Origin of the sequence: Fertoeibacter niger (assembly GCF_009380135.2) — a bacterium.
In the GTDB taxonomy this organism is placed as follows: domain Bacteria; phylum Pseudomonadota; class Alphaproteobacteria; order Rhodobacterales; family Rhodobacteraceae; genus Fertoeibacter; species Fertoeibacter niger.
The window spans coordinates 56607-159111 of record NZ_WHUT02000010.1 but is presented as its reverse complement, the minus strand read 5'-3'; the positions used below and the strand labels follow the sequence as shown (position 1 = coordinate 159111).

The following is a 102505-nucleotide window of genomic DNA, read 5'->3' as shown; positions in this document are numbered from 1 at the left end:
GGCCACGAAAGCCGCACTCTGCCTGATGATCGCCGTCGCGACAGTTGCTGCGCTGATCCGCCGGCTGGGCGCACGACGGCGGCGACCAGACAGAGGCTGATCCCCCTTGCGCCAACCGGCGGGCTGACAGCCGTCACCGACATTGCGGATCCAGGCGCTTCCAATGACTGCGTATCGGTCAGCGCCAGCACCGCCGCGACGCGTGGCCCGGGTGGCGATGTCGTCATCGCCGTCATTGATGGAGCGTGTGATCCTGCTGTCTTCGCTGTGTGGCTTCATGCGGCGTTTCTGATCCCGCGCTGTTTCAGAATGGTGCCGTGGTGCCGCTTTTGTGTTTCAGTCCGGGCCATCGGGCTATGATACTGGTGAGCGTAGAAGGGGCAGCTTCGCTGAGGTCCGCCTGTTCGTGGCAAGGTGTCTTCCCTTGTGTCACTCCGCTCCGTCCCCTGTCCTCAAACCAGCAGATCACCTGCTTGACGGATTTTGTGGTTGACCCTGTTTACGGGGGTATACATCCGCATGGGCTGCGAACCCTTTCGGGGCGTGTTTACCCGGGTATACATGCTTGTCATCCACTGTGTCGAAGGCAAGCTCGCGCTGGTCTGGCCAATGACCTGAACATCCTGACAGCATCGAGCCCGTGTTGCTGTGCGCGTCTTGTCAAAGCCGTGAGATAGGCTTGCGGGTTACGAATCCTGTCAAACGCCTGCACCAAGCCGATGATCGCAAGAGCACAGCCATGTGCCCCCAGATGCAGCCTTGCAGTATCCACCATCGTTTGCGAAAGGCCGATCGCCGGTGCAAGCTGGGATGACAGGGCGATCAGTTCGGTCCAGGTTCTAGGCCTCCGCTCTGCCAGCTCTGCCGCATTCTGAGCAAGGTCAACGCATTCATCGACAGTGATGTCATCTGCGGTCACTTTTTCGCTTGGTCCGGGGCTGCGCATTCGTTCTGGGCAATCGTCATTGGAAACTGCTGCTTCAGATTCATGAGTTTCTTTATTCGACCTAAGAATGTGCCGGTCATTCTGGCTGTGGCTGGCGGTCAATTCCATTGCATGTGCCGGGCCTTGTTCAGCATCCGTTGCCAGCGATGCCTTCATCGTGTCGATGACGCTTTCAAGCTGGGCACTGGTCAAGCTTCTGCGCAATGACAGGCGTGCCTGTTCACAAAGCTCGGGCGTTATGGATTTCGCATGGTGATACAGAATGTCCCGGATCAGCGAGCGCAGCATGGATTTGCGGACGGCTTCCCGTCGTGTGGTTTCTGCAAGGGCTTCGAGGTGGTCCGCGATATGGAAAAGCGGTGAAAGGTCGATGCCATAGGTCAGCGTTGCTTCGGCATCTTCGTTGCGCACCTGATAGCGTTTTCCATTGGGGCTCAACTTCCTGACCACCAAGCCGCTTTCCTGCAGATGCAATATCCGGCGGCGCAGAGTGCGCTCGTCAATGCCGTCACAGCGATCCGACAAAACCCGGTTGGATGCAAACACGACCAGACGTTCAGGGTCTGCGGATGCGTGCACCAGTGACAGCAGACCCCTGAGCACCGTAATGTCCCTGTCACGCAGGCCGAGGGGATCACGGCAGCTTCGAACGAGGTCCAGAAGATGCCAGCGTTGATCTGGTGGTTGACCAGTTGAGCTGCGATGGCCAGCAGATTTCGGGCAAGACGATTGGGCGCGCCGAACGTGCTGCCGCACGGGCGAAGACATGACCTGTTGCATGATATGTTCAAGCGGAAGCGTCAAAGCTGCCGAACGGCACCCTTGCACGGTCAAGACGCCGATCCCATGGCGCTCTTGCTCCACAAAATGGAGAAAAGATTCAGGATCACCGCGATGCGATGTTGCGTGCGATTCGGGCCTGCGCTAGTTTGCTCTTGCTAGAAGATAAGCATTCTCAGGGTTGGCGCCCTGTGGTTTGCGCGGGCCTTCCGGGTGGTTTCCATTCGGGAGGCCTCTGTTTTTCCGACACTGCTCCTCTGTTGTTTTCGTTGTATCGCCGCTTAATCCTTGCGGGACCGAGCGAGGAATTCCTCATGCAAGCGCGGAAAAAGCGTGTCCGCGTTCTGGTGAAGCCAACCGGCGAAGGCTACGTTCTCAGCCGTTGATGCAAAACTCAGTCGGCCTTTCTTCAGGCCGACGGCCCCGAGTTCTAAGCCGTTGGTGGCTTTGACGATAACCGCCGCTGCCGAACGGCTGCTCTCTGCCTTGTGCGCAGATGCTGCTGACGGGATCGCTTTCATCCAGGCATCGAAGCGCTGGTCGGAGGTCAGGCCGGCTGGGAAGGGTTCCGGGTGAACCGACATTGCGTCAATCTTCTGCTCGATCACCTTTACGGCCAGTTCGTACCAGCGCTTCCACCCGACGGAAGGTGCCGCACCGATTCGCTCAAGCACGTCCCGCGGAAACGCCTCGCGGACCTTTCTCATATGCGATGTGTGGCTGCGGTTGACGTTGAGCGCGTCCTGAATCACGCGCGCGTCATACCCCGCCTCTTCCAGATCCCCGGCAAAAAGCGCCTTTTCAAGGAAGGAAGGATCCTTGCGCAGGTTGTTCTCCTGGCCCTGTGCAAGCACTGCCTCCTCATCCGACAGCGTGCGGATCAGCGCCTTGACGGTCGTGCCCAAGCCCTTGATGGCGGCCAACCGTCGCCGACCATAGACAACCAGATAGCGGCCACTGAGTTTGGGGTGCGGCCTCAACAGGATGGGAACCTGCTGGCCGTGTTTGGCTATGCTGTCGCGCAGGTCGGCTATATCATCGCCAATGGCGCCGATACGGTCCCTCAGGCCGGTGTCTTCGATCAGGTCGGGGTCAATATCCTGCACCGATCTGCTTGCGACGCTGCGCAGATCATTGCGGATGGCAGCAATCGGCCCCGCGCTTTGAAACACCTCGGGCATCTTCGGGTTCGTGCGGGGCAGGGGCTCTTTTGCTGCGTCTTCGGGCCGCGCGGGTGGCGAAATTCCCTCGAACATGTTCTTGCGGGCCATGTCAGTTTCTCCCCCAGGCTTTGTGGATGTCCTGCTCCAGCTCGCGCGCGACCGCGTTGATGGACTCCATGGCCCGGTCATAGGTGTTGCGGTTCATGTTGCCTCTGCCCACCTCGAAAAGTGTCTGGTGGGTCAGGCCAGCGTCCGAAACAGCCGTTGATTTCAGGAAAGCCTCTGTCATCACCCGCTTTCCGAAATTTGCGCGCAGCAGCCCGGCGACCTGGGCTTGCGGCCCGTCCGATGGTTCGAAGCGGGATACCAGATAGCGCAGGAAGTCATATTCCAGCGACATCCCTGCGTCGCGGATCGTGTCGAGCAGCGATGATGTCATGGTCAGAAACTGCGCAAGCGAGGCCACGTCAATGAAGTTGGGCACCACCGGGATGATGATCGACGACGATGCCACAAGCGACGACAGGGTCAGAAAACCCAGTTGCGGCGGGCAGTCGATGAAGACCAGATCGTAACTCGCCTCGACCGAGAGAATGGCCTCGCGCAGGCGAAGGTAGAAAGGCGGCTCTGACCCGCGGCGCAGGGCATAGGGCGTCTCGGTCTCGTATTCTGACAGGATGAGACCACCGGCGGCGATGTCGAGGCCGTGGAAATAGGTTTTCCGCACGACCTCGCTCATCGGCAGCGGATCGGTATACCGGATTGCGTCGTAGACCGTGCCCTTGTGGGTAAAGTCGATTTCCGGCCGCAGGCCGGTCATCGACGACAAGGAAGCCTGCGGATCCATGTCGATGATCAGAACACGGTAGCCGTGCAGCGCATACCACTGGCTCAGGTAAGCGGCTGTAGTTGTCTTGGCCGACCCGCCCTTGAAAGATACGCAGGAAATGATCTGAACCGGCTCGTCCGCGACACGGCCCCGCAGATAAAGCGAAGGGTCGCGCGTCGTTCGCGCAAGGGCCAGCCGAATTTGCGCCAGATCTTCAGCCGCATATATTTTCCGCCCGCGCTCATCGAGAGGAACATCTGGGATCTTGTCTTCTGCATGCAGTTTTCTGAGATGGCCCGGCGCGAGGCCAAGCAGCTCGGCGGCCTCGGTTGAAGAAAAGCCGCGCAGATGCTTGCGGGCATCGGGTGCGAAATTCCGCTCCAGATGCATGCGGATGGATTCATGCAGCGTTGCCGCATCACTTTGTAGCTCGGCAAAGACACGCTCTGCTGACATGCTGCCCTCATCTCATAGGCTGGCCCGGTTGTTCCGGGCTCAGCACACTCATTCCGAGTTGTTCATCTTTTCGTAGCGGCGAAACGCGCAATTCGCACAATTTTGCGCTACATACAGGAATGCGCCAACTTTTTGGCTCCTGCAAGAAAATTCTACAAATCGTGTCTTAACTTGGCCTCGTTGCAGTTTCGACCGCAGCAGAAATCTGATCAATATGTTGATATATATAGAGCATATTTCAGACCGGGCCGCAGGCCGGAATCAACATGTTGTTGCGCGACCAAGCCATCAACCCTTCCGTAGTCTCATCGGGAAAGGCCAGGCGAAGCCATCCCGAATCGTGAATCGCCAGGGTGTTGTGGCCTTTGGGCTTGGCTTCACCACGAAAAGGCGGCCCAGCCGCGCGGATTTCGCCGACACGTGACCGGTCTGCCAATGGCTGGGCCCATCCGGTGAGTGCTGCTTGGTCGCAAGGCCTTGTGCAGTGAATTTGCCATGTGAGCTTCACCAGACAGCGAAGCTGGAACCATGGATTCGAGCCGACGCCTAGGACGTTGCCGACGGCAGGTTTTCGTTGAGATAGATTTCAATCCTGATCTGGTCTTGGCCCTGCAGCAGCGGCGTCTTGTCGATCCGTGCCTTGAGGATACGCAGCGCGCTGCGCACTTCGTGCCCTGCGTCCTGATGGATGATCGCATCCACCAGCCCCTCGTTCAGCGCAAGGCGGCTGTGTTCTGACAGTTCATGCACCACGACTTGCGGCCGACGGGTTGGGGGCAGAGCTGAAAGTGTCTCGATCAGCCCGCGATTTCCGGCCCCCATGTTGTAGAGCCCCACGATCTCGGGGTGTGAAGACAGGCATTCCTTCAGCATGCGTTGCACCAGACGGCTGTCATCGCGGCCTTCGAGAACGGGCAGGCAATCGAGACCCGGCGTTTCCGCGATGACCTGTTCGAACCCCATCCGGCGCTCGACATGGTCACGCACCAGCATCGACCCGGCGACAAGGGCAATCTTGCCTTTGCGCTCTCCCAGAAAGCGCCCCAACAGGCGGGCGGCGGTGCGCCCTGCGGCGACATTGTCGATTCCCACATAGGCATCGCGCGGGAAAGCGGGCACGTCGGAAACCAGCGTCACCACGGGCAAAGACAGGGCTTTCAGGCGCGCCAGAGCGTCGCGAACGGCAATCGCCTCGGCCGCCACCACAGCCACGCCCGAACATGTATCAGGGTTCAACTGGTTCAACACCCGCGCGAGCGCCCCGCCATCAAACGGAGGAACCTTGTGCAGCACTATTTCCATGCGGTTGTTGGACGGGAACTGGCGCAGCGTTTCGATTTCGGCTGCCAGACGCTGCATGAAACTGTTCGGCCCGTCCGGGATAACAAAGACAAACCGGCTTGCCTGCCGCCGCGAAAGATCTGCCGCCGAAATGTCCCTGACGTAGCCCAGTTGCGCCATGGCGGTTTCGACCCTGTCCACCATCTCCTGGCGCACTCCCGGACGCTGATTCAGCACTCGGTCGATTGTCGCGATGCTGACGCCCGAATGACGGGCGACATCTTTCAGGGTTGGGCGCAACGGCGGACTCCGGGTTGTCGCATGATGGGTGATCTAACCCGGATTGTGCAGCGCAATCAAGCAGCAAGAGGTTTGCCGTGATGTGTCTGAGGTTTTTCACATCACATCAGGCGTCAGAACCCGCAGGTTCACCCTGATCTTCTGTGATTCTGTCACGGCACACTGATGGTGGCGCGGGTTGTTGACGGAGCGCGTTTTATAACGTGCTGACACCAATATATATTCAGGCCAGCTATGCCTTTCGATGATTCAGGGGGCAAGCCAGAATGCCGGCTTGACAGAAGATTCGAGTCTGAGTTACGAACATCAAGGAATGAGTGTTTCAGATCTGTTCAGCAACTTGAGGGGGAGCATTTTAGTCAACCTTTGCCGCTATGCGCGAAGGGTGCGGGCAAACGGCCTGCGCCTGTCAAAAAGAAGGGCGTCATCATCGGATGAAAGCCCTCGGGGAAGGCAGCGTCGGCCACTGCGGCGGCCTGTCGGTGTGAAAGGTGCCAGTTTCTGAAAAAGCGCTGCGGACGGCTCGCCTTTGGCGAACCAAGGCGTGCCAGTGACCAGAATCCGAGGGAGGAATGTAGCGTGGTCAAGATTCTTGCGATGCTCACGAAAGATGATCTGACAATCAAGAATGCCCATGAGTTGTTCGAGGCGTCCTATCGCGCGCCCACACAGTATTGGGGTTTCAAGGATACGGGCATTTCTGCCCAGACGGCCGCAGAACTGGCGCGCTACATCCGCGACAGGGGCAAGACCATCGTTTTCGAGTCTTTTGCCGAAACCGAGGCAGAATGCCTGCGCGCGGCCGAGTTCGCCATCAACAATCAATGCAAATACCTGATCGGATGCGAATTCTACCCCTCGGTGGTGGGGCTCTTGCAAGGATCAAACGTGTCGTACCGTCCGACGATCGGACACAGGGCCGGTATCCCGCGTTACCTTTACGGCACGATGGATGAAGTGGTCGAGGCCGCACAATCGGTGATGGAAAAGGGGGCGGATGGCATCTGTCTGTCCATGTACCGCTACAAGGATGGCGACCCCGTCGAACTGGCCCAGCGTGCCCTGCATGTGGTGGGCGAGCGTTCGACCATCATTTCAGGCAGCATCAACACCTTTGAACGTCTGAAGCAGGTCCGCAAGCTGCGGCCCTGGGGCTTCACCATCGGGTCGGCGCTGTTCGACGAGGCTTTCGGCAAGGGGCTGGACTGGCCCGAACAGATTTCGGTGCTGGATGCTGTCCTGAGCGTCTGACGCGGCTTTGGCATCGGGCTTGGCCGGCGCGGGGCACGCGTCGGCTGGAAAAGAAAGAACGGCCGCAGTCCTGGCGGTCGAGGAACCGGAAGGGACTGAAGAAGTGAAACAGATGACGTTTGCCGTCATAGTGGGCAGCCGCGGATTTTTTCCACATCATCTTGCGGCAACCGGGCGTCTGGACATGATGGCGGCGCTCCAGAAAGCGGGCCACAAATGTGTGGTGCTGGGGCCAGAGGATACTCAGCACGGGGCAGTTCAGTCTTTCGACGATGCCAAGAAATGTGCGGCGCTGTTCAAGCGCCACGCGGATGACATTGATGGTGTCATCGTGACCCTGCCGAACTTTGGCGAAGAGCGGGCCATCGCAGATGCCATGCGCTTCAGCGGGCTGAAGGTGCCGATCCTTGTTCAGGCCACCCCGGATGATCCGGCCAAGATGTCACTGAACTGGCGTCGTGACAGCTTTTGCGGAAAGATGTCGGCCTGCAACAACCTGAAGCAATATGGCTTTCGCTACTCTCTCACCAAGTCGCATTGCGTGGATCCGGCGAGTGAGGAATTCCAGGCCGATCTGGCGCGGTTTGCCGCGACGTGCCGTATCATTGGCGGGTTGAAGGGGCTTCGCATCGGGGCCATCGGCGCGCGCCCGCAGGCCTTCAACACGGTGCGCTACAGCGAGAAGATTCTGGAAGCAGCGGGCATTTCTGTGGTGACGCTTGACCTGTCGGAGATTCTGGGGCGCGTGTCGCGGCTGGCGGATGACGCGCAGATGGTCACGGACAAGATCGAGGCCATTCGCAATTACATCGACATCGGCGGCGTTCCACATCCCGCCATCCTGCGTCAGGCCAAGCTGGCGGCTGTGACGGAAGACTGGATGAGGGAAGTCGACGTTTCGATCAGTGCGATCCAGTGCTGGACCTCGCTGGAAGAAAACTATGGCGTGGTGCCATGCACGATGATGAGCATGATGAGTTCCAAGCTGATGTCCAGCGCCTGCGAAGTGGATGTTTGCGGGTTGATCGGGATGCACATGCTGGCATTGGCCTCGGGCTCACCCAGTGCGCTGCTGGACTGGAACAACAATTATGGCGGCAACGCGAACAAGGCCGTCTGCTTCCATTGCAGCAACCTGCCGAAAGAGTTCTTCAAGAACTACAAGATGAGCTTTCAGGAAATCATCGCTGGCACGGTGGGCAAGGACAATACCTATGGCACCATCGACGGCTCGATCCGGGCCGGCCACATGACCTATGTGCGTGTCAGCACCGATGACACGACGGGGCGGATCTGCGGTTATGTGGGCGAGGGCAGCTTTACCGACGACCCGCTGGAAACCTTTGGCGGGGCGGGCGTGGTGGAAATCCCGAACATGCAAAAGCTGCTGCACTACATCTGCGAGAATGGTTTTGAACACCACGTGGCGGCGAATTTCGCCTCGGTAAGCGATGCCATCATGGACGCCACAAAACAGTATCTGGGCTGGCAGTTCCACCGCCACGAATAGGCGGTGCGGCCATGCCGTCGGGGGGCGGTTCGTGACACGCGTCCCCCCGGACGGTTCTGACCACATGATCCGGAGGGGAGAAACACAAAATGAACCGAATGGTGCGCGAGAGGCCTGCTCCGGTCGCGCAGGAACACGTCCGGGTCGATCCGCAGGCCATGCAGCCCGAGCGGATTGCGATCCTTGGGATGGGCCCCAGGGGCATTTCGGTGACCGAGCGGATCGCCGCGCAGATGCAGGGGCGCAAGGCGCGGCGTCCGATACTGATCTATGCGATTGACGATGTCGAGGTTGGCTGCGGCAAGATCTGGCGGACGGATCAGCCGGACTGGCTGATCATGAACACGCGCTGCCGGAATGCCACGATGTTCCCGCATCAGGTGGAAGGGCAGGGCCCGTTGCACGCGGAACGGCCGACATTCATGGAATGGTGGCAGCGCATTGACGGGAATTTTCCGGGATCGTCGGGTTTCGCGCCAAGGGGCCTTTACGGCAAGTATCTGAAATATGTTCTGGATCTGATCGAGCTGAACCTGCCGGCCAATGTTACCCTGCGGCGCATCCGTGACGAAGTGACAGACGTGCGCCCCCAGGGCAATGGATTCACCCTGCAGCTGGCTTCGGGTGCTGCCCCGCTTGTGGTGGACCGGATCGTTGTCAGCACGGGTTATGCGCGGGGTGCAAAGGCAAGGGAAACAAAGCCGCGGCAGGGGGCGGCAACCCGGGGCGCGGGAACGCGCAAAATCAGCGCGTTTGAGCTGTTGGATACTCTGCACAGCGGCTTTGGTCTGCCCGCTGATCTGTCGGGGCAGGTGGTGGGGTTGAAGGGGCTGGGCCTGACCTTTTATGACGTGTTGTCCGAGATGACGATCGGGCGGGGTGGACGCTACGAACATGACGGAAATGGGTTGCGCTACATTCCCGGTGGTCGGGAGCCTGCGCGCATCGTGGCAGGGTCACGCAGCGCGCTGCCATTGCCGGTCAGGGGGCGCGACAACCGGCCAAAAGGGGTAGGCTATACGCCGCGCCTGTTCACACGGGAAAGGGTCGCGTCATTGCGAGCCGGCGGGGCAAACTGCTTTCGCACAAGCTATCTGCCCTGGGTCGAGGCCGAGGTAAATCTGGTCTATCTGCAACGGACGCTTGCTCTGCCCGCATGGGAAGCGTTGTCAAGTGCCGTGGAGGGCGTTTCCTGCTCCGCCCAGTCAATCCTTCCCGAGTTGGCACGGCTGGCGACGCTGCACGGTGCGCCCGGATTGTTGCGGCTGGACGCTTTGGCCCGCCCATTCGGCGATCGGCAGTTCGCAAGCCAGCCGGAATTCCGCAAAGCCGTGATGGGTGAACTGGTGCTGGACATCGAGCGGGCCGATCGGGGCGAATTCACCGATCCGGTCAAGGCCGCGCTGGACGTTCTGCGCTATATCCGGCCCATCATCCGACAAGCGGTTGATCTGGGCGGTCTGAACGCGCAATCGCATGTGGAATTCATCCAGTCCATCGGGCCAATGATAGCCTTTCTTTCGACCGGGCCTTCGCCTTGGCGCGCACGGCAGCTGGAGGCGCTGATGAACGCCGGTCTGGTCGAAATTCTGGGGCCCTCGGTTCGCTTCGATACGGGGGCAGACGGCACGAGGATTGTCGCATCCTCGGATCAGGTCGCGGGCTTCCGGCAGGAACTGGACGTGATGATCGACGCCTTTGTGGTGTCTTCGGACATGGATGGCGACCCCAATCCGGTGATCCGAAGTCTGACAGAGCAAGGAATTTTCCGCAATTTCATGGGCACGGGCGGGGCAGATGTCACGGCGAAACCGTTCCACCCGGTGTCTGACAGGGGAACCATCAGCCAAAGGGTGCATGTGCTGGGTATCCCGACGGAATCGACGCGCTGGTTTTTGCATGTGGGGCTGATCGAGCCGGGCCTGTGGGACGAGTTTCTGGACGATGCGGCCAGCATCGCAGCAAAGCTGACCGAAAGCGTTCTTGCGCCTGACGCAGAACCGCCGCGCCCGGGGGCCACGCAGGCTTCGCCGCTGGCGAAGTATTTGACTTGAAAACAATGACAGATGGCAATGACATCATGACAACACGCTTGGTCGGAACGGCACATGGACATGACATCCACGAGATCACGCTGCGCGCGGTCGACGGGGCCGAGGCGCGGGTCTTGACCTGGGGTGCAACGGTTTCGGATCTGCTGATCCCAGCGCCTGCGGGGCTGCAACGCGTGGTCGTGGGTTTCCCGGATCTGGCGGATTACATCGCCGACAGCGCCTATGCCGGTTCAACGGCCGGTCGCTTTGCCAACCGCATCACCGGTGGGCGGTTTAGCCTTGACGGTCGGGACTATCAGGTCAGCCGCAATCAGGGGGGCCGCCACATGTTGCACGGCGGGGCAGATGGCGAAGCCTTCAGTCGCAGACCCTGGACGCTTGCGGCACAGGATGAAAGCAGCGTGACCATGGCCCTGCATTCACCTGACGGCGATGCGGGCTTTCCCGGCGCGATGGAGGTCCGTTGCACCTACCGTCTTTTGCCCCCCGGAACGCTGCGGGTCGAAATGCAGGCCATCTGCGATGCACCTACACTGTGCAACCTGGCGCACCACAGCTATTTCAATCTGGATATTCCCGCCGGTGCCCGCAATCGCCCCGTGCCTTCGGCCTTGGATCACAGCTTCATGGTGCAGGCGGATTTCTACACGCCAGTTGATGCCGATCTGATCCCGACCGGCGAAGTGCGCCAGATTGCCGGAACACCCTTTGATTTCCGGGCGCCACGCAAACTGCGCAATGGCGATGGTGTGGCCTATGACCTTGGATTTGTTCTGCGGCAGCGGGCTCGGGGCGCCAATGACCTTGTCCATGCGGCAACGCTGGCGGGACCAGACACAGGCATGCAGCTGGAGGTTCACACATCCGAACCCCATTTGCAGCTTTATGACGGTGGGGCCTATGCCAGTGCGCCGGTCGGTCGCGACGGGCTGGGATTTGGGGCGCATTGCGGCATCTGCCTGGAACCCCAGCGCTACCCTGACAGCCCGAACCGCAGCCACTTTTCAGATGCCGTTCTGCGGCCCGGACAAATTTACCGGCAGGTGACGGAATACCGGTTCAACGCACCGCCGCACTGACCGGACCGCGACAGGGTTTGTCGGCCGTCGGGCCAGCAAAAGTGACGCCTTTTCAAGCTTCTGGCCATGTGCCGGCCTGCCAGTTTGCGCCTGCCCCGTTCGAGGGGTCAAGAGGGAGATCCGATATGCCGTTTTCTGAAGTTCAACTGCACCAGATGCGCGGCGCCGCCGAAGCCGCAGCGCAGGCCGCCGGGCGGTTGGCCCTGTCCTATCTGCGGCAAAGCAAGCCCTTGCAGATCGAGGTGAAGGGCCCGCAGGATTTTGTGACAGCGGTGGACAAGGAGGTCGAGCGGCTTTTGCGGCAGCGGCTGCAAGCCAGCTTTCCGGATCATGCCGTTCTGGGCGAAGAGTTCGGGCTGGACCGCGAGGGTGCCAGCACCGTCTGGGTTCTTGATCCGATCGACGGCACATCGAACTTCATGCGGGATCGTCCGGGCTGGTGCATTTCAGTCGGCGCAATGGTCGATCAGCAGCCCGTTCTTGGCGTGATCTATGACCCTGTGAAAGACGAACTTTACAGCGCCGCAACCGGGCAGGGGGCGACACGCAATGGCGATCCGATTTCTGTCAGTCGTGACGCGACCCTGCGCAAGGCAGTCTTCGGTGTGGGATTCTCCTCGGGCAAAAGCGTGCAGGCGCATGCGGACCAGATCATCCACATTCTGAACAATGGCTGCGAATACCGGCGGTTCGGCTCTTCCGCGATGATGTTGGCGCAGGTGGCTGATGGGCGTCTGGATGGCTATGCCGACGGCCTGACCTGCATCTGGGATGTGCTGGCGGGCCTTGTGCTGGTGCAAGAGGCCGGCGGGGTGGTCGAGGATTTTGCGGCAAGCGGGGCCGAAAAAGGGGCGGTTCTGGCCGCCGCGCCAGGTGCGGCCGAATTCTTGCGGCAACTGATGGAGATTGACCGGCGGGCGCTGCGCGGATTGGCGGCCTGACAAGGGTCACGTGGCCGAAGGGTCAGGAAAGCGGGGGGAAAGCCAGCTATGCACAATGCGGAAAGATGGGCCGATCGGACCACGATACACCTTCCTGCCACTGCTGGGGCGGCGGTCAAGCTGCTGGGCGAACTGGGGTCGGAGGGGAGGCTTCTGGCAGGGGGCACCTGGCTGATGCGCGCGCCCATGACCAGCGGGCACTATATTGCTTTGGCCGGCATTGCAGAGCTTCGTCAGATCGAGATCGGCCAGGATCGCCTGCGCATCGGCGCCGGGGCCAGTCATGCGGAACTGGCGCTGGCGCTTGACGGGCTGGACGATCTGAAAGGGCTGGCAGATGCGGCGGGTGGAGCCGCAAACCCGGCCATCCGACGGCGGGCCACGGTAGGGGGCAACCTGTGCACGACGGCTTTTGCCGCCTCGGATCTGGCCTCGGCGCTGCTGGCCGCCGAAGCCGAGGTGACACTGATCACGCCGGCTGGGACGCTGCGGCAAGAACTGGCCATCTATCTGGATTGGCGCAGGACAAGCGCCGCGCAACACCACCTGTTGCAGCATGTGGAAGTGTCGCGCCGCGCAGGGCGCCGTCTGTGCCATGCGCGGCTTCCGCTGCGCAGGGCAGGGGATTACCCGGTCGCGATGGTCAGCCTTGCGGCGGGTTCTGACCGGCAAGGCAGGCTTGCCGATGTGGTCGTGGCCGTCGGCGCGGTTGAATCGCAGGCCCGGCGCTGGCCGGCTCTGGAACGCACGCTGACGGGCCAATTGCCCTGCCGATCGGCGGCGATCACCTGCGCGCAGGCAAACCTGTGCCAGTTCGCAGGGCGCGAAGGGCCGGAGGTGCCCGGTTGGTACCGCCAGCAGGTTCTGCCCGAACTGGTGGCGCGCGCTGTTGCGCAATGGGCGAAAGCCGGGGGGCAGGAATGATTGGCCAGCTATGGATCAACGGGGAGTGGTGCCGGCATGACGCCGACCCTGCCGCGCCCCTGCACCGCGTCCTGCGTGAAAATCTGGGCCTGACCGGGTCGAAGGATGTCTGCGGCGAGGGCTTTTGCGGGGCCTGCCTGGTGCAGTTGGATGGTGCGCCCATCGCGGCCTGCCTAGTGCCCGTCGCCTTGGCCGAAGGGGCGCAGATCGTGACCATTGAAGGTCTGGATCAGGATCCTGTGGCACAGAGCCTGATGGCCGCGATGGAGGCGGAGGATGCCGTGCAATGCGGCATGTGCTTTCCCGGCATGGTCATGACACTGACACATCTGCTGAAAACTTGCCCGACGACAGATCGTGAAAAGGTGAAGCGGGCGCTGGCGGGAAACATCTGCCGTTGCACCGGCTATGAACGGATCGTGTCGGCCGCGTGCCGCGCGGCGAAAGATCTGGTTGCGGCGGATGCGCAAAAGGTGGTGGCATGAACCTGAAAACGCCGTTTCCGGATCCGGTTTTCGCCCGCCGCGACGCGTTTGACAAACTGCGGGGCCGCACGCGCTATACGGTCGATGAAGCCTGTCAGGGCCATCTTCAGGCTTATCTTTTGCGGGCAGATGTCGCTTCGGGCGAAATACTGCGCCTGGATGTCAGCGCTGCACGCAAGATGCCGGGCGTGCGGGCTGTCGTCACGGCCTCCGATGCACCGCACCGCTTTGGCATCGGGGTCGCTGACCAGCGGCTTTTTGCGACCGGACGGGTGCGGTACAAGGGTGAGCCCCTTGCCGCCATCGCCGCCGATACGCTGGAACAGGCCAAGGCCGCTGCGCTGGCCGTTGATGTGGTGATCCGTCCGTTGCCGGCTGTGTTCGACATGGCCGGTGCGCTCGCCAGTGGCGCGCCACTGGTGCACCCCGACTGGGCCACGCACGAGGTGCTGCTGGAAACACGCGGGGCGGGCCGGGGCGGCAATCTGGCATGGGAATCGCAGGTCCGGCGCGGGGATGTTGACGCCGCCTTTTCGCGCCCCGATGTGACGATCGTTGAAAGTGCCTTTCGTGTCGGGCGGCAGATTCACATGCAACTGGAACCGCGCGCCGCCATTGCAAGCTATGCTGATGGGCGGCTTCACCTGATCGCCTCGACGCAGGCGCCCTGGACGGTCAAGAACGTGACGGCACGGGCGCTTGGCCTTTCCCCGGCGCGGGTGCGGGTGACGGCCCCGGCGGTGGGTGGGGGATTTGGGGCCAAATACGGCTGCACGATTGAACCCTACGCCGCTGCACTGGCGCTGGCTTGCGGAAAAAGCGTGGCGCTTGTGCCCAGCCGGGCCGAGGAAATGCTGTCCTGCCCTTGCCGCGAGAATGCCGACATCCTGATCCGGTCTGCCGTGACACGGGACGGGCGGATAGCAGGGCGCGAGGCGGTTGTCCTGATGGATTGCGGGGCCTATGGCGGCGAACAGATCTATCTGACCACGATGACGGCACATACGCTGGGCTCATCCTATCGTCTGGAAGCAGTGCGGCTGGTGTCGCGGGCCGTCTATACCAACACGGCTCCAAACGGGGCCTTTCGCGCCTGCAACGGCGTCTACAACATCTTTGCGCTGGAAAGTCACACCGACGAAATCTGCCAGGCCATCGGCATGGACCCGGTGGAGTTCCGGCGGCGCAACGTTCTGGGTGATGGCGATCTGGGGTCAACCGGGCAGGTGTTTCAGGGCGATGTGCTGGGGCCGATGCTTGAAAAGATGTCGCAGATGCGCAGCAAGGGGGCGACCTTGCCGAGCGATGACGGCAGGCTTTACGGCCGGGCTACAACGGTTGGCACCTGGTTCGTCTTTGTCGGGCCTTCGGCCGCGACGGTGAACCTCAATCCCGATGGCAGCGCCACGCTGGTCACGGCGGGGGTCGAGATCGGTCAAGGCACGATGATGCAGTCGCTGCCCCAGATCGTTGCCGCGGAGTTGGGTCTTTCGCCTTGCGATGTGGTTGTGCATCAGGCCGATACCGACGCGGCCGGTTTCGACGTGGGCGTTGGCGGCGGGCGGACGACGGTTTCGCTGGGGGCGGCGGCGGTCGCGGCTTGCACCGAGATCCGCCAGAAGCTGCTGGCTCTGGCTGCGCGGCTATTGCAGGCCCCGGCATCGGAACTGAGCCTCTCGCAAGGGCGGATAGACAGGGTCGGGCATCCGGGCACAGGCATGACTTTGGCCAGCCTTGCGCAAGAGGCGATGCAGATCACTGGCCCGATTTCCGGCAGCGGCGCCTTCACCCGCCCCGGCGTGGCGGCCATGGACGGCTGCGCCGCCGGCCACTTTCTGGAAGCGGTCGATATTCCCGTGTTTGCGGTTCACGACTGTGACGTGGCCGTTGACCCTGCGACCGGGCAAGTCGAGGTTTTACGCTATCGTGTGGTGCAGGATGTGGGTCGTGCGCTGAACCCCAGCGCAATTCATGGCCAGATTCAGGGTGGGGTGGTGCAGGGTCTGGGCTACGCCCTGCACGAAGAGGTGACGCTGGCCGAAGATGGCGCATTCCGGCAGGCCGGCTTTGGCAGCTATCGGATTCCCCTGGCGCAGGATGTCGTTCCGGTCGAGATCGAGTTGCACGAAGGCGCGCCATCCATCGGCCCCTGGGGGGCAAAGGGCGCGGGCGAGGTTCCCATCCTGAATGTGGGCGCGGCCATTGCCTGCGCTGTATCGCGGGCCATCGGGGTTCGGGTGCAGGAACTGCCTCTGACACCGCCCCATGTTCTGGCGCTTCTGCAAGGCCGCAAGCCTGCATTGCAGTTGCATCATCCACAGGACTGGCCAGCGCGTCCCGGCACCAACCCCCCTCATTCGACAGCAGCCGTCAGCGTTGCAGGTTAAATCATCAGGAAAGCTGTGAACATGAATCAGACCATCCATCCCAAGATCATCCCGCAGCCACAGGACGTTCTGCGTTTCCTGAGCTCGTGGGACTATCGCGCCGAGGTTTTCCGCATCACCGACAGGCTGGTGGCCGAGAACATCACCGAGATCGAGGCCATTCGCACCCTTTGCCCCGGGGATGAAATTCTGGTGGAACTGGTCGGCTATCTGGCGCGGGCACGTCGCCATGTGCTGGCGCTGGCCAAGCCACTTAGCCTGGGCGTTGTCTTTGCCGTCTGGAAAGAGGTGCGGCGTCTTCAACCCAATTCCGAGACGAACCCCACCGGCGAGGACGCGCTGCGCGTGACTGTGGCGGAACTGGACTGGCTTTTCCGCGATACGCCCCACCGCTGGGGCCTTTACATCGTCGATGACGACTGCCCCGAAGACAGTCTTTCGGTGGCCCGCGCCATCGTCGAAGCCGAGGCGCTGTCGAATGTTCATCTCATGCGGCTGGCCGATGCCTTGCCTGCGCCGGACCTTCCCTTGTCGCGGCTTGAAACTGCGGCACTTTCGACCAAAGGCGGCGCGATCCATCTGGGTATGCAGCAGGCGGCCCGTGACGGGCATGACTATGTCATGTACACCGATTGCGACAACAGCAACCATCTGGGCCAGGCCGGATTGCTGCTGCATGAACTGGCTGGCCTTGGAAAGAAGGTCGCACTGGGCGACCGGCGTTCCACACGGATTCTGGAATGGCAGACCAGCCGCGAGAGTGAGTCCTACGGCAATTATGTCATCAAGCGCGTGCAAGCCCTGTTGAATTTTGACCTGCTGCTGGGCGATGTGACCTGCCCCTTCAAGATGTTCGAGCGTGAATACCTGCTGGGCCTGCTGGACCAGATGGACGTATTTGATTTCACGGTTGATTTCGACATCGTGGGCTATGTCAAGACCAGCGGCGCTGCTGTCGCCATCGTGCCTGTCGTCTCGGTCGATTCCGATTTTGAAACGACATGGATCGCGCTGACGAACGTGCGGGTCTGGTTGCAGAAGCTGCGCGGCTTTGTCTACGTCATTCAGAAATACGGTCTGGATCACAATCCGCAGGCCGTGCAGCTGGTGCGTGAAAAGCTGTGGACCGCAGAACAGATCCGCAAGGTGCTGGAGGTTTCGGAGAACGGTGTTTTCCGTGACGGGCAGAAGCTGACGATCCAGGAACAACTGGGCATGAGCCTTGACGAGGTGACGGCCTGGATTGGCCGGGCTTTGGAACAACCCTGATCAGGGTGCGATCACCTGAAGGCAGCAAGGTCTGTCCCATCGGGGGCAGGGTGCTCAATCCGGACAACCAGACAAGAAGGAAAGATGACGTGACACCCGCAGATCAGACGTCTCCGGCGGCGCAGGCCGGACGCTGGGCCGCCGCAAGCATGTTTCTGGCCAACGGATTCGTTGTCGGCAGCTGGTCGCCCCATATTCCCGGTGTGGCCCAAAGGCTGGAACTCAGCGAGTTTGCGCTGGGTCTGTTGATCCTGTGCTTTGGCCTCGGGGCGATCGCGGCGATGACGGTTTCAGGTCAGATGGTGGCCCGCTTCGGTTCGCGGCGGACCTTGCTGCTGTTTGCCCTGCCGGTGATCGCCGCCTTGCCGCTGGTGCTGGCTGTCGCAAACGTCTGGCTGGCGGCCCTTGCGCTGGCCATTTTTGGCGGGGCCGTCGGGGGCATGGATGTGGCGATGAATGCCAACGTCGTGCTGCTGGAAAAGCGGCTGGGGCGCGCAATCATGTCGTCTTCGCATGGGTTCTGGAGCCTTGGCGGCTTTGCCGGTGGGGCGCTGGGTGGGGTTCTGATCGAACGTGTCGGGCTTTACCCCCATGCCTTGGCGGTGGCCGTTCTTGCCGCGCTGGTCGTCGGACTGGCCTATCCCATGGTCATGGACGATCATGGTTCGACGCCTTCGGCTGTTGCCAGGCCTGCGGGGCATTCGCAGGGACGTTTGCCGCGGCGCGCGGCCATCTATGTGATTGGGGCCATGGCCATGCTGTGCCTGTGTGCGGAGGGTGCCATTCTCAGTTGGTCCGCGCTTTTCCTGCAAAAGGCGATGCTGGCCGATACGGCGACGGCAGGATTTGCGTTTGCAGGCTTTTCCGGCGCGATGGCCGTGACCCGTTTTCTGGGGGACTCGCTGCGCAACAGGTTGGGTGCCGTTGCGACCTTTCGCCTGTCGGGGCTGATCGCGGGTCTTGCCCTTGCGGTGGCCGGGCTGGCAACCGAACCGTGGGTAGCCATTGTTGCGTTCTTCGCCAGCGGCATCGGCATTGCCAACATGGTGCCAATCCTGTTTTCGTCCGCCGGCAATCAGCCCGGTATCGATGCGGGTGTCGCCATGAGCGTGGTGACGACAATGGGCCATTCCGGCCTTCTGCTGGCCCCGTCCATCATCGGGTTCGTGGGTGGCTTGTTCGGGCTGGGGCCGGTCTTTGTGGGCCTTGCCGTGATGCTGGGGGCGGTCATGCTGCTGGCGGGCAAGACTGCATCGGCTGATTGGCGCCCCGCTGCCAGGTTTGATGCCGTCGCCGCCGACGTGACAGGCTAACCATGTCGCTGGAATTGTTCAATCTGAAGGGACGGCGGGCCCTGATCACGGGATCAACGCAGGGCATCGGACTGGCGCTTGCCCGCGGTCTTTGCGATGCCGGGGCCGAGGTGGTGTTGAACGGTCGTTCGGCAGAGCGACTGGCGGCGGCTTCGGAAGGTCTGGGCGGCGCAAGAACGCTGGCCTTTGACGTGACGGATCATCAGGCCGCCCGGCAGGCTGTCGACAGGTTCGAGGCAGAGGTGGGCCCCATCGACATTCTGGTGAACAACGCCGGTATGCAGTATCGTTCGCCGCTGGCTGAATTTCCGCCAGACCAGTTTGATTTGCTGTTGCAGACCAATATCGCCTCGGTCTTTCACGTTGGTCAGGCTGTCGCGCGGCACATGATCCGTCGGGAACACGGCAAGATCATCAACATCGCCAGTGTTCAGACGGCCTTGGCGCGGCCCGGGATCGCGCCTTACGCGGCGACAAAGGGGGCTGTCGGCAACCTGACCAAGGGCATGGCAACGGACTGGGCCCGGTTTGGGATGCAGTGCAATGCCATTGCGCCGGGCTATTTCCGCACCGACCTGAACGCGGCCCTGTTGGCGGATGGAGAGTTTTCCGCGTGGCTTGAAAAACGAACGCCCGCTGGCCGCTGGGGGCGCGTCGAGGAACTGGTTGGTGCCTGCATCTTCCTTGCCTCCGAGGCTTCGTCTTTCGTGAACGGGCATGTGCTTTTCGTCGATGGCGGCATAACCGCCAGCCTTTGATACTCTGGCATTGCCCGCAAATCAGAGGCTGTTGCCCCGCATCCCGCGCAGATTGGCATGCACGACCCGCCGCAGCCTGTGGCATCTGCCCGTCAGGTGAACGCGCTGGCGGAGCCGATGGTCCGCTGCAGGGGCGCTGTCACATTCGACGGGGGCATCTGCTCTGCCCGGAATGGCACGCCGTTGGCAGTGTCCGGCAATTGTTCCGAGGCGTTTCGTGCAAGTTCCCGGGCCAGCCTGTCATATTGGCGCTTCCAGATTAATAACCATGATAAGCGCAACTTATCATGTGTTATTCGACTTCAACAGGAACCACCATGTGCTGTGCAAAAAGAAAGTATAACGCAAATGAAGCAGTCTATACCAATGTTACTAAATACGAACCTCACAGGTGTGGCGTGCCGCAGAATGCCGACTCTCCCCGCTTGCGACTTGGTCGAACAGGTGCGCGTAGCGGTTGGGCCGCGGCAGACGACTGCCGCGGCCCGTGACGTGACGCGATTGTGGCTTCAATCGTCGTCGTCGTTGCGCCCGCGTCCGCGCCCGCTATCGTCGTCGTCATCGTCGCGCGATTTGGACTTGGACTTGGACTTGCGCTTGCCGTCATCATCGTCATCGTCGCGCGAACGGACCACCCGCTTGCGCTTGCCGTCATCATCATCGTCGTTCCACGAACGGGCAGAACCGCCTCGCGCCTCGACGAAAAGCCCATTCAGAAAGTGCCGGAACTGCATGCCGTCGTAAGCTTGAACGGGGGTGCTCCAGCCTGTCGCGCCCGCGACGAGGCCGACAGCGAGGATCGGTATCAGCAATTTCATCTATCGTTTCCTCTGTTGCGTGGCCTTCACGGCAGCCACAAGAAGACAACGAACCGAACAGAAGCCTATTCCCTTTGGTCAGAACTTTTTGGCCCGTGCGAGATCAGGGATGCGCCGGAAAGCCGCAACCACACCCTGCGGCCAGCAGCAAGCAAAGGGTAAAGCATGGCCGCGCGCCTTGGCCCACCGAATACCAGACGCTGGAAACGGTTGAACCAGCCGCCGTCGCTTGCCAGGATTGCCAGAAGATGGACCGCTTGGCTTCCATGAAAGATCCTGCCACGCCAGATCACCACCATTCCGGCGTTCAGATCGTATCCGGCGGCGGCGATGGCTGTGACCTCGGGATGAGGCTCGCGCGCGCTCAACAGCACGACATTGCCGACATCACGGCGCAGGCGCGCCATGCCGACGTAGGCCGTGCAAAACGGACAGTCGCCATCATAGAGGATCGTCAAACCTGATGGTTCCATTGCGAAGCTCACACTTTGGCTGCGACGGGGGAATAACGTGCCATTCGACGCGTTATTCCCTGCACAATGATTCAACCGGAGGATTTGCGGTGCAGCCGAACATCACGACGCCCCTGTCACGAACGGCCCTTGCGGACATGCTGTCGCGGCCGGTTTCCAGCCTGTCGCTGGCCGCCTTTCGGATCGGCCTTGGCGCGATGCTGGTATGGGACTGTTGGCGGTTCATCCAGTATGACCGTATCCATCGCTATTTCGTTGAACCTGAATTCAATTTTTCCTTCAGCGGGTTAGGCTGGGTCACGCCACTGCCCGAGCCCTGGATACACCTTGCCTGGTGTGTGGTCGGCCTGTCGGCCCTGTGTGTGATGCTGGGGTTGTTCTATCGCGTCTCAATCGTGATACTGACCATGAGCTTTGCCTACTTCTTCCTGCTCGACAAGGCCGAGTACCTGAATCACTTTTATCTGGTTCTGCTGTTTCTTGTCCTGATGTGCTTTCTGCCTGCGCATCGCGCCCTGTCGCTGGATGCGCGCTGGCGGCGGGGTGTCGCGTCTGATCAGGTGCCCTATGCGGCGGTCTTCATCCTGCGCGCGCAGATGGAAATCATGCTGGTCTTTGCCGGGCTGGTGAAGATCACACCCGACTGGCTGGCCGGCGAGCCGCTTGGCCTGTGGCTGCGGGACCAGTCCGATGCGTTTCCCTTTGGCTTTCTGTTTCACTATGACTGGGTCATCATCGCCGGAACCTGGACGACGGTCGCGCTGCATGTTCTGGGCGCGCCTTTGCTGCTTTGGCGCAAGACCCGCTTGCCGACGTTCGTGATCTATTGCGCGTTCCACATGGCGAACGCGGTGTTCTTCAACATCGGCATCTTTCCGTGGCTGACCATCGCGGCCACGACGATCTTCTTTGACCCGGACTGGCCCCGTCAATTGGCGCAACGGCTTGTCGCGCCCTTCGGGACGCTGGTCGCCCACGGACCGACCACGCGGGTTGCGGCAGGAACCTTGCCGCGCGGCGTGATGATCGGCCTCGTGGTCTGGATTGCCATCCAGATCGCGCTTCCGCTGCGGGCGGGGCTGATTCCGGGCGAGGTGCGCTGGACCGGCGACGGCCACCGCTTTTCATGGCGCATGCGGATCTATGATCGCCAGGCTGACGGCGCGTTCCGCGTGGTTGCGGATGGCCAGGAATACACGGTGGATCCGGCACGCCATCTGACCGACCGCCAGGTAGGAAAGATGCTTGTGCGACCGGACATGATCCACCAGTTCGCCGGCTATCTGAAATCCCGTTGGACCGATGCGGGCTACCGCGACGTGGCGGTGTATGCCGACATCTGGAAATCGCTGAACGGGCGGCCGATGCAACCGTTCATCAACCCCGAGGTAGACCTGACTTCGGTCACTCTCAACCGGCTGGGCCCCGATCCCTGGGTGATGCCGCTGCGTGAACCGGTGTGGGGTGTTGCGGACAACCGCCTTAAGCCGGGTGCGCGCACAACGCCCGGCGACGGCAGCTGACCGGCGCAACCAGCGCTGCCGGTCAGCGAAGGCTGTCCAGCGCCGCGCGTTCTTCCTCTTGCGACATCGGCGCCGCGGCCCCGGTTGCGGAAAGCCAGGCATCCAGCGTTTCCAATGACGAGGCCGGGGCATACGCCGTGTCATCCGCCGCAGCCACGGCGACCGCAAACCGCACCTCCCATTGCGCATCGGCCCGGCACGCCACCGCCACAACCGAAGCGCCGCTCATCTGTTCACGTTCGAACTCGCGGCAAAGGTGGCCATTCGCATCGCGGAATGTTGCGATCAGGGTGAACTGCGCACCGGACCTGATATCGACAGATGTGCCCGACCCCACCGCGTTCAGCGCATTGATGACCTCGGGATCGCTTTGCCGGGCAACCAGCAGCCCATCCTGACCACCCCTTTCGGCACCAAGGAAAAGCGCGGTTGAAAGCCCCACAGCCAGTGCGACACTTGCCGCGAGCGGCACTTGCCAGAACGGGACGCTTTTCCGGCGCGTTGAAAGGTCGATCACATTGCTGGTGCCAACGGGCGTATCCGGGCGCATGGCGTCGGCCATTTCCTGCACCCGCGACATCAGCGCGGCCGGAACGGGCGCAGGCGCGCCCAATGCACCTGCCAGCGCCATGCGACCTTTCCTGAAAAGCGCAACCTTGGCTGCCAGCTCTGCATCGGCCGCGATGGCACGTTCTACTTCGGCAGCCTCTGCATCCGACATTTCACCGTCAGCATAGGCCATGAGGATTTCATCTGTAATCGCCATCCTGACCACCTTTCCCGACATGTTGAGGGTAGAACGTGCCGTGTGTCATTTTATTCCCATTTTTCCGGCAAGCGCGAGCCGCCCGCGCGACAGGCGGCTCATCACCGTGCCGATGGGCACGCCGATCACTTCGGCGGCTTCGCGGTAGCTGAGGTCTTCGACACAGACCAGCACCAGAACTTCGCGCTGATCTTCGGGCAGTTCGGCCATTGCGGCCTCGGTCTGCCGCAGCATCAACAGGGCCTCGACGTTGCGCACACCGTCCACAACCGCCGCGTCTGGCGTATCGGCGATGTCCACGGTTGTGCCTTGCGTTTTCACCCGGCGAACATGGTCAATCCAGGCGTTGCGCAGGATGCGGAACAGCCAGGCATCAAGCCGCGTCGCCGGATCGAACCGATCCCGCGCGGCAAAGGCGCGCTCCGCAGTGATCTGCACCAGATCATCGGCAAGATCCGGGCGGCGGCACAGCGACAGCGCGAACCGTCGCAGGTTCGGCAGCAGGGCGATCAAATCTTTGCTGAATGAATCCTTCATGGCGCCTTCATTGGCGGCCTGTGTTGCGTGGTCAAGGAATATATTGCAGCCTTTGGCCGTATGCGTGGAGTGCGTGCGGGGATCCCCCACCGCCATCACGCCTGGACAGGACGACAACATGCCCCCTTATCTTTCCTTTCGCGCAATTCTTGTGTTGATCTGCGTGGCGCTTGCTTCGGCGGGTGCGGCGCTGTGGCCAATCGATGCCGCCTGGGCACAGGATGACAGTGACGACGATGGCGGCAGTGACGACAGTGGCGACGACGATGACGATGACGGCGATGGTCAAGGTCGTGACGCGGGAGACGATGACGATGACGGCGGCATTCGTCCGACTGGCAGAACACCGGGCAATGCCGGCGCGGCGCGGCCGCGTTCGCCTACCCGCGCTCTGGCCCCTGTTGAACTGTCGGTCATGGCGCCCGGCGAAATCGTTGCGTTGAATTTGTCCAACGTCGACCTGGCGGTTTTGCTGGCGCGTGGCTACAGCGTTACCGAAGAACGATCCTTGCCCGAGATTGGCGGCATCTCCCGGCGCCTTGCCATACCTGCCGATACGACACTGGAAGCTGCCCGGAATGAGGTGCGCGCCCTGCCATCGGGGGCAGATGCCGATTTCAACCATTTCTATCGGACGGAACAATCCCCTGACCCTGCTGTCTGCGAAGGGCCGCACTGCGCCTCTCAGAACCTGATCGGCTGGATCACGTCGGCGTCGGCATCCACCTGCGGCGGGGATGTGGTGATCGGAGTCATCGACACCGGTATCAATCCTGTCCATCCCGCATTCGCGTCGGCGCGTCTTGCCCTGCATCGCATGACGCCCGCTGACTATGATCCGTCGCGGGCTGTTCATGGAACGGCCGTCCTGGCAATTTTGATCGGTGATCCGGCAAGCCGGTCGCCGGGTCTTTTGCCCAATGCCCGCGTGATCGCGGTCGATGCCTTTCACTCCAGCAACGGGGACGAGCGGGCGGATGTTTTCACCCTTGCCGCCGCGATTGACTTTCTGGCCGCCCGAAATGTCCGGATTCTCAACATGAGCCTCGCAGGCCCTGCGAACACGGTGCTGGAGCGTGCGATCGACGCCGTTTCCGCGCGTGATGTCATCGTTGTGGCCGCGAGTGGCAATGCCGGGCCCAGTGCCGAACCGGCATTCCCTGCCGCATATCCCTCGGTCATCGCGGTGACGGCAGTTGACCGCACAGGCAACGTTTACCGGCGCGCGGGTCGCGGGCCCCACCTCGATTTCGCCGCCCCCGGGGTTGATGTGTGGACGGCAGCCTCGGTCAGCGGCGCGCGGCCCAAGACCGGCACTTCGTTTGCCGCACCCTTCGTTACAGCCGCCGCCGCGCTGATGCTTGCTGGCAGGCCCGAGCTTTCTGCGTCAGAAGTTGCGATGCAGCTGGCTGCCGATGCACGTGACCTGGGCGAACCAGGGCGCGACGCGGTCTATGGCCATGGATTGATACAAGCGACGTCGAGTTGCGGCCGCTAGCCTTCTGCGCCAACAAGCCATGTCGCCCCTGTCTGCGCATCGACCATGGGAAAACCCGTGCCCGGGCTTTCGCATGCAGGTTTGACGCAGGATTGCGGCCTTAACCTTGTGACAGCCATGCGCAAAAGACTGTCACGCCAGTGCTGCAAAACCGGTCGGAACATGTATGCAGTCCCGGCAGGTTCCTTTTTGAACATCCAAGGTCGCGCGGGGCCGCGCAATTCCCCGGCGCATTTGTGCTGGCCGAAGCGGGCTTTGCCCGCCGCCAGCCCTGGCAGAGAAAACAGGATGCGCCGGGAAATCAGCATCAAGGTTCAGGTGAAGTCACGCAACGCGACCGGTGCAGCTTTGGCATCGGGAACGGCCTTGCCGGTCTGATCGGCGAAAAACGGCATTCCGGGACACCAAGATGAAGGTGCCCGGCCGTGAGGGTCGTCTGATCCGGCGTCACCTGCGGGAACCTTTGGCAACGGCTTTGCAGGCCTGCCTCGAACATGTTGCCCCCGTCGCACGAATCGTCACGCGCGGCGACGGACGATTTCGGGCCGAAGGGCAACCGTGCTGCGGCAAAGTTGCGAAGGATGGACAAGCCACCGGGTCTCCGCCATCATCGCACCGGCCCTGCGGCCAGTTTCACCCCCGACGTAGGGCAAATACCCGCTTGGAAATGCCTCATTGCTACACTTTGCCATGCTTGGTTCTGACCCTGCGAGGGCGCTGCGCCGGTGACGCTTTCGGCGGCGCGCATCACGGCATGGTCATGGAATGCCGGCGGTTGGCAGCGTGATGCATAGCATTGTTGCGCGGATACAGGAACTGTCCGGTCAGTTGACCCCGACCGAGTCGCGACTGGTGACGGCGCTGGTCGAGGCGCCCCGGATCGTCGCCTTGGGAACCTCGGCCGACTTCGCCGCACGGGCCGGGGCGCATGAGGCAAGCACCTCGCGCTTTGCCCGAAAGTTGGGGTTTGAAAGCTATGGCGCCTTTCGCGATCAGCTTCGCCGGGAATTTCTCGACACGACCGACCCAGCCGAGCGGCTGCTTGAGACGCTGCAAGCCAGTGGCGGCAAGCTGCTGGGCGGGTTGATCGCCGTTGAAACGGCGGCCCTTGCCGCGATATCGGATTACCTGAACGAAGAGATGGTCATCCGGGCCGCAGAACTGATCGACCGGCCCCGGCTTTTCCTGTTCGCTCAGGGAAATGCGACAGTCTTGGCCGAAATGTTTGCGCGCCGTTTGCGGCGGATGGGTGGCCAGCCGGTGATGTTGACCGGCAGCGCGCGTGACCTGGCGGAACAGGCGCTGGCCATCGGCGCTGGCGATACCATTGTCCTGTTTGCCTTTCGTCGGCAGCCGCGATCCTTCGCGCCGCTTGTCGGAGTGGCGCGTGAGGTGGGTGCCGCGACGCTGGCCATTTCCGACACGCTGGGTCCGGCGCTGAACCCCGCGCCCGACCTGCTGCTGACGGCTCCGCGCGGGGGGAACGAGGGCGGTTTCCAGTCGCTGACCGTGCCGATGCTGATCTGCAACGCCCTGATCCTGGCCCTTGGCGTGCGCCATGGCGGTTCTGCGCTGTCGGTTCTGTCCCGACTGGGCACTCTCATCGACAGGTTCGATTGAGAGGTCGAAACGCCGGCGCATCCCCACCGTTTGCAAGTTTTCTTGCAAGTCACATTTCTGTTGCAAGTTTGCCCTACAAAGGCAGGGTAACTTCAACCCGAGAGGATTCGCCGATGCGCCGTTCCTTAACCTCTGCCCTTGCCCTTCTGGCCCTTGCAGCGCCGCTTTCCGCCCAGAACATCGACGCACTTGATGCCGCCGCCCTGTTGCCGCTGGCGCAAGCCGAAGGCAGCGTTACCGTCTATTCCTTCACCAGCCGCATCGGCAATGTCGAGGAAGCGTTCGAGGCGGCCTATCCCGGCATCGACATGATCGGCTTCGACATGTCCTCGACCGAACAGATCGCCCGCATCACCAGTGAGGCCCAGGCCGGTCTTGCCGGTGCCGATGTCATCTACATCTCGGACGCGCCGGTTGTGTTGACCGACCTTCTGGCTGCGGGCCTGGTCGCGCCCTATGTGCCGGCCCGGCTGGAATCTGTGCTGGACGAGCGTTTCCGCAGCCCCCTGCTGGCCCAGCGGCTTTCGACCAAGGTTCTGATGTATAACGAGGAAAGCTATCCCGATGGCGCCCCGGTCGACAACCTGTGGGATCTGACGACCGAAGCCTGGACCGGCCGCGTCATCATGGTGGACCCGCTGCAGCGCGGCGACTACCTGGACCTGATGACCGAGATCGTCCTGCAGTCGGACGCCATGGCGGCCGCCTACGAGGCCGCTTTCGGATCGCCAATCACCCTTGACGAAGGCGTGGCCAACGCGGGCGAGCAGTTCATCGCCAACCTTTTTGCCAATGATCTGGTGCTGGTCGGGTCAACCGACGACGTGAACGCCGCTATCGGCGCGCTGGGTCAGGACGCGGCTCCGATCGGCTTTACCTCCTACTCCGACCGGCGCGACAACGAGGACGAAGGCTGGGCGCTGCAGGTGGCGAACGATGTTGTTCCGGCCAATGGCATCGTCTTTCCGGCGCTGCTGGCGGTGAACCCGAAGGCGCAGAACCCGGCGGCGGCTCGGCTTGCCATCGACTTCCTGATGGGCGACGACAGCGACACCGGCGGCGCGGGCTTTGCGCCGTTCTATGTCGCGGGCGACTGGGCCACCCGCTCGGACATCGCCCCGCACCCCGATGCCATCCCGCTGGAGGCCTTCAACGGCTGGATCATCGACGCCGAAACAACCGCCACGATCCGCGCCGAGGTGGCTGACCTGATCCTCACGCTGCAATGACTTGCCGCGGCAGGGCGACAGCGCCCTGCCGCCCGCCCCGGAGCCGATGATGCCTCCCATTTTGCGCCACCCCGGATTGTGGCCCACTCTCGCGGTCCTGACAGTCCTGTGTCTGCTGGTGGCTGCCCCGCTCGCAACGATCCTTGGTGAAACTCTGGGCAGTGCCGCCTGGGCCGAGGTGCTGGCCAGCCGCTTGTCGCGCAACCTTTTGTGGCGCCCGCTGGCAACAACCCTGACCATCGGGGTTGCCGTCGCGGCCGGTTGCCTGCTGATCGGGGGCTTTCTGGCATGGCTTGTCACCATGACCGACGTGCCTTTCCGGCGCAGCATCGGCTTCATGGCCACATTGCCCTTCATGATCCCCAGTTTTGCCACCGCCCTTGCCTGGGGCACGATGTTCAGCAACGGGCGCACCGGCGGCGCGGGGGGGATGCTTGAGGGGCTGGGCGTCGCGGTGCCTGACTGGCTGGCCTGGGGAATCGTGCCGGTGATACTCGTGCTGATCGCGCACTACTATGCCCTTGCCTTCACGGTGATTTCGGCCGCCCTGTCCAGTGTCAACGGCGACCTGATCGACGCTGCCATGATGACCGGCGCTTCACGTCGCCGCATCGTGACCGGCATCGTGTTGCCAGTCGTCACACCTGCGCTGCTGGCCGGGGCTTCGCTGGCCTTTGCCGGGGCGGTGTCGAACTTTGCCACACCTGCGCTGCTGGGCCTGCCGGTGCGCATGCAGACGCTGTCCACCCGGTTGTTCGGCATGATCGAAATCGGCCAGACCGAGCGGGGCTATGTCCTTGCCATCCTGCTGATTGCCGTCTCGGCGGTGTTTCTGGGGCTGGGCAACCGGCTGCTGGCGGGGCGGCGCAGCTTTGCCACGATAACCGGCAAGGGTGGGCGCGGGCGGGTGATGGAACTGGGCCGCGCCCGCTGGCCGCTTTGTGCGCTGGCGCTTCTGATCTGCCTTGTCACGACGATCCTGCCCATCATCCTGTTGGCCGCAGCCAGCCTCGCGCCGATGTCATCTGCGCTGTTTTCCGACTGGACGCTGCATTACTGGATCGGCGAAGCCGACCCGGCCTTTGCGCGCGGGCTGGCCGGTATCCTGCACAATCCACAACTTCTGACAGCTCTTGGCGTGACGATGGGTCTGGGCATTTCAGTGGCCCTTGCGGCGAATGCCGTTGGCCTTGTGGTGGCGGTGACGACAACGCGCTGGCACTTGCCACTGCTGACCGGCGCTGCGACGCAGTTGTCTTTCTTGCCGCTTTTGTTGCCCGGCATCGCATTTGGTGCTGCCTACATAGCCCTTTACGGCGCGCCCATCGGCTCGTTCCCCGCGCTTTATGGCACGCCCTTGCTGCTGGCGCTTGCGCTGACCGCTGCGATGCTGCCCTTCGCGGTGCAGACGGGACGGGCGACGGTTGCCCAGATCTCGGGCGAGATCGACGAGGCCGCCCGCATCACCGGTGCCGGATTTCTGCGCCGTCTCTGGTCGATCACCTTGCCGCTGGCGGCGCCGGGGCAGATCGCAGGGGTTCTGTTGATCTTTGTCAGCGTCATCGGGGATCTGGCCATCGTCGTGCTGCTTTACACCCCGGCGACGCCCGTTCTGTCGGTCCTGTCTTATCGCTATGCCTCTGACGGGTTCCACCAGTTTGCCAATGCGGTGACGCTTGTCATCCTGATCCTGTCGATCGCGGCCACGCTGGTCGCTCAACTGCTGCGCAAGCGGCAAAGGAACGCTGCATGATCACGCTGGAAAACCTTGTCAAGGCGTTCGGCACGGGCAATGCGCCGGTCGTCGACGACGTATCGCTTTCGGTGCCTGCGGGTGCTTTCCTTGTGCTGCTTGGCCCCTCGGGCTGTGGCAAGAGCACGCTGCTGCGGATGCTTGCGGGGCTGGAAAATCCGACCCGCGGCACGATCCGGTTCGGCGACACACTTGTCGCCAGCGCCAGCCAGTCGCTGCCTGCAGGCCAGCGCGGCGTGGGCCTGGTGTTCCAGTCCTATGCGCTGTGGCCGCACATGACCGTGGCCGGCAATGTCGACTGGCCGCTGAAGGTGTCAGGCCTTGACCCCGCGATCCGCCGCATCCGCGTGGCCGAGGCGCTGGACCTCGTCGGCATCGCCGATCTTGCCGGGCGCTATCCGGCAGAGATATCGGGAGGTCAGCAGCAGCGGGTGGCGCTGGCCCGCATGATCGCGCCACGCCCGCAGATCATGCTGTTTGACGAGCCGCTGTCGAACCTTGACGCGTCGCTTCGGGTCGAGATGCGGCACGAACTGACGCGCCTGCATGCGGCCACCGGGGCCACGACGGTTTATGTCACCCATGACCAGGTCGAGGCGATGACGATGGCCAGCCATGTGGCCGTGCTGAACCGGGGGCGGATCGAACAGTTCGGCCGCCCTGGCGATCTTCTGACGCAGCCCGCCACGGCCTTTGTCGCGCGGTTCGTCGGCACGCCGCCGGCCAACCTCGTTCCCGTTCAGGCCGGTGCCTGGCTGGGGCTGTTGCCTGATCCGGCGCTGCGCGGCGCCACCGGCCTTGCGATGGTCCGGGCGCAGGACTGGCACCTCAGCGGTCCTGGCCCCCGCAGCCTGCCCGCACAAAAGATAGAGGTAGTGCCTCTGGCGGGCAGGCTGGTCGTCACCTGCAAGCTGGGCGACCAGCGCGTGACGGTGATTGCCGAACCCGAAGCGCCCTTGCCCGCCGATCTGCACCTTGCCTTGCCCGAGGCCCCCTACGCCCTTTTCAACATCGAAGGACAACCCCTGCCTTGAAACGCCTGATCCTTGTCCGCCATGGCGAGACGGAATGGAATGCCAGCCGCCGCCTGCAAGGGCAGACCGATATCGCCCTCAGTGACGTGGGGCGGGCGCAGGCGCGCGCGCTGGCACCGATGGTTGCGGCCTTGTCACCCGACCATGCCGTGACCTCGGACCTTGCGCGCGCTGCCGAAACCGCCCGGCTGCTTGGCCATGCCTCCGCCCGGGACGAGCCGCGCCTGCGCGAGCAGGATCTTGGCGACTGGAGCGACCAGAGCATCGCCGACCTCAGCGCGCGGGATCCAGACGCTTACCTGCGCTGGCGGGCCGGGCGGCAGACCCCGCCGGGTGGCGAGGACTGGGGTCGCTTCAGCGCCCGTGTCGTGGCCGGCATCGAGGACGCCATGCGGCTTTGCGACCAGACCGTGCTGGCGGTCTGTCACGGCGGGGCGATCCGGGCGGCGCTGGCCAGCCTGATCGACCTGCGCCCCGACCGTCTGATCCCGGTCGGCCCCGCCAGCCTGACGATCCTCGCGGCTGACAAGGGCGGCTGGCGGCTTGAAGCGTTCAATGTCGGCGGGGCTACGGTTGTCCTGACCGCGCCCGACTGACCATTGGCGTGACAGTAGCATGGCCTTCCGGCAGGGCGCCGTTCACGCCGGGGGCACCATGGCCAAAGAGGTCTGTCATGGCAACCGCGCCGGGCGCCGCCGCCTAGTGCTGCGTGTCCCGTCGGCACTGGCCGCCGTGACCGAGGCGGATGTGCGAAGTGCTGCGCCCGCCTGCCTGAAGCAAGCGGGCGCAACCTTTGCCACCGCTCAGTGCGTGGCACCCGACCCGCCAACCGCGACGATCGTGTAGGGCACGCCTTCCACCGGGATCGTCCGCTCTTCCTCGAAGCTGTCGACGCCGACCAGACGCACCAGACCCTGCAACGGATCGGTGATCGCTATATGCTCGCCAGCCACGGCCAGCCGCGGGCGCGGGTCGCGCCAGTGGCCATCCATGGAGTAGGGCGCAGTCACCTGAACGCTTTTCGTGATTGCGCCGTCGATGACGTCAAGAAGGTGCAGTTGCCCGTCTTCCGTCAGGATATAGGCATTGCGCGCGTGGGCGGGGTCGAGAGCAAAATCCACCCGGCGCGTGGGCAGGTCGATCTTGCGGAATCGGGCATCGCGGCCTGGCTCGAACAGGACAACGGCGTTCGGACCAAAGTTGCCCAGGAAGAATTGCAGCGCCGTTCCCCCTTTGAGTGTCGAGACGTTGCCCTCGCCCAGATCGGTGGTGGGGATGTGCTGCAGCACGGGCGGTGCCGCGCCGGCAGACGGCGTGGCGATGACCACGCCATCCTTGCAGCCGAAGGCAAACACCCGCGCGGATTGCGCCTGCCCGTGAACGGCCGGGCATGCCATAACGTCACCGATCTGCTGACCCTGCCTGTCGACGACCTTCAGGCCGACGCGGGGTTGATCTTCAGCCTCACCCGGCACGGAAACAACGATGTAGTCGCCCATCGGTGCCGCAAGGCCATGGTGTGGCCCGCCCGGCTGCAGCATGACCGGATCCAGTTTGCCGGAAAGGACGTCCGCTTCGGCAAGAAGCGACACCCGACCCGTTCCGTCATCGAAAATCGCGATGGTGCCGGACCCTTCGACGACATGCGCCGGAACGTTGCCCGCGATCTCGCCCGGCAAGAGGCGCGCCTCGGTCACGGTCAGGTCGCTGTGGTCGCCATGATCTTCGAATGCGATGCCGGTGTCGATCACCGTTACCTTGCCTGCGTCACCCTGCACGGCAAACACCGTCCGGCCGCTTGCACTTGGGGTCAGGGCGGGGGTCATGTCGAGCGCGAATGTCCCGGCCGATGCCCCGTCATCCAGCTCGACGGCGCGGATCATGCCTTCGGCATGGTCGCCGATGAAGAGACGGTAGTGTGTTTCTGCGTCATGGTCCTGCGCGAAGGCCGGAGTGACGGCAAGGCTCGGGATGGCTGACGCCAGAAGCGCCATGGAAAGTCTTGAGCGGATCATCCGCACCTCCTGATTCTAGTTCAAGTTATGTTATACTATTACATTGGCAGCGCCAGGGCAGCAAGCAGTGGCCGGTTGCGCGTGCCCCGTGTGCGGTCACGCGATCTTTGGCCGTTGCCAGGCAAGGGTGGCCACAACGCGACGAGAGTTGCCGTTGTTCAGGACATGGCTTCTGAGCGTGGTTGTTCCGATTCCACCGACGATCGCGCGGTGAAAGTCAGTCGGGGTGTTTGCCGGTTTGAGGATTGGCTCACCATGTAATGTTATACTATAACATACACCAGTGAACCGAATCGCGAAGGTGTGCAATGTCGTTCCCCAGTTCGGGCCGGTCGGTTCGTGGCTTGACCCCGGCGCCGCCTTTCGGCAACTTGCCCGGGATGGTTCCCGGCCAAGCCAAGCGCGGCCGGGTGAAAAGGGAACACGGGTCGGGTGTAGGCATCAGCCGCCCAAGCCGTGACTGCCCCCGCAACTGTAGGCGGCGAGCGACCCCCGATGCCACTGGTCCGAAAGGCCCGGGAAGGTGGGGAGAGCAAAGACCCGCGAGTCAGGAGACCTGCCATCGCAAGCGAAGACCCACCCGGGCGGGGTGCCCCGGAAGGAGCATGCGATGGAAGTGCTGAAACGGCGGCCTGCCGCCACGAGACCTGTGGCCACGCCGTCCTATTCGGTGGCGCAATCCGCGCCGCACCAGATTCTGGTTTGCAAGGCGTGCAAACACCAGGGATCGAGTTGCGAGCCGGGCTTTGCCCTGCTGAAAAAGCTGCGCGCGGCGATTGCGGCGGCAGATCTTTCCGGCGATTTTGAGGTGTCTGGCACCGCCTGTCTGGCCGGTTGCGTGCCGGGTCACGGCGGGCCTTGCGTTGTGGGCTGGCGCGCAACGGCCAAGGCGACCTGGCTGTTCGGCGATATCGACCCCGCTCAGCCGATCGACGACCTGGTCGAGTTCTCACGCCTCTATGCCGCGCTGGAAGACGGCTGGATGAGCGGAAAGGACTGCCCACCCCGCCTTTGCGGCAACACCCTCGCCCGTATTCCGGCAGCAATCATCGTCACCCGCGAAGGTGCCGTTCAATGAATGTCATCGAGGTCGAAGGCGTGTTCTGGGGGCCCCGGGGGCGCGCAGACATTCTGTCGGATATCACATTCGCCGTGCCGCAGGGCCAGATCATCGCGATCTGCGGGGCCAATGGGGCGGGCAAATCCTCGCTCTTGCGGCTGATCTATCGGCATCAGGCCCCGCGCCGGGGCACCGTGCGGTTGATGGGTCGCGACATATGGCTGATGGGCGCGCCCGAGGCCGCGCGCCATCTGGCCGCCGTGTTGCAGGAACAGCCCACCGACTTTGCCCTGACCGCACGGCAGATCGTGGCGCTTGGCCGGTTGCCGCACCGCAAGGGGTGGGCGGCGGGCCTGTCCGGCCCCGGCGGTGAGGATGCCACGATCATTTCGGCGGCGATCCGGCGGATGGATCTGGGCGCGATGGCCGACCGCGCCTTTGGCACATTGTCGGGGGGCGAGCGGCAGCGGGTGATGGTGGCCCGCGCCCTGGCGCAGGAACCGCGCGTCATCGTGCTGGATGAGCCTACCAACCACCTCGATATCCGCCATCAGCTTGAACTTCTGGCGCTGCTCAAGGGCCTAGGCCTGACCGTAATCGCCACGCTGCATGATCTGACCCTGGCGGCCGAGTTTGCCGAACGCGTCCTGATCCTGCGTGAGGGCCGCATCCTGGCCGATGGCCCGCCCGATACCGCCCTGACCGAGGCCAATCTAGCCCTGGCCTTCAACGTGCATGCGCGCATTGACCGTACCGGCGATGCCCCGCGCTTTTCCTTCCATCTCTGACAAACCAAGGACCAAGACATGATCCGTCTTTCGCTTGCTGCCCTGCTTTTCTCCGCCACGGCAGCCCTTGCCTATCCTGTCACCGTGCAAAGCTGCGACCGCGAGCTGACCATCGACGCCGCCCCCGCCCGCGCCATCTCGAACGACGTGAACCTGACCGAGATGATGCTGGTGCTTGGCCTGCGCGACCGGATGGTGGGCTACACCGGGATTTCCGGCTGGAAGACGCTGGATGAAGAGATGCGCGCAGGCGTGGCCGAACTGCCGGAACTGTCGGCCAAGTATCCGACGAAAGAGGTTCTGGCCGGAGCCGAGGCCGATTTCTTCTTTGCCGGCTGGAACTATGGCATGAAAGTGGGGGGCGAGGTCACGCCCGAAACGCTGCAACCCCTTGGCATCCAGACCTATGAGCTGACCGAAAGCTGCATCCACATCGGCCCCAAGGCCAAGTCCAGCATGGACGACATGTACAACGACATCCTGAACCTTGGCCGCATCTTCGGGGTCGGGGCCAAGGCCGATGAACTGGTCGCTGGCTGGCAGGCCCGCCTGACCGAGGCGACGGCCGATGTAAACCGCTCTGCCCCCTTGCGGGTCTTTGTCTATGACAGTGGCGAGGAGGCGCCCTTCACCGCCGGGGCCTATGCCATGCCCACCGCGATGATCGAAGCGGCGGGCGGGGTCAACATCATGGCCGACCTTGAGAAAAGCTGGGCCGAGATCGCCTGGGAGCCGGTGGTCGAACGCAACCCGCAGGTCGTGGTCATCGTCAACTACGGCGATGTGACGGCAGACCAGAAGATCGCCTTCATGAAGGAGAACCCCGCCTTCGCCAACATCGACGCGGTGAAGAACGACAGGTTCGTGGTCCTTGAATATGTCGAGGCGACGCCGGGACCGCGCAACATAAAGGCGGTGGAAAAGCTGGTCGCCGGGTTCCGGGGCAACTGAGGCATGGCCGAGATCACCGCTCCCACGCTGGCCCGCCGGATCGGGACAGGGTCCGGCATCGCGCTGTCCGCAGCTGCGGTGCTGGCGCTGTCCATCGTGCTGGCCGTTTCCGTGGGGGCGGTGGCCATCCCGCCGGGGGTGGTCTGGGGCATCGCGCTTGACCGGATCGCCCCCGGTCTGGTCATCCCTGACTGGAGCGCGGGGCGCGCGAACATCGTCTGGGAAATCCGCTTTCCCCGGGTGATCCTTGCCGGTCTGGTCGGGGCGGGCCTTGGCCTTGTCGGGGCGGCCTTGCAATCGGTGACGCGCAATCCGCTGGCTGACCCGCATCTTTTGGGCATCTCGTCTGGCGGGGCGTTCGGGGCCATCGCGGCGCTGATGCATACCGGCATGTTTCTGGGTCTGCTGACTGTGCCTCTGATGGCCTTTGGCGGGGCGCTTGCGGCCACAATTCTGGTGCTGGGCGTGGCGCAACTGGCGGGCGCCAGCAGTGCCGACCGGCTGGTTCTTGCAGGTGTGGCGGTCAGTTTCGTCATCATGGCGGGGGCCAACATCCTGATCTTCCTTGGTGATCCGCGCGCCACACATACGGTGGTGTTCTGGATGCTGGGCGGGCTTGGCCTGGCGCAGTGGAACAACCTGGTCTGGCCGATGGCCGTTCTGGTGCCCTGCGGCCTGTGGCTTTGGGCGCAGGCCGGGCGGCTGAACGCCATGAGCCTGGGGGACGAGACGGCGGCAAGCCTTGGCATCGAGGTTGGCCGGTTTCGCCTGACCGTGTTTGTCGTTGCTGCCCTGATCACCGGTGTCATGGTCGCGTTTTCCGGCCTGATCGGTTTTGTCGGCCTGATGATGCCGCATCTGGTCCGGCTGATGGTGGGCGGCGACAATGCCCGGGTCATGCCTGCATCGGCGCTTGCGGGGGCCGTGTTTCTGATCTGGGCCGACGCCCTGGCCCGCGTGGCCGTGGCACCCGAAGACATGCCCATCGGCGTGGTCACAGGGCTTGTTGGCGGGGTCTTCTTTATCGGGATGATGGCGCGGCGACGCCAAGGTTAGGGCCTGTGCCGGTAGGATCCGTGCTATGATCCATGGATCATGAAGAGGATTTATGATTTTTACATCATATTGACTCATTATGATCCTGCAATCATTGTTGTGCCGAAAGGACTGCCCACATGGATCAGATCGCACGCACCACCAAAGACCTTGGCAACACCCTTCGCAGGGCGCGAAAGGCCCAGAACCTGACGCAAGCCGAACTGGCCTCGCGCGCGGGCATCTGGCAGCGCACAGTGTCAAACATTGAAACCAGCGCCAGCGGGGCAAAGGTTGACACAATCTTTGACCTGCTCGCAGCACTTGACCTCGAACTGCACATCGTGCCGCGCAGCAAGATCAGACCATCCGACCTGGAGGACATGTTCTGATGGGGCGCAGGCGCAGCTACGCACCACTCGACGTCTACATGAACCGCCGCATGGTCGGGCAGTATTTCCGGGAGCCGGATGGCGCATTCGCCTTCAGCTATGCCCCCCACTGGCTTGCCTGGGAGAACACGTTTCCGATTTCACGCTCGCTGCCTTTGCGGCCCGAGCGCTACGTCGGCCCACCCGTCATCGCTGTCTTCGAGAACCTGCTGCCCGACAGTGACGACATTCGCCGCCGCGTGGCCGAACGCGTGGGCGCGGATGGGGTGGATTCCCACAGCCTGCTGGCCCGGATCGGGCGTGACTGTGTGGGCGCGCTGCAATTCCTGCCTGAAGGGCAAGAGCCGGGTGACAGCCGGTTGCTGACGGGCGAACCACTGACCGAGGAGCAGATCGCCGCGATGCTCAATGACCTTGCCCGCACTCCCCTTGGCATCCGGGCCGAGAGAGACTTTCGGATTTCGGTCGCGGGTGCGCAGGAAAAGACCGCCTTGCTGTTTCACGAGGGCCGCTGGCTTGAACCGACCGGCACGACACCGACCACCCATATTCTCAAGCCTGCGATCGGCGCCTTGCCCAATGGCATGGATCAGACCGACAGCATCGAGAACGAGCATTTCTGCCTCAGGCTCATGGCGGGTTTCGGCCTGCCGGTGGCGCGGACCGAGATAGCCCGTTTCGCAGGCACCAAGGCGCTGGTCATCGAACGTTTCGACCGGTTGCGCGCCCGCGACGGGCGGCTTCTGCGTCTGCCGCAGGAAGACTGTTGCCAGGCGCTGTCTGTCCCGCCGACGCGGAAATACCAGAACGAAGGCGGCCCTGGCATTGTCGAGATCTGCAGCTTGCTGCAGGGCAGCGATGAGCCGCTTCGCGACCGGGCCGGTTTTCTGAAGGCCACCATCCTGTTCTGGTTGATTGGCGCGACCGACGGGCATGCCAAGAACTTCAGCATCGCGCTCATGCCGGGCGGACGCTTTGCCATGACGCCACTTTACGATGTGCTGACAGTGCAGCCGAGCCTCGATGCCGGTCAACTCCAGATCAAGGACATGAAACTTGCCATGAGGGCCGGAAAAGGCCGCCACTACAAGGTTTCGGAAATCCAGGGGCGGCACTTCGTCGAGACGGGGCTGGCCGCAGGATTTTCGCGCGAACAGGTCGCCCGGATTTTCGCGGACATTCTCGAAACGGCGGAAGCGGCCTTCACCACAGCGGTGGCTGAAATGCCTGACAGCTTTCCGGCCGCGCTTGTTGCCTCGACTCGACGCGGTTTCGATCAGCGGGCGGCGCGCCTGCATGGCAACCAGGGGTAAACCCTTGCCCGGATCATGGCCGCATAGCCGCCGCCCTGATCGTCCTGTCGCGTCATCCTTCCTGCCAGCGCACGCCCGCATCCAGCCCGGCCGAAAGGTGCAGCCCGCAGCCGAAATCAACCGGAAAACCATTCAAGGGGCCGGGGTTGGCTCAATCCATTCCTTTGGAATCCAACATCCCACGCAGGAATTCCCTTGTGTGACCGTGGTCGATTGCTGTCGCAAAGGTGCCTGCCTCGGTCAGGCGCCTTGACTGATGTTCCCTGAGATCCTTCAGGTGCGACCCGCCCACAAATCCAACGGCACGCATGCCCGCGCGGCGTGCGGAAAGCACGCCTGCGGTGGCATCTTCGACCACGATGCAATCCTGGCAGGCCGCCCCGCGGCGATGGGCGGCAAGAAGCATAAGGTCCGGTTCGGGCTTGCCCGTCATCACATCTTCTGCGCTGAAGGCACGGCCCGCGAAACGCTCTGTCAGATCAAGGCAATCCAAGGCAAAGCCCAGTCTTCGGTGCGAGCTTCCCGATGCGATGCAATAGTCGATCCTTGCCTCATCCAGGAAATCGAACAGCGCGTTGATTCCGGGCACAGCCGTCAGCTCGCACCGGTAGCGCGCAAAGAGGCCGGAATACCACGCCTCGCGAAAGTCACCGGCGACGTCGGCGCCCGTGTGGTCGGCCAGCGCCTGTGTGATGCTGGCAAGGGAGGCACCCAGAAAGCGGTCGATCAGCGTTTCCATCGAAAGGTCAAGGCCATGTGCGGCAAGGCAAGTCTGCAACTCTGCCAGTGCGATGATTTCGCTGTCGGCGATGACACCATCAAAATCGAAGATGACCAACGGTTTCATGCAAGCTTCTCCAGCACCAGCCGGGCGGTGACATCATCGGTGATCAGGGTCTGGACCAATCCGCGGCGACAGGCGGCGATGATGATGTCAACCTTGTGCGCCCCGGCTGCGGCCAAAAGCCGATTGGGCACCTTCATCAGCGATTCCAGATCCATCCCGATGGCGCTGCGGCTGATCGGGTGCTCAACCTCGGTTCCGTCGGCTTGCAGGAAATGGCCCAGAACATCACCTACGGCGCCCGCGTCGATCAGGTGCTGCGGAGTGACGCCTGTGGGTAGACCCATCGAGACCAGAAATGACCGTTGCGTGACATCGCCCGCCACCAGAACCGCAAGATCAAGGTTCTGGAGCCGGGCCAGATGGGCCTGAAAGGCGCCTTCAGACAGAAAGATCGCGCGGTCGGTTCCGGGCGACAGGTAGATTGGCGCCGAAAACAGCGAATAGTTCACGCCCAGCTTGTCGGCCATGGCCGAGGCCACGCCAAAGGCGTTGAAGCTGGCACCCTGCGAAGTGCCGCCGATCATTGACACGATCTCCAGGTTTTCAAGCGCCATGCGGGGCAGTCGCTGGATCGCGCTCTTGAGGGTCTGCCCCCAGGACAGGCCGATCGAGGTCCATGCCGCGTCGCGCAGCCCCTTGGCCAGCCAATGCGCCAGCGCGGCACCCACCGGGCCGTGGTAATCGTGGTCCACCGGGTCGGCCGGGGCGCAGATCGCCTCGGCCAGGCCAAGCTTGCGGCACAGGTTGGCCTGCATTTCCAGCCGTGTGACGAAGGGCGAGGCAATCTCGATGCGGACGATGCCTTCGGCGCGCGCTAGTTGCAGCGCACGGTTCACCCGCAGCCGGGTCACACCCATCACGCGGGCAACATCCTGTTGGGTCAACTCGTTGACGTAGTAGTGCCAGCACACCTCGGCCAGAAAAGCCTCGGTTTCGTCCGGCGAGACGGTGTTCATTCTGCCTCCACGGGTCTTGGCCTGAGCCGTCAGATAGGTTTACCCCATGCCAAAGCAAATGGAAATCAAAGTTTACACCTGTATTTACACTTGTGAATCTGTAGAAACAAATGTATTCAACCCCTGCCTCGAAAGGCTGTAACGCTGCATTGGCAGGGTCATCGGCAGATCGAAGGATGCGCCGGGCCGCGCAGACGGCCCAAATGGGAGGACTGAAATGATGAAACTCATGCTCGCCACTTCGGCGATCGCGCTTGCGCTTGCCGCGCCTGCCCGTGCCGACTTCTGGGCCGATGCCTCTGCAGACCTGCAGGGCGTGACGATCCGGGGTGTATCGGAAAGCACGCCGCCATCCAACTACGTAAAAGACGTTCTGATTCCCGAGTTCACCGCCAAGACCGGCATCATCGTGGAATACGAAACCACGTCCTGGGACCAGATGTTCGACAAGGCGATCAAGGACATGGAGGCCGGATCGGGCATCTATGATTTCGTCTACATCGAACAGGACATCATCTATTCCTATCTCGCACGCGATTTCCTGGTGAACCTCACCGACATGCTGGAGGCCAACCCAGACCTTCAGGCACCCGATTTCGACATGGCTGCCTTCACCACCTTCATCGACAACTTCCGCGGCGCGGATGGCGATGTGTTCGGCATGCCGATGGAGGCCTTCATCAAGGTCTATCTCTACCGCAAGGATCTGTTCGAGGAGCCGGCGCACCAAGAGGCGTTCAAGGCCAAGTACAATTACGATCTGGCCCCGGCTGTGACCTTCGACCAGTGGCGCGACAATGCCGAATACTTCGCCAACATCGACCCCAATGACGAGCTTTGGGGCACGACCGTTCAGGCTGCTTCGGGCCACCCCGCGTCGTTCTACGAATTCTTCGAGACCATCGCGCCAAGCTTTGGCGTCTACAACTGGGGCATCAACGCCGAGACGGCTGCCGCCACGGTTGAAAAAGGTGGCCAGATGAATTCGGCCGAGGCGAAAGAGGCGCTGGCCTTCTGGATCAGCATGCTGGATTACGCACCGCCGGAAGCCACCGCATCGACCTGGGACGAGGTGGCATCGACCTTTGCCGCCGGGCGCGCGGCACAGGGCTGGGTCTATGGCGAAAACGCCGCCTGGATCGCAACCAACCCTGAAAAATCAAGTGTGGTCGGCAAGGTCGGGGTGATGCTGCCGCCGGTGGTGGATGGCGTGATGGCCGAGGCCGAGGCAGGCGAAGGCTACATCGGCTATTACGACGGTGGCGCATTCGGCATGCCGCATTCGTCCAAGAACAAGGAGGCGACGCTGCTGTTCCTGCAATACATCGGCCAGCCTTCGGTGCAGGCGGACTGGGCGGTTGCCGGCAGCCGCGTGGTGCATCAGGCCACCTATGACGATCCGAAGGTGCAGGCTGTCGATGCCATCGCCGACGGCTACTTCACGCTGATGCGCGACAAGGGATACCTGTTCAGGGGCGCGCCCGAGTTCCCGTTCCATGCACAGGTGCGCGAGGCGGTTGCACCGTTCATCTACGAGGCGATCGTCGGAACAATGACGCCCGGGGATGCGCTTGATCAGGCGGCTGCCGCAGCCGAAACCGAGATGGCCAATCTGGGTTACGGCGGCAACTGACGCGCGGTCGCTTCCCGGCGGGTGCAGGTTCTTCAGGCCCCGCCGGGCCCTTTTCGCCAGATGCCGGAGTACGGCCATGCGCAATTCGACAACGGGCTGGCTGCTGCTTGCGCCAACCCTGTTCATCCTCGTCATCACGGGCCTTCTGCCCTTTGTCTATGTTCTGTCGGTGTCGTTCTTTGACTGGAACACCTTTGCGCAGAACCCCGATCCGCAATATGCCGGGGTGAACAATTTCCGCAGGCTGGTCTTTGACGCGGCCTTTCTGAAATCACTGTGGCTGACGCTGAAGTTCACCGTCTTCGTCGTGCTCAGCCAGTTGGTGATCGGCTTTTTCCTGGCCAAGATGCTGATGCGCGACATGCCGCTGAAGGGGTTGTTCCGCACTGTCCACACCCTGCCGCTGATGATCGCACCGATTGCGGTGGGCGCGACCTGGCGGTTGCTGACGGTGCCGGGTCTGGGCCCGATCCCGCATTGGATGAAGGAATGGTTCGACATCAGCTATATCCTGTCGCGCTTTCCGGATCAGGCCTTTGCGACCGTGGTTATCATGGACATCTGGCACTGGACGCCTCTGGTGACGCTGACGCTGATGGCGGGTCTGTCGAACCTGCCCGAAGAGCCGCTGGAGCAGGCCCGCATTGATGGCGCAAGCGAGTGGCGCATCTTCTGGGACATCACACTGGCCTTTCTGAAACCCGTGCTGCTGACCACCATCTTCATCCGTCTGATGGACGCGCTGCGCACGGTGGATGAGGTCTGGATGCTGACGGGCGGTGGTCCGGGCGCCGAGACGCGGTTCATCGGGCTGCACATCTGGCGCGTGGTCTTTCCCAAGACCGACTACGGCTATGGCTCGGCCATGTCGCTGATCACGCTCTATCTGACGATCGTGATGTGCTGGTTTCTCTACGTCGCCATGACTGGCATGAAGGACAAAACCCGATGAAACACGGTTTCCTGCAGGCGCGCGCCCTGAACGTGCTGTTCTGGCTGGCAATGTCGGCGCTGACATTGCTGCCGGTCTGGTGGATGTTCCTGGTGTCGGTGCGCACCCGCGCCGATCTGTTCGGCAACCCGTCCTTCCTGCTGGATGTGTCCAGCATGACCTGGGGCAACTATGCCGAGGTTCTGGCGAACCCCACCTTTCAGCACTACATGACCAATTCGCTGATCGTCGCCACATCGAACGCGGTGCTGGTATCAGTGCTGGCCTTGCTGGCGGCCTATGCGATGTCGCGCTATGCGCTGATCGGCAAGGACAACATCTTTTTCTGGGTGCTGACCAACCGGATGGCGCCGCCAGCGGTGTTCCTTTTGCCCCTGTTCCTGATGTTCACCGGGTTCCGGTTTGGCGATTGGTCGCTGTTTGACACCCGCATCGGGCTGATCCTGCTTTACTGCGTGTTCAACCTGCCCTTTGCCTTCTGGCTGTTGCAGGGCATCGTCGATGCGATCCCGAAAGAGCTGGACGAAGCGGCCTATGTCGATGGCGCCAGCACCTTCACGGTGCTGACCACCGTGATCTTTCCGCTGGCCCGCCCCGGCCTTGCCGTGACCGGCATCCTGACCTGGGTTTTCGCCTGGAACGAATATCTCTTCGCCTCGACCCTGACATCGGTGCATGCGCGCACGATCACCACGGGGCTGGCCGAGTTTGTGACCGTGACCGGCACCAACTGGGGGCAACTGGCGGCTGTCGCCATGCTGACGCTGGCGCCTGCGGTGCTGGTGCTGGCGCTGGTGCAACGGCACATCGTGGCCGGCCTGACCTTTGGCGCGGTGAAAGGATAGATCATGGGCGAACGCACCGGATTCCTGCCGATCAGGACCAATACCTTCGACCGCATCTTCATCTCGGTCGTTCTGTTCATCGCCATATCGCTGCTGTGGATGCGCTTTGTCGAAGCCTATGCGCCGCTGTGGATTTCAACGCTGCTGTCGGTCGTCCTCGGCCAGTGGATCATAAGAAAAGGATAGGACATGAGCCGCGTAACCCTGCAAGGGATCAGGAAAAGCTATGGCGCGGTCACGGTGCTGAAGCCCATCGACCTGGACATAGCCGACGGCGAGTTTCTGGTGCTGCTGGGGCCTTCGGGCTGCGGCAAGTCCACCACCATGCGGATGATCGCCGGGCTTGAGGCGATCACGGAGGGCAAGCTGCTGTTCGATGGCCGCGATGTGACGGCAGCGCATCCGCGCGACCGCAACGTGGCGATGGTGTTCCAGAACTACGCGCTTTACCCGCATATGACCGTGGCCGACAACATCGGCTATCCGCTGAAGGTGGCCAAGGTCGCCAAGGCCGAACGGCAGGCCCAGATCGAGGCGGCGGCGAAAACCGTGGACCTGACGCCCTATCTGGCCCGCTTTCCGCGCGATCTGTCGGGCGGGCAGCGGCAGCGGGTGGCGCTGGCGCGTGCGCTGGTGCGCTCGCCGGGCGTGTTCCTGCTGGATGAACCCCTGTCGAACCTGGATGCCAAGCTGCGCGTGGCGATGCGGGCCGAGATCAAGCACCTTCAGCGCAATCTGGGCGTGACGATGATCTATGTTACCCATGACCAGATCGAGGCGATGACCTTGGCTGACCGCGTGGTGCTGCTGAGTGACGGCGCGATCCAGCAGGTCGGCACCCCGGACGAGATTTACGACGATCCGGCGAACCTGTTCGTGGCGGGTTTCATCGGGTCGCCGCCAATGAACTTTCTGGCCGGTCAGGCCAAGGGCGGGCGGTTCGCGGCACCCGGGGTTGACGACCTGCCCTGCATCGGCGCGGGTTCGCTGACGCTGGGATTCCGGGCCGAAGATGCGGCGCTGGCCGAGGCGGGGCGGTTCAGCGGGACGGTCTATGAGGTCGAGCCGACGGGCGAATCCACCTATGTCGTGTTGCAGATGGGCATCCACCGGGTGAACCTGCGCTGCGACAAGAAATTCCGCCCCGCACTGGGCGCCACGCTGCGCTTTGACGTGGCCGGGCGGCAGTGCCTGTTCTTCGATAGCGCCAGCGGACAAAGGGTGAGGTGAGTCATGACAATTCTTGAAAAGTTCAGCCTGAAGGGTCAGCGCGCGCTGGTCACCGGGGCAAGTCAGGGCATCGGGCTGGCCTGCGCGCGGGCGCTGGCGCAGGCCGGGGCGCATGTGATCCTGACCTCACGCGATCAGGCGCTGCTGGAGACGGCGGTGGCGGGCCTTGCCGCCGAGGGGTTGATCGCCGAATGGCAGTTGCTGGACGTGACAGACAGCGCCGCATGCACCGCGCTGGCAGCAAAGTTGGGGCCGCTGGACGTGGTGGTTGCCAATGCCGGTATCGCACGTTCGGGCACCGCCGCCGAACTGGCCGAGGATGAACTGGTGCAGGATGTGATGAACACCAATTTCTACGGTGTCCTTTACACCGCGCGGGCCTTTGGCGGGCAGATGCTGGGCGCGGGCAAGGGGTCGATCGTGGCGATCGGGTCGATCTCGGGCGACATCTCGAACCGCCCGCAGAACCAAAGCTATTACAACGCCTCGAAAGCCGCCGTGCATCACCTGATCCGGTCGATGGCAACCGAATGGGCGGCGCGCGGGGTGCGGGTGAATGCCGTGGCCCCCGGCTATGTCGAGACGCAGATGACGAAATACGCCATGGAGGATGACCCCGTGATGGCCGCGAAATGGATGGAACTGACGCCCATGGGGCGCGCGGGCCAGCCGGATGAGATTTCCTCGGTCGTTCTGTTCCTTGCCTCCTCCGCCTCCAGCTACATGACCGGATCGGTCGTGACGGCGGATGGCGGCTATACCTGCTGGTGATGCCATGACCCGAATTCCCGACATGATGCAGGCCGTCGTCTGCCACGGCCCCGGCGATTACCGGCTGGAAACCCGCCCTGTGCGGCAACCCGGCCCCGGAGAGGTGCTGGTCAAGGTGATCGCCGCCGGCATCTGCGCCGGCGATGTGAAGTGCTTTCAGGGCACGCCGATGTTCTGGGGCGATGCCAACCGCAAGGCCTATGCCGAAACCGATGTGATCCCTGGCCATGAATTCGTCGGCCGCGTGGTGGCCTTGGGCGAAGGCGCAGGCGCGTTGCACGGGCTGGCACTGGGCGATGTGGCGGTCAGTGAACAGATCGTGCCCTGTGGAGAGTGCCGGTTCTGCCGTGAGGGCAATTACTGGATGTGCCAGCCGCATGACCTGTACGGCTTTCACCGCATCACCCAGGGGTCTTGGGCCGAATACATGATCTACCCCGCCAAATCGCGCAACTACCGCCTGCCTGACGGGATGAACCCGCGCCATGGCGTGTTTGTGGAACCCTTGGGCTGTTCGATCCATGCGGTGAACCGGGGCAATATCGGGTTCAACGATACGGTGGTGATCTCGGGCTGCGGCGCCTTGGGCCTTGGCATGGTCGCGGCGGCGCGGATGAAGAACCCCGCGCGGCTGATCGCGCTGGACCTGAACCCGCATCGGCTGAAGCTGGCAAAGCGGTGCGGTGCCGACATGGTGATGAACCCGGCCGAGATGGATGTGGTGCAGGCGATCCGCGATCTGACCGATGGCTATGGCTGCGATGTTTACATCGAGGCGACGGGGGCGGGCAAATCGGTGGAACAGGGCCTGCTGGCGATCCGCAAGCTGGGCACCTTTGTCGAATTCTCGGTGTTCAAGGATCCGGTCACGGTGGACTGGACGATCATCGGCGACAGCAAGGAGTTGAACATCCACGGCGCGCATCTGTCACCCAACACCTATCCCCATGCCATCCGCATGATCGCCGAGGGCCGCCTGCCGATGGAGGATATCCTGACCCACACCCTGCCGCTGGCGCGGTTCCGCGAGGGGATCGACATTGCCGCCGACGGGCGCAGTTCACTGAAAGTCATTCTGGAACCGGAGGGGGCAGCATGAAGGCGCTGGTGCTGGAGCGGAAGGGCATCCTCGCCCTGCGTGATATTGATCTGCCGACGACGGTGGGCCCGCATGACGTGAAGGTTGCGGTCGATACCGTGGGGGTCTGCGGATCGGATGTGCATTATTACACCCATGGCAAGATCGGCCCCTTCGTGGTCAACGCCCCGATGGTGTTGGGCCACGAGGCGGCGGGCGAGGTAATCGCCGTCGGTTCGGCCGTCACCCATCTGGCCCCCGGCGACCGGGTCTGCATGGAGCCGGGCATCCCCGACCCGAATTCCAAGGCGACCAGGCTGGGCATCTACAACGTCGATCCCGCCGTTCGCTTCTGGGCGACGCCGCCGATCCATGGCTGTCTGGCACCCGAGGTGGTGCATCCGGCCGCCCACACCTACAAGCTGCCCGAAAACGTCAGCTTTGCCGAGGGCGCAATGGTGGAACCCTTTGCCATCGGCATGCAGGCGGCGCTGCGTGCCAGGATCAGGCCGGGTGATGTGGCGGTGGTGACGGGGGCGGGGCCCATCGGCATGATGGTGGCGCTGGCGGCGCTGGCGGGCGGCTGTGCGCGGGTCATCATCTCGGATCTGGCGCAGCCCAAGCTGGACATCATCGCCGCCTATCCGGGCATCCTGCCCGTCAATCTCGGCGCGCAGTCGCTGCGCGATGTGGTGATGGCAGAGACGGCAGGTTGGGGTGCGGATGTGGTGTTCGAATGTTCCGGCGCCGCGCGGGCCATTCTGGACCTGCCGCAGATCGTGGCGCCGGGGGGCACGGTTGTTCTGGTCGGCATGCCGGTTGATCCGGTGCCGTTTGACATCGTCGGCCTGCAGGCGCGCGAGGCGCGGGTGGAAACCGTGTTCCGCTATGCCAATGTCTATGACAGGGCAATCGCGCTGATGGGGTCGGGCAAGGTGGATCTGAAACCGCTGATCTCGGCCACCCTGCCCTTTGCCGATGCCATCGCTGCCTTTGACCGCGCGGTCGAGGCGCGGCCGACGGATGTGAAGATCCAGATCGCCATGCGGGGCTGATCGGTGCATCTGGGAATAGACATCGGCACATCGGGGGTGAAAGCGCTGCTGATGGCAGATGACACCAGTGTCATCGGCAGCCGGGATGCGGGTCTGACCGTCAGCCGCCCCAGAAGCGGCTGGTCAGAGCAGAATCCGGATGACTGGATCGCTGCCACCTCTGCCGCCGTGGCAGGGTTGCGCGCTGCGCATCCCGAAGCGTTCGCCCGGCTCGCCTCGGTCGGGGTGTCTGGGCAGATGCATGGTGCAACGCTGCTGGGGGCAGATGACCGCCCGCTGCGGCCCTGCATCCTGTGGAACGATGGCCGATCCGGCGCGGAATGCGCCGCGTTGGAGGCGCGTGTGGATGTGCGCGGCATCGGCGGCAATATCGCGATGGCAGGCTTTACCGCGCCCAAGCTGCTGTGGGTCGCACGGCATGAACCGGCGATCTTCGCCCGCATCGCCAAAGTGCTGTTGCCAAAGGATTATGTCCGCCTGTGGCTGACCGGGCAGCATGCCACCGACATGTCGGATGCGGCGGGGACGCTGTGGCTGGACGTGGGGGGGCGTCGCTGGTCGGATGCGCTGCTGGCCGCCACCGGCCTGACACGCGACCAGATGCCCGATGTGATCGAGGGCACGGCGCAATCCGGCCTTCTGCGCGCCGAGATTGCCGCAGACTGGGGCGTGGCGCGGGTTCCGGTGGCGGGCGGCGGCGGCGACAATGCGGCCACCGCCTGCGGCATGGGCCTGCTGGAGCCGGGGGCAGGCTTTCTGAGCCTTGGGACATCGGGCGTTCTCTTCACCGCGACCGAACGGTTTGCCCCCAACACGGACGAGGCGGTGCATGCCTTCTGCCATGCCGTGCCCGCGCGCTGGCACCAGATGGCCGTCACGCTGTCGGCCGTGGACAGCCTGACCTGGCTGGCGCGGCAGTTGGGGGGCACACCGCCTGATCTGGCCGCGATGGTGCCTTTGGATGTGTCTCAGCCGTCCGAGACAACCTTTCTGCCCTATCTGTCGGGCGAACGGACGCCGCACAATGACCCCCTCGCGCGTGGTGCCTTTGTGGGCCTGGCGGCGGGCACCGACAAGGCCGCACTGGTGCAGGCCGTGATGGAAGGCGTGGGCTTTGCCTTTGCAGATTGCCATGACGCGCTGGCCCGCACAGGGCTGCCGGTGGGGGCGGTTTATGCGGTGGGCGGCGGGGCGCGGTCGGCCAGCTGGCTGCGCATCATCGCGGCGGCGACAGGGCTGACGCTGCTGATCCCCGAGACCGGCGATTTCGGCGCCGCCTATGGTGCGGCAAAGCTGGCGCGCGCCTGCCTGTCGCCGCAGTTTGACGCCGCCGATTTTGCGGCGCCGGCATTGCGCGCCGAAGTGCGGCCCGACCCTGCGCTGGCTGACGCCTATGCCGCCCGGCGCGGGCGGTTCCGCAGGCTGTATCGGGCATTGCAGGATGGTTGAAATGGCAACGCTTGCAGCCGGGGTGCTGGCCCTTCCGGGGCGCGCCGCTGGAGCGCAGACCGTGGCGCAGGCGCTGCGCGATCCTTTGCTTGCGGCTGTGTTGTGGCGCGTGTTGCGTGACGAGCAGGTCACCGCCTGGCCTGACCGTGCCGCGCTTGATCTGGTGGTCTCGGCCCTTTTTCTCAACAAGACCCGCTTGCCAAAGGCCCCTCCCGCTGCGGTGCGGGCGCTTTGCGGTCCGGCGCGGCCGTTGTTGACGCTGGCCGTGACCGGCGCACCGCAGGACCAGCTGGCGCGGGCGGTGTTCGGGGGCAACGATGGCTGACTACATCATTGTCGGCGGAGGTTCGGCGGGTTGCGTGATAGCCGCGCGGCTTGTGCAGGCGGGGGCTGAGGTTCTGGTGCTGGAAGAGGGCCCGGCGCGCGGCCATCCGCTGCTGGACCTGCCCGCCGGATACATGAAGTTCCTGAACTCGGAACGGTTCCTGAAATACTATCCGACGGTGCCGCAGCCCCAGCTTGACGGGCGCAGCATGATCATCCCACAGGGGCGGCTGTTGGGCGGCGGGTCTGCGATCAATGCCATGGTGTATCTGCGCGGCCAGCCCGAGGATTACGACACATGGGCGGCGCTGACCGGCGATCCGGGTTGGGGCTATGCGGCGATGCTGCCGCATTTCACCGCGATGGAGGGCAATGCCGATCTGGGGGGCTTGTTCCATGGCCGCGATGGTCCGCTGAAAGTGTCGCATCTGGGGCACATGAACCCGGTCACGGCGGCGTTCCTGGACAGTTGCGCTGCCTTGGGCATCCCGTTGAACGAGGATTTCAACGGCGCCGCGCAGGCCGGTGCCGGGCGGATGCAACATACCATCGACGGGCGGGCGCGGCAGCGCAGTTCGGCGGCACGGGCCTTTCTGGCGCCCCTGCGTGGCAATCCGCTGCTGCGGCTGGTCAGCGGCGCGCGGGTGACACGGCTGGTGATGCGGGGCGACCGGGTGGTGGGGGTGGATTACACCGAAGGGCGCCAGACCCGCCGGGCCTATGCTGCGCGCGAGGTGGTGCTGACAGCCGGCGCTCTGGCCACACCGCACCTGATGCTGCGCTCGGGCCTTGGGCCGCAGGCGCAACTGCATTTGGCAGGCATTCCGCTTGTGGCCGATCTTGCGGGCGTCGGGCAGAATTTGCAGGACCATTGCGAAGTGCCGGTGATCAGCGCCCTGCGCCGGGGCCTGGGTTACTTCGGCCAGGATCGCGGGCTGGCCATGCTGCGCCACGGCCTGCGCTACCTGCTGACGCGCGGTGGCCCGGTGACATCCACCGGCGTCGAGGCCTGCGCTTTCCTGCCGATGGGCGACGACCCGCGCCCGCTGATCCAGCTTTACTGCGTGCCGACGGTCTATCTGGACCGCACCGTCAGCGGCATCGACCCCACCTGGGGTCTGACGCTGACGCCTTGTCTGGCGCGGCCCCGGTCGCGTGGTCAGGTTTCGCTGAACCCGGGCGACCCAGAAGGCCTGCCGCTGGTCGATCCGGGTTTCCTGCGTGATCCAGCCGACTTTCAGGCAATGCGCGACGGGATCGCGGCGGCACGGAGCATTCTGGCGATGGAACCGTTGGCCGGGATGGTGACGGCTGGCCTGATGCCCCGCGACACTTCGGCCGAGGCGATTGACCGGCATATCCGCGCGACAGTGAAGACAAATTACCACCCGGTCGGAACCTGCGCGATGGGGCAGGTGACAGATGCGGCGCTGCGGGTGCGCGGCGTGCAGGGCCTTCGAATCGCAGATGCATCTGCCATCCCCTTGATCCCTGCGGCCAACACCAACGCGCCGACAATGGCCTTGGCCGCGCGCGCGGCCTTGCTGATCCTGTCACAGCCCTGTTGAGGCGCTCTTGCATGCCCGCGCGGGTTTCCGGCTGCGCATTTGCCCCAAAACTCCCGGCATGCGGCAAGACATTTTTGAACTGGCAGAAGCCCAACGCCCATGATCTTTCGACGATCAGGCTGCGCGCGTGCCGGATGCATGCACCGGCAGCCAGGCGCATGCGCCCACCACGCCCGCCCCCCCCATACCCGTCCGCGCAAAGGCCGCGCGCATCGGCAGAGACGATGACGACCGGGGCCACCGCAAGGCAAGCGCCCCGTTCCGCAAGCCCTGCGCTGTTCGCTTTGCGCGTCGCGGGGGTCAGGGCAGCCACCTTTGCCGGACGGTTCAGCGTCACCTGTCCTGCACAGCCGCGTGGCGGATCGGGACGCCGCCCATTCAGGCCGTGGCGTCTTCGATGATCATCCGCGCGGCCTTTTCGGCGATCATCAGCGTAGGGGAATTGGTGTTGCCGCTGGGGATCGTCGGCATGATCGAGGCATCGGCAATCCGCAACCGCCCCAGCGACCGCAACCGCAGCCTTGGATCGACCACCGCGCCCGGATCGGCACCCATCCGGCAGGTGCCGACCGGGTGAAAGATCGTGGTGCCGATGTCGCCCGCCGCGCGGATCAGGTCTTTTGTGCCGAGCAGGGTGGGACCGGGGCGGAATTCTTCCGGGTGATAGCGGGCAAAGGCCTTCTGGCTGGCGATCTGGCGGGTCAGCCGGATCGAGCGCACGGCCACATCCTGATCGGCTGCGCTGCTCAGGTAGTTCGGGCGGATCGCGGGCGCGATGCGGAAATCCGCCGATGTGGCATGGATCGACCCGCGGCTTTCCGGGCGCAGGTTGCATACGCTGGCCGTGATGGCCGGAAAGCGGTGGATCGGATCCCCGAACTTGTCGAGACTGACCGGCTGCACATGCCATTGCAGATCGGCGCGCGTCTTGTCCGGCCCAGACCGGGTAAAGATTCCCAGCTGGCTTGGCGCCATCGACATCGGGCCCGACCGCGACATCAGATATTCCAGCCCGATCGCCGCCTTGCCCCACAGGCTCGACGCCCGCTCGTTCAGCGTGGGCACGCCGCGCACCTTGTAGATCAGGCGCAGCTGAAGGTGGTCTTGCAGGTTTTCCCCCACGCCCGGTGCCTCGGCCACCATGTCTATTCCCGCCGCGCGCAGGGCAGGGCCATGCCCGATGCCCGACAGTTCAAGCAGATGCGGCGACCCGATCGCCCCGGCGCAAAGCACCGTCTCGGCCGCCGCACGGGCATGGCGCAGTTGGCCCTTGTGCAAGAAGGTGACGCCGCGCACCTCGCCGCCCTCGACGATCAGCCGCTGGGCTTGCGCATCGGTCAGGACATGCAGGTTGGCCCGCTTGCGGGCCGGACGCAGAAAGGCCTTGGAGGTGTTCCAGCGGATGCCAGAACGCTGGTTCACCTCGAAGTAACCGGCACCCTCGTTGTCACCCCGGTTGAAGTCGTCGTTGCGCGGGATCCCGGCCTCAAGCGCGGCATCGCGAAAGGCATCCAGCACCTGCCAGTGCAGGCGCGCCTTTTCCACCCGCCATTCGCCCCCCGCCCCATGCAGCGGGCTTTCGCCCAGGTGATAATCCTCTTGCGCGCGAAACAGCGGCAGAACGTCATCCCAGCCCCAGCCGACACAGCCCGCCTGACGCCATTCATCATAGTCCTGCGCCTGACCGCGCATATAGATCATGCCGTTGATTGACGAACACCCGCCCAGCACCCGCCCACGCGGATAGAGCAGCTGGCGGCCGTTCAGCCCAGCCTCTGGTTCGGTGCGAAACCGCCAGTCGGTGCGGGGATTGTCGATGCAATACAGATACCCGACCGGAATATGGATCCAGTGGTAATTGTCCTTGCCCCCCGCCTCAAGCAGCAGCACGCGGTTGGCGGGATTTGCCGACAGACGGTTGGCCATGACGCAGCCCGCGCTGCCGGCCCCGATCACGATATAGTCGTAGTGGTCCATTGCGGTCTTTCTGCTGCCGGTTCCGCCCGCTGCCCGAAGACAGCGGACCGTGCCGCGCATATTGTTCGGAACTGTTCAGGCCGCAGGGGCGGGCTGATCCGGATCCCACGATTGCGCGGAAACAGCGGCAGATCAATCCGGTTCCCAGGCAGTTCAAGGATTGATTTCAGACAGGCTCTGTTCGAAAATGAACAGCATGAGCCAGTTCAATTGGGATGACATGCAATACTTCCTGGCATTGGCCCGCCATGGCCAGTTGACCGGGGCCGCGCGCCATCTGGGGGCATCGCATGTCACCGTCGCCCGGCGGATCGACAGGCTGGAAGCGGCGCTGCACCAGCGGCTGTTCGAACGCAGCGCGCGCGGCTATGCGCTGACCGCATCGGGGCGGCGCATGGTCGAGGCGGCCGAGCGGATGGAAGAGGCTTCGGGCGGGGTCCAGCCGGGCCAATCGGTTGGGCAGGGGCTGAGCGGGACACTGCGTCTTGCCGTGCCCGAAGGTTTTTCGGCCTTCTTCAGCCAAACGATCCTTCCGCGCTTTATCGACCGCTTTCCGTCCTTGTCGCTTGACCTGATCACGATGACACAGGTGTTGTCCCTGTCGCGGCGCGAAGCGGATCTGACTGTCACGCTGGGGCAGGTTGGGCGGGGGGCCTATCTCTCGGAACATCTGGCCGATTATCGATTGCGCATCTATGCGGCGCGCGACTATCTGGACCGTCATCCGGTGATCCGGTCGCGCGACGATCTGCCCGCGCATCGCTTTCTGGGCTATATTGAGGACATGCTTTTTGCGCCCGGGCTTGACTATCTGAACGAGGTGCACCCCGCCTTGCGCCCCGTGTTCAAAAGTTCAAGCATCTTCAATCAGTTGACGGCGGTGCAGCAGGGGCTTGGGCTTTGTGTCCTGCCCTGTTACCTCGCCAGGCGTGATGCCGGTCTTGTGCCGGTGCTGCCAGCCAACATCAGCCTTGTGCGCAGCTATTGGCTGACCTGCCATGCCGATACCCGCCAGACGCGGCGCGAGCGGACGGTGATCAGCTTTCTGGCCGGGGAAATGGCACAGGCTGCGGCAATTCTGGCCCCCGGGGAAGCGGACCCGCCCTGATACGGACGGGCCCAACGGGGTCAGGCCAATGCCGGCTTGCGGTGCAGGGTTGCCTGTTCATAGGCATGCGCAAGGCCGATCAAGCGGGCATCCTGCCACAGACGGCCGACAAAGATCAGGCCAAAGGGCGCGCCAGAACGATAGTAGCCGGCCGGAACCGTGATGCCGGGCAGACCTGCGATGTTCAACTCGCCCACCGTGGTCTCGCGGATAGCCTCGCCCGAATGCAGGCCCGGCAGCGCACCAAGCATCTGCGGATAGGCCAGCGCATCCAGCCGGTGGCGGATGAACACAGCCTCGACCAAACGCAGATAGGTGGTTTTCAGCGCGGTGAATTCCGAAAGCGCAGGGGGAAGGTCCGGATTCTGCAAGACGGCGGCGAAATCGGGCAGTTCATGCAGATAACCCAGTATCGCGCCCTTGGCCAACGGGTCTTCAGCCTGGGCCAGACGGACAAAATCGGCCCAGGTCTGGAGCGCCGCCTTGGGGCCAAGACGGCGCAGATAGGCCCCCATGTCAAAGGGCAGCGATTCAAGCCCGCGCCCGTCAAAGAAGGGCGTGCCCGGCGTGATCTGGCGGTGGTCGGCAAAGCCGGTTCCGGCAAACGGATCTTCGACAAGAATGGCGCCCGCAGCCACAAGTTCTGACTTCGCGCGGTCATAAAGTTCGACCGCCTCAGGCGACAGCGGATCCTTGCGCCAGCCCGGACCGTAAAGTCCGATCCGCTTCCCCACAAGGGCGTCGGGCGACAGGCCCGCGGCAAAGCCGCCCTCGGGGATATGGCCGACCGAGGCCAACGTCTTCGGGTCTTCGGTCGTAAAGCCGGCAATGGCATCCAGAAACAGCGCCGCATCCTCGACACAGCGCGCGATCGGGCCAAGCACATCGCGATTGGCCGACAGGGGAACCACGCCGCTGTTCGGCACAAGTCCGACGGTCGGCTTGATGCCCACAAGCGCCTGCGACGAGGCCGGATTCTGGATCGACCCGCCCGTTTCCTCGGCCAGACCGGCAAGGCACATATGGGCGGCCACGGCGGCAGCCGTCCCCGCGCTGGACCCCCCCGGCACAAGGTCGGGCTGGACCACGTTCAATGTCGGACCGGCCCAGCTGTCATTGGCATGGGTGCCGGTCCAACTCAGTTTCGGGACATTGGTCTTTCCAAGGATGATCGCGCCGGCCGACTTCAGCCGGGCGGCGACCGGGGCATCGCGCTCGGGGAAAAGGTCAATGCCCCCGGTGCCGGAATACAGCAGGCTCCACCCCGCCGTGGTCGGATATCCGACTAGATCGACGGTATCCTTGACGACCACGGGTATGCCGGCAAGCGGACCCAGCTTTTCCCCGGCTTGCCGGCGGCGATCTATGTCGCGGGCCACTGACAAGGCATCATCACAGGCAAAGATGATGGCGTTGATACGCGGGTTTTGCGCGGCGATCTGGTCAAGGCAGGCCTGGGTCAGCGCCTCGGCCGTCAGTGTTCCGGCGGCAAAGGCCCTTTGCACCTTGGCGATGGTCAGCTTGCCAAGGTCAGCCGAAAGATCAACAGGATCGGAAAGCATCATTCGATATCCCTCTCTGCGCGGACAAGCGCAATGGGTGCCAGAGCCGGAGGCCTGACAGGACGGGTGAAAGCATACAGGCGCAGATCAGGCGCGGGATGCAGGAAGGGGAGCTGACACCCTTGTCAGCAGCAGCGCAGATGACGTCGCCGCAGGATGCGGGTCAGGCCGGAGCGCGATGATCGTGGCCTGGGCAGGACGGCGCGGGGCCAGACCGGTCAAGGGGACGATACCCTTCGATGTGAACCTCGCCCCGGCTTTTCGTCAAGCTGGAATCGCTGCACAGCCCGCCCTGACCGCCATTGCCGCGCGTTTTTCGCGGTTTCGCCCCGCCTTTGCAAAAGATGTTTGACAGGCCCCGCAACTTGTATTTGGATGCGGTATCCTTGAGCAGGGCAGCTCCTTTCCGATTGATTTCGGAGAGGAGCTTTTTTGTTTCACGCCCCCCTTGAAGGGGCCCAAGATCGAAAGTGCGGATGACGAAAGAGCCTTGGAAAATCGGCGTGATCATGTCGCAAAGCGGCGTGACCGGTGCGATCGAGCGCAACCAGCTTGCCGCAACCCGGCTGGCCATTGCCGAGATCAACGCCATGGGCGGCATCCTTGGGCGCAGGGTCGAGGCGGTGTTCCGTGACCCGAAATCGACCCCTGCGCTTTATCGCAGCCATGCCAGCGACCTTTGCCGCGAAGAAAGGGTGCAGGTGATCTTTGGCGGACATATGTCAAGCACGCGCAAGGCGATGCTGCCAGAGATCGAGGCGCATAACGCGGTCCTATTCTATCCCACACTTTATGAGGGTTTCGAATATTCGCGCCATTGCGTCTACACCGGGGCCGCACCAAACCAGAATTCGGTGCCGATGGTGGATTATCTGCATGCCAATTTTGGCGAGCGGATGTTCGTGGTCGGGTCGGATTATGTCTATCCCTATGAATCCAATCGCATCGTTGCCGATCTCATGCGATCGAAAGGGGGCAAGGTGGTGGATGAATTCTATGTTCCGCTTGACCTGCGCGCCGAGAATGTGGCCGAGCTTATCGCGCGCATTCGCGCTCATAACCCCGACATGATCTATTCCACGGTCGTGGGCGACGGGATCGTGCCCTTTTACACCGCTTACCGCGAGGCGGGATTTGATCCGGCCACCTGTCCCATTGCCAGCCAATCCACCAGCGAAGTCGACGTGGCCCGCATGCCGCCCGGCGTGGCCGAAGGCCATATCATCGCAGCACCGTTCTTTGACACGCTGCGCAATCCGGGTTCACTGGCCTTTGCCCGGGCCTTTCGACTGGCGGCCGGCGGTCCGGTTGCGGCCACCGCCCCGGCCGAAGCGGCTTATTTTTCGGTCCATCTTTATGCTGCCGCTCTCGCCCTGGCCGGGGATGACGGGATCGCCGCGCTGCTGCCCGCCCTTTACGAGGTGGAAGTGGATGCGCCGCAAGGCGCGGTGCGGGTGGACCGGCATACCAATCACACCCATCTGTGGCCCCGTGTGGCCCGTGTCCGCGAGGGCGCACCCTATGACATCGTCAGCCACCCGACCGAACGGGTGCCGCCCGACCCCTACCTGCTAAGCATCTCGGGCCATCAGGACGAGATGGAGGCCCCGGTCTTTCCCGTCCATGCGACGCACCGCTGAGGTACAAGATGTCTTATGCCTTGCTCAAGGAACTGCGAAATCTCAGCGTTGTCGTGCTGCATCCGATGGACGAGGAGGGGGTTGCCCTGACCGCCCATCTGCGGCGCATCGGCTGCATGCCACAGCTGATCTGGCCTGTTCCCGATCAGCTGCCACGCCAGACCGACATTGCGCTGATAGCCATCGTGGATGATCAGCGCGAGGCGCTGCAGCGGTTGTTCCGAGGGCTTGGAACACCCGCTCCCACCATCCTTGCCATCGTCAGCTATGAAAACCCCGCGACCTTGCAGCTTGTGCTGGAAAGCGGGGCGATGGCGGTGATCGGGCGACCGATCCGGCCTTTTGGTCTGCTGACAAATCTGGCGATCGCGCGCAATGTCTGGTGCCAGACCGAGGCGCTGGCGCGCGATGCACGGCGCTACAAGCGCAAGGTGCTTGGCGATCAGGCCGTGATGCGCGCCAAGACGATCCTGATGGCGCAGCGCGGCCTGGATGAGGACCAGGCGCACCGCGAATTGCGCGCCCGCGCCATGAGCCGCCGGATCGCCATCGAGGCGATTGCCCAGGAAATCATACACCTGGAAAAGGCGAACGGATCCGGCGCGCATGTTGATGGAAATTTCTTGTCAGAGATAAATGAATCTGATTAGCTTCTGTAATGGGATCCCTGGCGGCGCCGGCTATCCCGAGTCTGCCACCAAGCAGAATCATAGGCAAAGAAGCCCGATTTCGTTCTGCGGAGCGAGGCGGGCCTTTTTGTTTTCGACAGCGCTGTCGAACCAATCCTCAAAATCAAGAATCCATCGCGGGCGGGCGCAATGCGGGTGCCGCGCTGCGCGATGCAGCAACAGGGAAATCCACAATGATGAAACGTCGGAACTTCTTGACCACCGTTGCAATGGCCGGGGGCGCGCTGGCAGCGCCCGGATATCTGCGCATTGCCCGGGCCGCGGAACCGCTGCGCGTCGGCGCGCTTTATTCGCAGACCGGCGGCCTGTCGGTGGTGGAAAAGATGCTGTCCAGCGCCGTGCAGCTGGCCGCGTCCGAAATCAACGCGGCGGGCGGGGTGCTGGGCAGGCAAATCGAAGTGATCGTCGAAGATGGCGCCTCTGACCCCAAGACCTTTGCGGAAAAGGCGCAGAAGCTGGTGATCAGCGACAAGGTCGAGACGGTTTTTGGGTGCCACACCTCGGCCAGCCGCAAGGCAGTGCTGCCGATCTTCGAGCGGCGCAATGCGATGCTGTTCTATCAAACCCACTATGAAGGGTTCGAGTGTTCGCGCAATGTGGTCTATCTGGGTGCTGTGCCCAATCACCAGCTGTCGAACTACATTCCATGGATCATCGAGACCCTGGGCAAGAAGAAATTCTTCATCGTGGGGTCGAACTATGTCTATCCGCGCGAAATGGCCAAGGTTTCCAAGTCGCTGATCGAAGCGGGCGGCGCTGAATGGGTGGCGGATGAATATCTTGAACTCGGCCATTCCGAGTGGGCCGTCATGGTCAACAAGATCAAGGACTCTGGCGCGGATGTGGTGCTGTCGAACGTGGTGGGCGATTCCATCATCTCGTTCTATCGTGAATTCAAGAACCAGGGGCTGAGCCAGGACCAGATACCGATCTGCGCCACAGTCACCTCGGAGATCGAGATTGCGGCAATGGGCGCCGAATACGCGGCTGGCAGCTATACCTCGTTCCCGTATTTCATGTCGATCGACCGGCCGGAGAACCTGAGTTTCATCGAACGCTACCGCGCCTTCGTGAACGATCCCAAGGCGATTACCTATCACTCGCTGGAAGCGGCCTATTTCCAGGTCTTCCTGTGGAAACAGGCGATCGAAAAAGCGGGCGACATCACTGCAGACGCCATCCGTGAGGGTGTTCGCGGCCAGACCTTTGACGCACCCGGCGGACCGGTCAAGGTGGATGAGGACAACCTGCACACCTGGGTCACGCCCAACATCGGTCAGTGGCAGGCGGATGGTCAGAGCAAGATCGTCAGTGCCTATCCCGAGCCGGTCAAGCCGCTGCCCTATTCCGGTTACGGCGAGACCGCAGAAAACCTGTTCTGCACCGCCAGCGGGCTGGACACCACCAAGCTTTGATCCTGACTGGTCCGGGCGGGTCTTGCACCCTGCCCGGACCTTGACGCTTGCACAGGGGGCGGCTGGCCGTGTTCGACATTCTTTTCATCGGATTGAGCCTGAGCTCCATCCTTCTTCTTGTCGCGTTGGGCCTTGCGGTCACTTATGGCGCGATGGGCATCATCAACATGGCCCATGGCGAGATGGTGATGCTGGGCGCCTATGTGGCCGTTCTGGCGAATATCTGGCTGGGGGCGAACCTGTTGCTTGCGATCCCGCTGGCCTTTGTTGTCACCGGGGCGCTTGGCTATGCGATGGAGCGCATGGTTGTCCGGCGGCTTTACGGGCGGCTGCTTGACACGCTTCTTGCGACCTGGGGCATCGCGATCCTGCTGCAACAGGCCATCCGGCTGGAATTCGGCCTGGTCTTTTTCGGCCTGCATGTCGAGGGGCTGGGCGCGGGCCTGCAAAACGTGCCGGTTCCCGGTTTCCTGCAAGCGACCCTGACGGTCTTCGGACAGGAGTTGAACACCTACCGGCTGTTCATCGTTGCGGTCACGGTGGTCCTGACCGTGCTGACCTGGCATGTCCTTTATCGCACCGCCCTGGGCATGAAGGTGCGCGCGATCATCCGCAACCCTCAGATGGCCGCGGCCTGCGGCATCGACGTGCGCCAGACCAATTCCATCACCTTTGCGCTCGGCTCGGGCTTGGCGGGGGTGGCGGGGGTGCTGATGGCCGGGTTCCGCAGCGTCTCGCCCGATATGGGGGCGACCATGGTTGTCGACGGGTTCATGGTGGTCGTGACGGGCGGCGTCGGCAGCCTGCTGGGCACCGTGGCGGCGGCCGGCATCCTGGGAGAGATCAACGCCCTGACCGCCATCACCTTCAACGAGATCACGGGCCGTGCGGCCGTCCTGCTGGTGGTGATCCTTGTCATACTTCTGAAGCCTGCAGGGCTTTTCAGCTTCAAGGGGCGCTAGGGCATGGCCGAGCTTTCAAGAAACTACCGCGTCTGGGCCTATCTGATCTTCTTTGCCGCCATTCTGGCCCTGCCGCTGGTGGGGGACGAATTCTGGTTGAACCGGGTGGCCAAATACCTGTGCTACGGCATGCTTGGCGCGGCAATCGCGCTGACCTGGGGCTATGCCGGGGTTCTGAACCTGGGTCAGGGGCTGTTCTTCGGGTTAGGTGCCTATTCCATGGCCATGTCACTGAAACTGTCCAGCCATACCAGCCTGCAACAGGGATCGGACAAGCCGATACCGGATTTCATGCTGTGGAACGCCCAGCCGGGTGCCGCCCCGGACCTGTGCTGCATCACACCGGGATCATGGCTCTGGTTGCCCTTCCAGTCGCAATGGTTCGGCGTCGCCATGGCCATCGTGCTGCCGGTCGTGGTGGCCACGATTCTTGGGAAGATCATCTTCGGCCAAAGGATCTCGGGCGTTTTCGTCTCGATCATCTCGCTGGCGCTGGTGCTGCTGGCACGGCTGGTGCTGGTGGATGCGCAGCCGATCACCAATGGCTTCAACGGACTGACCGATCTTGGATTTTTGCAGGTTTTCGGGGCCGAGATCGACCCCTACGCCGTCAGCACCTATTACATCATCGCGGTCATCCTGATCGTCGTGCTGGTTCTGGTCCGGCTTCTGGTGGCCACGCGGTCTGGGTTGGTGTTGCAAGCCACGCGCGACAGCCAGACGCGCGCGCTTTATCTGGGCTATGACGTGCCGGCCTATCAGACCTTCTTTTTCACCGTCTCGGCGGCGATGTCGGGGCTGGCGGGCATGCTTTACGTGCTGGTGGCGGAATTCGCCTCGCCCTCGTTCCTCGATCTGGCGTTTTCGGTCTCGATGGTGGTCTGGGCGGCAGTGGGCGGGCGCGGCTCGATCCTGGGGGCTTGTGTCGGCGCGATTCTGATCAACACGATCGAGGCCAAGGTTTCCGAGGTAGAACAGCTGGTCGAAGCCTGGAAGGCGATCATCGGCCTGATCTTCGTGCTGGCGGTCATCTTCCTGCCGCAGGGTCTGGCGGGTTTTGCCCATGATGTGATGCGCCGGATCAGGGAGCGCCGCCAACCTGCACCCACCCTGAACCGGGAGCTGCGCCAATGACCACGCTTGCCCTTGAGACAGAAGGCCTTTCGGTCAGCTTCGGGCGGTTTCGCGCGGTGGATGGCGTCTCGATCCAGGTGGCGCAAGGCGAGCTGCGGGTGCTTCTGGGTGCCAATGGCGCCGGCAAGACCACGCTGATGGACCTGATCAGCGGGCGCACCCGGTCTACCGCGGGGCGTGTGCTGCTGGAAGGCCGCGATGTGACCAACCAGCGCGAGTATCGCATCGCCCGTGCCGGGCTTGGCCGCAAGTTCCAGATCCCTTCGGTCTTTGGCGGGCTGAGCGTGCGCCAGAACCTGGAGGTGTCGCTGGTGCGGCATCCGGGGGTCTTCGCGAACCTGCGCTTTGGTCTTGGCACGACAGATCGCCAGAGGGTGTCCGAGATACTGCATCTGGTGGGCCTGGCCGATCTGGCCACGGCCGATGCCGCCACGTTGAGCCATGGCCAGACCCAGTGGCTGGAGCTGGGCATGCTGATGGGGCAAAGCCCCAAGGTTATCCTGCTGGACGAGCCGACAGCCGGGATGACACAGGCAGAAACCGCCAAGACCGCCGAGATCATCAATGGCCTGAGGGGCCGCCACACGCTTCTGGTCGTCGAGCACGACATGGCTTTCGTGCGCGAGATCGCCGAGCGGATTACCGTTCTTCACCTTGGCAAGGTTCTGGCCGAGGGAAGCGTGGCCGAGATCGAAGCCAATGCCGCCGTAAAGGCCGCCTATCTGGGAACGCAGGAAATCTCCGAATGTTGACGATGACAAACCTTGAAGGCTGTTATGGCCGGTCGCGCGCATTGACCGGCGTTTGCCTGACCGTCCCCAAGGGGCAGATCACCGGGATCATGGGCCGCAACGGCACCGGCAAGACCACGCTGCTCAAGACCATCATGGGGCTGACCGACAATACGCAGGGCACCATCACCCTTGATGGCAAAGACATTTCGGCGGCACCCAGCCACATGCGGGCGCGCGCCGGCATCGCCTATGTGCCGCAGGGGCGCGGCATCATCCCCGATTTCACCGTGCGCGAGAACATCGTGATGGGCGGCTTTGCGAACCGCAGCGGGCGGCGGGCGGTGCCGGAGAAACTGGCCGAGTTGTTTCCCTATCTGACGGCCAATCTGGACCGGCCCGGCGGCCTGCTGTCCGGGGGGCAGCAACAGCAACTGGCCATCGCCCGCGCCCTTGCGGCAGAGCCGGACGTGGTTCTGCTGGACGAGCCAAATGAAGGCATTCAGCCATCGGTCGTCGAGGATATCGAACGCGTCATCCTGCGGATGAGCCGCGAGTTCGGGCTGACCGTCGTGCTGGTCGAGCAGAACATCGGCTTCCTGCGCCGTGCCGCCAGCACCTTTGCCATCATGGAAAAGGGCAGGGTGGCCCAGACCGGCAGGGTCGAGGATCTGACGGATGCGATTGTTGATCGCCACATGACCATCTGATGCCCGTCACGCGGCACGGGGCAGTCAGCCCCCTGACCCTCGGAAATGCACGCAGGAACTGGCGTTCAACGCGTGGCAGGCCTGTCTCGGGGGCTGGGCGACGCGCCTTTGGGCCTAGCCGTCGACGAAATCGGCGATTGTGGCCCCGGCGATCCGGGCGAGTAGCGCGGGCGCGATGCTGAAAAGATGCATCGGCGTTCCGCCCGCCGCCCAAACGGCCGGAAAGTCCAGCAACCGGCGATCAAGCCACGCGGGTATCGGCTCCAGATGCCCGACCGGCGCCACGCCGCCAATGGCAAATCCGGTCCGTTGGCGAATGACGTCGGGCCGGGCCTGGCGCAGCGCCGATCCTGCCAAGGCCCCGGCCTGTTGCAGATTGACCCGGTTTGAACCGGCGGTAATGAAAAGGAACAGCTGGCCGCCGGCGACCGGTTCAAGAATGATCGACTTGGCAATCTGATCGACCATGACACCAAGCGCAGCGGCCGCCTCATGCGCCGTGCGGGTGGAGTTTTCAAGTTTTACGGGCAGCAGATCAAGCCCTGACCGGATCAGGGCCTCGCTGACGCGCTCAACGCTGCTTTTCATGCTGTAACCCTGTCATGGGAAAAGTCCGATAGGCTGGCCTTGGGGTGTGATCCGGGCCACGGCATCGATCTGCACCAGGGCGCCCCGTGGCAGGGCGTTCACGGCAAAGACCGTTCGGGCATGGGTTCCGCAATCACCCAGAACAGCCAGGAACACCTCTGATGCGGCCTTGGCTATTGGGTCTGGATCGCAAGATCCCGGGGCCGCATTCACCTGCACCGTGATTCTGGCAAGTTGGTCAAAACGCGACCAATCGCCCATGAGCGCCTGCCTGATCTGGGCCAGCACGGCCAAGGCACCTTGCCGTGCTGCCGTGGCCCCGGCCTGAAGATCGCAGTCGTCACCGATCCGGCCCGTAATCACCCTGCCGTTGGCCATCGGCAATTGCCCGCCAACTACAAGCCAACCCGCACAACATTTCCACGCCGCATCGGATGCGGCGTGGACTGGCACCTGGGGAAGCGTCAGGTTCAGGGCCTGCAATCTTTGCTCAATCCGATGGGTCATGGGTGCCTTCCGGTTCGCCGTTCAAGACGGCATCAGACTGCGCAGCGCGGCAAGGGCGGACCGGTCACCCTACGACAGCGCCAGCACGCCATGGGCCAGCGAATGCCGGTCAAGCCCGTAGTGGCGGTAGAGATCGCCGATCGTGCCGGTCTGGCCGAAATGCTCGACCCCATGCGACACGGTCTTGTGGCCGCCAACCGACCCCAGCCAGGCCAGTGTGGCAGGATGCCCATCGATGGCGGTGATCAGCAGGCAGTCGCGCGGCAGGTCGGCAAGCAGAGACTCGATATGGCTGCGGGCCTTGGCATTGCCCCGCGCGCGGGCACGCTGCGCGGCGGTCCAACCCGCGTTCAGCCGGTCGGCCGAGGTGACGGCCAGCACGCCCACGTCGCGGCGGTGTTCCCCGATGATGCCCGCCGCCGCAATCGCCTCGGGGGCGACGGCCCCCTGATAGGCGATCACCACCTGACAGTTCGGCCCCGGCTTGCGCAGCCAGTAGGCGCCGTCGATGGCGCCCTGACGGAACGCGTCGTCATGCCGCTTGCCGGGTTGCTCCAGCGGGTTGGTGGTCAGGCGCAGGTAAACAGAGCCGCCGGTCTCATCGCGCAGCCAGGTGCGTTCGTCCGGGTCGCCCTCGCCATCGCGTTGCAGATAGTCGAAGGCCCATTCCATGATCACCGCCAATTCATCGGCAAAGGCAGGCTCGAATGCCGCCAGCCCGTCCTGCGACATGCCGGTGAGCGGCGTGCCGATGGACTGGTGCGCGCCGCCTTCGGGGGCCAGCGTCGCGCCGGATGGTGTGCCGACGATCATGAAGCGCGCGTCCTGATAGCAGGCGTAGTTCAAGGCATCGAGGCCACGATGCACAAACGGATCATAGACCGTGCCGATGGGGAACAACCGCTTGCCGAACAGGCTGTGCGACAGGCCTGCCGCGCCCAGCAGCAGGAACAGGTTCATCTCGGCGATGCCCAGCTCGATATGCTGGCCTTCGGGCGCAAACTCCCACTTCGCGGTGGACGGAATGCGGTGTTCAATGAAGGCGTCGGCCTGCGGTTGACGCGCGAACAGCTTGCGCCGGTTGACCCATGGGCCAAGGTTCGTCGTCCCCGTGACATCGGGCGAGGTGGTGACGATACGGGCGGCAAGCGTGCTGTCGCCCTTGGACAAATCGTCCAGGATCTTGCCGAAGGCGGCCTGGGTGGAAATCTCGCGGTCGGTGTCGATGGCAATGCGCGGCACGGCGATGCGGTCGTCATGAAAGCGGCGGCGGCCTTTGGCGAAGAAAGGCACGCGCGACAGGTAGTTGCGCAGGGCGGCGGGGTCTGGAACGGCGGCGAACGGCTCCCATTCCTGGCCGTGTGGCACGCCCATGTGCTTTTGCCAGGCGGCGAACTGGGTGGGGTTCATCAGCCCGCCGTGGTTGTCCTTGTGCCCGGCAATCGGCGTGCCCCAGCCCTTGATCGTATAGGCCAGAAAGCAGGTGGGCCGGTCATGGGTGATGGTATCAAACGCCTCGGCCATGGTCTGCACGCAGTTGCCGCCCAGGTTCTCCATCAGTGCGGCCAACTGCGCATCATCACGCCGGTCGATCAGCGCCGACACATCGCCCTGATCGCCCAGATCCTCCATCAGCCGCTTGCGCCAGACTGCGCCGCCCATGAAGGTGAGGGCTGCGTATTGCTGGTTCGGGCAGCGGTCGATCCAGTCGCGCAAGGCGCTGCCGCCCGGTTCAGCAAAGGCCGCGCGTTGCAGGGCACCGTATTTGATGCGGACCACGTCCCAGCCGAAAGCGTCGAAGATCTTTTCGATGCGGGCGAACAGCCCTTCGCGCACGATGCCGTCCAGCGACTGCCGGTTGTAGTCGATGATCCACCAGCAATTGCGCAGGTCGTTCTTCCAGCCTTCCTGCAACGCCTCATAGACATTGCCTTCGTCCAGTTCGGCATCGCCCACCAGCGCCACCATGCGCCCCAGGGGCAGATCGCGCCCCCAACCCTTCGCGGCGATGTAATCCTGCACCAGCGACACGAAGGAGGTGATCGCTACCCCAAGCCCCACGGATCCGGTGGAAAAATCGACATCATCCACGTCCTTGGTGCGGCTGGGGTAGCTTTGCACGCCGCCGAAACCCCGGAAATTCTCCATCTTCTCGCGGGTCTGGTTGCCCATCAGATACTGGATGGCATGAAACACCGGCGAGGCATGGGGCTTGACCGCCACCCGATCCTGCGGCCGCAGCGCGTGAAAATACAGCGCCGTCAGGATCGACACCATCGAGGCCGAAGACGCCTGATGCCCGCCCACCTTGATCCCGTCCACCTTGGGGCGGATGTGGTTGGCGTGATGGATCATCCAGTGCGACAGCCACAAGAGCCGCTGTTCCAGGGTTTTCAGATGGGCGGCATCGGGGGTCATCGCGGCACTCCGTTTCTGCAGGTGACGGGCTGCCCGCAGACCCGGGCAGCCCAAAGGCATGATGGCAGGCTCAGCCTTCCTTGTAATAGTAGCTGTAGCCGTTGATCGCCGGTGCGCCGCCCAGATGAACGTAAAGCACCTTTGACCCATCCGGGAAAAAGCCCTTGCGCGTCAGGTCGATCATGCCCTGCATCGACTTGCCTTCATAGACCGGGTCGGTGATCATCGCTTCGGTCCGGGCGGCCAGACGGATGGCGTCGTTGGTTTCCTCGGACGGGACGCCATAGGCCGGATAGGCATAGTCCGGGTTGATGACGATCTCATCCTCGCGCACCTTGCGGCCAAGGCCAACCAGTTCGGCCGAATTGTCGACGATCTGGCGCACCTGTGCGCGGGTCTGGTCCAGCGTGCCGGAGGCGTCGATGCCGATGACGGTTTGCGCCCGGTCCTGCGCGGCAAAGCCGACGATCATGCCCGCCTGCGTCGATCCGGTCACAACACAGACCACGATGTAATCGAAGGTGAAACCCAGCGCCTTTTCCTGTTCGGCCACTTCCTCGGCAAAGCCGATATAGCCAAGCGCACCGTATTTGTGGACGCTGGCCCCCGCCGGAATGGCATAGGGCACGCCACCCGCATCCCGCACCGACTGGATCGCGTTTTCCCAGCTTTGCCGGATGCCGATGTCAAACCCGTCCTCGACCAGCCGCGAATCCGCGCCCATCAGCCGGGTCATCAGGATATTGCCGACGCGGTCATAGACGGCATCGTAATGCGGCACCCATTTTTCCTGCACCACGACGCATTTCATGCCGATCTTGGCCGCAGTCGCGGCCACCATGCGGGTGTGGTTCGACTGCACGCCGCCGATGGACACCAGCGTATCCGCCCCCGAAGCGATGGCATCCGGCACGATGTATTCCAGCTTGCGCAGCTTGTTGCCGCCCATGGCGAGGCCGGAATTGCAGTCATCGCGCTTGGCATAGATCTGGACGTTGCCGCCAAGCGCCTCGGTCAGGCGGGGCAGATGTTCGATCGGCGTGGGGCCATAGGTCAGCGGGTAGCGTTCGAATTTGGCAAGCAGCGACATGCGGCGGTCTCCTGAGGTTTGGCATGTTGAAACCGTAACAGGACCGCGCGAATACGTGCTTCCATAGTTGAGCGTCAAAATGAATGGTTTCTGACTCAGTTTCGCAATAAGTTATCTCGGCATTCAGAATGGTGGCTGAAAATGGAAGAATCTTCCAAGCTTGCGTTGGACCGAATCGACCGCAACATGCTGCGCGCCTTGCAGAAAGACGGGCGTATCGCGAACGCAGATCTGGCGAAGCTGGTCAATGTCAGTGCCGCCACCTGCCACCGCCGCACCCAGCGCCTGATGGAGGAAGGCTTCATCACGGCGGTCCGCGCGCAGGTTTCCCCGGTTTCGGTGGGGCTTGGCGCGCTGGTGATGGTGGGGGTGGTGCTGGACCGGTCAACCCCCGAAAGCTTTGCCGCGTTCGAGGCCGCCGTCGGCGCGATGAAGGAAGTGCTGGACTGCAACCTTGTTGCCGGGGATTTCGACTATCTGCTGAAAATCCGCGTGCGGGACATGGCCGGGTTCAACCTGCTGCACGGCCGCCAGCTGATCACCCTGCCCGGCGTGCGCCAGATCCGGACGTTCTTTGTGTTGAAAGAGGTCAAGGACAACGCGCCCCTGTCGTTCTGACCGCTTCGGTTCATTCGGCCTTCATGCCGGAAAGGTGGGCTTCCACCAGCCAGAGCTGTTTGTCCGTCTGGCGCGACTGGCCGGTGAAGAGGTCGGCAGTTCCGGCATCGCCGATCTGGGTTGTGCTGTCGATGGCGTCCCGCAGCCCGCGGCCATGGGCCGAGATCGACGCGGCCAAAGCGTCAAGCACCGCCCCTTGCGCCTGCACCCGTTCGGGCCAGCCCGGCAGGCTGGTGTCGCGTGCGGTCCGGAAAGGGCGTCCGTCGGCATATCCGCCAAGGGCGACGATACGCTCCGCAGTGTCGTCGGCGGCAAGGGCGATGTCTGCGGCGATCCGGTCGAAGAGGTCGTGCAGGGCGATGAAGGCCGGGCCCCGCAGGTTCCAATGCGCCTGTTTCACCTGCGCTTGCAGGTCAAGCGTGTCGGACAGGCGGGACTGCAGGATCGGCAGGACGGCAGCCCGAAGCGCGGTATCCAGATCAAGGCGTGAGGCATAGGTCATGGCGCGTCTCCTGTTCAGTCCGGTGCAGGTGGAAAGGGGCGGTGCGGACCCGCCCCTTTCCGTGTTCGGGTGTCAGGCCTTGGCGAAGGCCAGAAGGTCGGCGTTCACCAGGTCGGGGTGGGTCGCGAAGGGGGCGTGCGAAAGGCCCGGATAGGTTTTCAGCGTGCCGTTCTGCACCAGCTTGGCCGCCAGGGCCGAGGTGTTGGCGACAGGGACGATCTGGTCATCCTCGCCGTGCAGCACCAGGACCGGGACAGTGATCGCCTTCAGATCTTCGGTGAAATCGGTTTCCGAGAAGGCCTTGATGCAGTCATATTGCGCCTTGGCCCCGCCCATCATGCCTTGCCGCCACCAGTTCTGGATCTGGCCCTGGCTGACCGTGGCACCTTCGCGGTTGAAGCCGAAGAACGGGCCCGAGGGGATGTCGAGGAAGAACTGCGCCCGGTTGGCGATCAGGGCGGAGCGGAAGCCGTCGAACACCTCCAGCGGGATGCCGTCGGGGTTGCTTTCCGTCTTGGCCATCACCGGCGGCACGGCGCCGATCAGCACGGCCTTCGCGACGCGGCCCGGTTCGGCGCGGGCGGCATAGCGGGCAACTTCGCCCCCGCCGGTCGAATGGCCGATGTGGATCGCGTTCTTCAGGTCCAGATGCCGCGCCAGTTCGATCACGTCCTGGGCATAGGTGTCCATCTCGTTGCCGGTGTCGGTCTGGTCGGACCGGCCATGGCCGCGGCGGTCATGGGCCACGACGCGGTAGCCCTGCTCCAGGAAATACAGCATCTGGTTGTCCCAGTCGTCGCTGGAAAGCGGCCAGCCGTGGTGGAACACGATGGGCTGGGCGTCGCGCGGGCCCCAGTCCTTGTAGAAGATGTTGGTGCCGTCAGCGGTGGTGAACGTAGCCATGATGATCTCTCCTTGGGATTGAGCGTTGGTTGTGCGGTTCAGGATCAGAAGGGCGGCCGCGGCGGCCCCGGTCGTCATCAGTGTCCGTCTGGTCAGGTTCGGGTTCATCGCGTTGCCTTTCGTTTCGGTAGGAACAAGTTACGCCTTGGGATGCAGGAAGGGGCGTGGCGGAAATGACAATGATCGGGGCATATCGGACAATGACGCGGCAATCTGGATTGGTTGGCGACATCGGGCTGCCGATCCACCCGGGCCTTGCATTGGCAGCGGTGCCGCCCCGGCAGCGTTCCACGCGCTGCGCCGCAAACTGACCGGCCTTCTCACATGAAGGGAAATGGCGCTGCCGAACCAAAGCCCGGCAGCGCTGCGCTCAATTGGCGGACGCACCCTTGGCCGCCACGTCGATCACATCGGCCACGGCTTGCGGCTGGGTCAGCATGGGCACGTGGCTGGCCTCAACCTCGACAATCGTCGCGCCGATCTTTTCGGCGGTGTGGCGCAAGAGGGCAGGGTCTATCGCCTTGTCCTGGGTCGCGACGACCGCCCAGCTTGGCTTCGTCTTCCAGGCGGCCTGCGTCACCGGCTCGCCAAAGATCGCCATGTTGATCGGCACCTGGCTGTCGCGCAGGAAAGCCGCGTCGGCATCGGTTGTGTCACCCGCGAAACCGATCTTGAACTTTTCCAGATTCACGAAGCCGAAGCCGTCCTCGCCGGTCTCGATCACGAACTCGGGCGGCGGCGGAATGTCGGTGAACTGGCCGCCGGTCGTCTCGCCAGCGTCGGGCGCAAGGGCAGAAACATAGACCAGCCCCGCAACCTTCTGGTTCACCCCCGCTTCGGTGATTACCGTGCCACCATAGGAATGGCCGACAAGGATCGTCGGCCCGTCCTGACGATCCACAATGCGGTGGGTTGCGGCCACATCATCGGCAAGGCTGGTCAGCGGGTTCTGCACGATGCTGACCCGATAGCCCCGCGCGGTCAGGATGTCATAGACACCGCGCCAGCCCGAGCCATCTGCAAAGGCCCCGTGAACCAGCACAACGTTGCGCACCACCTGATCCGCAGGGATCATGTCTTGCGCCATGGCATTGGTTGCCAGCCCCGCGGCCATGGCCACGGCCTGCAGCAGCGTTTTGGTCTCTTTCTTCATGTCAGTTCTCCGGTTCTGGCTTCAAACTTGGCAGTTTTGCTGCATCGCTAAGTGTGCGGGCCCGTTCCGGCCCGCGCCGGTCAGTGCGGGTCACGGCCATGAAAGACCGTCACAACCTCGGCAATCTGTTTGGTTGGGACACGGGCAGGGCCAGTGGCGGGCCTTCGTGTCGTGAACATCCTTTCGCTTGTGAGGTCTTGGCCCCCGCCGTTGCTGATGCGACAGGCACGGAGTTACATCCGGGCAGCGGCTGGCCAAAGCGAACGAAAGTATGATCCGGTCGCCGGCAACCGGCTGCGAGAGGGGACTTTAGCTGGAAGATTGATTGCAGACCGGCACACTTGGGGCATCTGGCGCGGCGGGCCCATGGGCCGGAATGATCATACCTTGGTATGGTGTCCTGGTCCGGGGACATTACTATACGCTTGACGGCGGGCCGATGGAGCGGCGATGGGTTGAACCGTATTGCGAGACACGACGTCTCCACTTCCTGATTGCTTGGGCCAGGGTGTTGTACGTGCAGGCAAAGAAGCATCCACATGACCCACCTGTTGTCGCGGTTGTTGACGACGACGCGTCAGTGCGCGCAGGGCTGAGCAATCTGCTGAGATCGGTGGGATACGAAGTTCGCGGCTATGGATCGTCACAGGCGTTTCTGGCTTCTGATGAAACTCACCTGTTCAACTGCCTGATACTTGATGTCCGCATGCCCGTGGAGGGCGGCTTCGACCTTCAGCACCAGTTGGCCAATCTCCGCATCCAGGTGCCGATCATCTTCATCACCGGGCATGCCGATGTGCCGATGAGCGTGCGGGCCATGAAGGGTGGCGCAATCGACTTCTTGTCAAAACCGTTCCGGGATCAGGACTTGCTTGAGGCAGTAGCTGCCGGGGTGAAGACGGATCTGGGTCGACGGGAAAGCGTCCTCGACACCACGGAAAAGGCCCGGCGTCTGGCGGGTCTGACGGCCCGCGAACGTGAGGTGATGATGATGGCGACTGCCGGAAAAATGAACAAGCAGATCGCCTTCGAACTGGGCCTCAGCGAAATCACAGTAAAGATTCATCGCGGCAAGGTGATGCGAAAGTTGCAGACCCGGACTTTCGCAGACCTTGTGCGTCTTGCCGAAGAGTTCAGGCTGCACAAGCCGATGTAAGTGGTGAAAAACATGCAGAATCGTTCTACCGACGTGCGGATGGCACCATGGCATCCGAACGAGGGGAAGCGCCGAGGGGTCCGGCATGGGCATTGACCCTCATCTTGTCGGTATCGTCGACGATGACAGTTCGGTAAGGATCGCAATTGGCAGTCTGCTTCGGTCTCTTGGCTACGGCACCGTTCTTTTTGCCTCGGCCGAAGAGTTTCTGGCGGCAGAGACGGAGGCGCTCGACTGTCTCTTGTGTGACATAAACATGCCCGGCATGACGGGCTGGGAGCTTGTCGCATGGATGAAGGACAGGGGGCGGGTGCTTCCCACGATCATGATCACCGCCTTTGACGAGGGCGGCGCCAACGGAACCGCCATATCCGGAATACGTGTGTTCAAGAAACCCTTCGCCGCCGACCAGATGGCCGAGGCGATAAGACTGGCCATTGCAAAGCGCGACTGACGGTCAGGCAAGCCGGGGCTTTGCAGGCGCGATGCAGGGCTCTGCGCCGGCGTCGAGAACAGCAAATTCCACCTCGAACAGGCAACCGGGTGCGACGCTCCGGTTCACGCGGATCTCGCCCGATTGCGCGTGGACGATCGAGCGGCTGATGGCAAGACCCATGCCCATGCCGGTTGGCTTGGTTGAATAGAAGGCCTCAAAGACCTTGCCCTCTGCCTCTGCACCAAGGCCGGGGCCTGTATCGCGCACCCCGATGATGACCCGGCCCTGGATCGTGCGACTGGTGACATTCAGGATGCGGCCTTCCGGCGCCACCGTTGCCATGGCCTCAAGCGCGTTGCGGAACAGATTGAGCAGCACCTGCTGGATCTGGACCCTGTCGGCCAAAATCTGCGGAGATGCACTGTCAAGCTCCAGCTGAGTGACGACATTGGCCCTTGTAAGCTCGGCACGTGCAATTGCGACGGCCTCGTTGATCATGTCATTCACGTTGACCGGGCGCTTGTGCGTATCGGTCCTGCGGACAAGCGCGACGACCCGGTCGATGATCTCTGCCGCCCTTCGGCCATCGGCGATGATCGCCTCGATCGAAGACAGACCTTCGGGCAGGTTTGGCGGAACCGCGGTCAGCCATCTGCGGCCAGCCTCGCCATTGGTGACGATGCCCGTCAGCGGCTGATTGATCTCGTGGGCAATCGAGGCGGTCAGCTCGCCGACCGTGGCCACCCGCAAGGCATGGGCAAGATCGGCCTCTGCCCGTCGCAGCGCAAGTTCCGTGGCGTTGCGTTGCGAAACATCCCGCGCGATGACCAGGATCGGGCTGTCAATCCGGGAACGCCCGCGTGAGGTTTCAGGAACGATGCGCGTTTCAATGTCGCACTGGGCCGCATCCTTGCCAACGCGGTATTCCTCGGTCGTGCTGACTCGCGTATCACGCACCCGCAGGATGTCGTGCCGTCGCACCGGCAGCCGCGATTCCATGGCTGTCAACTCTGTCAGGGGACGCCCCATGGCCGACGACACTTCGGGCCCGATGAATGCCCTTGCCGCCGAATTTGCATAGAACAGGCGCAGATCGCTGTCGAAGCGCAGAACCATGTCAGGGGCGTTTTCGGCCAGTTTCCGGAACTCTTGCTCGCGCTGTTCGACCTGCGCCGTGCGGATCCGAAAGGCGACCGCGATCAGGCCGGCAACACCCAGAGCGAAAATGGATCGGGCCCACCAAGTCTGCCACCAGGGCGGCAGGATCACGATCGGCAGGGCAATGCCCGGCGTGCTCCAGGCGTTCCCGACTCCGGCTGCCTGGGCGCGAAACACATAGCGGCCCGGCGGCAACATCGTGTAGCTCGCCCGACGTTGCGTCGCATCCACTTCGCGCCAATCGTCCTCCAGCCCTTCCAGCATGTAGCGGTAGCGGCTTGACCCCGGATCAACAAAGCTGGGCGCGGCAAAGGTCAGCGACAGGCTGTTTGCGTGATACCCCAGCGACAGGGCGGTGGCGCTGCCGATCGCAAGCATATCCTCAAGCCGCGCTTCTTCTTCGGGCGACAGGAACGGAAACTCCAGTTCCGTCAGCAGAATTGGCATGGTGGGGCCGATCTTGGCCAGTTGCGCGGGAAAGAACGCCACCCCACCCGAGAAACCACCAAAGAACATCTCGCCGCGCGCGCTTTGAAATCCACTGGCCCAGCCGGTAAAGTCGTTCCCGCTCAGCCCGACGATGGTCTGGTAGTCGGCAAAGCTGCCGTCTGCCGGGTCGAAATTCACCACGCCCTTGTTGGTTCCGATCCACAGGGTTCCGGCCTCGTCCTCCAGGATATGGCTGATAGTCCGGTCGGTCTGCATCACCGCTTCGTGGACCGCCTCGAACCTGCCCGTTGCCGGATCGAACCGGTCAAGTCCGCTTTGCGTGCCTACCCAGATGATGCCGTCCGTCCCGATATGCACGCTTGGCACCATGTTGTCGCGCAAGGAGCCCTCGACCGAGGGGTCGGCAGCAAAGACCTGCAGCTTGCCCGTTCGCGGATCAAAGCGGTGCAGGCCCGAGTAATGCGTGCCGAGCCACAGGTTACCTTCGGCATCCTCGGCTCCTGAAACATAGGTTTGCGCAAGGCTGTCTGACCAGTCGGCCTTGAAGGTGGTGAACCGACCGGTCGCCGGATCGAAACGCGAGAGGCCATCACCCGTCCCCGCCCACAGCGTGCCATCGCGTGACAGGATCAGGCGATGAACCTGGTTGGCCGCGATGCTGAAGGGATCCGCAGGATCGTGGACAAAACGTTCAAAATTCCCCGTGGCTTCGTCAAGTCGCGCGATGCCGTTGCCATAGGTGCCGACCCAGATCTGCCCGGCCCGGTCCTGGGCAATGCTGATGACCATGGGTTTGGTGCTCAGCCCTTCATGGAATCTGGTGAACTGTCCGGTCGCTCGATCCACCCGGGTCAGCCCGAAATCGTTGCCCAGCCACAACTGGCCGCGATCATCTTCGAAGATTGCGTTGATGAAGTCTGTCTGCAGGCTGTCCGGGCGTCCGTCTCCTTGGCGAAACGTCTCGAACAGCCGCTGCCCGGGGTTGAACATGCTGGGGGGGGCCGAGTGGTGACCGGACCAGATATTGCCCTCGCGGTCCTTGAAGAGGCCGATCACCTTGTCCTCGGGGATGCTGCCCGGGTCTGAAGGTGAGGCGCCGAAGCGCACCGCCTGCAGGCTTTCGGCATCAAGGCGAAACAAGCCCAGACCGGGAGAGCCGATCCAGAGCGCGCCACTGTCATCCTCGACCATCCCCATCACGCCGGTCAGGTCGTTCTGCCCCGGCAACGGGTCATGAAAGGTGAAACGGGTAACCCGGTTCGTTGACCGGTCAAGCCGGGCCAGCCCGGTTCCCGTCGCCCCCAGAACCCAGAAGTTGCCCTTCTGATCCTCGTAGAACGAGACCTGCACAGAATCTGCAAGCGGCACATGCAGCGTCACCCGGCCGGTGGCCGGATCCAGCCGGTCCAGCCCCCCGGCCGAGCCGACCCACAGATTGCCGGCCCGATCCTCACCGCTGAACTGGATGCGGTTGGACGACAGGCTGTCGGGTTCGTCGGGATCGCTTCGGTAATGCCGGGTGTCCACTGTCAGCGGATCATGGCGGAACAGGCCCGCCCCGGTTGCCAACCAGATCGCACCCTCGCGGTCTTGCGAAATGTGAACCACCGTCGGTGCATCGCCAGCGGCGCCATCGGGCGTCAGCGTCACCCGCGCGACCGTTTCCGTGACGGGATCGAGCCGGTCGAGGGTTCCTGTGCCGCCAACCCAGATGCCATTGTCCCGATCCACGAAAAGGGCTGTGACAAAGACCGCCCCGATGCTGTCGCGATTGCGTCTGTCATGGATCAAAGTCTTGAAATCATAGCCATCATACCGGTTCAGCCCAAATTGCGTGCCGAACCACATATAGCCCTGCTTGTCCTGGACAATCTGGGCGACACGGGTCTGTGACAGGCCGTCACTTGTAGACAGCCGCGTAAAGCGCTGGCCGTAACCTTCGGCTACGGTGATCCTCACGATGTCGGGCGCGATCGTGGCCACGACTCGTTCGACCTGACCCAATACCGGGAAGGTCCACAGAAGTAAGGCCAAAAGGGCCGAAACGAACAGCTTTGACCCCGGCATCCGGTGTTCCGACTACTGCGGCGATGCCGGAGTCGTTCATATTTTGCCGCGCCTGTCCAGTGTGACCTTTCCCGGAACGCTGTGCATCGTGCGGGGCATCTTGCCGCCACCCAATCATGTGCAGAAAAACCGGTGAACCGGTCAGTGGTTCCCGGTGTTCGCCTGACCGCGCCTGCTTTGCTTCGGTCGGGATGCGGCCCTGGCCAAATGTCGAAGCTTGTGGCGGATCATCCCGCCTTGGTTCCATCTTCGGCCATGCGGACGCGCCAGGTGTGGGGGGCGCCCCGTCAACCTCGGATCAACCTCAGCCGGGCGCCCTCCGACCTACCAAAGGATAGGGTTTGGAAACCTGTGGATAGGTCCGCAAGAAAACCGGGGCGGTTAGTGTCTGAACACCGCATCCGATGATGCGGGGAAGACACCGATGAGAACCTCTGACTGTGCGATCCCCTTGGGAGAGTATCGGACGATGCTCGTCGGAATGGCCGCGATCCTTCCGGTGTTTCTCCCGGCGGGAAGGATCGCGTCAGAACCGGGTTATCCATATTTTCTTCCCAGAAAGGAAAGCAAATGAACCGCCTCTCTCTCGCTCTTGCCTTCACCATTGTCGGCGCAGGCTTCGCCGTCGCGCAGTCGTTCAACCCGACCGAGATGTCTCAAGGGCTCGACATGCTGCAACTGCAGCTGAACAACATGATTTCCTCCTATGGCATCGCGGTGAACGTCGATGAGCTGACGGTCGCGCAGGTGGCTGAAGTCATCGCACGGATCAATGACGGCGCCGATACCAAGCAGCAGATCGAAGAGGCCATCGAGCTGGCGCGGACGCGGTAACTCGCGTCGGTCTGTCCACCAACATTGCGCCCCGCCCGGATCGGGCGGGGCGAACCAAACGGCAGGGGATTCGCAGTATGGCAATAGGTCGCAGGACATATGGTATTTTCTTCAATGGCATCGGTCTTGTCCTCGTCTCGGCCGGTTATCTGGGCGCCCAGGGCTTTGGCGAGGGCGACATGGCCATGAGGAACGAAGGCCACGCCGGGGTCGTCTACCCCGAGTCCGGAAGCGGCATGGCAGTCGAGATCAAGGGTTCGCTGCGTTTCGAGCCGATCACGATGCTGGCTGACCTTTATCGCAAGGACATCGTCTTTCTGATGCGCCATGGCCCGACCGACTGGTCGCAGATGGATGCGCGCGGGGTAGAACCGAAGGACTGCGAGCGCCAGCGCATGATGACGCCCGACGGAAAAGAGGCGATGCGGCAGCTTGGGATGCATCTGGCGATCAGTGAGATTCTTCCGGCCGAGATCCGGGTCAGCCCCTGGTGCCGCAATGCCGATACCTTCGCTACCTTGATGGAGGGCATCCGCCATTTTGTTCCGGACTATGATCAGTCTGTCGAGGTTACGGAAGACTATGGTCTGGGCCTGCTGCTGTCCCTGGGCGGGGCTGCGACTGTCGCTCCGATCCGGGCGGCAATCGATGACTGGGAAAAGCGCGGGCCGACCGGACCACTTCTCTTGATCACCCACTACACAAACATCGAAGAGCTGACCGAATTCAAGGTCTATGAGGGCGAGATCCTTGTGCTTGACCCTGCGCTCGACAACCGCGTGCTGGGATACCTGCGCATGGATACCGCCAGCCCCGATGCCATCCACTTCAACCTTCCCGAGATCGACAGGAATTCCGACTGACAGGCGCCCCGCCTGTTCAATACCGCCGCTGGGCGTGCCGCGGAAGATCAGGGCGCGTCTGCCCTGCACCGTCAGGACAGCGCCCGTCAGCCGATCCTCAGATCCCGGATGCGGCCCTCGGCAAGCCCGAAGGTAAAACTCAGAACCGCCGGGCTACCTGGAAATTCGCCGCTGACCCGGGCACGGACCAGCAATTTGCCGCCGACCTTTGTCATGTCCAACGGCTCGGCGCGGTGGCGATACTTGGCCTTTGCTGCCTTCCACCAGGCCTCGATTTCGGCGGGGCCACGATGGATGGCGCCTTCGTCATGCACCACGGCATCGGGGGCAAACGCTGCCGAGAACATCGCGCCATCCTGTGGCGCCTCTGCGGTGAAATAGGTGTGGATAGGTGCGGGCAGGGTCATTTGGCTCTCCATTCTTTGCTGGCCTCAATATAATGATCGACAGACTGGCAGGTAATCGGGATAAATTTGTATCTTGCGATGTCAGGAACGGGATAATGACGGACACTGGCCTGAAGGGCATCGAAGCGGTTCTGGCAATAGCGCGGCGTGGGTCGTTTCGAGCGGCGGCACTTGATCTGGCCATGTCGACTACAGCATTGTCACATGTGATCGGGAGGCTTGAGGCGGGCCTTGGCGTGCGTCTGTTCAACCGCACGACCCGCAGCGTTGCCTTGACCGATGCCGGTCGTGAATTTGTGGCCCGTGTCGCACCCGCCCTGGCCGAGATCCGGGCCGCCATGGAAACGGTCAGGTCACGGCGTGAGACGCCGTCTGGCACGTTGCGCATCAATGCGTCGGTTCAGGCAGGGCGGGCGGTGGCACCCATGGTGCTGGCCTTCCTTCGTCGCTACCCTGACATGCAGGTTGATCTGGTGACAGAGGGGCGGCTGGTCGATATTGTTGCCGAGGGGTTCGATCTGGGTATTCGTCCCGCCGATCTGGTTCCGCGCGACATGATCGCCCTGCCGTTGGGCCAGGCCCAGCGACATGCGCTTGTGGCAGCGCCAAAGTGGCTTGCCGTGCATCCGGCACCCGCGTCGCCCGCCGATCTGGATCCGGTTCATTGCATCCGCGTGCGCCTTCCCAATGGCGCCCTGTTGCGCTGGCCGCTGGAAAAGGATGGCGAGCAGGCCCCGTTCGAGGCCGCAGGGCGGCTGACAGTGGACGAGGCAGCGATCGCCCGGGCCGCCGTGCTGGACGGGGCGGGCATCGGGCTGTTCCATGAGGCGGATGTGGCCGAGGATATTGCCGCCGGCCGCATGACCCGGCTGCTGGAGGATTGGACGCCGGAACGGTCCGGGTTCAGCCTTTATTACCCCGGCCGCCGCAATCCGTCGGCCGGGTTCGTGGCTTTTCTGGCGATGGTGCGCCTGGAAGCCCGCTCTGGCATTCCTGAAAGGGCGATACCTGCGTCAAGCCCGGGCCAACACGCCGTCTGATCAGGCAAGGCTCAGGCGGACGTCCGACCCGTTCCGGGCAAGGTGCGAATAGGGGCAGGAAAGATGCGCCTGTTGCATCAGCGCGCTTGCAACCTCATGGTCGATCCCGGGCAGATCGACGTTGAGCGCGATGTCGAGGGCAAATCCGGTGCCATCGTCGCGCGGGCCTATCCCGACCGTCACCGTTACACTTGCGGCCTCGGGAAGCCGCTGTTTTGCGCGGCTGGCCACGAACTGCAAGGCGCTGAGGAAACAGGCGGCATAGCCGCTTGCGAACAACTGTTCAGGGTTGGTGCCTTCGCCGCCGCTGCCGCCCAGTTCCCTGGGTGTCGAAAGCGCAAGATTCAGGGTGCCGTCCAGAACAGATGTGGTGCCCGCCCGGCCTCCGGTGGCCTTTGCGGCGGTTTGATAAAGAACTTTCATGGGTCTGGCCTTGTGATGAGGTTGATCTGTGATGCACAGGACGCGGGCCGTGGACCTCGCAACCCTGGTCTCCAATCTGGGCGCAACTCATTCTCCCGACAATTGGGATAAATCGGGATGCGCCTTGCAGGAAACCGGGACAATTCGACAGGCTGAACCGACCGAGGCCTGACGCACCCGGTCGGATCCCTTTTGCCGCAGCCTGTCAGTTGCCCGCAACCTTTGCGCTACGCGCGGCCTCGTCGATGACATTGGCGACAACGTCGGGCTGGGTCATGAAGACCGCATGGCTGGCCGACACCTCGGTCACTTTCGCGCCGATCCGCGTGGCCATATGCTGCAGCATCGCCTGATCAAAGGCCTTGTCCTCGGTCGCGATCACGGCCCAGCTGGGCTTGCTGCGCCAGGCGGCGTTTTCCAGAACCGTGCCAAAGACCGCCATGTTCACCGGCACCTGCGCATCGCGCATGAAAGCTGCGTCGGCGTCGCTGACATCATGGGCGAAACCTTCCTGGAACCTTGACGGTTCGACAAAGCCATAGCCGTCTTTGCCGATATCCAGCACAAACTCTGGCGGGGTGGTAAAGCCGTCGTATTGCTGTCCGGTCGTCTCTCCGGCATCGGGCGACAGGGCCGACACATAGACCAGCCCCGCCACCGACGGATGAATTCCCGCCTCGGTAATCACCGTGCCGCCCCAGGAATGGCCCACCAGGATCGCCGGCCCGTCCATGCGGTCCAGTGCGCGTTTGGTGGCCGCGACGTCATCTGCCAGCGACGTCAGCGGGTTTTGCACCAGCGTCACGCGATAGCCGCGCGCCGTCAGCCGGTCATAGACCCCGCGCCAGCCCGAGGCATCGGCAAAAGCCCCATGCACCAGCACGACATTTCGGATCGCCTGATCGGCAGGAATGCTTTCCTGTGCAATGGCGAGGCTGCCCGTGGCAAGAGCCCCTGCTGTGGCTGCGGCGGCGATGAGGGTCTTGATTTTCGACGACATGATCTGGTCTCCCGGTATGATATGGCAATAACTGTTATTGCGATATCAATTTCATACACTCACGCCGAGCTGCTTGTCAAACACAAACTTTATCGCGATAATAATTTGCAAGGTCATACCCTACCCGATCAGGAACGCGCCATGTCCGCCAACACTTCGACCCCCCCGGTGCCGCTGGATGACCAGCTTTGCTTTGCCATCCATTCCGCAGGCATGGCGATCCAGCGGCTTTACAAGCCGATGCTGGACGAGATGGGCCTGACCTATCCGCAGTATCTGGTGCTGAATGTGCTCTGGCGCGAGGATGGCCAAAGCGTCGGCGCCATCGCTGCGAGGCTTGCGCTGGAATCCAGCACCTTGACGCCGCTTCTCAAGCGGCTTGAGGCGGCCGGCCTGCTGCGCCGCACGCGAAACCCGGCGAATGAGCGGCAAGTCCTGATCGCGCTGACAGACAAGGGCCGCGATATCCGCAATGGGGCAGGGTGCCTTGGCATGGCGCTTCTTGCCGCCTCGGGGCAGGGGGCTGCGGATCTTGGTCGGCTGAACCGCGAAATGGTTGATCTGCGCAATGCAATCTACAGCCGGACAGGTGGCTGGGATGCCGTGGCCGGGGTTGCAGCGCAGGACGACGACTAGGTTGCGCCGCCTGCGTCGCGCCTGATCCGCGCGGTCAGCGCATCAATTGCAAGCAAGACCTTGGCCGGGGTGCGCGGACCTGGCGGGCGCAACGTATAGATCCCGTAGTCCGGCGAGGGGTAGTCTGCCAGCAATTCAACCAAGGATCCGTCATTCAGCCGGTCTTGCACAAGGAACGCGGGCACATGACCAATACCCAGCCCGGATGCCGCCCACTGCACGATTGCATCTCCGCTGTCTGTGCGTAGCTGCCCCCGAGGCCGCACGGCGACCCAGCGGCGGCCATGACGGAACTGCCAGTCTCCGCCGCCGGAATACCCGATGCAGTCATGGGTTGTCAGATCTGCCGGGGTCTTCGGGGTGCCAGCCCTTTCAAGATAGTCGCGGCTTGCCACCAGCACCGCATGCAAGGGCGCAATCTTGCGACCGATCAGCGACGCCCCGCGCTGCTCGCCCATGCGGATCGCCAGATCAAACCCCTCGTCAATCAGATCGACGACCCGGTCAGTCAGGACAAGGTCGATCTGTAGCCGCGGGTGCTGCCGTGTCAATTCTCCCAGAACCGGGGCCACGATCCTTAGCCCCATGACCTGCGGCGCCGTGACGCGAAGTCGGCCGGTCAGATCGCCACCCTTGCCCATCACCGTCTCGCGCGCCTCTGCAACATCGGCAAGGATTGATTCGCACCTGTGGCGGAACTCTTGCCCGGCTTCTGTAGGCACCACGCCGCGGGTTGATCGCGCCAGCAGCCTGACGCCAAGATCCGCCTCCAATGCGGCGATCCTGCGGCTGACAATGGATTTCGACAGGCCAAGCCGGGCTGCGGCGCGGTTCAGCCCGCCACAGGCCGCCACCTCGACAAAACAGCGCATGTCTTCGAGGCCGGTCATTTCAGGTGTTCCTTTTGATGCAACAGCGCGATGTGTTTTTTGGGTCTAACGTTCTTTCCGGTGCAACACCATCCTTGGCAGATCATCCTGAATACGGCCAAGGAGCTTTCCCGAATGACCTCCCTTCTTTCCCTGCGCAGCAGCATCCTTGGTGATGCAGGCGTCTCGAACCAGCTTGTTGATGCGACGCTCGCCGCGCTGCGCGACCAGCGGCCCGAGCTTGGCATCACCGAACGCAACCTCGGCACCGCGCCCATCCCGCATTTCGGCACCGATGCCGTGGCGGCCATGGGTGGAGATCCGCGCAACCCTGCACAAGCAGATGCACTGGCCCTGTCGGATCAGTTGATTGCCGAACTGAAAGCGAGTGACGTCCTGTTGATCGGCGCACCGCTTTACAATTTCGGCATCGCCTCGTCGCTGAAAAGCTGGTTCGATCATGTGATGCGCGCTGGCGAGACATTCAGCTATTCCGAGGCAGGGCCAAAGGGTTTGCTGACCGGCAAGCGCTCCATCATCGTGACAACGCGCGGCGGCAGCTATGCCGAGGGCGCTGCACGCGAGATGGACTCTGTGGTGCCGCATCTGCGCACCATGTTGAATTTCATCGGCATCACAGATCAGAGTTTTGTCGTCGTTGACAGGCTGGCCTTCGGCCCCGAAGCAAAGGCCGCGTCGGTGGCGGCTGCTCAGGTGGCCCTTGCCGGGCTGCTTGGGCTGCGGTTGAACGAAGCGGCCTGATCGGTCCGTGATATGGCGCGGACGCGCAGGGCCTGACGTGCCCTGCGCGTCGCACAGATCAGCGACGGCTGCCTTCGACCCCGGTCGAGCTTTTGGTCCGCCGCGAGATTTCGGCTTTTGGCACAAAGGTCAGCGCGACCACGGCATCGACCGGCTCGGGAGTTTGCTCGGTGCCGCGACCCTCGAAAGTGGCGTCCAGCAGCACGCGCAGCGACTTGTTCGGCTCCATCGGCAGGAACGAAATCATGCAGACCTCTTCCAGCGAGGCGGATTCCGCAACATCGACCAGCTCTGCCTTCAGATCCTCGCGGGTGTAGGTGATGATGTAGTTGTAATCCTGTTCCAGCGCGAACAGCTTGTGCTCCCGCATGCCTTCGGGCACGTCGCTTTCCTTGAAGTTCCACAAGAATTTGGCCGGCCCGCCGACGATGGGGCCACCCAGAACCAGTTGGCGCGCCATCAGCGCGTCAAGGATGCGGTTGGCCTGGGCCGTCTGCTCGGCGCTGATGAAGACCTGATAGTATTGCATGGGGTTTCCTTTCCTGTTTCCCAACTGGCCGGCGACATTTCGCGGCCTGTGAAGAAAAGTTAGGCGGGATCGTTTGTCCCAACAATCATGACAATTCGGCATGTGAAATCCCGATCAGCAGGACAATCTGCCACGCCCGCCCGACCGGTCCGCCGTCAGGCGGGACCGGACATGCTTTCGGCCGGTGACGGGCGAAACGCGCAAGACACAGGCGAAGGAATGAACTGCCGTCGAAACTGTTTGTCTGCGGGTCAGGATGTTCCTAGGCTGAGTGTCTTTTGTGGCGATTTACAACGGGGGCAGGGCATGGATCTTGGAGAGCGCGCGGCCTGGGCTGGCGGGTCAGAGTTCACACCGCGCGAGATCGAGGTTTTTGCCGCGGTCATGCTTCATGGCACCACAACCAAGGCTGCCGATGCGCTGGATGTGACACAGCCTGCGGTCAGCAAGACCCTGCAACTTCTGGCCGAGAAGGCGGGGTTTCAGCTGTTTCGCAAGACACGGCAGCGATTGGTCCCGACGCCCGAGGCGCATATGCTGTATGCCGAGGTGCAGCGGGTCTTTGAATCGGCACGGACAATCTCGCGCGCCGCACAGGAAATCCGCGAGTTGCGCAGCGGGCGGCTGACCATATGCGCCATGCCAGCCTTTGGCCTTACGCTTCTGCCAAGCCTGGTGGCCGAGTTCTCGCGCAGCCATCCGACCGTGTCGATCGCGCTGGACATCCGCAGTTCGGCCACGGTCATCCAGCGCGCCAGCCGCAACCAGCTTGACATCGGCATCGCCGTCACCGCGCAAGAAGACGTGCCGTCGGTGTCGCGCCGGGCCCTGGTCGATACCGAACCGGTCTGTGTGATGCCTGCGGGGCATCCGTTGGCGCAATGTGCCGTCGTTGCATGCAGCGATCTGCACGGGCTGGATTTTGTCGGCATGGGGTCAGCAGATCCGCTGCGCCGCCAGTTGGACCCGCTTTGCGAGTCGCAAGGCGTGCAGCGTCGCCAAAGGGTCGAAGTGTCACTGTCCAGCGCATGTCTTGATCTGGTGGCCAACGGGGCTGGGGTTGCGGTGGTTGATCGGCTTTCGGCGTGGATGGCACGGGACAGGGGCATTGTGATCCGCCGGTTCCAGCCAAAGCTGGATCTCAAGCTGAGTGTCTATCGGCCGTGGGGCGTTATTGCCTCGACCGCGGCGGATGCCTTTCATGACTTGCTGATCCAGAAAACCCGCGCCTTCATGAAGGTTGTCGATGATGCCATCGCGCGTGGTGCAGCAGACTGACGGGTCGAGCCTTCGCGACCAGAGTTCATAACTTTTGCCAACAACCCATGCGCGCCGAAGCAGTTGCCGGACGGGCGGTGTCGCAGGATAGTCCACAGGACAGGCCATCGTTGTGATGGCAGCCCCGTCGCCATGCCAAGACGCATCCGGACGGCGCAGGGCAATTTCGGTCAGGGGGCGGACAACGTCTCCTTGGGCTTGTGCAAGCGAAAGGGACAGACAGGATGCGGGTAGTTGTGATCGGCTCTGGCATCGTCGGAAGCTCTGTCGCCTATGAATGCGCCAAGGCGGGGGCAAAAGTGACTGTCCTGGAGGCGGGCCGCGTGGCCGGTGCCACTTCGTCGATCAGCTTTGCCTGGACCAATGCCACCACCAAGCAGCCCCGCGCCTATTACGACCTGAACGTCGCCGGCATGCGCGCGCATCTGGAACTGCGGCGCGATTTTGGCGCGACGCCCTGGTTCAACCAGACCGGCAGCATCGAATGGCGCAACCGCGCCGAGGACCAGCCCGCCTATCTGGAGAACTTCCGCCAGATGAGGGACTGGGGCTACGGCGTCGCGTGGATCAGCCGCAAGACACTGGCCGAGATGGAACCCGATGTGAACATCGCCGGGATCGGCGACGGGCCGATCGCGTATTTCCCCGAGGAAGGCTGGGTGGACCCTGCCTTGTATTGTGCCTGGCTGTTGCGGGCGGCAAAGTCGCGATACGGGGCCGAAGTGCATGAGTTCGCCCGCGTCACGGCAATCAAAGAGGCCGGTGGCCGGGTGCGCCAGGTGCAGACGGCAGATGGCACGGTCTTTGCCGCCGACGCGGTGGTGAACTGCACCGGCGGCTGGGCCGAGGCGCGGCTGGGCGATGCCCATGGCATTCCGCTGGCCTCGACCATCGGGGTGCTGGGCTTTACCCCGCCGGTCGCGCTGACCTTGCGCAGCCAGTTGCATGCCGACGATCTGGACATTCGTCCCGACGGCGCGGGGCGGATCATGATCCACAAGATCTCGGTCGATGCGACGATGACGGGGGCGGTGCCCCTGGCCACCGACAGCGCGCAGGCCGCCGACCTGCTGCGCGCCGCCCGCGAGGTATTGCCGGCGCTGCAGGCGGTGGAGCTGGAGGCGCTGCGCACCACGGTGCGGCCCTATCCGGCGGATGGGTTCACCTGCGCGGGTGAAATGCCCGGGATGCAAGGCCATTACATGGCCGTGACGCACAGCGGGGTGACGATCTCGCCCTATCTTGGCCGCGCCGTCGCGGACGAGGTGGTGCGCGGCGAACCGCATGCGTCGCTGGATACATTCCGCCCGGACCGGTTCTTTCAGAAACCGTCGCCCGTTGCCCGGATGTCCGAAGCCTGACCACCCAGGGATTCCCACCTCGAAACGAAAGCCCGAACATGGCCGCCATCACCCGCCACCAGTCGAACGAGAAACTCAGCCGCATCGTCGTGCATGGCGCGACCGCCTATCTTGCGGGCATCACCGCCGATGACAAGACGCAGGATACGCAAGGCCAGACCGCGCAGATATTGCTAAAGGCCGATGCCTTGCTGGCCAGCGTGGGATCGGGGCGGGACAAGCTGCTGCTGGCCCAGATTTTCCTGCGCGACACCGGCGATTTCGACACGATGAACCGCGCCTGGATCAGCTGGCTGAACGGCGAGGCACCGCCTGCGCGGGTGACGGTCGGGGCGGATTTCGCGCTGCCCGAGATTCGGGTGGAAATCCAGTTCACGGCGGCTGTTTAGGCGATGACAGGCCCTGCAACCCCTGCGCTGCTGCGCCGCGCCAAGGCCGACACGGTGGCCTTCATGGTAACGGTTGATGGCCTGCCGGTGCAGGTTCACCCGGGCGACAGCGTTGCTGTTGCGGTGCTTTGCGCCGGGGGCAAGCCCTACCGCCGCGCGGTTCTGGGCGATGCGCCGCGCGCACCCTATTGCATGATGGGGGCCTGTTTCGAATGTCTGGTGCAGGTTGACGGCGTTCCCAACCGGCAGGGCTGCCTTGTGCCCGCGCGTCCGGGGATGCGCATCGTCCGGCAGAACGGCCTGAATGCGGGTCCGCAGGAAGGGCCGGCGGAATGACCGGCATGGTGGATGTCGCAATCATTGGCGCAGGCCCGGCAGGCATGGCGGCCGCGCAGGCGCTGCACGTCCATGGTCTGCGTGTATCGGTGCTGGATGAGCGTGCGGGGCCGGGCGGCAATGTGCATGCAGCGGCGCTGGATCATCCGCCGGAAGGCGCGGCCCTGCTGGGGCGCGACTATGTCCGGGGTGCGCAGGCGGCGCGGGCCTTTGCGCAAAGCGGGGTGCCAGTCGCATATGGTGCCAGCGTGTCGCGGATCGAGGGCGAGACGATCCACTACCTGCAACACGGCAGGCTGCGCCAGATCACGGCGGGGCGGCTGATGCTGGCCACCGGCGCGATCGAGCGGCCTGTGCCGTTTCCGGGCTGGCATCTGCCGGGTGTCATGGGGGCCGGGGCGTTTCAGTTGATGCTGAAACAGTCGCGGGTCGTGCCTGCGGGTGGGTATGTGCTGTGCGGCACCGGGCCGCTGGTTCTGCTGGTGGCGTGTCAGTTGCTGGCGCTTGGCTCGCGCCCGTTGGCGTTGCTGGAAACCAATGCGGTTGCCTCGCCCGTCCGGGTCGGGGCGGCGCATCTGTCCACGCTTGCCCGGAATGCCGGTGCGGTGGCCAAGGGCCTGTCCTATATGGCACGGCTGCGGCTTGCGGGCGTGCCGGTCATTTCCGGGGTGACAGGGGTAGAGGCGAAGGGCGGCGAAACGCTGCAATCGGTTCACTACAGGCGGCGTGACGGCGCCACGGCCAGCCTCGACGCAGGCATGCTGCTGTTCCACGAAGGCGTGATCCCCGGCACGCAGCTGGGCCTGGCACTCGATTGCCGCCACCGCTGGGACAGTGACCAGCAATGTCTGGTGCCAGTCACCGATGAATGGGGTGAATCCAGCCGGGCGGGCACCTTCATTGTCGGCGATGCGGCAGGCATTCTGGGGGCCGATGCCGCGCCCCATTCGGCCATGCTGGCCGCCCAGCGGATTGCCCAGCAATTGGGACACCGCCCCGATGCGCGGGCCGTCGCGGCGGCGCGGCGTGCGCTGGAACAGGCGAGCGGGTTCCGCCGGTTTCTGGATGCCGCCTATCGCCCCGGCGTCGCCTTTGGCACACCGATCGCCGACGAGGCGATGATCTGCCGCTGCGAACAGGTGACTGCCGCCACCCTGCGCGCCGCGGTGCGCGATGGCGCACGTGGGCCAGCGCAGGCAAAGGCTTTTAGCCGCTGCGGCATGGGGCTGTGCCAGGGCCGGATCTGCGGCAACGCCGCCACCCGGCTGATCGCTGCCGATTCCGGTCTGGATGCGGCAGCTGTCGGCGGCCATCACGTCCGCTTTCCGCTGAAACCGCTGTCGCTGGCCGAACTGGCCGACGAAGCCCCGCAAACGGAGCAGGCCGATGGATGAAGCCGAGATTGCCGTGATCGGCGGCGGGATCGTGGCCCTGTCGGTGGCCGTCGGGTTGCGCCGACTGGGCCGCCGCGTGGTGGTGCTGGATGAAGGCGACAGCGCGATCCGGGCCAGCCGTGGCAACTTCGGGCTGGTCTGGGTGCAGGGCAAGGGCGATCTTCTGCCCATCTACACCCCCTGGGCCATGGGTGCAGTCGAGATCTGGCCCGAGCTTGCCGAATGGCTGCAAGAGTTCACCGGCATCGACGTGTCATTGGAGCAACTGGGCGGGCTTTATCTGTGCCGCAGCGAAGCTGATCTGGCCCTGCGCGCCGCAAAGATGGCCAGCGTCGCCGCCAACGTGCAGGGCAGCTATCGCTATTCCATGCTGGACAACAAGGCTTTGCGCGCTTTGGTGCCGCAGGTCGGGCCCGAGGTCGCAGGTGGCAGCTATTCGCCCTATGACGGTCAGGCCGACCCGCTGCGTCTGTTTCACGCCCTGCACCGCGCCTATCGGCGGTTGGGCGGCCACTACCTGCCGGGGGCAGGGGTGGCGTCGATCGCCACAACAGCGCGGGGTTACAGCCTTGATACCGGCCAGACCCGGATCGCCGCCGAACGGATCGTGCTGGCCGCCGGGCTGGGCAATGCCGCCCTTGGCCGGATGCTGGGGGTCGAGGTGCCGGTCAAACCGGTGCGGGGGCAGATTCTGGTAACCGAACGCGTGCCGAAAGTGTTCGATCTGGTAATGGAACAGGCCCGGCATACACCGGACGGCACGATGCTGATCGGTGGCAGCTGGGAAGAAGGCGCGGGGCATGATACCGCGACCAGCCATGATGTCACCCGCCGGATCGCCAGCGATGCGCAGGCCTTCTTTCCCTTCCTGAAAGGCGTCAACATCCTGCGCAGTTGGGGCGCGCTGCGCATCATCACGCCGGATGCCAGCCCGATCTATGACGAAGTCGCCCCCGGGGCCTTTCTGGTGACATGCCACAGCGGTGTCTCGCTGGCGGCCGTGCATATGCAGACGGTGGCGGGATGGGTGGATAAGGGCGCCATTCCTGCCGAGATGGCCGATTTCGGTCTGCGGCGGTTTGGCAATCACCATGAGGCCGCACCCTGATACGCAAACCCCTCCATCGCGCAAGTCCTGGCGGCCGTTGCATGGCGCTTTCGGTTCGTTGCGCCACCAAGGCGGGCGCTGTGAATTTCTTATCAACTCTGACGATGCCCGCCGCAGGGCAAGGTGCCGCACAGGACTGCGGGCCGCGGCTTTGCCAACTGCCCATGAAGCGGGCATCCACTGGCCTGCTCCGGAAGTTCATAACTAATCAGTATAAACTCCCCCGCTCCACTCTTTTGACCCGGCCCGGGAAAGGGTGCAGCCTGATCCGGTGCACAGTTGCAGGACATCAGCCCGGCGCGGTGCAGGAGGGGTTTGTGCCGGGGCACCGCGCACGGCACTTCGGCAAAAGAACACCCAGTAACCAAGGCGTCGCAGACCGCCATTTCATCCGACCGTCCACAATGGTCGCAATCCCCAACAGAGGAAAAATCCATGACACTACTTTCTCGTCGATCCCTACTTGCAGGCTCGGCCTCGCTTGCTGCCGCGCTGGGGCTAAACCTTTCGGCGCTGACCGCTTTGGCGCAGGATGGCAGCAAGACACTGCGCCTGCCGCTGCTGCGTGCCAGCGGCAATCTGGACCCGCAGCGTTATGTCGGCATCTTTGCGGTGCAGGACATGGTCTTTGACCCCCTGGTGCAATACGGCCCCGGTGGTGCGATCGAGCCCGGGCTTGCGGAATCCTGGGAAGTCACGCCCGATGACACCAGCATCACCTTCCGCCTGCGGCCGGGCGTCACCTTCACCGATGGGGCGGTATGGGATGCCACGTCGATGACGTGGAACCTGGAACGCTGGCTGCCGAAAGAGGACTACCGCTGGCTTCAGGTCGCCAACAATTTCAAGAGCATCGAGGTGATCGACCCGATGACTGTGGCCCTGCATTTCACCAAGCCCACGCCTACGGCGCTGACCGAACTGAGCTATGTGCGCCCGGTGCGCTTTCTCAGCCCCAATGCGGTCGATGGTGAAGGCATCTACAACGCACCGGTCGGCACCGGCCCGTGGATGGTGGAAAAGGAAGGCCCCGAAGGCACCGATCTGGTTCCGAACCCCGGCTACTGGGGTCCAAAACCCGAAATTGACCGGGTGTCGCTGGTCGTCATCCCCGACGGGATGAGCCGCATCTCGTCGATCATCGGCGGCGAAATCGACGCCATCGGGGGCAAATTCATCGCCCCGATCAGCCCGCAGGAAGCCACGACGCTGACCAACAACGGCATCACCGTTGTCACCCAAACCGGCACCGACACGATGATCCTTGGCTTCAACCCCCGGATCGACCTGTTCCGCGACATCCGCGTGCGCGAGGCCTTCAACCTGCTGATCGACCGCGACGGCATCGCGCAGGTGGTGATGAAGGGCTATGCCAAGGCCACGATGAACCTCTACCCCGAGGTGATCCCCCATTCCGGCACCCGCCACGCCGTGCCCGCGCGCGATGTCGAACGGGCCAAGGCGCTGCTGGAAGAGGCCGGCTGGACCGGCGAGGGCACCCGCAGCAAGGACGGCAAACTTCTGGACGTGGACCTTGTGATTTCCGAAGATGCGGTGGCCGGATCGCGGGCCCTGGGCGAGGTTCTGCAAGCGGGGTTCATGGAGGCCGGCATCGGCCTTTCGCTGCGCAACGTCGATCATGCCGCCCGCCACGGCGACATTCCCGAGTTCAAGTATGACCTGTCGTTGTTCGTGACCAACGGCGCGCCCTATGATCCCTACAACACCATCGGGCTGATGTTCCTGTCGACCGTGGTTCCGGGCACCGATGGCAAGATATACGAGGACGTGGCGCTTGACCCGCTGATCCTTGCGGCCCTTGGTGCTGCCGAGGCGGACAGGCCCGCCGCGTTCCAGGCCGTGTCGGATTGGCTGCATGACAACTGGGCCATTGCGCCCTTGTTCCATGGTGACCGGATCTGGGCGCATGGTGACAGGATCAAAAGCTTCGCGATTCCCGCCACGGAATACGAGATGCCGCTGAAAACCCTGTCGCTTTAAGCGTCGAAGACTGCGCCCGGGTGAAATGCCCGGGCACATGATCCAGCAGATGCAAGGATTGCACCAACATGCTTCGAACAATCCTCCACCGCGCAGTTTCGGCTGCAATCCTGATCGTCATCGCGTCGGTCTTTTCCTTTATGATCATTGCCGCTTTTCCAGGCAATGTGGCCGCCCTGATCGCCGAAATGCGTGGCGGCTTTGTCAGTCACGAGGTCGTGGCCGCCGTGGCAGAGGAATACCGGCTGAACGACCCGCTTGTGCTGCGCTACTTCCACTGGCTTGGCGAGGTGCTTCAGGGAAACCTTGGCAGTTCGCTGCGCACAGGTGAGAGCGTCGCCGCCGCCATGGCCCAGCGGCTGGAGCCGACGATCGTGCTGGTCCTTGGCGGCAGCCTTGTCACGCTGGTCATGGGTGTCTCGCTGGGCTTTGCCGGGGCGATGTGGCCCAATGGCGTTATAGACCAGATCATCCGCGCCTTTGCCGTGTTCAACGTGTCTCTGCCCAAGTTCTTTCTGGCGGCCATGCTGATCTACATCTTTGGCGTGCAATTGCAGATGCTCCCCACGTTCGGCTTTCGCGGGCCGCTGTCGTGGATCCTGCCATGCATCGCCGTGGGGGCCGTGCCGGGCGCGCTTCTCAGCCGTCTGATCCGCGTCGGGCTGGAAGAGGCGATGAGCAAGCCCTACGTCATCACCGCGAAAAGCAAGGGCTTCGGCCGCCGCCGCATCCTGTTCCGCGATGCGCTGCCCAATATCGTACCGGTGTTCCTGACCACATTCGGCATGAACATCGCCTTTGTCACCCAGTCATCGCTGATCATCGAGCCGATCTTTTCGTGGAACGGCATCGGGGCCTATTTTGTCGAGGCGGCGCGCTTCCGCGATTTGCCGGTGCTTCAAAGCTGCCTGCTGATGTTCTCGATCCTGTTCATTCTGGTAAATCTGATGGTCGATCTGATCGTCATGATGGCCGACCCCCTGCAACGCCGCGCCAAGAGGGCCTGACATGACATGGCTTCGCACCACCTTTCGCGTCGTAGGCTGGCCCACGCTGTTGTTGGTGTCCTCCTTCGCCTTCATCGCCATCTTCGGATCGGTCATCAGCCCCTATGATCCGGCGGCGCAGAACCTGTCGCATTCCATGCAGTCCTTCAGCGCCGAGCATTGGCTGGGGGCCGACAATCTGGGCCGCGACACCCTGAGCCGCCTGATCGCCGGGGCGCAGACCACGCTGATCGGCGTTGTGACGGTGCTGTTGCTTGCGGGAACCATCGGCATGATGCTGGGCACGCTGGCCGGATATTTCGGCGGCTGGCTGGATGAAATCGTGATGCGCTTTTGCGATTTCGGCTTTTCCGTCCCCAGTCTGTTTGTGGCACTGGCCTTTGTGGGCGTCTTTGGCCCCAGCTACACCAACATGATATTGGCGCTGTCGATTGCATGGGTGCCGATCTATGCCCGCCTGACGCGCGGGGTCGTCGCCGCCGCCGTCAGCCAGCCCTATATCGAAAGCCTGCGTGTGCTGGGGGCCAGCCCGGCGCGGATCATCTTTCGCCATCTGGTGCCGGTCGCATTGGGGCAGGTGCTGGTTTATGCCAGTGCGGATGCGGGGCTGCTGGCGCTGGCGATTGCCAACCTCAGCTTCCTTGGCTTGGGCGTGCAGCCGCCGCAGGCCGAATGGGGGCAGATGCTGGTGTCAGCCATGCCCTATATTCAGGAAGCGCCGCGTCTGGTCATCCTGCCGGGTATCGCGCTGACCCTGCTGGTGATCGGCTTCAACCTGCTGGGCGAACGCATCGCCCTGGCCAAGAACCCCCGCGCCATGAGCCGCCGCAAACTGTCGCTGCGCCGGGCCATCTTCAAGAAAGAGGTCGAGGCATGATCCGGACCACCCACCCCGCACCGCCACCGCTTGAGGTGGACGGCTTTTCCGTCACGCTGCACACGCCCAATGTCAGCGTTCGCCCGGTGGACCGCGTGACCTACAGCGTCGAGGCGGGCGAGGTTCTTGCCGTCGTCGGCGAAAGCGGCAGCGGCAAGACGATCCTCAACATGGCGCCGCTGGATCTGTTGCCCGTCGGCGTGGATGCCGACATGGCGGGATCTGTTCGGTTCGAAGGGCGCGATCTGTTGAAGATGACGGCCTCTGAACTGGAAGCGGTGCGCGGCAGCGGCATTGGTGTGGTGTTTCAAGACCCGCTTTCGGCGCTGAACCCCGTGCGCAAGGTGGGCCGTCAACTGACCGAAGGGATCGAGCGAAATCTGCGACTGACGCCCGCGCAATCCGAAAGCCGCGCCGCCGAACTGCTTGCACTGGTCGGCCTGCCAGACCCCAAAAGCCGGATGCAGCAATATCCGCACGAACTGTCGGGCGGGCAGCGCCAGAGGGTTGGCATCGCCATGGGCATCTCGGGCGAGCCGCGCCTGTTGATCGCGGATGAACCCACCACGGCGCTGGATGTGACGGTGCAGGCGCAGATCGTGGAATTGCTGAAAGACCTGCAAAAGCGGATGGGCATGGCCATTGTCATCATCACGCATGACTTTGGCGTGGTGTCGGGCCTGGCCGACAAGGTGGCGGTCATGTATGCGGGACGGCTGTCGGAACTGGGCAGCGTGCGCGACGTGCTGGTGGGCCCGGCGCATCCCTATACGCGCGGCCTTCTGCAATCGGTGCCGTCGCTGACCGTGCCGATGGATACAAAATTCGTTGGCCTGCCGGGCCAGCCGCCGAACCTTGCCCATCGGATCGACGGCTGCGCCTTTGCACCCCGCTGCGCCGAAGTGCGCGCCGATTGCCGGGGCCACCGGCCCGGGCTGCTATCGGTGCCGCGCTCGTCTCCGGGCCACCTTGCGGCCTGTCCGGTCGTTGTCAACCAGAACATCTGAGGGGGCAAGATGCCAGAACCCATCCTTCGCGTCACGGACCTGAAGACCCATTTCCGTGACAGCCGCACCGGTGCCGACATCCGGGCCTGTGACGGCGTGTCGCTAGACCTGAACGCGGGCGAAATCGTCGGGCTTGTGGGCGAGTCCGGTTGCGGAAAGTCCACCCTGGGCCGCACGATCGTCGGGCTGGAACGCGCCCGTTCGGGCAGCATCCGGTTCAAGGGTCAAGACCTGCTGGCGCTGCGCGGCAAGACAGGCGCGGCCACCCGTCGCGAGATCCAGTATATCTTTCAGGATCCCCTCTCGTCGCTCAGCCCGCGCCAGACGGTCGGCGAGGCGCTGGACGAGGCGCTGATCATCAACGGCGAGGGCAACCGCGCCGCGCGACAGGCACGCGTACTGGAACTGCTCGCGGCCGTCAGCCTGCCGGCGCAGTTGGTTCACCGCTATGCCCGCGAAATGTCGGGCGGGCAGCGGCAACGGGTCTGCATCGCCCGCGCGCTGGCCGCCGATCCCAAGGTGCTGGTCTGCGATGAGCCGGTCAGTTCGCTTGACGTGTCGATCCGGGCTCAGGTCATGAACCTGTTTCTGAAGTTGCGCGATGACCTTGGCATGGCCTGCCTTCTGATCGCGCATGACCTTGCCATCGTGCGGCTGGCGGCGCAGCGCGTCTATGTGATGTATCTGGGCAAGATCATGGAGGAAGGCCAAAGCGCCGATCTTTATGGCCAGCCCGCGCATCCCTACACGCAGGCGCTGCTCAGCGCGGTGCCGCTGACCAACCCGGACGACGAACAGGCGCGGCGGCGCATCCTGCTGTCGGGTGACGTGCCAAGCCCGATGAACCCGCCCTCGGGTTGTCGTTTTCGCACCCGTTGCCCGGCGGCGCGGGCAGTGTGCGAGACCGCGCCGCCGATGGTGCAGCGGGGGGCTGGCCACGTCGCCCTGTGCCATTTTGCAGCGGACGCGCCTTTGGGGGCGTTGTGACGTGGCCTGCATCTGTGCCGCTTGGCTGCCCGACCAGAAGATCACAGACCCCGGCCACGTTTCCCAGCCTGACAATGTGAAAAGAGGCCCCGCTACCGGGAAATTGATCGGATCCACAGGAACAGATGCGGACTATGCTGCTGTATCTGATCAATAAATCTGTCAAACTCTTGGCAGTCAGGCAAAGTAGGCTGGTCTATCCCGACCACCGGCCATGCGCGGGACGAAACAACAAGAAGGGCAGGGGGAAACACGCATTGAACGCCGGACCGACCGCCATCGCCCTTTTCAGCCTCGTGCTTCAGGGTGCCACTTGCCCGGCCTTTGCGCAGACCGGCCATGCCGAACCGGTCTGTATCGAGTTGGGAAGCGCGGACACAGCGCCCCTGGAAGCGCGGGTGGGTCCGGCCGATCCGGAAGTGATCGCGATGTTCGCGGGGACTGGCGCGTCGAACATTGCAACCCACGACCTGACGATGTCGGAAGAGGAGAGGATCAGACTGGCCTTCGCGCGTCTGCCGCGCCTGCACCGCGAGGTGCTTCAGCGGCACCTGAACCGGATCAGTTTTCTGAGCCTCACCTCCGGGGCAGGCAGCGCCCTGACGCGCAAGCTGGACAGTGACGATGCAACGCCCCGGTTTGACATCACCTTTCGGGCCAGTCTGCTTGACGAGGATCTCACAACTTTTCTGAACACCAAGGAAGCACGCCTGTTCCATGATGACGGATCTGGCGTGAACATTGCATTCGATGCTGGCGAAAGTGATGCGCTGACATATGTCTTGTTCCACGAGGCGACGCACATTGTCGATCAAGTTGCGGGTCTGACAGACGAGGCCACAGATCCTTTGCGTGCCGGGATCTGGACAGATCTGCGCAGCCTTGCCGAACCGTATTCTTCTGCCCCATATGCGAGGACCATATTTCGTTCGCAGCCGCCGATCCCGTTGAGCCGCGCCCCAAAAATCTACCGGTCGCTGCAAATGAGCCCGTTCGTGTCGCTCTATGCGACGGCCGCGATGGGAGAAGATGTGGCAGAACTGTTTGCATGGCACCAACTGTGGTCGCGTTTCGGCCAGGGCTTGACACTCACCATAGGCAATCGTGAAGGGCAAACCCTGTTTCGCTATCAACCACTTGAAATCCCCGGCGTTCAGGCCCGTTTTGCCGAGGTGCAGGCGTTGGTGGAGCGTTATGATCAGACATGCGGCCCGGCCTGAACTTGGCCATCCTAGCCTGACCAACAGCCTCACAGGGCGTCAAGGCCGAAACATGACAACTGCCACCAGGGCGAAAGCTGCGATGAGTTTTCGTGTGCATTGGCCATGCCGGGTTGCGATGCAGCGCCGCTCCTTGTGGCTGCCGATCATTGTCTTGATCGGTCCACGGCAAGGATCTACTGCGCCATCCCGCGCAGGTCTTGCGACCCGTGAAGCAAAATCCGGTTGTGGATCAGATTGGAAGCGGCGTCAGCGATCGTGATCATGGCCTCGCGTTCGGATTGATCGAGCGCTCTTGGCACAACGTCGATGATGCAGATCGACCCCAGAACAAAACCCAGCGGATCGCGAACCGGGGCACCGGCGTAAAACCGGAAGCCATGTGGTTCGGACAGCGTCGGATTTTGTGCCTGACTGGCAAGTTTTGTGAGATCTTCGAGGACGGTAAACTCGTTGGCAACAAGTGTCTCGTTGCAGAAGGCCCAGTCCCGTGGTGTGGCCTCGCCGTCGAAACCGATGCGGGATCTGAACCATTGTTCGGATTGCGTGATCAGCGTGAACATCGCAATCGGGGCGTGGGTCGCATGCGCTGCCAGCCGCACAAGGCGGTCGAATGCGACATCCGGCGCAGACCCGACGAGGCCGGATCGAGCAACGGCCTCCAACCGCGCGGGTTCATTCCATGGGGTCGCGAAAGCGAGAGGTTTCGCAAGCCCATGCCCGGCTGATCTGAGGTATGCGACAATCGCAGCGGCAGTCGCGGCGGTGTCAGGCAGCATTTTGGCCCGGACGCGGTTCGCACCGGTGGCCACAGGATCAGCCGCATTGCGCGGCGCCACGCTGATGATGGTCGTCCTGCCAAACCGCCCATCCTTTTCGACGGCCAAAGCCAGCTTCTTGCGCGGCCCGTCGTCGGTGTTTTCGATGATCAACAGCATCGGCGGTATGGCGGCAATCCACCCCTGGACCGTCGCAATGTCTTCCGAGACAGCGACCAGCAAACCCGTTCCGGGAAGACCCGCAAGACGCCATTCATCTCCCCGGCCGTCACCGGCAAGAACAATCGCACGGGCCTGCATGACCGGAGCCTCGGAAGTAGAGGTTTCGATCAGGTCCAGCACGGCTTGTCGCGGTATGCGGCGGTGGCCGCCGGGTGTCTTCCAGGAAGGAAGTTGGCCGCTTTCCACCCACAACTGGGCCGTGCGCGTTGACACACCCAACAATTCCGCCGCGTTTGCCGTCGTCAGAACATCTTTCACATCGTGGTCCACCCTTGCAGGCGCAGATATAGGAAGAAGTGCCGCAGTTGCAACAAAACGCAACCGCCTGGTGGGTTGCGGTCCGGCAGGCTGCACGGGTCGCAAGGCACCCATGTCGCGCTTTCCTTTCAGATCCCGTCAGATTGGCGCTGTGAGGTGGTGGTAGGACCGCTGGTAAAGGCTGTTTCCACCATAGGCCAGCAACAGGTTTCTGATCGCCCGCGGCAAGCGGCGCATCCTGTCGCGCACGGATGTCTGACGATGCACCCAGTCTACACGCGGTTTCCGTCTGGCCTCGTGACGCGCGAGCGCGGTCTTGATGTCGTTGGCATGTGCCAGTTCGTCGGCAAGCACGAGGGCATCTTCAAACGCCATGGCTGCGCCCTGTGCCATGCTGGGCGGCGATGCGTGTGCGGCATCGCCGACAAGCACGACGCGGTTTCGATGGACCGCATCCATGCGCAGCCGCATCAAGGCACCGAAATGCATGTCTGCGTTTGCCGAAAGTTGAAGTGCTGGCGACAGCGGCCCCGCCATGTCACCAAACAGCGACACCAGCGCGGTTGACGCGGAACAGGGTGCGATTGCTGATTCATCGGCGGCGAGGTCGGCGTAAAGATAAAGCTCTGTCGCCGATACGGGAATCCCGAGCAAGCTTCTATCGGTCGCCAGGCTGACTGTCCAACTGCTGATCCGGCAGACGTTGGGCACCACCATGCGCCAGCACAGGTTTCCGACATAAACAGGCAAAGGCGCATCGGGAAAAGCGGCGCGCCGCACGGTGGAGTTCACGCCATCCGCGCCGATCACCAGATCGTATGCGGCGGTTTCGCCGTCCTCAAAGTGGACATCGCAACCGTCGGCACGGTTTGTCAACGTCGCGACCCGGTGGTTCCGGATCTTTTCGGCACCCACGCTGCTGCACAACAGATCCCACATCGCGGACCGTTTCATCGCCCTGCAAGGTCCGACGTCACGCCAGAAATCATCGGTGTCGACGATGTTGAGCAACTGGCCCGTCTCATCGCAAAAGCGCTGCTGCCGGATTGGCTGCGAATTCGCCAGCACGCCAGCAAGCAATCCCAGCTCCCCTGCGGCGCGCACAGCATTGCCGGGCAGGAACAGCCCTGCGCCGCCGCTGCCGGGAAACGTGCTTCGTTCAACAATTGTGGCATCAAATCCGCGCAGCGAAAGCGCGCGGCATGTTGCCAGCCCCGCAAGGCCGGCACCTACGACAAGTATTCGCATCTGTGTTCACGCTTCTCGCTGAAGTGGCGCCTGTGCGGCCAAGCAAGGCCGCACAGATGGGGCAGTTCCCCCGCAAAATCATGTTCGGCATTGGCGGTGTTCAGCTTTGCCAGCTGACCCGGCATTCCGTTGTCCTGCGGACAAAGACATGGCCCGAGAAGGCCGGGCGGCTGTCCAGCGTCAGACCGGGAAGCCGCTCTGCCAGCACACTCAACCCCACCTCCAGCTCTGCCCGCCCGAACGCTTCGGCCACGCATTTGTGCGGGCCACCGCCGAAGGCGAGATTGGAGGCCGCAAGTTCGGTGCGGAAAATGTTGAAGTCATCCGGCCGGCTGAAAACGCGCTCGTCCCGCAAAGCCGACATCGAGGACAGGATCACCAGTTGCCCGGCGGGCAGGGTCCAGCGATCAATGTCGATGTCTTCGGTGGACACCCTGACAACGCCTGCGATCCCCGGTTCGAAACGCAGCGATTCAGAGACTGCCGCCGGCACCAGCGTTGGGTCATCGCACACCGCCATCCATTGCGATCGGTTCAAAAGCAGATTTGCGGTCTGCGCCACCAATGCGGTCTGCACCGATTCAGTGCCGCCGATGATCAGTTGAACGATCTGGATAAGGATCTCCATGCCCGAAAGCTGCTGATAGCCTTCGGCAAGCGCCAGATACTGCGACAGGAAATCGTCAGCCTGACCCACCCATTTCCGGGCGATCAGTTTCTTGAGGGAATACTGAACCTTGGCAGCAGCCAGTTCGGCATCGGCCATCCCCCTCGCAGTGGCATTCGGGCGAAAGAACTCGTTCATTTCATTGATATCTTGGATGAATTCCGGAACCTCCTGGTCAGGAAGCCCGAACATCGCGGCAAGTGCCAGAACCGGCAGTCTGGCCGCGAAACCGCTTGCCAGCTCAATGCTGCCGTCGCGATGGCACCCTTCGATCAGCGATTCTGCCGCCACCCGGACGGCCGGACGGAAATCGTCGATCGCCTGGGCTGCCAATGCGCGCGACATGGGTGTCCGGCGCCGTCCGTGAGCCTGCCCATTCGCGGTCAGCATCCCATGCTGGAAAATATCGAACAGCGGCCCCGCGGTCACACCGCCCTGAGCCGGAATGGCGGTTTCGGTTGCCTGCAGCCTGGGATCCCGCGATAGGCGGGTGACATCCTCGTGCCGCAGCACGACATGGCCACCTGTCTCGAGAATGGCAAAGGGGTGGGTTGCGCGGTAGCGCCGGAAAGCGGCGTGGGCATCCCGTTCAATGTCTGCTGCCGCAATCACCGGCACGACGCGATCATCCGTCAACATTCTGTCTTCCTTTCTGTGATGTAAAACCCTGCGGTCGGCCTGCGACTGCGCTGTGGCGGGGGGTGAAAATCAGCGTGACGCCATCCGTCGCCACGCTGGGATCAGCCGGAATGGCCGGGCCGTGTTGTCAGACGCGCACCGGATTCCCGATGCCATGCGCGGACGACAGGCCATGCGCCAGGCGGATCAGATCCGCCGCCCGCTCGCCGATGACAACACAGGGGGCCATGGTGTTTCCGACGGGGATCCGCGGCATGATCGAGGCGTCAGCGATGCGAAGACCTTCGACGCCATAGACCCGCAACTCGTTGTCCACGACCGCCATGCTGTCGCGCCCCATCATTGCGGTGCAGGATTGGTGCCAGTAGGTGACCGCCGACTTGCGGATGAAGTCGATCATGCCAGACTTATCCCGCGGGCCGGGGGCCGCTTCGCCGCGCACCAGCGGCGCGAAGGCCGCGCTGTTGCCAACCTCGCGGCACAGTTCCACAGCGGCCAGTGCGGCAGCAACATCTTCGGGTTCGCTGAGCGAGTTCGGCTCGATCAGGACCGGATCACGCGCATCCGGCCCGGACAGCCGTAGCCGCCCGCGGCTTTTCGGCTGGGCCAGGCCGGCAAACATCGTCCAGCCATGTTCGGGTGTGGCGATCCCGGCCTCTGCCGGCGCAGGCACCGGGAATTCAAGCTGGCATTGCAGGATATCAGGATGGTTCAGGCGGGAATCGCTTTTCCAGTAAAGCGCCGCTTCGCAGCCGCCACCTCCAACCCCTTGCGGCGCGTGATAGGCCCAGGTGCAGCCAAAGGCGATGTGGTCCTGATGATTCTGGCCGACGCCGGGCAGATGCTGGATGACGGAAATGCCATGGGCGTGCAACTCGTCCCGGTGTCCGATGCCGGATTGCATCAGAACCTTTGGCGTATGCACGGCACCCAGCGACAGGACGGTTTCACAGCGCGCGTGGAAACGCCGGGGTTCACCGCGCACCACAGCATCAACGCCGACCACTTTCCTGCCGGCAAACACCAGCCCCGTCACCAGCGCATCGGTCAGAACCGTCAGGTTCGGATGCGCCAGCATCGGCGCGACATAAGACCGGAACACCGATTCCCGTTGGCCGCCGTTTATGCGCAGTTCCGCAATGGCGGCCCCGCCGTCGCTTTCCATCATTTCACCGTTCGGGCTGTCGAAAACCGGAATTCCCGCAAGACCGGCGGCCGTGACCAGCGTCTGTGCAATGGGCTGGGGTGCATCCGGTTGCGCGACATGCACCGGGCCACCGCTGCCCCGGCGCACTGGGTCTGGTGCGCCGCGCCAGTCTTCGATCCGGCGGTAGTAGCCAAGCACCGACTCGTAGCCCCACCTTTCGTCACCCGCCTCGGCCGCGAAATGGTTCCAATCCTCCTTGTGGCCACGCGCCCATACCATGACATTGATGCTGGACCCGCCGCCCAGCCCCTTGCCCATGCTCAGAGGAAGGCGCCGACCGGCCAGCCCCGGTGCAGGCTGACCGACGAAACCCCAGTCGCGTTCGCTGCCAAGATTGAGCGGCCATTGCGCGGGGTCCGTTACCCTGCTGTCGACGTCATCGCCACCGGCCTCCAGCAATAGCACGCGCGCCTGCCCATCCTGGGCCAACCGTGCCGCCACGACCGATCCGCTGGAGCCTGCTCCGCAAACAATGAAGTCGAAGTCATGGGCATCGCGTCCGGCGGATGCGCCGGTCATCTTCTGTGCAATCTGTTCCATTGGTCTTTCCTGCTGGCCTGATACGTGGCCACCCACTATCCAAGCCAAGTTTCAAATTCAATATAAATTATCAAATCCATCAAATATAGCAATCACAAGCGCGCTAGTGAAAGACCCGTCTTTGTGAACCGGCGTGGCCTTCTGCAAGACGCAGCCTGGGTTGCCATGCCGGATTTTCGCGGGCGGGGTCGAGCGGCGGGCGGCTATGGCCACAGGGCATCGGGCCGCAAGAACAAGGTCTGGCATTCACAGCATCTGGAGGAAGGTCACGAAGGCGCGACGGCCGCGGCGCAGCTTGCGGGCTCAGCCGTGGCAAAGCCGACAGATCGGCTGGCAGCATTTTCCCGGTGATCGCCCGGGCCGGGACATGTGGCAGTAGGGTATTTTTGTTTTCGCGCCCTGAC

At 63.2% G+C, this 102505-nt stretch carries 94 protein-coding genes and 1 riboswitch; of the genes, 63 read left to right on the top strand and 31 right to left on the bottom strand.

From position 1 onward, the window contains the following. The 5 genes from GEU84_RS20975 to GEU84_RS16400 all read right to left on the bottom strand — a co-directional run. The coding region (locus GEU84_RS20975; RefSeq protein WP_217438595.1) for a hypothetical protein at window positions 1-279 on the bottom strand (279 nt) is incomplete at its 3' end. A 289-nt stretch (window positions 280-568) separates the two neighbouring features. After that, window positions 569-1726, bottom strand: coding sequence for a plasmid replication protein RepC (gene repC, locus GEU84_RS16415; RefSeq protein WP_152828076.1), 1158 nt, complete (start codon window positions 1724-1726; stop codon window positions 569-571). Between the two features lie 281 nt (window positions 1727-2007). Continuing rightward, the gene (gene repB / locus GEU84_RS16410) at window positions 2008-2997 is read right to left on the bottom strand and encodes a plasmid partitioning protein RepB (protein WP_174539930.1); all 990 of its coding nucleotides are present in this window, start codon (window positions 2995-2997) and stop codon (window positions 2008-2010) included. A gap of 1 nt (window position 2998) precedes the next feature. Beyond that, window positions 2999-4174, bottom strand: coding sequence for a plasmid partitioning protein RepA (gene repA, locus GEU84_RS16405; RefSeq protein WP_152828072.1), 1176 nt, complete (start codon window positions 4172-4174; stop codon window positions 2999-3001). Window positions 4175-4720: 546 nt separating this feature from the next. Continuing rightward, on the bottom strand, window positions 4721-5755 hold the full coding sequence (locus GEU84_RS16400; RefSeq protein WP_152828070.1) for a LacI family DNA-binding transcriptional regulator: 1035 nt from the start codon (window positions 5753-5755) through the stop codon (window positions 4721-4723). Window positions 5756-6352: 597 nt separating this feature from the next. Here GEU84_RS16400 and GEU84_RS16395 point away from each other — a divergent pair. From GEU84_RS16395 to GEU84_RS16345, 11 genes are all read left to right on the top strand, one after another. Beyond that, the gene (locus tag GEU84_RS16395) at window positions 6353-7006 is read left to right on the top strand and encodes a PI-PLC domain-containing protein (protein ID WP_174539929.1); all 654 of its coding nucleotides are present in this window, start codon (window positions 6353-6355) and stop codon (window positions 7004-7006) included. 184 nt (window positions 7007-7190) lie between these two features. Beyond that, window positions 7191-8516 carry an L-fucose/L-arabinose isomerase family protein gene (locus GEU84_RS16390; RefSeq protein ID WP_217438594.1) on the top strand — a complete coding sequence of 442 codons (1326 nt, stop codon included), beginning with the start codon at window positions 7191-7193 and terminating at the stop codon, window positions 8514-8516. Between the two features lie 89 nt (window positions 8517-8605). Next, window positions 8606-10570, top strand: coding sequence for an FAD/NAD(P)-binding protein (locus tag GEU84_RS16385; protein ID WP_152828064.1), 1965 nt, complete (start codon window positions 8606-8608; stop codon window positions 10568-10570). Window positions 10571-10596: 26 nt separating this feature from the next. After that, window positions 10597-11649, top strand: a complete 1053-nt coding sequence (locus tag GEU84_RS16380) for an aldose epimerase family protein (protein ID WP_152828062.1) — start codon at window positions 10597-10599, stop codon at window positions 11647-11649. Between the two features lie 125 nt (window positions 11650-11774). After that, window positions 11775-12590, top strand: a complete 816-nt coding sequence (locus GEU84_RS16375) for an inositol monophosphatase family protein (protein WP_152828060.1) — start codon at window positions 11775-11777, stop codon at window positions 12588-12590. Window positions 12591-12638: 48 nt separating this feature from the next. Then, the gene (locus tag GEU84_RS16370) at window positions 12639-13514 is read left to right on the top strand and encodes an FAD binding domain-containing protein (protein ID WP_152828058.1); all 876 of its coding nucleotides are present in this window, start codon (window positions 12639-12641) and stop codon (window positions 13512-13514) included. After that, complete coding sequence (locus GEU84_RS16365; protein ID WP_152828056.1) at window positions 13511-13999, top strand: (2Fe-2S)-binding protein; 489 nt, start codon at window positions 13511-13513, stop codon at window positions 13997-13999. The genes GEU84_RS16370 and GEU84_RS16365 overlap by 4 nt, the downstream gene beginning before the upstream one ends. Continuing rightward, entirely contained in the window at window positions 13996-16386 is a 2391-nt protein-coding gene (locus tag GEU84_RS16360) for a xanthine dehydrogenase family protein molybdopterin-binding subunit (RefSeq protein WP_152828054.1), read from the top strand. Before GEU84_RS16365 ends, GEU84_RS16360 begins: the two co-directional genes overlap by 4 nt. A gap of 21 nt (window positions 16387-16407) precedes the next feature. Then, window positions 16408-17655 (top strand): glycosyltransferase family protein, encoded by a 1248-nt coding sequence (locus GEU84_RS16355; protein WP_152828052.1) that lies wholly within the window; start codon window positions 16408-16410, stop codon window positions 17653-17655. An 89-nt stretch (window positions 17656-17744) separates the two neighbouring features. Further along, window positions 17745-18968 (top strand): MFS transporter, encoded by a 1224-nt coding sequence (locus GEU84_RS16350; protein ID WP_338144820.1) that lies wholly within the window; start codon window positions 17745-17747, stop codon window positions 18966-18968. A gap of 2 nt (window positions 18969-18970) precedes the next feature. Further along, complete coding sequence (locus GEU84_RS16345) at window positions 18971-19726, top strand: SDR family oxidoreductase (protein WP_152828050.1); 756 nt, start codon at window positions 18971-18973, stop codon at window positions 19724-19726. A gap of 509 nt (window positions 19727-20235) precedes the next feature. On the opposite strand, the gene GEU84_RS16340 is transcribed toward GEU84_RS16345, so the two are convergent. Both GEU84_RS16340 and GEU84_RS16335 read right to left on the bottom strand, forming a co-directional pair. Beyond that, window positions 20236-20544, bottom strand: coding sequence for a hypothetical protein (locus GEU84_RS16340; protein WP_152828048.1), 309 nt, complete (start codon window positions 20542-20544; stop codon window positions 20236-20238). Between the two features lie 65 nt (window positions 20545-20609). Then, window positions 20610-21002 carry a DCC1-like thiol-disulfide oxidoreductase family protein gene (locus tag GEU84_RS16335; RefSeq protein WP_217438593.1) on the bottom strand — a complete coding sequence of 131 codons (393 nt, stop codon included), beginning with the start codon at window positions 21000-21002 and terminating at the stop codon, window positions 20610-20612. A gap of 104 nt (window positions 21003-21106) precedes the next feature. On the opposite strand from GEU84_RS16335, the gene GEU84_RS16330 reads away from it, so the two are divergent. Continuing rightward, a complete protein-coding gene (locus GEU84_RS16330; RefSeq protein ID WP_174539928.1) occupies window positions 21107-22540 on the top strand; it encodes an HTTM domain-containing protein in 1434 nt (477 codons plus the stop codon). Window positions 22541-22562: 22 nt separating this feature from the next. On the opposite strand, the gene GEU84_RS16325 is transcribed toward GEU84_RS16330, so the two are convergent. Together GEU84_RS16325 and GEU84_RS16320 are read right to left on the bottom strand one after the other, a co-directional pair. Then, the gene (locus GEU84_RS16325) at window positions 22563-23306 is read right to left on the bottom strand and encodes a zf-HC2 domain-containing protein (protein ID WP_152828044.1); all 744 of its coding nucleotides are present in this window, start codon (window positions 23304-23306) and stop codon (window positions 22563-22565) included. A 45-nt stretch (window positions 23307-23351) separates the two neighbouring features. Next, the gene (locus GEU84_RS16320; protein WP_152828042.1) at window positions 23352-23843 is read right to left on the bottom strand and encodes an RNA polymerase sigma factor; all 492 of its coding nucleotides are present in this window, start codon (window positions 23841-23843) and stop codon (window positions 23352-23354) included. 118 nt (window positions 23844-23961) lie between these two features. Here GEU84_RS16320 and GEU84_RS16315 point away from each other — a divergent pair, with 118 nt between their 5' ends. From GEU84_RS16315 to GEU84_RS16290, 6 genes are all read left to right on the top strand, one after another. Beyond that, window positions 23962-25341 (top strand): S8 family serine peptidase, encoded by a 1380-nt coding sequence (locus GEU84_RS16315; RefSeq protein WP_152828040.1) that lies wholly within the window; start codon window positions 23962-23964, stop codon window positions 25339-25341. 786 nt (window positions 25342-26127) lie between these two features. After that, complete coding sequence (locus GEU84_RS16310; protein ID WP_152828038.1) at window positions 26128-26961, top strand: MurR/RpiR family transcriptional regulator; 834 nt, start codon at window positions 26128-26130, stop codon at window positions 26959-26961. A gap of 113 nt (window positions 26962-27074) precedes the next feature. Next, entirely contained in the window at window positions 27075-28190 is a 1116-nt protein-coding gene (locus tag GEU84_RS16305) for an ABC transporter substrate-binding protein (RefSeq protein WP_152828036.1), read from the top strand. A gap of 118 nt (window positions 28191-28308) precedes the next feature. Next, on the top strand, window positions 28309-29943 hold the full coding sequence (locus tag GEU84_RS16300; protein ID WP_217438592.1) for an ABC transporter permease: 1635 nt from the start codon (window positions 28309-28311) through the stop codon (window positions 29941-29943). After that, a complete protein-coding gene (locus tag GEU84_RS16295; protein ID WP_152828032.1) occupies window positions 29940-30977 on the top strand; it encodes an ABC transporter ATP-binding protein in 1038 nt (345 codons plus the stop codon). The genes GEU84_RS16300 and GEU84_RS16295 overlap by 4 nt, the downstream gene beginning before the upstream one ends. Beyond that, complete coding sequence (locus GEU84_RS16290; protein ID WP_152828030.1) at window positions 30974-31573, top strand: histidine phosphatase family protein; 600 nt, start codon at window positions 30974-30976, stop codon at window positions 31571-31573. The genes GEU84_RS16295 and GEU84_RS16290 overlap by 4 nt, the downstream gene beginning before the upstream one ends. Window positions 31574-31780: 207 nt before the next feature. On the opposite strand, the gene GEU84_RS16285 is transcribed toward GEU84_RS16290, so the two are convergent. Further along, window positions 31781-32971 carry a metallochaperone AztD gene (locus tag GEU84_RS16285; RefSeq protein ID WP_217438591.1) on the bottom strand — a complete coding sequence of 397 codons (1191 nt, stop codon included), beginning with the start codon at window positions 32969-32971 and terminating at the stop codon, window positions 31781-31783. A gap of 385 nt (window positions 32972-33356) precedes the next feature. Beyond that, window positions 33357-33570, top strand: a riboswitch (cobalamin riboswitch). Window positions 33571-33602: 32 nt separating this feature from the next. Between GEU84_RS16285 and GEU84_RS16280 the strand changes: the two genes are divergently transcribed. The 6 genes from GEU84_RS16280 (at window position 33603) to GEU84_RS16255 (ending at window position 38531) form a co-directional block, all read left to right on the top strand. Next, a complete protein-coding gene (locus tag GEU84_RS16280) occupies window positions 33603-34070 on the top strand; it encodes a DUF1636 family protein (protein ID WP_152828029.1) in 468 nt (155 codons plus the stop codon). Further along, complete coding sequence (locus GEU84_RS16275; RefSeq protein ID WP_152828027.1) at window positions 34067-34840, top strand: ABC transporter ATP-binding protein; 774 nt, start codon at window positions 34067-34069, stop codon at window positions 34838-34840. Before GEU84_RS16280 ends, GEU84_RS16275 begins: the two co-directional genes overlap by 4 nt. Window positions 34841-34858: 18 nt before the next feature. After that, window positions 34859-35791, top strand: a complete 933-nt coding sequence (locus tag GEU84_RS16270) for an ABC transporter substrate-binding protein (protein ID WP_152828025.1) — start codon at window positions 34859-34861, stop codon at window positions 35789-35791. Window positions 35792-35794: 3 nt separating this feature from the next. Next, on the top strand, window positions 35795-36847 hold the full coding sequence (locus GEU84_RS16265) for a FecCD family ABC transporter permease (RefSeq protein ID WP_152828023.1): 1053 nt from the start codon (window positions 35795-35797) through the stop codon (window positions 36845-36847). Window positions 36848-36966: 119 nt separating this feature from the next. Beyond that, entirely contained in the window at window positions 36967-37218 is a 252-nt protein-coding gene (locus GEU84_RS16260) for a helix-turn-helix domain-containing protein (protein WP_152828021.1), read from the top strand. Then, on the top strand, window positions 37218-38531 hold the full coding sequence (locus GEU84_RS16255; protein WP_152828019.1) for a type II toxin-antitoxin system HipA family toxin: 1314 nt from the start codon (window positions 37218-37220) through the stop codon (window positions 38529-38531). The genes GEU84_RS16260 and GEU84_RS16255 overlap by 1 nt, the downstream gene beginning before the upstream one ends. A gap of 151 nt (window positions 38532-38682) precedes the next feature. Here GEU84_RS16255 and GEU84_RS16250 read toward each other — a convergent pair whose 3' ends face one another. Together GEU84_RS16250 and GEU84_RS16245 are read right to left on the bottom strand one after the other, a co-directional pair. Continuing rightward, window positions 38683-39378 carry an HAD family hydrolase gene (locus GEU84_RS16250; RefSeq protein ID WP_152828017.1) on the bottom strand — a complete coding sequence of 232 codons (696 nt, stop codon included), beginning with the start codon at window positions 39376-39378 and terminating at the stop codon, window positions 38683-38685. Continuing rightward, on the bottom strand, window positions 39375-40334 hold the full coding sequence (locus GEU84_RS16245; RefSeq protein ID WP_152828016.1) for a sugar-binding transcriptional regulator: 960 nt from the start codon (window positions 40332-40334) through the stop codon (window positions 39375-39377). The genes GEU84_RS16250 and GEU84_RS16245 overlap by 4 nt, the downstream gene beginning before the upstream one ends. A gap of 220 nt (window positions 40335-40554) precedes the next feature. Here GEU84_RS16245 and GEU84_RS16240 point away from each other — a divergent pair, with 220 nt between their 5' ends. The 11 genes from GEU84_RS16240 to GEU84_RS16190 all read left to right on the top strand — a co-directional run bounded on the left by GEU84_RS16240 (window position 40555) and on the right by GEU84_RS16190 (window position 51239). Beyond that, window positions 40555-41967 (top strand): ABC transporter substrate-binding protein, encoded by a 1413-nt coding sequence (locus GEU84_RS16240; protein WP_152828014.1) that lies wholly within the window; start codon window positions 40555-40557, stop codon window positions 41965-41967. Between the two features lie 76 nt (window positions 41968-42043). After that, window positions 42044-42919 carry a carbohydrate ABC transporter permease gene (locus tag GEU84_RS16235; RefSeq protein ID WP_152828012.1) on the top strand — a complete coding sequence of 292 codons (876 nt, stop codon included), beginning with the start codon at window positions 42044-42046 and terminating at the stop codon, window positions 42917-42919. Next, window positions 42916-43764 carry a carbohydrate ABC transporter permease gene (locus tag GEU84_RS16230; protein WP_152828009.1) on the top strand — a complete coding sequence of 283 codons (849 nt, stop codon included), beginning with the start codon at window positions 42916-42918 and terminating at the stop codon, window positions 43762-43764. Before GEU84_RS16235 ends, GEU84_RS16230 begins: the two co-directional genes overlap by 4 nt. A gap of 3 nt (window positions 43765-43767) precedes the next feature. After that, the gene (locus tag GEU84_RS16225) at window positions 43768-43950 is read left to right on the top strand and encodes a DUF2160 family membrane protein (RefSeq protein ID WP_152828007.1); all 183 of its coding nucleotides are present in this window, start codon (window positions 43768-43770) and stop codon (window positions 43948-43950) included. A gap of 3 nt (window positions 43951-43953) precedes the next feature. Further along, entirely contained in the window at window positions 43954-44994 is a 1041-nt protein-coding gene (locus GEU84_RS16220; RefSeq protein ID WP_152828005.1) for an ABC transporter ATP-binding protein, read from the top strand. Window positions 44995-44997: 3 nt separating this feature from the next. Continuing rightward, complete coding sequence (locus GEU84_RS16215) at window positions 44998-45765, top strand: SDR family NAD(P)-dependent oxidoreductase (protein ID WP_152828003.1); 768 nt, start codon at window positions 44998-45000, stop codon at window positions 45763-45765. A 4-nt stretch (window positions 45766-45769) separates the two neighbouring features. Further along, window positions 45770-46864, top strand: coding sequence for a zinc-binding dehydrogenase (locus tag GEU84_RS16210; protein ID WP_217438589.1), 1095 nt, complete (start codon window positions 45770-45772; stop codon window positions 46862-46864). Then, on the top strand, window positions 46861-47898 hold the full coding sequence (locus GEU84_RS16205; RefSeq protein WP_152828001.1) for an NAD(P)-dependent alcohol dehydrogenase: 1038 nt from the start codon (window positions 46861-46863) through the stop codon (window positions 47896-47898). The genes GEU84_RS16210 and GEU84_RS16205 overlap by 4 nt, the downstream gene beginning before the upstream one ends. A gap of 3 nt (window positions 47899-47901) precedes the next feature. Then, complete coding sequence (gene xylB, locus GEU84_RS16200) at window positions 47902-49347, top strand: xylulokinase (protein ID WP_174539927.1); 1446 nt, start codon at window positions 47902-47904, stop codon at window positions 49345-49347. 1 nt (window position 49348) lies between these two features. Next, window positions 49349-49672, top strand: coding sequence for a hypothetical protein (locus tag GEU84_RS16195; protein ID WP_152827999.1), 324 nt, complete (start codon window positions 49349-49351; stop codon window positions 49670-49672). Continuing rightward, entirely contained in the window at window positions 49665-51239 is a 1575-nt protein-coding gene (locus GEU84_RS16190; protein WP_152827997.1) for a GMC family oxidoreductase, read from the top strand. The genes GEU84_RS16195 and GEU84_RS16190 overlap by 8 nt, the downstream gene beginning before the upstream one ends. 378 nt (window positions 51240-51617) lie before the next feature. On the opposite strand, the gene GEU84_RS16185 is transcribed toward GEU84_RS16190, so the two are convergent. Continuing rightward, on the bottom strand, window positions 51618-53216 hold the full coding sequence (locus tag GEU84_RS16185; RefSeq protein ID WP_152827995.1) for a GMC family oxidoreductase: 1599 nt from the start codon (window positions 53214-53216) through the stop codon (window positions 51618-51620). Window positions 53217-53412: 196 nt separating this feature from the next. On the opposite strand from GEU84_RS16185, the gene GEU84_RS16180 reads away from it, so the two are divergent. Continuing rightward, window positions 53413-54324: a LysR family transcriptional regulator gene (locus GEU84_RS16180; protein ID WP_152827993.1), complete on the top strand. Its 912-nt coding sequence runs from the start codon at window positions 53413-53415 to the stop codon at window positions 54322-54324. A gap of 20 nt (window positions 54325-54344) precedes the next feature. On the opposite strand, the gene GEU84_RS16175 is transcribed toward GEU84_RS16180, so the two are convergent. Beyond that, on the bottom strand, window positions 54345-55889 hold the full coding sequence (locus GEU84_RS16175; RefSeq protein ID WP_217438588.1) for an amidase: 1545 nt from the start codon (window positions 55887-55889) through the stop codon (window positions 54345-54347). 473 nt (window positions 55890-56362) lie between these two features. Between GEU84_RS16175 and GEU84_RS16170 the strand changes: the two genes are divergently transcribed. From GEU84_RS16170 to urtE, 7 genes are all read left to right on the top strand, one after another. Next, window positions 56363-57526: a transporter substrate-binding domain-containing protein gene (locus tag GEU84_RS16170; RefSeq protein ID WP_152827991.1), complete on the top strand. Its 1164-nt coding sequence runs from the start codon at window positions 56363-56365 to the stop codon at window positions 57524-57526. Between the two features lie 8 nt (window positions 57527-57534). Next, window positions 57535-58176: an ANTAR domain-containing response regulator gene (locus tag GEU84_RS16165; RefSeq protein WP_152827989.1), complete on the top strand. Its 642-nt coding sequence runs from the start codon at window positions 57535-57537 to the stop codon at window positions 58174-58176. 8 nt (window positions 58177-58184) lie between these two features. Next, complete coding sequence (locus GEU84_RS16160; protein WP_241427731.1) at window positions 58185-59630, top strand: transporter substrate-binding domain-containing protein; 1446 nt, start codon at window positions 58185-58187, stop codon at window positions 59628-59630. 68 nt (window positions 59631-59698) lie between these two features. Continuing rightward, window positions 59699-60592: an urea ABC transporter permease subunit UrtB gene (urtB, locus tag GEU84_RS16155; protein ID WP_174539926.1), complete on the top strand. Its 894-nt coding sequence runs from the start codon at window positions 59699-59701 to the stop codon at window positions 60590-60592. A 3-nt stretch (window positions 60593-60595) separates the two neighbouring features. Then, window positions 60596-61726 carry an urea ABC transporter permease subunit UrtC gene (gene urtC, locus GEU84_RS16150; RefSeq protein ID WP_152827988.1) on the top strand — a complete coding sequence of 377 codons (1131 nt, stop codon included), beginning with the start codon at window positions 60596-60598 and terminating at the stop codon, window positions 61724-61726. Then, a complete protein-coding gene (gene urtD, locus GEU84_RS16145; protein WP_152827986.1) occupies window positions 61723-62478 on the top strand; it encodes an urea ABC transporter ATP-binding protein UrtD in 756 nt (251 codons plus the stop codon). Before urtC ends, urtD begins: the two co-directional genes overlap by 4 nt. Then, a complete protein-coding gene (gene urtE / locus GEU84_RS16140; protein WP_152827983.1) occupies window positions 62472-63167 on the top strand; it encodes an urea ABC transporter ATP-binding subunit UrtE in 696 nt (231 codons plus the stop codon). The genes urtD and urtE overlap by 7 nt, the downstream gene beginning before the upstream one ends. 114 nt (window positions 63168-63281) lie before the next feature. Here the strand turns inward: urtE and GEU84_RS16135 are convergent, their stop codons facing one another. The 4 genes from GEU84_RS16135 to GEU84_RS16120 all read right to left on the bottom strand — a co-directional run bounded on the left by GEU84_RS16135 (window position 63282) and on the right by GEU84_RS16120 (window position 67770). Then, window positions 63282-63755 carry a YbaK/EbsC family protein gene (locus GEU84_RS16135; RefSeq protein ID WP_152827981.1) on the bottom strand — a complete coding sequence of 158 codons (474 nt, stop codon included), beginning with the start codon at window positions 63753-63755 and terminating at the stop codon, window positions 63282-63284. Between the two features lie 12 nt (window positions 63756-63767). Then, window positions 63768-64262, bottom strand: a complete 495-nt coding sequence (locus GEU84_RS16130) for a RidA family protein (protein ID WP_152827979.1) — start codon at window positions 64260-64262, stop codon at window positions 63768-63770. A 69-nt stretch (window positions 64263-64331) separates the two neighbouring features. After that, a complete protein-coding gene (locus GEU84_RS16125) occupies window positions 64332-66680 on the bottom strand; it encodes a 1-deoxy-D-xylulose-5-phosphate synthase N-terminal domain-containing protein (protein WP_152827977.1) in 2349 nt (782 codons plus the stop codon). Between the two features lie 70 nt (window positions 66681-66750). After that, window positions 66751-67770, bottom strand: coding sequence for a 1-aminocyclopropane-1-carboxylate deaminase (locus GEU84_RS16120; protein WP_152827976.1), 1020 nt, complete (start codon window positions 67768-67770; stop codon window positions 66751-66753). Window positions 67771-67911: 141 nt separating this feature from the next. Between GEU84_RS16120 and GEU84_RS16115 the strand changes: the two genes are divergently transcribed. Continuing rightward, window positions 67912-68388 (top strand): Lrp/AsnC family transcriptional regulator, encoded by a 477-nt coding sequence (locus GEU84_RS16115; protein ID WP_152827974.1) that lies wholly within the window; start codon window positions 67912-67914, stop codon window positions 68386-68388. 10 nt (window positions 68389-68398) lie between these two features. Here GEU84_RS16115 and dps read toward each other — a convergent pair whose 3' ends face one another. From dps to GEU84_RS16100, 3 genes are all read right to left on the bottom strand, one after another. Next, window positions 68399-68908, bottom strand: a complete 510-nt coding sequence (gene dps, locus GEU84_RS16110) for a DNA starvation/stationary phase protection protein Dps (protein WP_277604971.1) — start codon at window positions 68906-68908, stop codon at window positions 68399-68401. A gap of 54 nt (window positions 68909-68962) precedes the next feature. Beyond that, on the bottom strand, window positions 68963-69793 hold the full coding sequence (locus tag GEU84_RS16105; protein ID WP_217438587.1) for an alpha/beta fold hydrolase: 831 nt from the start codon (window positions 69791-69793) through the stop codon (window positions 68963-68965). A gap of 370 nt (window positions 69794-70163) precedes the next feature. Then, entirely contained in the window at window positions 70164-70946 is a 783-nt protein-coding gene (locus tag GEU84_RS16100; RefSeq protein WP_152827968.1) for an alpha/beta fold hydrolase, read from the bottom strand. Window positions 70947-71322: 376 nt separating this feature from the next. Here GEU84_RS16100 and GEU84_RS21375 point away from each other — a divergent pair, with 376 nt between their 5' ends. Together GEU84_RS21375 and GEU84_RS16090 are read left to right on the top strand one after the other, a co-directional pair. Further along, complete coding sequence (locus GEU84_RS21375; RefSeq protein ID WP_277604967.1) at window positions 71323-72102, top strand: response regulator transcription factor; 780 nt, start codon at window positions 71323-71325, stop codon at window positions 72100-72102. A gap of 85 nt (window positions 72103-72187) precedes the next feature. Further along, on the top strand, window positions 72188-72556 hold the full coding sequence (locus GEU84_RS16090; RefSeq protein WP_152827966.1) for a response regulator transcription factor: 369 nt from the start codon (window positions 72188-72190) through the stop codon (window positions 72554-72556). A 3-nt stretch (window positions 72557-72559) separates the two neighbouring features. Here GEU84_RS16090 and GEU84_RS16085 read toward each other — a convergent pair whose 3' ends face one another. Further along, entirely contained in the window at window positions 72560-76180 is a 3621-nt protein-coding gene (locus GEU84_RS16085; RefSeq protein WP_174539924.1) for a sensor histidine kinase, read from the bottom strand. Window positions 76181-76783: 603 nt separating this feature from the next. Here GEU84_RS16085 and GEU84_RS16080 point away from each other — a divergent pair. Both GEU84_RS16080 and GEU84_RS16075 read left to right on the top strand, forming a co-directional pair. Then, the gene (locus GEU84_RS16080; RefSeq protein WP_152827962.1) at window positions 76784-77047 is read left to right on the top strand and encodes a hypothetical protein; all 264 of its coding nucleotides are present in this window, start codon (window positions 76784-76786) and stop codon (window positions 77045-77047) included. A 77-nt stretch (window positions 77048-77124) separates the two neighbouring features. Next, window positions 77125-77910 (top strand): histidine phosphatase family protein, encoded by a 786-nt coding sequence (locus GEU84_RS16075; protein ID WP_152827960.1) that lies wholly within the window; start codon window positions 77125-77127, stop codon window positions 77908-77910. A gap of 86 nt (window positions 77911-77996) precedes the next feature. Here the strand turns inward: GEU84_RS16075 and GEU84_RS16070 are convergent, their stop codons facing one another. After that, the gene (locus GEU84_RS16070; RefSeq protein ID WP_152827958.1) at window positions 77997-78317 is read right to left on the bottom strand and encodes a nuclear transport factor 2 family protein; all 321 of its coding nucleotides are present in this window, start codon (window positions 78315-78317) and stop codon (window positions 77997-77999) included. Window positions 78318-78412: 95 nt separating this feature from the next. On the opposite strand from GEU84_RS16070, the gene GEU84_RS16065 reads away from it, so the two are divergent. Next, entirely contained in the window at window positions 78413-79357 is a 945-nt protein-coding gene (locus GEU84_RS16065) for a LysR substrate-binding domain-containing protein (protein WP_152827956.1), read from the top strand. On the opposite strand, the gene GEU84_RS16060 is transcribed toward GEU84_RS16065, so the two are convergent. Both GEU84_RS16060 and GEU84_RS16055 read right to left on the bottom strand, forming a co-directional pair. Next, the gene (locus tag GEU84_RS16060; RefSeq protein WP_152827954.1) at window positions 79358-79780 is read right to left on the bottom strand and encodes an organic hydroperoxide resistance protein; all 423 of its coding nucleotides are present in this window, start codon (window positions 79778-79780) and stop codon (window positions 79358-79360) included. 205 nt (window positions 79781-79985) lie between these two features. After that, a complete protein-coding gene (locus GEU84_RS16055; protein ID WP_152827952.1) occupies window positions 79986-80780 on the bottom strand; it encodes an alpha/beta fold hydrolase in 795 nt (264 codons plus the stop codon). A 141-nt stretch (window positions 80781-80921) separates the two neighbouring features. On the opposite strand from GEU84_RS16055, the gene GEU84_RS16050 reads away from it, so the two are divergent. Further along, window positions 80922-81416, top strand: a complete 495-nt coding sequence (locus GEU84_RS16050; protein ID WP_152827950.1) for a MarR family winged helix-turn-helix transcriptional regulator — start codon at window positions 80922-80924, stop codon at window positions 81414-81416. Here GEU84_RS16050 and GEU84_RS16045 read toward each other — a convergent pair. Then, on the bottom strand, window positions 81413-82306 hold the full coding sequence (locus GEU84_RS16045) for a LysR family transcriptional regulator (RefSeq protein ID WP_152827949.1): 894 nt from the start codon (window positions 82304-82306) through the stop codon (window positions 81413-81415). The two genes, GEU84_RS16050 and GEU84_RS16045, sit on opposite strands and share 4 nt — an antisense overlap. Before the next feature lie 114 nt (window positions 82307-82420). Between GEU84_RS16045 and GEU84_RS16040 the strand changes: the two genes are divergently transcribed. Further along, window positions 82421-83047, top strand: coding sequence for an FMN-dependent NADH-azoreductase (locus GEU84_RS16040; protein WP_152827947.1), 627 nt, complete (start codon window positions 82421-82423; stop codon window positions 83045-83047). A 58-nt stretch (window positions 83048-83105) separates the two neighbouring features. On the opposite strand, the gene GEU84_RS16035 is transcribed toward GEU84_RS16040, so the two are convergent. Then, window positions 83106-83576 (bottom strand): hypothetical protein, encoded by a 471-nt coding sequence (locus tag GEU84_RS16035; protein WP_152827945.1) that lies wholly within the window; start codon window positions 83574-83576, stop codon window positions 83106-83108. 306 nt (window positions 83577-83882) lie between these two features. Here GEU84_RS16035 and GEU84_RS16030 point away from each other — a divergent pair, with 306 nt between their 5' ends. The 12 genes from GEU84_RS16030 (at window position 83883) to GEU84_RS15975 (ending at window position 96541) form a co-directional block, all read left to right on the top strand. After that, window positions 83883-84854, top strand: coding sequence for a LysR substrate-binding domain-containing protein (locus GEU84_RS16030; protein WP_152827943.1), 972 nt, complete (start codon window positions 83883-83885; stop codon window positions 84852-84854). 224 nt (window positions 84855-85078) lie between these two features. Then, on the top strand, window positions 85079-86215 hold the full coding sequence (locus GEU84_RS16025; RefSeq protein WP_152827941.1) for an NAD(P)/FAD-dependent oxidoreductase: 1137 nt from the start codon (window positions 85079-85081) through the stop codon (window positions 86213-86215). Window positions 86216-86253: 38 nt separating this feature from the next. Further along, the gene (locus GEU84_RS16020) at window positions 86254-86604 is read left to right on the top strand and encodes a RidA family protein (RefSeq protein ID WP_152827939.1); all 351 of its coding nucleotides are present in this window, start codon (window positions 86254-86256) and stop codon (window positions 86602-86604) included. A gap of 3 nt (window positions 86605-86607) precedes the next feature. Further along, a complete protein-coding gene (locus GEU84_RS16015; protein WP_152827937.1) occupies window positions 86608-86940 on the top strand; it encodes a (2Fe-2S)-binding protein in 333 nt (110 codons plus the stop codon). Beyond that, window positions 86937-88334 carry an NAD(P)/FAD-dependent oxidoreductase gene (locus tag GEU84_RS16010; protein WP_152827935.1) on the top strand — a complete coding sequence of 466 codons (1398 nt, stop codon included), beginning with the start codon at window positions 86937-86939 and terminating at the stop codon, window positions 88332-88334. The genes GEU84_RS16015 and GEU84_RS16010 overlap by 4 nt, the downstream gene beginning before the upstream one ends. After that, complete coding sequence (locus GEU84_RS16005; RefSeq protein ID WP_152827933.1) at window positions 88327-89442, top strand: NAD(P)/FAD-dependent oxidoreductase; 1116 nt, start codon at window positions 88327-88329, stop codon at window positions 89440-89442. Before GEU84_RS16010 ends, GEU84_RS16005 begins: the two co-directional genes overlap by 8 nt. 435 nt (window positions 89443-89877) lie before the next feature. Further along, window positions 89878-91443: an ABC transporter substrate-binding protein gene (locus GEU84_RS16000; protein WP_152827931.1), complete on the top strand. Its 1566-nt coding sequence runs from the start codon at window positions 89878-89880 to the stop codon at window positions 91441-91443. Window positions 91444-91511: 68 nt separating this feature from the next. Further along, entirely contained in the window at window positions 91512-92450 is a 939-nt protein-coding gene (locus GEU84_RS15995; protein WP_152827929.1) for an ABC transporter permease, read from the top strand. A 1-nt stretch (window position 92451) separates the two neighbouring features. After that, window positions 92452-93327 (top strand): ABC transporter permease, encoded by an 876-nt coding sequence (locus GEU84_RS15990; protein WP_152827927.1) that lies wholly within the window; start codon window positions 92452-92454, stop codon window positions 93325-93327. Then, entirely contained in the window at window positions 93324-94334 is a 1011-nt protein-coding gene (locus tag GEU84_RS15985; protein WP_152827925.1) for an ABC transporter ATP-binding protein, read from the top strand. Before GEU84_RS15990 ends, GEU84_RS15985 begins: the two co-directional genes overlap by 4 nt. 9 nt (window positions 94335-94343) lie before the next feature. Continuing rightward, window positions 94344-95321, top strand: a complete 978-nt coding sequence (locus GEU84_RS15980) for an ABC transporter ATP-binding protein (protein ID WP_152827923.1) — start codon at window positions 94344-94346, stop codon at window positions 95319-95321. A gap of 134 nt (window positions 95322-95455) precedes the next feature. Continuing rightward, on the top strand, window positions 95456-96541 hold the full coding sequence (locus GEU84_RS15975; RefSeq protein WP_152827921.1) for a hypothetical protein: 1086 nt from the start codon (window positions 95456-95458) through the stop codon (window positions 96539-96541). A gap of 176 nt (window positions 96542-96717) precedes the next feature. On the opposite strand, the gene GEU84_RS15970 is transcribed toward GEU84_RS15975, so the two are convergent. From GEU84_RS15970 to GEU84_RS15955, 4 genes are all read right to left on the bottom strand, one after another. After that, window positions 96718-97812, bottom strand: a complete 1095-nt coding sequence (locus GEU84_RS15970; RefSeq protein ID WP_174539923.1) for a helix-turn-helix domain-containing protein — start codon at window positions 97810-97812, stop codon at window positions 96718-96720. A 126-nt stretch (window positions 97813-97938) separates the two neighbouring features. Further along, window positions 97939-99048, bottom strand: coding sequence for an FAD-dependent oxidoreductase (locus GEU84_RS15965; protein WP_152827917.1), 1110 nt, complete (start codon window positions 99046-99048; stop codon window positions 97939-97941). Window positions 99049-99148: 100 nt separating this feature from the next. Continuing rightward, window positions 99149-100354, bottom strand: coding sequence for a cytochrome P450 (locus GEU84_RS15960; RefSeq protein WP_152827916.1), 1206 nt, complete (start codon window positions 100352-100354; stop codon window positions 99149-99151). 127 nt (window positions 100355-100481) lie between these two features. Then, window positions 100482-102101, bottom strand: coding sequence for a GMC family oxidoreductase (locus GEU84_RS15955; protein WP_152827913.1), 1620 nt, complete (start codon window positions 102099-102101; stop codon window positions 100482-100484). Between the last annotated feature and the right edge of the window lie 404 nt (window positions 102102-102505).

Excerpts from the sequence above, each read along its gene's own strand:
- repC (WP_152828076.1), bottom strand. The coding sequence starts at position 1,726 with ATGCAACAGGTCATGTCTTCGCCCGTGCGGCAGCACGTTCGGCGCGCC.
- repB (WP_174539930.1), bottom strand. The coding sequence starts at position 2,997 with ATGGCCCGCAAGAACATGTTCGAGGGAATTTCGCCACCCGCGCGGCCC.
- repA (WP_152828072.1), bottom strand. The coding sequence starts at position 4,174 with ATGTCAGCAGAGCGTGTCTTTGCCGAGCTACAAAGTGATGCGGCAACG.
- GEU84_RS16395 (WP_174539929.1), top strand. The coding sequence starts at position 6,353 with ATGCTCACGAAAGATGATCTGACAATCAAGAATGCCCATGAGTTGTTC.
- GEU84_RS16390 (WP_217438594.1), top strand. The coding sequence starts at position 7,191 with ATGATGGCGGCGCTCCAGAAAGCGGGCCACAAATGTGTGGTGCTGGGG.
- GEU84_RS16385 (WP_152828064.1), top strand. The coding sequence starts at position 8,606 with ATGAACCGAATGGTGCGCGAGAGGCCTGCTCCGGTCGCGCAGGAACAC.
- GEU84_RS16380 (WP_152828062.1), top strand. The coding sequence starts at position 10,597 with ATGACAACACGCTTGGTCGGAACGGCACATGGACATGACATCCACGAG.
- GEU84_RS16375 (WP_152828060.1), top strand. The coding sequence starts at position 11,775 with ATGCCGTTTTCTGAAGTTCAACTGCACCAGATGCGCGGCGCCGCCGAA.
- GEU84_RS16370 (WP_152828058.1), top strand. The coding sequence starts at position 12,639 with ATGCACAATGCGGAAAGATGGGCCGATCGGACCACGATACACCTTCCT.
- GEU84_RS16365 (WP_152828056.1), top strand. The coding sequence starts at position 13,511 with ATGATTGGCCAGCTATGGATCAACGGGGAGTGGTGCCGGCATGACGCC.
- GEU84_RS16360 (WP_152828054.1), top strand. The coding sequence starts at position 13,996 with ATGAACCTGAAAACGCCGTTTCCGGATCCGGTTTTCGCCCGCCGCGAC.
- GEU84_RS16355 (WP_152828052.1), top strand. The coding sequence starts at position 16,408 with ATGAATCAGACCATCCATCCCAAGATCATCCCGCAGCCACAGGACGTT.
- GEU84_RS16345 (WP_152828050.1), top strand. The coding sequence starts at position 18,971 with ATGTCGCTGGAATTGTTCAATCTGAAGGGACGGCGGGCCCTGATCACG.
- GEU84_RS16340 (WP_152828048.1), bottom strand. The coding sequence starts at position 20,544 with ATGAAATTGCTGATACCGATCCTCGCTGTCGGCCTCGTCGCGGGCGCG.
- GEU84_RS16325 (WP_152828044.1), bottom strand. The coding sequence starts at position 23,306 with ATGGCGATTACAGATGAAATCCTCATGGCCTATGCTGACGGTGAAATG.
- GEU84_RS16320 (WP_152828042.1), bottom strand. The coding sequence starts at position 23,843 with ATGAAGGATTCATTCAGCAAAGATTTGATCGCCCTGCTGCCGAACCTG.
- GEU84_RS16315 (WP_152828040.1), top strand. The coding sequence starts at position 23,962 with ATGCCCCCTTATCTTTCCTTTCGCGCAATTCTTGTGTTGATCTGCGTG.
- GEU84_RS16310 (WP_152828038.1), top strand. The coding sequence starts at position 26,128 with ATGCATAGCATTGTTGCGCGGATACAGGAACTGTCCGGTCAGTTGACC.
- GEU84_RS16305 (WP_152828036.1), top strand. The coding sequence starts at position 27,075 with ATGCGCCGTTCCTTAACCTCTGCCCTTGCCCTTCTGGCCCTTGCAGCG.
- GEU84_RS16295 (WP_152828032.1), top strand. The coding sequence starts at position 29,940 with ATGATCACGCTGGAAAACCTTGTCAAGGCGTTCGGCACGGGCAATGCG.
- GEU84_RS16285 (WP_217438591.1), bottom strand. The coding sequence starts at position 32,971 with ATGGCGCTTCTGGCGTCAGCCATCCCGAGCCTTGCCGTCACTCCGGCC.
- GEU84_RS16280 (WP_152828029.1), top strand. The coding sequence starts at position 33,603 with ATGGAAGTGCTGAAACGGCGGCCTGCCGCCACGAGACCTGTGGCCACG.
- GEU84_RS16275 (WP_152828027.1), top strand. The coding sequence starts at position 34,067 with ATGAATGTCATCGAGGTCGAAGGCGTGTTCTGGGGGCCCCGGGGGCGC.
- GEU84_RS16270 (WP_152828025.1), top strand. The coding sequence starts at position 34,859 with ATGATCCGTCTTTCGCTTGCTGCCCTGCTTTTCTCCGCCACGGCAGCC.
- GEU84_RS16265 (WP_152828023.1), top strand. The coding sequence starts at position 35,795 with ATGGCCGAGATCACCGCTCCCACGCTGGCCCGCCGGATCGGGACAGGG.
- GEU84_RS16260 (WP_152828021.1), top strand. The coding sequence starts at position 36,967 with ATGGATCAGATCGCACGCACCACCAAAGACCTTGGCAACACCCTTCGC.
- GEU84_RS16255 (WP_152828019.1), top strand. The coding sequence starts at position 37,218 with ATGGGGCGCAGGCGCAGCTACGCACCACTCGACGTCTACATGAACCGC.
- GEU84_RS16250 (WP_152828017.1), bottom strand. The coding sequence starts at position 39,378 with ATGAAACCGTTGGTCATCTTCGATTTTGATGGTGTCATCGCCGACAGC.
- GEU84_RS16245 (WP_152828016.1), bottom strand. The coding sequence starts at position 40,334 with ATGAACACCGTCTCGCCGGACGAAACCGAGGCTTTTCTGGCCGAGGTG.
- GEU84_RS16240 (WP_152828014.1), top strand. The coding sequence starts at position 40,555 with ATGAAACTCATGCTCGCCACTTCGGCGATCGCGCTTGCGCTTGCCGCG.
- GEU84_RS16235 (WP_152828012.1), top strand. The coding sequence starts at position 42,044 with ATGCGCAATTCGACAACGGGCTGGCTGCTGCTTGCGCCAACCCTGTTC.
- GEU84_RS16230 (WP_152828009.1), top strand. The coding sequence starts at position 42,916 with ATGAAACACGGTTTCCTGCAGGCGCGCGCCCTGAACGTGCTGTTCTGG.
- GEU84_RS16225 (WP_152828007.1), top strand. The coding sequence starts at position 43,768 with ATGGGCGAACGCACCGGATTCCTGCCGATCAGGACCAATACCTTCGAC.
- GEU84_RS16220 (WP_152828005.1), top strand. The coding sequence starts at position 43,954 with ATGAGCCGCGTAACCCTGCAAGGGATCAGGAAAAGCTATGGCGCGGTC.
- GEU84_RS16215 (WP_152828003.1), top strand. The coding sequence starts at position 44,998 with ATGACAATTCTTGAAAAGTTCAGCCTGAAGGGTCAGCGCGCGCTGGTC.
- GEU84_RS16210 (WP_217438589.1), top strand. The coding sequence starts at position 45,770 with ATGACCCGAATTCCCGACATGATGCAGGCCGTCGTCTGCCACGGCCCC.
- GEU84_RS16205 (WP_152828001.1), top strand. The coding sequence starts at position 46,861 with ATGAAGGCGCTGGTGCTGGAGCGGAAGGGCATCCTCGCCCTGCGTGAT.
- GEU84_RS16195 (WP_152827999.1), top strand. The coding sequence starts at position 49,349 with ATGGCAACGCTTGCAGCCGGGGTGCTGGCCCTTCCGGGGCGCGCCGCT.
- GEU84_RS16190 (WP_152827997.1), top strand. The coding sequence starts at position 49,665 with ATGGCTGACTACATCATTGTCGGCGGAGGTTCGGCGGGTTGCGTGATA.
- GEU84_RS16185 (WP_152827995.1), bottom strand. The coding sequence starts at position 53,216 with ATGGACCACTACGACTATATCGTGATCGGGGCCGGCAGCGCGGGCTGC.
- GEU84_RS16180 (WP_152827993.1), top strand. The coding sequence starts at position 53,413 with ATGAGCCAGTTCAATTGGGATGACATGCAATACTTCCTGGCATTGGCC.
- GEU84_RS16175 (WP_217438588.1), bottom strand. The coding sequence starts at position 55,889 with ATGATGCTTTCCGATCCTGTTGATCTTTCGGCTGACCTTGGCAAGCTG.
- GEU84_RS16170 (WP_152827991.1), top strand. The coding sequence starts at position 56,363 with ATGACGAAAGAGCCTTGGAAAATCGGCGTGATCATGTCGCAAAGCGGC.
- GEU84_RS16165 (WP_152827989.1), top strand. The coding sequence starts at position 57,535 with ATGTCTTATGCCTTGCTCAAGGAACTGCGAAATCTCAGCGTTGTCGTG.
- GEU84_RS16160 (WP_241427731.1), top strand. The coding sequence starts at position 58,185 with ATGGGATCCCTGGCGGCGCCGGCTATCCCGAGTCTGCCACCAAGCAGA.
- urtC (WP_152827988.1), top strand. The coding sequence starts at position 60,596 with ATGGCCGAGCTTTCAAGAAACTACCGCGTCTGGGCCTATCTGATCTTC.
- urtD (WP_152827986.1), top strand. The coding sequence starts at position 61,723 with ATGACCACGCTTGCCCTTGAGACAGAAGGCCTTTCGGTCAGCTTCGGG.
- urtE (WP_152827983.1), top strand. The coding sequence starts at position 62,472 with ATGTTGACGATGACAAACCTTGAAGGCTGTTATGGCCGGTCGCGCGCA.
- GEU84_RS16135 (WP_152827981.1), bottom strand. The coding sequence starts at position 63,755 with ATGAAAAGCAGCGTTGAGCGCGTCAGCGAGGCCCTGATCCGGTCAGGG.
- GEU84_RS16130 (WP_152827979.1), bottom strand. The coding sequence starts at position 64,262 with ATGACCCATCGGATTGAGCAAAGATTGCAGGCCCTGAACCTGACGCTT.
- GEU84_RS16125 (WP_152827977.1), bottom strand. The coding sequence starts at position 66,680 with ATGACCCCCGATGCCGCCCATCTGAAAACCCTGGAACAGCGGCTCTTG.
- GEU84_RS16120 (WP_152827976.1), bottom strand. The coding sequence starts at position 67,770 with ATGTCGCTGCTTGCCAAATTCGAACGCTACCCGCTGACCTATGGCCCC.
- GEU84_RS16115 (WP_152827974.1), top strand. The coding sequence starts at position 67,912 with ATGGAAGAATCTTCCAAGCTTGCGTTGGACCGAATCGACCGCAACATG.
- GEU84_RS16105 (WP_217438587.1), bottom strand. The coding sequence starts at position 69,793 with ATGGCTACGTTCACCACCGCTGACGGCACCAACATCTTCTACAAGGAC.
- GEU84_RS16100 (WP_152827968.1), bottom strand. The coding sequence starts at position 70,946 with ATGAAGAAAGAGACCAAAACGCTGCTGCAGGCCGTGGCCATGGCCGCG.
- GEU84_RS21375 (WP_277604967.1), top strand. The coding sequence starts at position 71,323 with ATGATCATACCTTGGTATGGTGTCCTGGTCCGGGGACATTACTATACG.
- GEU84_RS16090 (WP_152827966.1), top strand. The coding sequence starts at position 72,188 with ATGGGCATTGACCCTCATCTTGTCGGTATCGTCGACGATGACAGTTCG.
- GEU84_RS16080 (WP_152827962.1), top strand. The coding sequence starts at position 76,784 with ATGAACCGCCTCTCTCTCGCTCTTGCCTTCACCATTGTCGGCGCAGGC.
- GEU84_RS16075 (WP_152827960.1), top strand. The coding sequence starts at position 77,125 with ATGGCAATAGGTCGCAGGACATATGGTATTTTCTTCAATGGCATCGGT.
- GEU84_RS16070 (WP_152827958.1), bottom strand. The coding sequence starts at position 78,317 with ATGACCCTGCCCGCACCTATCCACACCTATTTCACCGCAGAGGCGCCA.
- GEU84_RS16065 (WP_152827956.1), top strand. The coding sequence starts at position 78,413 with ATGACGGACACTGGCCTGAAGGGCATCGAAGCGGTTCTGGCAATAGCG.
- GEU84_RS16060 (WP_152827954.1), bottom strand. The coding sequence starts at position 79,780 with ATGAAAGTTCTTTATCAAACCGCCGCAAAGGCCACCGGAGGCCGGGCG.
- GEU84_RS16055 (WP_152827952.1), bottom strand. The coding sequence starts at position 80,780 with ATGTCGTCGAAAATCAAGACCCTCATCGCCGCCGCAGCCACAGCAGGG.
- GEU84_RS16050 (WP_152827950.1), top strand. The coding sequence starts at position 80,922 with ATGTCCGCCAACACTTCGACCCCCCCGGTGCCGCTGGATGACCAGCTT.
- GEU84_RS16045 (WP_152827949.1), bottom strand. The coding sequence starts at position 82,306 with ATGACCGGCCTCGAAGACATGCGCTGTTTTGTCGAGGTGGCGGCCTGT.
- GEU84_RS16040 (WP_152827947.1), top strand. The coding sequence starts at position 82,421 with ATGACCTCCCTTCTTTCCCTGCGCAGCAGCATCCTTGGTGATGCAGGC.
- GEU84_RS16035 (WP_152827945.1), bottom strand. The coding sequence starts at position 83,576 with ATGCAATACTATCAGGTCTTCATCAGCGCCGAGCAGACGGCCCAGGCC.
- GEU84_RS16030 (WP_152827943.1), top strand. The coding sequence starts at position 83,883 with ATGGATCTTGGAGAGCGCGCGGCCTGGGCTGGCGGGTCAGAGTTCACA.
- GEU84_RS16025 (WP_152827941.1), top strand. The coding sequence starts at position 85,079 with ATGCGGGTAGTTGTGATCGGCTCTGGCATCGTCGGAAGCTCTGTCGCC.
- GEU84_RS16020 (WP_152827939.1), top strand. The coding sequence starts at position 86,254 with ATGGCCGCCATCACCCGCCACCAGTCGAACGAGAAACTCAGCCGCATC.
- GEU84_RS16015 (WP_152827937.1), top strand. The coding sequence starts at position 86,608 with ATGACAGGCCCTGCAACCCCTGCGCTGCTGCGCCGCGCCAAGGCCGAC.
- GEU84_RS16010 (WP_152827935.1), top strand. The coding sequence starts at position 86,937 with ATGACCGGCATGGTGGATGTCGCAATCATTGGCGCAGGCCCGGCAGGC.
- GEU84_RS16005 (WP_152827933.1), top strand. The coding sequence starts at position 88,327 with ATGGATGAAGCCGAGATTGCCGTGATCGGCGGCGGGATCGTGGCCCTG.
- GEU84_RS16000 (WP_152827931.1), top strand. The coding sequence starts at position 89,878 with ATGACACTACTTTCTCGTCGATCCCTACTTGCAGGCTCGGCCTCGCTT.
- GEU84_RS15995 (WP_152827929.1), top strand. The coding sequence starts at position 91,512 with ATGCTTCGAACAATCCTCCACCGCGCAGTTTCGGCTGCAATCCTGATC.
- GEU84_RS15990 (WP_152827927.1), top strand. The coding sequence starts at position 92,452 with ATGACATGGCTTCGCACCACCTTTCGCGTCGTAGGCTGGCCCACGCTG.
- GEU84_RS15985 (WP_152827925.1), top strand. The coding sequence starts at position 93,324 with ATGATCCGGACCACCCACCCCGCACCGCCACCGCTTGAGGTGGACGGC.
- GEU84_RS15980 (WP_152827923.1), top strand. The coding sequence starts at position 94,344 with ATGCCAGAACCCATCCTTCGCGTCACGGACCTGAAGACCCATTTCCGT.
- GEU84_RS15975 (WP_152827921.1), top strand. The coding sequence starts at position 95,456 with ATGCTGCTGTATCTGATCAATAAATCTGTCAAACTCTTGGCAGTCAGG.
- GEU84_RS15965 (WP_152827917.1), bottom strand. The coding sequence starts at position 99,048 with ATGCGAATACTTGTCGTAGGTGCCGGCCTTGCGGGGCTGGCAACATGC.
- GEU84_RS15960 (WP_152827916.1), bottom strand. The coding sequence starts at position 100,354 with ATGTTGACGGATGATCGCGTCGTGCCGGTGATTGCGGCAGCAGACATT.
- GEU84_RS15955 (WP_152827913.1), bottom strand. The coding sequence starts at position 102,101 with ATGGAACAGATTGCACAGAAGATGACCGGCGCATCCGCCGGACGCGAT.